Source organism: Sphingopyxis sp. 550A, from assembly GCF_053569535.1.
Genome location: NZ_CM131615.1, coordinates 3,802,043 through 3,911,929 on the forward strand (window position 1 = coordinate 3,802,043; position 109,887 = coordinate 3,911,929).

Here is a 109,887-nt window from a genome sequence, read left to right on the forward strand (position 1 = left end):
GCAACCGCGCGAGTTTCGGCTGCTGGAATATCTGCTGCGCCACAAGGAACAGGTCGTCACGCGCACGATGATGCTGGAGGGGGTGTGGGAATATCATTTCGACCCCGGCACCAATGTCGTCGACGTCCATGTCAGCCGCCTGCGCCGCAAGGTCGACGACGGCTTCGCGCGGCCGCTCGTTCACACGATCCGCGGCGCGGGCTATATGCTCGGCGCCGCGGACTGAGTCCGTGAGGCGCGGCTTCCTGCAATCGACGACGGTCCGGCTGGCGCTGGCGCTGTTGCTCGTCCAGGTCGCGGCGCTCGCGCTGGGACTGACGATCATCCACCGCTTCACCGAAGCGACGATCCTCGCCGACGCGCGCACCGCCGCCGAGGTCGCGCGCGACGACTTCGCCGAGGAGTATCGGCGCGAGGGCGAGGCCGGGCTCGTCCGCACGATCCGCGATCGGCTCGCAGCACGCGACGACCAGAATTTCGTCGTGCTGCTGAAGGGCCCCGGTGGCGCGCCGGTCGCCGGCAACCTCACGCAATGGCCCGCGACCGTCGGCCCGGCCGAGCCTTGGCGGCGAATCAGCCTGTTCCGCGCGGGCGGGCTCGCCGCCGAGGAGATGGGGATCGTCACGACCCGCCTCCCCGATGGCCACGTGTTGCTGACCGGCGAAGTGCTCGAAGCGCAGGCGCAGCTTGCGCGCGCGAGCCAAGCGGCGTTCCTTTACGCACTCGCGGCGGGAATCTTGCTCGCAGCGATCGTCGCGGCGCTGGCCGCCTGGATATTGGCGCGCCGCGTCGACGCATTCGCGCGTGCCGCCACGGCGATCGCGGGCGGGAAGCTCGACGCGCGCGTCGAGCGCGACGAGACCGGCGACGCCTTCGACCGGCTCGGCGTGTCGATCAACGCGATGCTCGACCGGATCGAGACACTGGTCGGCGAACTGCGCATGGTCACCGATTCGATGGCGCACGATCTGCGTTCGCCGGTGTCGCGATTGAAGGCCGTGCTCGAACAGGCACTCGGCCGCACGCGGGACGAAACCGCCGCCACCGCGCTGGCGGGCGCGATCGACGAGGCCGACAGCCTGCACCGCCTGCTCGATACCGCGCTCGAGATCAGCCGCGCCGAGGCGGGGATCGGCCGCGACCAGTTCGCCCACTTCGCGCTCACGCCGCTGCTCGAAGACCTCGCCGAAGTCTATGGACCGCTCGCCGAGGACGAAGGCTTCGCGATCCGCGTCGATTCCCCCGATGGACTCGATGTCGTCGCGCACCGCGAAATGCTGCTCCGCGCGCTGTCGAACCTGATCGACAATGCGCTCAAATATGGCGGCGGCGGTTCGGTCATCCGGCTCGCGGCAGCCCGCGGGGGAGGGAGCGAGATCGCGCTGTCGGTCGCCGACGACGGTCCCGGCATTCCCGAAGACCGCATCGGCGAGGCGGCGAAACGCTTCGTCCGGCTCGACCCCGCACGCGGCGGTTCGGGCGCGGGACTCGGCCTGTCGCTCGTCGAGACGATCGCGCACATGCACGACGGGCGCATGACGATCGCACGCGCCGCTCCGCGCGGCACGATCGTCACGCTCTGCCTGCCGATCGCTTCGGATTGACGCCGAAGCCGACCGGACCGCGCTAGGCGGGGCGCGCGGCCGCAGCCAATCTAAGGGCGTGAGCGAACAGGGCGCCCATATCCATCTGATCCTTCCCGACGCGGTCGAGCGCGCGGCCTGTTTCCGCACCCTCGCCGACCGGCCCGGACGAATCGTCCGCAGCTTCGCGAGTGGCGACGCCTGGATCGAGGCCGGCGCCGACGCCGACTGCGCGATCCTGCTTTTCCACTGGCGCCAGCCCGGCGGCGTCGGCGGCGAAGCGCTGCTCGGCCGGATCGGCGGGCGAAGCGACATCACCGCCTTCGTTGCCGCGAGCCGGCTGACGATCGCCGAAAGCCGCGCGATCCTGCGCGGCGGCGCACACGATCTGCTCCCCGCGCCGCTCGACCCGCGCATCGTCCGCCGCACGATCGACGGCGCGGTCGCGGACTGGGCAGCGCGAGGCGCGGCGCTCGCGCGGCGGCGCGAGGCCGAAACCCGGCTCGCCGCGCTGACCCCGCGCGAACGCGACATATTGGACGCGATCGCCGCCGGGCTCGGCAACAAGGCGATCGCGCGGCGGCTCGACCTCAGCCCGCGCACGGTCGAGGTCCACCGCGCGAACATCATGCGGCGCACCGATGCGGGCAGCGTCGCCGAACTGCTCCGACTCGCCTTCATCGCCGAGCTGGCGACGAACAATCATCTCCATAACGGAGCGGCTAGCCATTTTGGCGCGGCCATCGAGGCGGCGCAGCGCCTATAAGGAAAAGCGAACGGACGGTTGCCTTTGAGTTGGTCCCCATCGGCATCGCCGTTCGTGCCCGCGATCAACCCCACCTGATCGCGGGATCCCAGGCGGGACCGGCGGAGGACGTTCCACCTCCGCCGGTTCCAAACCGGCCGGGCGATGATCCTATCCCGTCACCAGCGCGCGCTGTTCGGCGCGGCCCATCGACAGCAGGATCGGATCGGCCGCCTGCCGCGCCATGAAATCACTCTTGCTTGCGATTCCCTGCCACGCGATGCCGATCAGCGCCTGCGCGATCGCGCCGCCCAGCGTGTCGCCGGGGCCGGGCAGGATGACGACGTCGGGCGCGAACTCCCTGACCGCGACCTCGACCGACAGCGCGAAATCATAGGGCGCGAGAATCTGGTGGCCGAAGGTGTAATCCCATATCTCCGCCGGATCGGACGCAAAGCGCCGCCAGATATGGCCGCGCCCGTCGACCAGCGGAATCGCCGGCGCGCCGAACAGCGACGCGGGCAATTCGGCCTTCGCCTTCTCCGAACTGCCGATCATCAACGGCGTGTGGAACGGCCCATGCCCCGCAAGCCGCAGCGGATCGCGCCCCGGCACCGGCGGCGCTTCGGCGAGCAGCGCGGCAAGGCCCGCCTCATCGCCCGCGAGCACGAGCATCCCCGCGAGGTCGATCGACAGTGCCAATGCATGGCCCGGCCGCGCCCCGATGTCGGCGACGAGCGCGAGCAATGTCTCGCGCAGGCCCGGCACCGGCCGCCAATCCTCGTCGACGATCTGCAGCAATATCTGCCCGCCGGGCCCGTGCGTCTGGCTGTTGAGCCCCATCGCATTGCTGATCCGGAAGCCGTCTTCGATCGCCACCGCGCCGCCGATCGCGAGGGCACTGTACCAACCCATCGAATTGCCGAGCGCCGCGACGACGTCGTATTTTTCCCGGTCGATACTCAGCCAGTCGAGCGCGGTCGCGGCATAGATCAGCGGCGCCGCGACATCGCCGCGCATATGCGCCGCGACGCTGAAACGCTCGGCCCCGTCGAGTTCGCTGACGGTCGGCTGGCCGCGTGTCCGGCGCTGCGCGTCGAAATTCGCGATCAGATCGGGAAAGCGCGTGCCGTGGAACCGCGCGATGCTACCAAGCTCGCCCTTGCCATAGGTGCCGCGCCCCGGCGCGACGACGATCGCGGTCTTCTGTTCGCCCATCACCAGCCCCTCTTCCCGGCCCCGTGCCCCTGCGAAAGCAGGGGCCCATCATCGAGCCTGACGGCATCGAGCGACCGGCTCCGTAAAACGAAAGCATCGGAGATGGGCCCCTGCTTTCGCAGGGGCACGGGCCGGGATATGATCATCGCGCCAGCAACTCCCTCGCTGCCGCCACGATCGAATCGCGGCTCGGCAGCGTCAGCGTCGCCGCCTTGCCCAGCGGGATGAAGCTGTCGTCGGCGGCGAGGCGCGCGAGCGTCTTCTCCGGCGTCTGTTCGACGAACAGCGCCATCAGCGCTTCGCTCTGCGACCCGGTGATGCGGCATTCGTCGACGATCAGGATGCGCTTCGCATCGCCGACCGCGGCAACCAGCGCCTCCTCGTTCACCGGATTCAGCCAGCGGAGGTCGATCACGCGCGCTTTCACACCATCGGCGGCGAGCAGTTTCTCGGCCTGACGCGACAAATAATATCCATTGCCATAGGTAACGATCGCAAGGTCGGTGCCGTCGCCATGCACCCCGACCTCGCCGAGCCGGATCGGCGCGCCTTCGCCCGGCGCCTCATAGACGCTGGTCCAGAGGCCATCGCCATCTGCGTGCAGGTCGCGGGTCATGTAGAGCGCGATCGGCTCGACGAAGACGACGACGCGCTGCTCCTCGCGCGCCAGCCGCACGCATTCACGAAGCATGTGGACGGCATCGCGGCCGTTCGACGGCACCGCTAGGATCACCCCCGGAATGTCGCGGAATACCGCAAGGCTGTTGTCGTTGTGGAAATGGCCGCCGAAGCCCTTCTGATAGCCGAGCCCCGCAATGCGGATCACCATCGGGTTTGTATATTGCCCGTTCGAGAAGAAGCTGAGGGTCGCCGCCTCGCCGCGAATCTGGTCCTCGGCATTGTGGACATAAGCGAGGAACTGGATCTCGGGCATCGGCACGAAGCCGTTGTGCGCCATGCCGATCGCGAGCCCCAGGATCGCCTGTTCGTCGAGCAAAGTGTTGACGACGCGCGCCGAGCCGAAACGCTGGTGGAGCTTGGCGGTGACGTTGTAGACGCCGCCCTTCGGCCCGACATCCTCGCCCGCGACGACGATTTCCTTGTGCGCGAGCATCAGGTCGGCGAGTGCCCACGACAACAGCCGCGCCATGTGCATCGGCTTGTCCATCTGCGCGGCATCGCTGCCGAACAGCGCCTTGCGGTCCTCGGCCGACGGCGTGTTCGCGCGGACCAGGTCGCGCTTGGGCGGGACGAGGCTTTCCATCACGCCCGCGGGGGTGGTAATCTTCGGCCGCTTTATCGCCGCCTCGGCCTGCCGCGCGAGCGTCGCGCCGATCTCTTCATAGGCGCCGGCAACTTCGGCGGGGGTCATCCAGCCCTGCTCGGCCATCAGCGCCGCGCCCGCGAGCAGCGGGTCGCGTGCCTCGTCGGCCTCGATCAGCGCCTTGGGCAGATAGACCGCCTGCACGTCGGATCCGGCATGGCCATAAAGGCGCACCGTGCCCATGTGGAGGAACACCGGCTTGCGGGTGCGGCGGGCGTAGTCGGCGGCTTCCTTCGCCCCGGCATAGGCGGACACGAGATCGGAGCCGTCGCACTGGATATAGTGCAGCCCGGCGCGATGGCGGAACTGCGCTTCGATCCACCCCGTCGGCGTCCGCGTCGAAATGCCGATGCCATTATCCTCGCAGAGGAAGATCAGCGGCATCGGCGAGCCCTGATAGGCCGACCAGCCCGCGGTGTTGAACGCGCCCTGCGCGGTCGAATGGTTCGCCGACGCATCGCCGAAGCTCGCCAGCACCACCGCGTCATCGGGCAGCGGACAGCCCTCCATCCCCAGCCTTCGCGCGATACCGATCGAGAAGGCGGCGCCGACCGCCTTGGGCAGGTGCGAGGCGATCGTCGAGGTTTGCGGCGGGATCGCCAGCGGTTTCGACCCGATCACCTTGTGCCGCCCGCCCGAAATCGGGTCCTCGCTCGACGCCGCAAAGCTCAGCAGCATGTCCCACGTCGGCGTCCCGCCCGGAAGCTGACGCGAGCGGTGGAGCTGAAAGGCGTTCGAGCGGTAATGGAGAAACGCCATGTCGGTGACGCGCAGCGCCGCGGCGACCGCGGCATTGCCCTCGTGTCCCGACGATCCGATCGTGTAAAAGCCTTCGCCGCGCGCCTGTAACGCACGCGACAGCCGGTCCATCTGGCGGCTGGTCAACTGCGACAGGAAAATATCGGTCGCCTCGGTGCGCGACAGGCCGACCCCCGCGGGATCGGGCGCATCGGCGCTCCGGGCCAGCGAACCGCTCGCCAGCGCGGCGAGGAATTTTTCATGTACTGCCTCAGCCGCGTCCACCGACATCCTCCGTCCGCTTTGCCGATCCGGTTGCGAATGAAACCATCGGCTCTGGTCTAGCGCGCGCTAGAACCAGGGCGGTCGGCGCGCAAGCATCTCTTGCCTTCTCGCGGCGCGTCGCGCTACCACCTTCGCGATGACCGAGCAGGGCGGGCCACTCTTTTTCCTATGATGTCGCTGTGGATCGCGCAGGCGTCGGCAAGCGGCTCGCCGGAAACCGGCGATGGGCAGGGCTGGCTCCTCGATCCCGAGCTTCTGGGGCCGGGCTACAGCCAGACAATGACGGGCGGGGATATCCAGACCGGCTTTCCGCCGCCACCGCCGGCGCGCGACAATCCGCAATGGGATCTCGGCTGGCTGCGCGATTTCTTCGAATGGACGGCTCCGGCGCTGAAGCCGTTGATGTGGATCGGCGCCGCGGCGCTGCTGCTGCTCATCCTCTATCACTTCGTCCCCGCCTTCGCCGATTGGGTCGACAATCTCCGCTTCGGCCGCAAGCGCCGCGCCGGGGAAGCCGAAGAAAGCATCGGCGAGGCCGAGGCGGGCGCGGCGAGGGCGCGGCTTGCCGACGCCGATGCTCTCGCCGCCGCCGGGCGCTTCGCCGAGGCGGTGCACCTGCTCCTCTATCGCAGCGTCGACGACATCGCCGGCCGCCGTCCCGGCCTCGTCCGCCCCGCGATGACCTCCCGCGAGTTGGCGGCGGCGGCCGATCTGCCCACGGTCGCGCAGCGCGCGTTCAGCCGGATCGCGCGCGCGGTCGAGATCAGCCTGTTCGGCGGCCGCTCGATCGACGATGCGGCATGGCAGGAATGCCGCACCGCCTATGCCGAGCTCACCGTGCCGAAAAATTGGGCGCGGGCATGAGCGGCGCGCGCGGCGGCGATCATGGCTTCAATCCGCTGCTGATCGCGGGGCTGGTCCTCGTCGGCGTCATCGCCTTCGTCGCACTCTGGGCGCTGGTCGCGCTCGGCCCGCAATTGTCGAGCGGCAACGACGGCGGCGGCCATGCACTGTCGAAGGCGGCGCCTGGCTTTGCCGCAGTCGTCGACCTCGCGGAGCGCGTGGGCGCCGATGTCGAACTGCGCCGCCGCGTCGTCGATGACGACTCGTCCGACGACAGCGGGCCGCTCCTGATCCTCACCCCCAAGCACAACAGCAAAACCGAAGAGATCACGGACCTGTTGACCCGCCAGCGCGATCGCGTCCTGCTCGTGCTTCCCAAATGGCAAACGCTTCGCATCCCCGGCCGGACGCCGAAGCCGGGATGGGTCAGCGCCGGCTTTCCCGCCGCCCCAAGCGACGCGCTGCTCCCCGAACCATTGTTCGGCAAGGCTCGCATCCGCGCCCCGGAAGCGAAGGCGCAGGCAGTCGCGGCCGAGGTCGCGGGACGTCGCTTCGCGGCCTATCTGCCCGAGGATGCGCAGGTCGTCGACGGCGACGGCATCGAGCCGCTGATCGAAGGCGCGAACGGCGGCGCGGTGCTCGCACGCGCAAAGGACCGCGACATCTATATCCTTGCCGACCCCGACCTGATCGACAATCTTGCCTTCGCGTCGCGCGACAAGGGGCGCGCGGCGGCGATGCTGATCGATGCCGTCGCCGAAGACGCCGCCGCCGACGGCTTTGCCTTCGACCTGACGCTGAACGGCTTCGGCGGCCAGCGCTCGCTGCTGCGTTTTGCCTTCGTACCGCCCTTCATCGGCATCACGCTCTGCCTGATCGCGGCGGGGCTGCTCGCGCTGTGGCAGGCGTGGGTGCGCTTCGGCCCGGCGCTGAAGCCCGGCCGCGCGATTCCGGTGTCGAAGGCGGCGCTGATCGCGAACAGTGCCGACCTCGTTCGCCAGGCGCGCCGCGAGCTCGACGGCGCCGACGCCTATGTGGCGAGCCAGCGGAGCGCGATCGCGCGGCGGCTGCACGCCCCGACCGGGATCGACGCGCAGGCGACCGACGCCTGGATCGACCGGCGGCTGAAAGCGGGCAGCGACCTTTTCTCCGCGCTGGCACGGCGGCTGCCGCTCGCGCGCAACAGACATGAGTTTCTGGAGGGCGCGCAGGCGCTCAGCGACATCAGGAAGGAATTACTCCGTGACGGCTAAAATCGAGAGCGTCCAGGCGCTGGGCGCCGCGATCGAGGGCGAGGTCGCCAAGGCGGTGTTCGGCCAGGCGCCGCTGACGCGCATGGTGACGATCGCGCTGCTCGCGGGCGGCCATGTGCTGCTCGAAGGCCCGCCGGGGACCGCGAAAACCCTGCTCGCGCAGGCCTTTGCGCGCGCGGTCGGGCTCGATTTCGGGCGAATCCAGTTCACCCCCGACCTGATGCCCGGCGACATTTTGGGATCGAACCTGTTCAATTTCCAGACGTCGAGTTTCACCCTGACCAAGGGGCCGATCTTCACCGAGCTGCTGCTCGCCGACGAGATCAACCGCACCCCGCCCAAGACGCAGGCCGCGCTGCTCGAGGCGATGCAGGAACGCCGCGTGACGATCAACGGCGAGCCGCACGCGATGAGCCCGCGCTTCACCGTGCTCGCGACGCAGAATCCGATCGAGCAGCAGGGCGTCTACCCGCTGCCCGAGGCGCAGCTCGACCGCTTCCTCTTCAAGCTCGTCGTCGACTATCCCGACGCCGCCGAAGAGCGGCGGATCGTCGCCGACCATGGCGGCCGCTTCAAGAGCCCCGCGGTCGCCGATTTCGGGGTTGCGCAAGTGGCCGATGCCAAGGCGATCGGCGCCGCGATCGACACGATCGCGACCGTCCGCCTCGCCGAGGAGATCGTCGACTATATCGTCCGCCTGATCCGCGCGACCCGCGCGAGCGCCGACCTCGAATGCGGCGCGTCCCCGCGCGCCGCGACGTTGCTCGCGCGCGCCGCCTGCGCTGCGGCGGCGCTCGAAGGACGCGACTATGTGATTCCCGACGACGTCCAGCGGCTCGCCGCCGGGGTGCTGCGTCACCGCCTCATCCTGTCGGCCGCCGCCGAGATCGAGGGCCGCAGCGTCGAACAGGTCGTCGCCGACATCGTCGAACGCGAGGATGTGCCGCGGTGATGGGAAACGTCATCGACAATGTCATGCGTCCCCGCGAAGGCGGGGACCCAGGGAAGGCTGGCGCACGGTCGCCCTGGGTCCCCGCCTTCGCGGGGACGCACGACGATGGGGCGGCCTGAAAGATGGCCGTCTACCCCACCCGGCGCGCGATTTATCTGCTGCTGCTCGGTGCCCCGGTTGCGCTGGCGCTCGGGCTGATCCGGCCCACGCTGTGGATCGTCGCGCCCGCGTGGATCGCCCTGATCCTGATCGGCCTGCTGCTCGACGCGATGCTCGGCGCGAATCCGCGCCGCCTCGCGCTCGCGGCCGAGGCGCCGCATCAGGCCGGGGTCGGCGACCCCTTCGACCTCCGGCTCGTCGCGACCGGTCCCACGGTGCCGCGCCGCGCCGAAATGGCGCTCGCGCTCGACGAGCGGTTCGCCCCCGGCGGGCGGCTCGCGGACGAGATGCTCCGCGCGAGCGATTCGGATGGCGCGCTCGTCCGCACCCTGCCGCTCGCCGCATCGCGGCGCGGGCAGGCGCGACTCGAGACGCTGTGGATTCGCTGGGCGGGGCCGTTCGGCCTCGTCTGGAAACAGCGCCGCTTCGCGCTCGATCGCGTGATCGCCGTGGTCCCCAGCCTGCGCGCGGTGACCGAGGAGGGGCGTCGCCTGTTCCAGCGCGATAGCTGGTTCGGCCTTCGCCAGCAGCAGCGTCGCGGCGAGGGCAGCGAATTTGAAGCGCTTGCCGAATATCAGCCCGGAATGGACCGGCGCGCGATCGACTGGAACGCCTCGGCGCGCCACGTCAAGCTGCTCGCCAAGGAATATCGCGTCGAGCGCGACAACCGCGTCATCCTCGCGATCGACGGCGGGCGGACGATGGCCGAGCCGGTCGGCGGCATGCCGCGCGTCGACCGCGCGGTGTCGGCGGCGCTGCTGCTCGCCTTCGCCGGGCTGAAGCTCGGTGACCGCATCAGCCTCTTCTCCTTCGCCGCCAAGCCGCAGGCGCTGACCCCCGCCTATATGCACGTCCAGGATTTCCCGGCGCTGCAACGCGCCGCGAGCCTGATCGACTATGCGCCTGTCGAGAGCAATTTCACCCTCGCGCTGAGCACCCTCGGCGCCCAGCTCAACCGCCGCTCGCTGATCATCCTGTTCACCGAATTCACCGACGCGACGAGCGCCGACCTGATGATCCGGGCCGCCGGCCGGCTGGTGAAGAAGCACCGGCTGCTGTTCGTCGTCATCCGCGACGACGAGGTCGAGGAGGTCGAGCGGCGGCGGCCCGAAAGCGCCGCCGACGTCACGCGCGCGAACGTCGCCGCCGCGATGCTGCGCGACCGGCAACTGGTGATCGCGCGGCTCCAGCGGCTCGGCGCCGACGTGATCGAGGTTCCTGCCGATGCGATGGGCGCGAGCGTGGTCGAGGCCTATCTCGGCATCAAGCGCCAGGGGAGCCTGTGATGCAGCCTGTGAGCGCGGCCGAGCTTCCCGCCTTTTCGACCAGCCGCTTCCGCGCCGAGCGCGAGGCCGACTGGATCGCCTTCGACCTGTTGCTGACCAAGCTCGAGCGAAAGGGCGCGGCGGCGCTGACCAGCGACGAACTGCTCCAGCTCCCGATCCTGTACCGCGCGACGCTCTCCTCGCTGTCGATCGCGCGTGCGACCAGCCTCGACAAGGCGCTGCTCGGCCATCTCGAGGCGCTGTCGATCCGCGGCTATTTCCTCGTCTATGGCGTGCGCGAGACGCGGGCGAGCCGCATCCGCCGCTTCTTCCGCTACGACTGGCCCGCCGCGGTGCGCGCGGTGTGGAAGGAAACGCTGATCATCGCGCTCGTCATCATCCTCGGTGCGCTGACCAGCTATGCGCTCGTCGCGAGCAACCCCGAATGGTATTATAATTTCGTTCCCGAGGAGATGTCGGGCGGCCGCGATCCGCACGCGACGGTCGATTATCTGCGATCGACGCTCGGCCACGGCAAGGCGGCGGCCGACGAGCAGAGCAGCGGGCTCCACGTTTTCGCGACCTATCTCTTCACGCACAACAGCCAGGTGTCGATCCTGTCCTTCGCGCTGGGTTTCGCCTTCGGCGTGCCGACGATGATGCTCGAATATTATCAGGGCATCGGGCTCGGCGCGATGCTCGCGCTGTTTTCGGGCAAGGGGCTGGGGGTCGATTTCGGCGGCTGGCTGTTCATCCACGGCACGACGGAACTGTTCGCCGCCGCTCTGTCGGGCGCCGCGGGCCTGCGGATCGGCGCCGCGGTGGTCTTCCCGGGCGCGCGCGGCCGGCTGGAGGCGGCGGCCGACGCGGGGCGGACCGCGGGCAAAGTGATGATCGGCGTCATCCTGATGCTGCTCGTCGCGGGCGTGCTCGAAGGCTTCGGGCGCCAGCTCATCACCGACACGATGCTGCGTTATGCCATCGGCACGGTGATGCTGCTCTTCTGGCTCGCCTATTATTATATCCCGCGCCGCGAGGATGTCGCATGACCGCCGCCGCTCACGCGAAGCTGCGGTCGGCGCAGGCCAGGAAGGTCCGCGAATTCGTGACGCCCGAAGGCGTCGATCTGCAATTGCGCATCGCCAGCGCCGGGCTGCGCTTTGGCGCGCTGGTCGTCGATTTCGTCATCATCAACCTGGCGCTGCTGCTCTTCACCCTGCTCATGGTCTGGATCGGCTTCGCGGTGAAGGGCGGCGTCGCCGAGGTCGTCTGGATGCTCGGCGCCTTCATCCTGCGTACCTTCTGGTTCATCGGCTTCGAGCTCGGGTCGCGCGCGGCGACCCCGGGCAAAAGGATGATGGGCATCCGCGTCGTCGCGCGCGACGGCGGACGGCTGACCGCCGACGCGGTCGTCGCGCGCAACCTGATCCGCGAGCTCGAACTCTTCCTGCCGCTGATGATGCTCGGGGTCGGCGCCGCCGAGGACATGGTGTCGGGCTGGACGCTCCTTGCCGGCGTGATCTGGTCGCTGACACTCAGCCTGTTCCTGCTTTTCAACCGCGACCGGATGCGGATGGGCGACCTGATCGCGGGCACCTGGGTCGTGATGGCCGAGCGCGCCAAGCTCGACAGCGACATCGCGGCGGAGGCGGAGGCCGGGACGATCCGCTTCACCGACGCCGAACTCGCGGTCTATGGCATCTATGAGCTTCAGGAACTCGAACGCGTCCTGCGCGCCCGCGATCCGCGCGCGATGCGCGAGGTCGCCGACACGATCCGCGCCAAGATCGGCCGCCCGGTCGCCGAAGAGGATGACGCCTTCCTGCTTTCCTATTACCGGCAGCTCAAGGCCCGGCTCGAACGCGGGCTGCTGTTCGGCAAGCGACGTGAGGATAAATATGCCAGCGACTGACACGCTCTCCCCTTCGGTGACCGAGGCGCTGCACCGCCGCCGCTCGGTCCGTGCCTTCACCGACGCGCCCGTCGATCCCGATGTGCTGAAGGCGGTGTTCGCTGCCGCGCAGCGCGCGCCGTCGGGCGGCAACCTTCAGCCGTGGCAGGTCACGCTCGTCACCGGCGAGCCTTGGGAGCGCGTCAAGAGTGCGGTCGCGGCGCGCATCGCAATGGGGCGCGAGGGTCAACAGGCAGAATATGACATCTATCCCAGGGGCCTCACCGATCCGTGGGAAAGCCGCCGTTTCGGCGTCGGCGAAGCGCTTTACGCCTCGCTCGGCATCCCGCGCGAGGACAAGGCGGCGCGGCTCGCTCGGTTCATGGAAAATTATCGCGGTTTCGGCGCACCGGTGATGCTTTTCCTCCACTGCTCGCGCATCATGGGACCGCCGCAATGGTCCGACATGGGGATGTGGCTGCAATCGGTGATGCTGCTGCTCGTCGAGCATGGCCTCGCGAGCTGTCCGCAGGAATGCTGGGCGATGTACGGACAGACGGTGCGCGAGACGCTGGGCCTCGGAGAGGACCAGATCTTGTTTACCGGCCTCGCGATCGGCCACGCCGATGACGGGCAGGCGGTGAACCAATGGCCGGTCCCGCGCGTGGACCTGAATGAGGTGATCGATTGGCAGGGTTTTTGAGCATGGGGTTTCGGAAGATGAGCGGCAAGCAGGCGGGAAGCGCTCTCGCGATCGTCATGGCGCTCGCGATGGCGGGCTGCGCCGCAGTGCCGACGCCGCAGGCGCCGCCGCCTGCCCCGGCGCCGCGCGCCGCGCCGACGCCTGCGCCCCTGCCGTCACCGAGCCAGTCGTGGGAGGAAAGGGCGCTCAACCCTGGCGGCTGGCGCTATGACGCAGGCAGCCGCACCGCGACCTTCGCCCCGACCGGCAGCGCGAGCCCGCTGCTGACGATGCGCTGCGCCGGCGGCAGCCTCCACCTGACCGCGCCGCTCGACGGCGCCGTCGTGCTCCGCACCAGCGCGGGCACCGACCAGATCCGCTTCGACGGCGGCGCCGCGACGGTGCCCGGCCGCGACATTCGGCTCGATCGCATCGCCTTCAGCCGCGGCCGCTTCGCGCTCGAATCGGGCAGCGGCGCGTTGACCCTGCCGGTGCAGTCGGAAATCGGGCGGGTCATCGAGGATTGCCGGGGGTAGCGGCGGCGGTTTCAGGGCGGGGAGCCGACGCCCCCCATTCGATGTCGCTTGTCGGTCAAAACCGTCGCTTACGCCGAACCTCAGGCCCCCAGTTGCACCGTCCCGCCCCGGATCCAGCCCCAGCGGCACGGCCCCTGATATTCGCGCGCGTTCGCGACCGAACGGCCGACGCCGCACATGTCCTCGTCGATCCCCGGTCCCGCGAAGACGATGCCGAACCAGGCGTCATCGTCGGTCGCCTCGCACACCGACACTTTCATGGTGCCCGCGAGCTTCGCTTTCACCGCGCGCGTTTCGCCCGGCGCCCAATAGACGTCGGTGCCGCCCGCCTTGACGCGGCTGGTGCTCGCGCAGGCGGGCAGGCTCGGTCCCTCGGTGCCGATCATCACCGCGCGGGTCGCGAGCGGTTCGCCCGCGACGGTAGGGGCATTGTCGGCGGGGGGTGCGGGCTGGCTGCACGCCGCGAGCGAGGCCGCGAGGACGATGGTGACAGAGGCCGGGAGACGATGTTTCATGCCCCGAAACTAGCCGCCGCGGCGCGCGCGCGCAACGGCCCATCCGAAAACGCCGAGAGGCGCATTTTCGCTTGGGTTTTGCGCCCCTCGACCCTATATAATCGATATGACAGAACCGAGTGAGAACGGCGCTAACGAAAGCGCTTCCAAACAGCCCAACGCAAACGCCTATGGCGCCGATTCGATCAAGGTCCTGAAGGGCCTCGACGCGGTGCGCAAGCGCCCCGGCATGTATATCGGCGACACCGACGACGGCTCGGGCCTCCACCATATGGTGTTCGAGGTCAGCGACAATGCGATCGACGAGGCGCTGGCGGGGCATTGCGACCTTGTCCTCATCACACTCAACAGCGACGGGTCGGTCAGCGTCGAGGACAATGGCCGCGGCATCCCGACCGGCATCCATGCCGAGGAAGGCATTTCGGCGGCCGAGGTCATCATGACCCAGCTTCACGCTGGCGGGAAGTTCGAGAATACGAGCGACGACAATGCCTACAAGGTGTCGGGCGGCCTCCACGGCGTCGGCGTCAGCGTCGTCAACGCGCTGTCGGAATGGCTCGAACTGACGATCTGGCGCGATGGCGAGGAGCATTGGATGCGCTTCGAGCATGGCGATTCGGTCGCCCCGCTCGTCGTCCGCGGCCCCGCCCCCGCAGGCAAGAAGGGCACGCGCGTCACCTTCCAGGCGTCGACCGAGACGTTCAAGAACGTCACCGAGTTCGATTTCGAGAAGCTCGAGCATCGCTACCGCGAGCTCGCTTTCCTGAATTCGGGCGTCCGCATCAAGCTGGTCGACGCGCGCCATGCCGAACATGCGACCCACGACCTCTTCTACGAAGGCGGCATCGCGGCCTTCGTCAAATGGCTCGACCGCAACAAGAATCCGCTGCTCCCCGATCCGATCGCGATCAGCGCCGAGCGCGACGGCATCGGTATCGACGTCGCATTGGAGTGGAACGACAGCTATTATGAAAATGTCCTCTGCTTCACCAACAACATTCCGCAGCGCGACGGCGGCACGCATCTCGCGGCCTTCCGCGCCGCGCTGACGCGCACCCTGAACGGCTATGGCGACAAGTCGGGGCTGCTCAAGAAGGAAAAGGTCTCGCTGACCGGCGAGGATATGCGCGAGGGGCTGACCGCGATCGTCTCGGTCAAGCTGCCCGACCCCAAATTCTCGTCGCAGACCAAGGACAAGCTCGTTTCGTCCGAGGTCCGCCAGCCGCTCGAAAGCCTGATGGCCGACCGCATGACCCAATGGCTCGAGGAAAATCCCGCCCATGCCAGGGCGGTGATCCAGAAGGTCGTCGACGCCGCCGCCGCACGCGAGGCGGCAAAGAAGGCGCGCGAACTCACCCGCCGCAAGGGCGCGATGGACATCGCCTCGCTTCCCGGCAAGCTCGCCGACTGCCAGGAACGCGATCCCAGCAAGTGCGAACTGTTCCTCGTCGAGGGCGATTCGGCGGGCGGTTCGGCGAAGCAGGGCCGTGACCGGCACGTGCAGGCGATCCTGCCGCTCAAGGGCAAAATCCTGAACGTCGAGCGCGCGCGCTTCGACCGGATCATCTCGTCGAAGGAAGTGGGAACGCTGATCCAGGCGCTCGGCACCGGTATCCGCGACGAGTTCACCCTCGAAAAATTGCGCTATCACAAGATCGTGATCATGACCGACGCCGACGTCGACGGCGCGCATATCCGCACGCTGCTTTTGACCTTCTTCTATCGCCAGATGCCCGAGATCATCGAGAACGGCCATCTCTACATCGCCCAGCCGCCGCTCTACAAGGTCGCGAAGGGGCGGAGCGAGGTCTATCTCAAGGACGATAGCGCGCTCGAAAATTATCTCGTCGATGCCGGGATCGACGCGCTGCTGCTCGAAACGCCGGGCGGGGCGCGGTCGGGCAACGACCTGCGCGAACTGATCGAGCATGGCCGGCGGCTGCGCGCGCTGATGCGCTATGTGCCGCGCAGCCTCGATCATGGGCTGGTCGAGGCGCTGGCCTTCACCGGCGCGCTCGATCCGGCGCTCGACACCGCGGGCCGCCACAGCGCCGCCGAGACGGCCGCCGCGTGGCTCGGCGCCGCCGAGCGCGCGCTGACCGGCGGCAGCGAAGCCGTGTGGACCGTGCAGGCGGTCGAGGGCGGCGGCTATACGCTCGAACGCCGCTGGCGCGGGGTCAGCGACCATCATGTCGTCGATTCCGCTTTCCTCGCGAGCCAGGAGGCGCGCCGTCTCCACCTGCTGGCGAGCGAGCAGGCCGAAACCTATGCCCGGCCCGGCCGGCTGGTGAAGGCGACCGGCGCCGCCGCCATCGAGATCGACGCCGCCGAAGGCGAGGAAGAAGAGGTTTCCGCGGCATCGAACGCCAAGGCGAACCCGGTCACGCGCCCGTCCGAACTGCTCGACGCGATCTTCGCGCACAGCCGCAAGGGGTTGTCGATCAGCCGCTACAAGGGGCTGGGCGAAATGAACGCCGAACAGCTTTGGGAAACCACGCTCGACCCCGCGAACCGCTCGCTGCTGCGCGTCGACGGCGCGCAGGCCGACGACGTCAAGCTGATCTTCGAGCAGTTGATGGGCGACGAGGTCGAACCGCGGCGCGACTTCATCCAGACCAATGCACTATCGGTGGCGAATCTGGACGTTTGATAGCATCCTGACCTGATTTTGGTTCGATCCAACGCGCGGTGGCTTGTCATGACAGGCCGCCGCTGCTTTTGGCCCTCCACCGAAAAGGGGAGGATGTCATGCGGGCCTTTTCAGCCATGCTGATACCGCTTCTGCTGACGGTTTCGGCCGCGGCGCAGGAAGCTCAGATCACCGACGAGCCGGCCGCCGAGGCCGAGCAGGCGACCGAGATCGATGGCGGAATGGCGAGCTATTACGGCGACGAACTCGCCGGCAATCGCACCGCGAGCGGCGAACGCTTCGACCCCGATCAACTGACCGGCGCCCATCGCTCGCTTCCCTTTGGCAGCATGGTTCGCGTCACCAATGTCTCGAACGGCGACAGCGTCGTCGTCCGCATCAACGACCGCGGCCCCTTTTCGCGCGGCCGGGTGATCGACATCAGCCACGCCGCCGCCCGCCAGATCGGCATGCACCGCAGCGGCACCGCGCGGGTGAAGCTGGCGCTGCTCAACAACGATTGACCGCGGAACCGGCGCCCCGGCCTGCGCCGGAGGCTAATCGAACACCGACCACCCCGCCGCATAAGCGAAATGTTCGAGCGCGATCGCGCCGACGAGCGATGTTCCCGCCTCGGTAAGCCCCGGCGACCAGACGGCGATCGATCCCTGTCCCGGCGCGATGCAGAGGATGCCGCCGCCGACCCCGCTCTTGCCCGGCAGGCCGACGCGAAAGGCGAATTCGCCGCTGTTGTCGTAATGGCCGCAGAGCATCATGATCGCATTGATGCGGCGGGCGCGGTGCGGCTTAACGACCTGTTCGCCGGTCAGCGGATCGCGGCCGTCCATCGCCAGGAACAGCCCGGCGCGGGCGAGTTGGCGGCAGCTCATCGCGATCGCGCACTGGCGGAAATAGACGCCCAGCGCCTCCTCGACCGGATGCCGCAAATTGCCGAAGCCCTTCATGAAATAGCCGAGGCTGCGGTTGCGCGCGCCGGTTTCGGATTCGGAGGCCGCGACCTCGGCGTCGATCGCCACGCCGGCATCGCCGGCGCGGGCCCGCAGGAAATCGAGGATTTCGGTCACCGTCGCATCGCCGCTCCGCCCGTCGATCAGCCGGTCGGTGGTCGCGATCGCGCCGGCGTTGATCAGCGGATTGCGCGGAATGCCGTTCTCGCTTTCGAGCTGGACGATCGAGTTGAACGCGCTGCCCGACGGCTCGCGCCCGACGCTCTCCCACAGCGAACTGCCGAGGCGGCGGAGCGCGAGCGCGAGCGTGAAGACCTTCGACACCGACTGGATCGAAAAGGGAATGTCGACGTCGCCCGCGGCGTGAACGGTGCCGTCGGGAAGCGCGAGCGCGAAGCCGAAGCGGTCCGGATCGACCGTCGCCAGCGCAGGGATATAGTCGGCGACCTTGCCCTTGCCGCGGTGCGGCAGCGCGACGGCATAGGCTTCGGCGACGCAGCGGGCGAGGTCGGCTGTCATGCGCTTTTCCTAACAACTTCACTCGCGATTGCATGTATTTTCTTATTAGTGAAAATATTCTATAAATATGAAATCGATTGATTCGGGAGAAACGATATGGCCGAGCATCCGCGCCCCAAGGGACTTTCGAGCGCCGTCTGCTACCAGGACAGCAAGACGGCGTTCCGCTGGCTGGAGGAGGCGTTCGGGTTCGAGCCCGTCTTCGTTCTCCTCGACGAACAGGGCAATCTTGCGCACAGCGAGATGGAATATGGAAATTCGACGATCATGATCGGCAACGAGTGGTCGGACGATCACCGCAGCCCCGCGAATCTAGGCGGCAAGAACACGCAGACGGTGCATGTCCAGCTTGATCGGGGCGAGGACATCGACGCGCATTGCGCGACGGCGCGCGCCGCGGGCGCCCGGATCATCGCCGAGCCCGAGACGCAATTCTACGGCGACCGCACCTATCGCGCCAAGGATCCCGAGGGGCATATCTGGACCTTCGGCGTCACCGTCGAGGAAAAGACGTCCGACGAATGGGATGCCGAAGGCGGCTTCACGACCAAGACGCGGCTCGACGATTGAGCGCCGCGCTCGACCGGATGCTGGGGGCGCTCGCCGATCCGAAGCGGCGGCGCGCGATCGAACTGCTGGGGCAAAGGCCGCGCAGCGCCGGCGAACTCGCGGCCGCGCTCGACCTCGCGCCGCCCGCGATGAGCCGGCATCTGCGGGCCTTGAAGGAAGGCGGGCTGGTCGAGGGCGGCCACCCCGCCTTCGACGCGCGCGTGCGCATCTACAGCCTCAAGCAGGGCGCGACCGACGAGCTGAAGCACTGGCTCGCCGAGACCGAGGCGCGCTGGACGCACCAGCTTGCCGCGTTCAAACGCCATGTGGAAAGCGGCGAAGAATGAGCGGCGCGGCGGTGATCGTCGCGCTGCGCGTCGCCGCGACCCCGCAAGCGGCCTTCGTGGCCTTTACCGACGGGATCGGCCGTTGGTGGCAAAGCCATCCGCTTTTCCCGCTGTCGCCCAAGGGGGACGGCACGCTGCGCTTCGACCCCGCGGGGCCGGGCGGGCGGCTGGTGACGCGCTTCGCCGACGGCGAGGAATGGGTGATCGGCGCGGTGCATTGCTGGCGGCCTGGTGAGCGCCTGACCTTCGGCTGGCGCCTGCCGAGCTTCGCCGAGGATCAGGCGACCGAGGTCGAGGTGCGGTTCGAAGCGGTCGGCGCCGAGACGCGCGTGACGGTCGAGCATCGCGGTTGGGATGTTATCCCGCAAGGCCATGCTGCGCGGCACGGGTTCGAGCTGATGCTGTTCCAGCAAAGGTTGAGCGAGCATTGGCGGGAGTTGCTGAAGGGGTTGGCGGCGCGGTTTTAGGCGGTGTCGGTTTTGGGGTGGTGAGCGGACGCGGTGCCATGAACGACCGGTCACCCTCGAACACCCGCAACAATTGCTCATGAGGTTCGGCTATCGTCAGCGAAAGGTCTTGATGCTATATGACCGAACGCGACACGCGCATCAGCTTTGTAGTGGTGCCAGAAGAAATTTGCGGGCGGGGAGAATGGAGGGCCCCGCCCTCGCTTTCCCAGCATTCCAATGTGTCGCCTCCGGGATATGGTGCGGAGTCTCCAGCATAGGTCCCGTAAATGACGGCCTCTGGTGATGCAGGCCGTGCCGCCGGACTGGGCTTCTGGTGCGAATCTCTCAATTTCCGGATAAGTTCGGCATAACGTGCGACCCGTGCGAAATGGCCTTGGCGGGTCGAGGCGTCGCCGGACGCGCTCGCTCTCATCAATTCGAGCTGATGGGCGCAAAGCAGTTCGTTTAGGTCCATCGTCTCGATCCTCGATAAAATCGCGAAATCAGGTGATCGACCGGGAGCTTGTGGTCAGGTCAACTCCCGGCCGATATTCGGTCAGCCCTGCTGCTTTTCGGTCGGCTGGCCCTGTTCCTGCTGGAGATTTATCGCCTGCGGCTTGCCGCCGCCGACCTGGCGGGTTTCGTAACCAAAGCGCTGGCCGGCCTTGGGTTCGGCAGCTTCCTGCTGCAGATCGGCCTTGACGAATGCGAGGTTCTCCCCGCCCTTGTCGGGGGTAATGGTTCCGGTGCCCTTGCTGCCATCGTAGCTATGTATCTTGCCAAAGTATGTCATGAGAACATTCCTTCTTTCTGGCGCAGGCAATCATCATCGACCGCTTGTGCGCGGGCTAGGAGACGAAAAAGAAAGAAGGGAGGGTCGAAACTGGCCCTCAGGACCGTCTATCGCGACTGGTAGCTGAACCGTAGATGGCTACGACCGAAGCAGGTTACAACCACCACGGCAATAAAATAGCAATTTGCCCAATGCCCGCAATCGGTCGCGAGCGGACACGGCGCAGTCATCGGCTTGGATACTTGCCCCCCGCTGTCTGCTACGCCACATCAACTCCATGCCCCTCCCCGCTCCCTTCACCGACTGGTTCGCCGCGCGCGGGTGGCGATTGCGGCGGCATCAGGCCGATATGCTCGCGGCGGGGCAGCGCGGCGAGCATGCGCTGCTCGTCGCCGCGACCGGCGCGGGGAAGACGCTGGCGGGGTTTCTGCCGACGCTTGTCGGCCTCGCGGCGAATCCTTCGGATCGACTGCACACGCTGTACGTGTCGCCGCTGAAGGCGCTTGCCGCCGACGTCGAGCGCAACCTCCTCGGCCCGATCGCCGAGATGAGGCTCGATATCAGCGTCGAAAGCCGCAGCGGCGATACCTCTTCCGACAAGAAGGCGCGCCAGCGCGCCAGGCCGCCGAACATCCTGCTGACCACCCCCGAATCGCTGTCGCTGCTGCTCTCCTATCCCGACAGCTTCGCGATGTTCGCCGACCTTCAGACCGTGGTGATCGACGAAATCCATGCCTTCGCGCCGGGCAAGCGCGGCGACCTCTTGAGCCTGGCGATGGCGCGACTTCAGGCGATCGCGCCCGGGCTGCGCCGCGTCGGCCTGTCGGCGACGATCGCGGACCCGGACGCCTATCGCGGCTGGCTCGCGCCCGATGCCGACGCGGGCGCGGTGACTTTGGTCGAGGGCGAGCCCGGCGCCGACCCCGACATCCGGATATTGCTGCCCGAGGGCGCGGTGCCGTGGGCGGGGCATTCGGGGCGCTATGCGGTGCATCAGGTGATGGCGGAGATCGCGAAGAACCGCACGACGATCATCTTCTGCAACACGCGCGGGCTGGCGGAACTGATCTTTCAGGAGCTGTGGAAGGTCAACGACCTCTCGCTCCCCATCGCGATCCACCACGGCAGCCTCGACCGCGAGGCGCGCCAGCGCGCCGAAGCGGCGATGGCCGAGGGGCGGCTGCGCGCGCTCGTTGCGACCGCGAGCCTCGATCTGGGGCTCGACTGGGGCGACGTCGATTGCGTGATCCAGATGGGCGCACCCAAGGGCTCGTCGCGACTGCTCCAGCGCATCGGCCGCGCCAATCACCGGCTCGACGAGCCGAGCCGCGCGCTGATCGTGCCGGGCAACCGCTTCGAATATCTGGAGGCGCGGGCCGCGCTCGACGCGGTCGAGGCGGGCGAGCGCGACGCCGACCGCTTCCGCCCCGGCGCGCTCGACGTGCTTGCACAGCATGTGATGGCGCTCGCCTGCGCCGCGCCGTTCGACGAAGCCGAATTGCTCGCCGAAATCCGTACCGCGGCGCCCTATCGTTGGATCGATGCCGGGATTTTCGCGCGGCTGCTCGGCTTCGTCCGCGATGGCGGCTATGCGCTCAAAAGCTATGACCGCTTCCGCCGCCTCGCCCCCGATGGACAAGGCCGCTGGCGCCTTTCGCATCCCCGATTGGCGGCGCAGCACCGGCTCAACGCCGGGATCATCGTCGAGGCGCCGATGGCCGCGGTGCGCTTCAAAAACGGTCGACGACTCGGGCAGGTCGAGGAATATTTCGCGAGCACGCTGACCCCGGGCGACACCTTCGCCTTCGCGGGGCTCAGCCTGGAGGTCGAATCGATCCGCGACACCGACCTGATCGTCCGCGCGACGACGCGCCCGGCGCGCATCCCGTCCTATATGGGTGCGCGCCTCGCCATCTCGACCCGGCTCGCCGACCGGGTGCGGGGTTTCCTCGCCGATCCCGCAAGCTGGCAACGCTTTCCCGAGGATGTCCGCTTCTGGCTGGAAATGCAGGCGCTGCGCTCGGTGCTGCCGCGCCCCGGCGAACTGCTCGTCGAGACCTTTCCGCACGAGGGCCATCATTATATGGTCTGCTATCCCTTCGAGGGGTGGAACGCGCACCAGTCGCTCGGGATGCTGATCACCAAAAGGATGGAGCGGATCGGGCTGCAGCCGCTCGGCTTCGTCGCGTCCGATTATGCGATCGCGATCTGGTCGCTGCGTCCGGTGACGAATCCCGAAGCGCTGTTCGACGCCGAAATCCTGTCCGACGAGTTCGTCGAGTGGGTCGAACAATCGCATCTGCTGAAGCGCGCCTTTCGCGAGGTCGCGGTGATCGGCGGGCTGATCGAGCGTCAACATCCTGGCAAGCGCAAGACCGGCAAGCAGGTGACCTTCTCGACCGACCTGATCTTCGACGTGCTCAGAAAATATGAGCCCGACCATCTGCTGCTCGAAGCCGCCTGGGCCGATGCGCGCGAGCGGCTGACCGACGTTGCACGCTTAGGCGATCTGCTCGACCGCGCGGCGGGGACGATGGTGCACCGGACGCTCGACCGGATCAGTCCGCTCGCGATTCCGGTGCTCGTCCTGATCGGGCGCGAGAATGTCGCCGCGGCCGACCTGGACGATGCCTTGCTGGGCGACCTTGCCGACGCGCTGGCGGAAGAGGCGATGCGCGCCGATTAGGCCTGATGCCCATCCTCTCCCCCGTCATTCCCGCGAACGCAGGAATCCAGCTTCTCTTCGTGCCTTTGTGCCTTCGTGCGAGTCCCCAAAAAATCTCGCACGAAGGCACAAAGGCACGAAGAAGAAGAAAATGAAGACAGCAGGATTCCCGCTTTCGCGGGAACGACGGAAAATGGATGGGGGCCGGATTCAGCGCCCGCGTTTCGCTTGCTGGCACATCGAAGCAGGCGTAGACTGACACGACATAATATAATGAGGATGCCGGCCATGATCGATGCCATCAAGCCGTCCGCTGCGCTGCTGCTCGCCGCGCCCCTGCTGATCGGCGCGGCGCAGCCGCCAGCCGGTTCGCCGCCCGCCGCATCGCAGGCGCCCGCGATGCCAGCCACACCCGTCCCCCCTGCCACCGGCGAAACACTGGCTCCGCCCGTCCTCGTCACGCCCTTCATCCAGCCGTTCGATCTCGACGCGACGCGGCGCATGGCGGTGAAGGTCATGGTCGGCGGCGAGGGGCCTTTTTCCTTTCTCGTCGATACCGGCGCGGAACGCACGGTGATCGCGCGCGAACTCGCTGAGCGGCTGGGGCTCGCGGAGGGTGAGAAGCTCAGGATGGCGACGATCGGCGGGTCGGCGGTGGTGCCGAGCTATCGCGTCGCGGCGGTGGAGATGGCGAATCTGCGCCTCGCCGCGATCGACGCGCCCGCGCTCCTCGGCCGCCACCTCGGCGCGGCGGGACTGATCGGGGTCGACATGCTCGAGCAAAGGCGCGTGCTGATCGATTTCCGCAAGGAAAGCATGGAGATACTCGAAACGCGCAAGCGCGCGCGGCCGATCATCGACGACGACGACGCGATCGTCGTCACCGCGCGCAATTCGGCGGGGCGGCTGATTCTGTCCGACGCGCGGATCGACGGCAAGCGCATCGACGTCATCGTCGACACCGGCGCTCAAACAAGCGTCGGCAACCCCGCGCTACAGGAACTGGTCGCCCATCGCCGGGCCAACCGCCTGCCTTTCATGGTATCGACGCTCGATTCGGTCACCGGCGAAACGGTGCCGGCGGTCCGCACCGCGATCAAGCGGATCACCATCAACGGCCTCGATGTAAATAATCTGCCGATCAGCTTCGCCGACAGCCAAGCCTTTCGTGCGCTGGGTCTCGAGAACCGGCCGGCGCTGCTGCTCGGCATGGACGGCCTCGCGCTGTTCGACCGGGTCGAGATCGATTTTCCGAACCGTCGCGTCGTCTTCGACATGCCGAGCGGCGCGAGCCGCGAGACCAGGCAGCGCTTCGCCGCAAGCGGAGAGCCGCGCATCGGATAGCTTGCGATGCGCGGGCGGCGTTGCCATAGCGACGCCATGTCCGGCGCGGCGACCTTTGATTTTGCCGGCGAGCGCTTCGTCATGCTCGCCGACCGCGCGCTGTTCTGGCCGGCGCGCGGCGCGTTGATCGTCGCCGACCTCCACCTTGAAAAGGCGAGCTGGTACGCTGCCTATGGTCAGCCGCTGCCACCCTATGACAGCCACGACACGCTCGATCGGCTGGCGGGGCTCGCCGCCGCGACCGGCGCGGGCGCGATCTGGTGCCTCGGCGACAGTTTCCACGACCGCGACGCCGCGGCGCGCATCGTCCCCGCGATCGCTGACCGCCTAGAACGACAGGCCGCCGCGGCAAAGCTGGTCTGGATCGCGGGCAACCACGACGGCCTGACCGCGGGCGCGTGGGGCGGCGAGGTCGCCGACGAATGGATCCAGAACGGCATCGTTTTTCGCCACCAGAGCCGCGCGGACGAGGCACGCCCCGAAATATCGGGACATTTCCACCCCAAGCTGCGCCTCAGCCTGCGCGGGCGGGGCGTATCGCGACCCTGCTTCGCGAGCGATGCGACGCGGCTGATCCTGCCTGCTTTCGGCAGCTTCACCGGCGGGCTCGACGTCGAGGATGCCGCCATCGCCGCGAATTTTTCAGGCCCCTATCGCGCCATGCTGGTCGCGCGCGGCCGCCTTCTGTCGCTGCCTTGTGGCGGAGCGGCGGAGAATAACGCTACGGCAGGCGCGCCGGCCGCCGCGAACAGGCGCTGACCAGCCCCGGCGGCGTCCCGTCCGGCCTGTGGCCTAAAAGCATCACCCGATCGAAAACGACGCCGAAACGGGGCGTTGGCTGGAAGCACGAGGCGCTTTTTGGTTATGTTCGGGGGGCAACGAAAAAATCAAAAATTGAGAGGAGTGCCCACCATGAAATCTTCCCTTCCTGCCGCCCGCCTTTTGCGCAGCAGCGCGCTAGGCGTCTCGCTCGCCATCGTCGCGGTCTCGGCCCCGGCCTTCGCGCAGGACGCGGCCGACGCCGCGACCGCCGACGACAGCGCCAACAGCGAGATCGTCGTCACCGCGCAGGGCCGCGCGCAGCGGCTCGCCGACGTGCCGGTCGCCATTTCGGCGGTCAGCGCCGAGGTGCTGCAGAACAGCGGCGCCAACGACATCCGCCAATTGAACCAGGTCGCGCCGTCGCTGCTCGTCTCGTCGACCGGCTCCGAAGCCAATGGCTCGGCACGCATCCGCGGCATCGGCACCGTCGGCGACAACCCCGGCCTCGAAAGCTCGGTCCCGGTGTTCATCGACGGCGTCTATCGCTCGCGCTCGGGTATCGGCCTCAACGAACTCGGCGAGATCGACCGCGTCGAGGTGCAGCGCGGCCCGCAGGGCACGCTCGGCGGCCGCAACTCGTCGGCGGGCCTGATCAGCATCTATTCGAAGAAGCCTGATTTCACCTTCGGCGCGACAGGCGAGATCACCTATGGCAATTACGATTACTGGCGCCTCGGCGGCAGCGTCACCGGCCCGATCACCGACACGCTCGCCGCGCGCCTCGACGGCATATGGGTGAAGCGCGACGGCTTCCTGCGCGACACGACGAACAACACCGACGTCAACGACCGCGACCGCTATTTCCTGCGCGGCCAGTTGCTGTTCGAGCCGACCGACGCGCTGTCGATCCGGCTGATCGCCGATTATACCTATCGCAACGAGAAATGCTGCGGCGCGATCTATGTCGACAACAGCGTCAATCCCTATGTCGGCAATCTCAACAATCCCTCGACGCCGCTGTCGACCGGCGCCCCGACGAATCTGCCGCAGGCCGACGGCAACAACATCATCAACGTGCTGCGCGACATGGGCCAGCCGCTCGCCGCGTTCAATCAGGGCTACGACCGCAACCTGTCGGTCAGCGCAGGCCGGAGCTATGCCGGCAAGACCAAGGACTACGGCTTTTCGGGCCAGATCGACTATGATCTCGGCGGCGCGAAGCTGACCTCGATCACCGCCTATCGCGAATATCGGTCGGGACAGGCGGGCGACCTCGACTATGGCGCGGTCGACATCCTCTATCGCGCGCCGAGCGACGACGCCTACCGCCAGTTCCACACCTTCACCCAGGAACTGCGCCTGCAGGGCGAGGCGTTCGACGGCAAGCTCGACTGGCTCGTCGGCGGCTTCTTCGCCAATGAGAAGCTGACCGTGCGCGACAATCTGCGCTTCGGCAGCCAATATGGCCGCTTCGCCAACTGCCGCATCGTCTCGGGCGGCGCTCTTGCAGGCCTCTATTCGCCGGACAATGTCGGATGCGTCGTGCCCTTCGTGGCGCCGGGGGTGCCGGGGCTGGCCGCGATCGGCGGCGCCGCAGGCGCGTCGGGTGCCGATATCGTCGCCGCCATCACCGCGCTCGACGGCCTCAACAACCTCGGCAGCGTCGACGATCAATATCGGCAGAACGGAACGAACTGGGCGCTCTTCACCCACAATATCATCCACATCACCGACAAGCTCGATCTGACGCTCGGCCTCCGTTACACGCACGACAAGAAGAAATTCTCGGCCAACTTCAATAACGACAACACCGTCTGCACGACGATCCAGAACCTGGTCTACGACGATCTGGTCCAGCAGAATCAGGTCGGCGACAGCGAGGCGGTCCTGCGCCAGCGCGCCACCGCCCGCACCCTTGCGGGCGGACTGATCGGCCTTGGCTGTCAGGGCAATGCCACCGCCGAGCTCGACGGCGTATCGATCAAGGATCAGCGCAAGGAACATAAGTTCACCGGCACCGCGATCCTGTCCTACAAGCCGGTCGACGACCTGATGGTCTATGCCAGCTTCGCGCGCGGCTACAAGGCGGGCGGGTTCAACCTCGATCGGTCGGCGCTGAAGAATCCCATTCAGATCGTGAACGGAATCCCGACGGTGACCTTCGCCCAGGCCGGCGGCGCGCAGGCGCTGGTCGGCAACCTCCAATTCGACCCCGAACTCGTCACCAGCTACGAACTGGGCGCCAAATATGCGACGGGTCCGTTCACCGCGGGGCTGACCTTCTTCCGGTCGGACTTCAAGAACTTCCAGCTCAACACCTTCAACGGCTCGGTCTTCCTGGTGCAGAACGTCAACGGCTGCACAAGCGATCTTTCCGGCGCGGACCGCGACACGAGCTCGGCGACCGGCGCATGCGCGACGGACGATGTGAGCTGGGGCGTGCGCACCCAAGGCTTCGAACTCGAGGCCTCGCTGGTTCCCGCGCATAATTTCCGCATGAGCGCAGGCCTGACCTATGCGCGGACCAAATATCGCGCCAATCTGGTCGGCAATTCGTCGGGCGCCCCGCTCGACGCCGCACTGCGCAAGCTGCCCGGCGACAATCTGTCGAATGCGCCCGAACTGGTCGCGACCGGCAGCGTGACCTGGACGCCGGAAATCGGCAGCAGCGGACTGACCGGCCTCGTCTATCTCGATGGCCGCCTGACCAGCGACTATAACACCGGCTCCGACCTCTTCCCGCAGAAGGGACAGGACGGCTATGCGATCTTCAACGCCCGCGTCGGCGTCCGCGGCCCCGACGAGAAATGGGGGATCGAGCTCTGGGCACAGAATATCTTCAACAAGCAATATGCCCAGGTCGCCTTCAACTCGCCGTTCCAGGCCGGAACGACGGCGGCGCCCTTCACCGACCCGCAATATCCGGGCGGGCGCCAGATCTTCTCGATGTTCCTCGCGGAACCCCGGACCTATGGCGTGACGCTGCGCGGCAAATTCTGATCGCCTGAGCAGCCGATAAAAGCCGCCCGCTCACCCCGGTGAGCGGGCGGTTTCTTTTTCTGGACGCTTTTCGCCGTCATCGCATAGACTTGCACCATGTTCGCGATCGACTCCCTGCTCGTCAAAATCGCCCTGATCGGGGTCATCGGCATCGGCGCCCAATGGATCGCCTGGCGCACGGGCAGACCTGCGATCGCGCTGATGCTGGTCGCGGGAATCGTCGCCGGGCCGATATTGGGCCTGATCGATCCCGAGCGCGATTTCGGCGCGCTGCGCGAACCGATCATCAAGCTCGCGGTCGCGGTGATCCTGTTCGAGGGCGGGCTGACGCTGAAGTTCCGCGAGCTCCGCCATGCCGGCGCGGCGGTGTTCATGCTCGTGTTCATCGGCGTTCCGGTCGGCTGGGCGCTGGGCACCGCCGCCGCTTATTATGGCGCCGGGCTGTCGCTGGAGCTTTCGGCGCTGTTCGGCGGCATCATGGTGGTCACCGGTCCGACGGTGATCGTGCCGATGCTGCGCACGCTGAACATCACGCCGCGCGTCAAGCATATGCTGAAATGGGAAGCGATCGTGAACGATCCGATCGGCGCGCTGCTCGCGGTCGGCATCTATGCCTATATCACCCACGGCGGCGCCGAGGCGAACAGCACCGCGATCATCACCGACGTCGTCGCGGCGAGCGTCCTCGCAATGCTGATTGGAGCCGCCGCCGCCTTCGCGCTGACCGCCGCTTTCGTCCGCGGCTGGGTGCCCGAATATCTGAAGGCGCCGGTGCTGCTGACGACGGTGATCGCGGTCTTCGTATTGTCCGACCTGGTGATGCACGAAACCGGGCTGATCACCGTCACCGCGATGGGGGTGGTGATGGCGAACCGCGAAACCGATTCGAGCCATATGCTGATGCGCTTCAAGGAGGATCTGACCGTCCTCCTCGTCTCCGGCGTGTTCATCATCCTGTCGGCGACGCTCGACTGGACGGTGGTGACCAATTTCCAGGCGCGGTTCGTGCTGTTCCTGATCCTGCTGCTGTTCGCGGTCCGGCCGCTGACGATCATGATCGCGCTGCTCTTCACCCGCATTCCCTTCAAGGAGCGGCTGTTCGTCGCCTGGATCGCGCCGCGCGGCATCGTCGCCGCCGCGGTGACCGGCCTGTTCGCGCTCCGCCTGTCGGATTATGGCGTCCCGGGGGCCGAGGCGCTGGTGCCGCTGTCCTTTTCGGTCGTCATCGCGACGATCTTCGCGCACGGCTTTACCGCCCAGCCCTTTGCCCGCTGGCTCGGGCTCGACCGCGGCAAGGGCAATGGCGTGCTGCTCGTCGGCGCGAATAGCTGGACGATCGCCTTCGCCGAATTCATCAAGGCGCAGGGCAGCGAGGTGCTGATCGCCGACGAGAGCAAGTTCGCGCTCCGCCGCGCGCGCCGCGCCGACCTGCCCGTCCACCAGGGCGACATATTGGACGCGGCGCACGACGACGAGCTCGAGATGGGCCGCTATCAGCAACTGATCGCGGCGACCGACAACGACAGCTACAACGCGCTGGTGTGCAGCGAACTCGCGCCCGAGGTCGGCCACGACCGGGTGAGCCGGATGCCGGTGACCGCGCAGACCGGGACCAAACGGCGCGGACGCGTGCTGACGCTCGGCGGCACCCCGATCGAGGAGCAGCTCGACCGGCTGCAGGCGGGGTGGAGTTTCGGGCGCACCCGGATCACCGAGAAATTCTCCTACGCCGATTTCGTCGCGCGGATACGGACAACGGGGGGCGACACGCTGGCGGTGCAGCGCGCGAGCGGCGAGCTCGCGGTCTTTTCGATGCAGCACCGCCCGCCGGTCGAGCCCGGCGACACGCTATGGACCTTCGTCCCGCCCGATCCGGTGGTGGTACCGGCCGCCTGAATCCCTTCAAACGACAAAACATGCCCCCACCCTGTCATCCCCGCCTTCGCGGGGATGACGGGAAGCAGGTGGCTCTGGGCGTGGCGGATCAGCGCGCCCGCGCGGCCTGGTGTGCGATGTCGGTCATCAGCTTGCGGAACAGCACCGCGCCCGCAGTGCCCGAGGTTTTGAGCGCCCGCTCGCAATCGAGCAGCCGCGTCATCAGCCGCGCGATGCGCAGCGAATCCCAGATGTGGAGCTGCGCGGTCACCGCGCTCTGCTCTTTCCAGAAGACGCCGCTGCTCCGCGCCGACACCACCGTCGCGGGATGCGCGCCGGCGTCGACCTCGTCGCGCAGCCGCGCGAGCTGCATCGCGCGGATGCCGAGCGCGCGGATGATGCGGATCTCGGCGACCCCGACCGCCGCCGCCTTGCTCAGCATGTCGGGCAGCTCGCGCACCTTGCCGCCGAGGGCGACGTTGATGCATTCGCTGACATCCTCCTCATGCGTCGCGGCGCCGAGCGCGGCGATGTCGGCGGGGGTCACCTGTCGCTGGCGATCGGGCGCGGCGTCGAGATAGAGCGCGATCTTCTCGATCTCGCGGCGCATCAGCGCCTGATCGCCCGACACGAGGTCGACGAGCAATTGCGCCTCGCCATTGGCGAGCCGGAGGCCTTCGTCCTGCGCCGCGCTCATCGCGATGCCGACGAGCGCGCGCCGGTCGGGCTGGTAGCAGATCGCGGCGACGGCGGACGACGACCCCTCGACCAGCTTGACGAGCTTCGACTTGGCGGTCACCGACGCGCCGGTCGCGATCACCGGGTTGATCGCGGTGTCGGCGGCGAGCAGCGCCTCGACCGCGGCGAGGCTGTCGTCGCCGCTGCCCGAAATTTCGAGGCGGATGATCCGGCTCGGCGAAAAGAGCGACATCGACGCCGCCTCGGCGGCGAGCAGCGACGGATCCTGCGACAATTGCGATCCGCTGAGGTCGAGGCGTTCGGCCTCCTTGCCCGCGAGGCCGATCAGATGGCTCGCGACCGCCGCCATCGTCGCTTCGTCGGGTCCGGTCAGAAGAATAAGGCGAACCGCGGGGTCGAGGCGCGTCTGGCGTTCGAGGTCGGCGGGCTTGACGCTCTTCATTGCCCGGCGGGAGGCGGCACGGGCGCAGGGGCATCGGCCGACTGGCCGCCGCCGCGATCGGCGAAGACCGCGAGGCGCGCGACGATCTGGTCGGCGACCCCCGAGGCGAGGCGTTCGAGTGAGGTCGATTCGGCGGCGATCGTCGCATATTCGCTGCCGACGACGTCGATGCCGGCGTCCTGCGCCGCGGTCGCGTCGAGCAGCACCTCACCCGTCGCCGCATCGACGAGCTGGTAGCGCGCGCGCAACGTCCGCCGCTCGCGCGTCACCGCATCGTCGGCGCGGACGCCGAAGCCGGTGATCGAATCTTCGAGCCGGACGTCGAGCCGCAGCCTTTTGCCCGCGCCGTGCCCGCCCTGCGTCGCCTGCAGCCGGTCGCGCAGCGCATTGCGGACGAGGAAGCCCGAATGCCCCTCGATCGGCGCGACATCGACGTCGGCGAGCACCTGCGCCACCGCCCCCTTGCTGCCGCTCGCATAGAGCGGCCGAAGGCCGCAGCCGCCAAGGACCAGCGAGGCGGCGATGAGCGAGGAGGCGAGCAGTCTGCGCATCAGAGAGTAATGACCCCTATCCCCGTTCGTGTCGAGCGAAGTCGAGACACCCAGAAGTCATGCACGACTGACGGGCATCTCGACTTCGCTCGATGCGAACGGGAAGGGGGAAGCCATTCAGAGCCATCAGGGAACGATATTCACCAAACGGTCGGGGACCACAATCACCTTCTTCGGCGCCGCGCCGGCGAGCAGCTCGGCGATGCGCGGGCGCGCGAGCGCCGCGGCCTCGGCCGCACCCTTGTCGAGTCCCTTGGGCATCGTCATCGTATCGCGCAGCTTGCCAGCAACCTGAATCGCGATCGTCACCTCATCTTCGACGAGCAGTGCCGGATCGGCGGCGGGCCAGGCCGCATCGGCGACCATCGCGGTCGGGCGCTGCGCATCGGGCAGCGCCGCCCACGCCTCCTCGGCAAGGTGCGGCATCATCGGCGCGACGAGGAGGATCAAGGTGCGGCACGCCTCGGCGCGGGTCGCCGAGGGCTTCGCCTTCTCGATCTCGTTCGCGAGCGCGTGGATCTTGGCGACCGCCTTGTTGAAGCCCAGCGCCTCGACATCGGCCGCTACCCCGGCGACCGTCTGATGCAGCTTGCGCGCGAGCGCCTTGTCCTCGCCGCCGTCGCCGACATTTTCGGTGTCGCCGAACAGGCGCCACAAGCGCTGGACGAAGCGCCACGCGCCCTCGATCCCTGCCTCGCTCCACGGCAGGTCGCGTTCGGGCGGGCTGTCGGACAGCATGAACCAGCGCACCGCGTCGGCACCGTACTGGTCGAGAATGGCGTCGGGATCGACGACATTCTTCTTCGACTTCGACATCTTGATCACGCGGCCGACGGTGACCGGCGCGCCGTCGGCGTCGAGCGTCGCGCCATCGGCCGAGCGGCTGATCTCGTCGGGGGTGAAGAAGAGCGGCGGCAGGCCTTCGCCCTGCGCCCGGCTATATGTTTCGTGCGTCACCATCCCCTGCGTGAACAGGCTGGCGAACGGCTCCTTGATGTCGATCATGCCGAGCTTGTTCAGCGCGCGCGTCCAGAAGCGCGCGTAGAGAAGGTGGAGAATCGCATGTTCGATGCCGCCGATATATTGATCGACAGGCAGCCAGCGGCGGATCACCTCGGGATCGAACGGCTTGTCCGCCGGCGCACTGGCGAAGCGCAGGAAATACCAGCTCGAATCGACGAAGGTGTCGAGCGTGTCGGTCTCGCGCACCGCCTCGCCGCCGCAGCTCGGGCAGGCGACATGCTTCCATGTCGGATGGCGATCGAGCGGATTGCCGGGGACCGAGAAATCGGCATCCTCGGGCAGCACGACCGGAAGCTGGCTCTTCGGCACCGGCACCAGCCCGCACGCCGGGCAGTGGATGAAAGGGATCGGCGTCCCCCAATAGCGCTGGCGCGAGACGCCCCAGTCGCGCAGGCGCCAAACGGTGGTGCCCTTGCCCCAGCCCTCATGTTCCGAGCGCGCGATGATCGCGGCCTTCGCTTCGTCGACGGTCATGCCGTCGAGGAAGTGACTGTTCACCAGCCGGCCGGGGCCGACATAGGCCTCGTCACCGTGGAACACCTGTCCGGTCTCGTCACCATCGGCGATCACGCGGTGGACGGGCAGCTCATATTTGCGCGCGAAATCAAGGTCGCGCTGGTCGTGCGCGGGGCAGCCGAAGATCGCGCCGGTGCCATAGTCCATCAGCACATAGTTCACGACCCACACCGGCAGGTGCCAGTCGGGATCGAGCGGATGCTCGACCGCGAGGCCGGTGTCGAAGCCCAGCTTCTCGCCGGTCTCCAATTGCTCCGCGGACGTGCCCTGGCGGCGGCATTCGGCGATGAAGGCGGTCAGTTCGGGCGAATCCTTCGCGAGGCGTTCCGCCAGCGGATGATCGGGCGAAATCGCCGCGAAGCTGGCGCCGAACAAGGTGTCGGGCCGCGTCGTGAAGACGTCGAACCCCGGCGCGCCGCCGGCAAGCCTGAACGAGAATTCCAGCCCCTGCGACTTGCCGATCCAGTTTTCCTGCATCAGCCGCACCTTGTCGGGCCAATGGTCGAGGCTGCCGAGCCCTTCGAGGAGATCGTCGGCGAAGTCGGTGATCTTGAGGAACCACTGCGACAATTTCTTCTTTTCGACGAGCGCGCCCGATCGCCAGCCGCGGCCGTCGATCACCTGCTCGTTGGCGAGCACGGTCATGTCGACCGGATCCCAGTTGACGTAACTTTCCTTGCGCGTGACGAGCCCCGCGGCGAACATGTCGAGGAACAGCGCCTGTTCCTGTCCATAATAGTCGGGCTCGCACGTCGCGAGTTCGCGACTCCAATCGATCGCGAGGCCGAGGCGCTTCAATTGCGCGCGCATCGCGGCGATATTGTCGCGGGTCCAGCCGCCGGGATGGACGCCCTTTTCCATCGCCGCATTTTCCGCCGGCATCCCGAAGGCGTCCCAGCCCATCGGGTGGAGAACATCGTGCCCGGTCATCCGCTTGAAGCGCGCGAGCACATCGCCCATCGCATAGTTGCGGACATGCCCCATATGGATGCGCCCCGACGGATAGGGGAACATCTCGAGGATATAGGCCTTGGGCTTGTCGCCCGATTCATTGGTCGCAAAGCTGTTCGCGGCATCCCATGCCGCCTGCCAGCGGGCATCGGCGGCGAGGGCGCCAAAGCGCGTTTCGCGGGTCATGTGGTCGGTTACCCCGTTTGGTCTGTCTTACATGATCGTCATCCCGGCGAAGGCCGGGATCTCGACGGCGCATCGAGGCGCGAGAGCGAGACCCCCGGCCTTCGCCGGGGCGACGAGGTTGATGGCTTAACCCTCGATCGCACCACGGCGCAGGTCGCGGGCGCGGGTCAGGATGATTTCCTCGAGCTTCTGCACCGTCGCCGCCTGCACCGGCGCATCGACCCAGGCGCCGCCCTGCGACACCTGGCGCGAGGCGGCGACGCGGAGCGCATCGGCGCGCAAATCGCGGTCGAGGATCGACACGGTGACCTTCATCCGCTCGCCCGGATTCGCGGGATTCGCATACCAGTCGGTGATGATCACCCCGCCCGAGCTGTCGGCCTGGAGCAGCGGCATGAACGACAGCGCGTCGAGCGAGGCGCGCCAGAGATAGCTGTTCACGCCGATCGTCGTCACCTGCGACGCCGCGAGATCGGCCTTTGGCCGCTCCTTGCCGCCGCAAGCCGAAAGGCCGAGCGCCGCGACCCCGAGCAGAGCGAGCGCTGCCGAGCGCGAGGCAAGAGCGGAAAGCTTGGACATGCCGGAACACCTTATCTTTGGGCGCCGGAGAAATGGCGCGTGCGGAAATCTTGAGGCGTCTCTATCGCCCTTGCCGCCGTCCGGCAAGCGCGGCAATCGCGTCTTTCCGGCCGTTCACCTCCCGCTCAGCTTCGGGCCGCACTGTGGTGTTCGCGCAACAACTTCGGCGAAAAGCCCGAGCGGTGTGATGATTCGTTCGCTAAGCACTGGAATTATCCGGACCAGAAGCCTATCTGACGAGTCGATTGGGGATGGAGTCGCAGAATGATGGCGCGCAAGCCGCGACATTTCTGGAAAGCAGGGCTGTTCGCCGCCGCGGCGATTTCGGTCGCGCTGCCCCCTGCCCTCGCCGCGATGACCCGCGCCGACCGCGCCCGCGACACCCATTTGTCGGAAAGCCTGCTCGGCCAGTTCACCCCCGCTTCGGGTGATCAGCGCCTGATCGCGCGCTATAACAAGATGTCGGCGGAAGCGCGGCGGAGCTTCAGCTTCACCCCCGCAATCACCGACCGGACCCGCGAGAACCGGGCCATCACCGTCGTCATCCGCGCCCGCGACGACGCGTCGAGCGCCGCGCGCACCGCCGCACTGGCGGCAACGGGACGCGCCAGCATGCCGATCGCGATCACGCCGGTCGCCTATAATCTCGGCGCATCGGTCGGCTTCCAGAAATTCGTCACCCCGGCGCTGCCGCGCGGGGTCGATCTTCGCAATCTGCCGGTCGCCAAGGCGCCCGAGCAGGCTGAGCGGAAATCGCGCTTCGCGACGCGCGTCACCAGCCATTCGAACGATCCGGCCGGCGCGACCGACCGCGTCATCGCGCCCGGCGACGATCAGAATGTCGATGTCGTCAGCAGCTATCGCCTGACCAGGAATCTCGATGTCACGGCGGGCGTTCGCTATCGCGCCGACGACCGCGTCCAGCCGCTGACCGATTCGCGCCGCGACAGCCAGGCCGTCTACGTCGGAACCGCCTTCCGCTTCTGACGCGTCCGCCGCCGCACGGCCTTTTCATCCCAGCTATCGATCGCCGCCCAGCCGGCATTACGCGCGCCCGCACGGCGTAATGCCCGCACGCGCGGCGGAGTCATGCCGCCGAGCGCGATGGCCTTCGCTCCCGCCAGCCGCGCGAGCCGCAACCACGCACCGCGTCCGAGCGCCGGCGCGCCGGGATGCGAGCGCGTCGGGTGGAGCGGCGAGACGAAAGTCGCATCGACGCCCGCGCGGCGCGCGGCGCGCGCTTCGCGCTCGTCGTGCACCGGCATCGCGACGATCAGGCCGAGCCGATGCGCCGCCCCGGCGCGGGACGCGAGCGGCGGGCGGAGATGGACGCCGTCGGCGTTCCAGCGCTTCGCGTGCGCGGGATGGCCGGCGAGCAGCAACAGCAGCTTTCGCGTCCGCGCGATTCGCGCCAGCCGGCGGAACATCCGCCAGCGCGCACCCGGCGCAAGCCGGTCGTGGCGAAAGACGATGCCGCTGCCGGGAGGCAGGATCGCGGCGAGTTCGACGATCCCCGCAGCCGCTCGCTCGTCGCTGAACAGCCAGACATCCGGCAATCCGGGGGCAGGTTTGCGGGCAAGAGGGTGGCGCGGAACCATCGCCCTTCCTATAGGCGCGTGGCGAGCGCGCGCAACGCGCCCCCTTCGAGGACGAGCATATGGACGATGCGGCGGAACGGCTGGCCGACGTGAAGGCGGCAATCGCGGATGCGGCGAAGCGCGCGCAGCGAAAACCCGCGGATATCTGCCTGATCGCGGTGTCGAAGACCCACGACGCCGACGCGATCCGCCCGCTGATCGCCGCGGGACAGCGCCATTTCGGCGAGAATCGCGTGCAGGAAGCGGCCGCGAAATGGCCCGCGCTGCGTGCCGAAGCGGCGGACATCACCCTTTACCTGATCGGCCAGCTCCAGTCGAACAAGGCCGAGGAAGCGGTGATGCTGTTCGACGCGATCCATTCGGTCGATCGCTCGTCGCTGGTACAGGCGCTGGCGAAAGCCTGCGAAAAGACCGGCAGGCGGCCGCAGCTTTTCATCCAGGTCAACATCGGCGACGAGGAGCAGAAGGGCGGCTGCGCGGTGCGCGACCTTCCCGCGCTGCTCGCCGAAGCGGCCGAAGCGGGCCTGACGATCGAAGGCCTGATGGCGATTCCGCCCGCCGAGGTCGAGCCCGCGCCTTATTTTGCGCTGCTCGACGAACTGGCCGAACGCCACGGCCTGCCGCTGCGCTCGATGGGGATGAGCGGCGATTACGAGACCGCCGTGATGCTAGGCGCGACGCATGTGCGGGTGGGGACGGCGCTGTTCGGGTCGCGGGAATAAATCGACTGATGCCGCCAAGGCGGCTTTATTCAGGATTCGTGCGAAGACGCAGAGATTGGGGACATCGGGAAGTCAGCTATACTTTACCTATGACGCATATTGAAAACCTGCTTCTAACCATAGAAGGTGGGTTCGCCGTAGGTGCTGTGGTCGGCCTTCTGATTGGTGTGCTATTACCTCGTCCGAAAGTCGGGTGTGTTGCCTTGCTGGCGGTTCCTGTCGCCATGGTTTTCTTTATCACCTGGTGGCAAGGCGAGCATCCGGAAAACTTGAGATCAACCAGCGGGCTCGATTTCATGTTTGGGCCTCTTTGGCCAAGTGTTGGGGCAATCGCGGGATATTTTGCGGGTAAGTGGCTCCGATCGTTTTTCTTTGATCGCGGTTAGAGACTGCTCCCCCAAAGCCGCCTTCCCCGCCTATTGATACTCCACCGTCACCGGAATCCGCCCGCGATAGTCGCCGTCACCGCTTCCCGCGACCTGCAAACGCCCGCCAAAACGGAACTGAAGTCGGCCGTCGGGGTCGAGGCGCGGGGCGCCGCCGAGGTCGGTGGCAAGACCGGTAACGCGCGCGATGCCGCCACTGCCGCTTTCGAGATCGACCGACGTCGGCAGAAAGACGCGCACTTCGGCGCCAGGTTCGCCGCGCACCGTGACGGTGCCGGTCACCGCGAAGCCGCCGAGGTCGCGGACATCGCCGCTGAGGCGGCGCACGCCGGTGACGGGATCGAGCGCGACCTCTCCGCCGCTGCTACCCGCCGCGACGCGGCCCATGTCGAGCTGGGTTTCGATATCGATGCGAAGCGGCGTGTCGGCCTTGCGACTCGCCATCGCCGGGCCGCTGTCCGGCTTGCCGCACAGCATACACTGCGCCGCGGCCGCCGAAGGGGCGGCCAAGCACAGGAAAAAAGCGGGAAAAAAGCGCAGTTTCACGGATGCCGCGATAGCATCGTCATGGTTAATCCGGGGTAAAGTCGGCGACGCGCTATTCGCTGGTCAGACCGTCGCTTTTCAGCGAGACATGCGCGATGAACCACCCCGCGTCCGTCCGGCTCAACGCCGTTGCCACGGCAACGCCGGATCATGACATCCACCAAGCCTTCATCGACTGGGCGACCCCGCGCATCGCCGATGCCCGCACCCGCGCGCTGTTCGCGCGGATGGCGGCGCGGTCGGGGATCGCGCATCGCTGGTCGGTCCTGCCGCCGACGCCCGCAGGCGGATCACCGGTCGCGCCGGGCGGCTTTTACGATGTGCCCGGCCTGCCGCCGACCTCGGCGCGGATGGCGGCCTATGCCGATCATGCACCCGACCTCGCGATGCAGGCGATCGCGGCGCTCGGCGGGGCGTTCGATCCGGCGCGCGTCACGCATATCGTCGTCGCGAGCTGCACCGGTTTCGTCGCGCCCGGAATCGATCAGATTCTCGCGCGGCGGTTGAAGCTGGCGCCGACGGTCGAGCGCGTCCTGATCGGCTTCATGGGCTGCTATGCCGGGGTCACCGCGCTACGCACGGCGCGGCATATCGTGCGGTCGCAGGCCGATGCCGTCGTGCTGGTCGTCAGCGTCGAGCTGTCGACACTGCACCTCAGCCTCGCCGACCGGCCCGAACCCTTGCTCGCGATGCTCCAGTTCAGCGACGGCGCCGCCGCAGGCATCGTGTCGGCCGCGCCCGGCGGGTTCGCGCTGGGCGAAGGGCGCAGCCTGGCGCTCGAAGACAGCGCCGACCTGATCCGCTGGGACATCGGCGACAAGGGTTTCGAGATGCATCTGTCGGGCGAAGTGCCGGGGCGGCTGCGCGAGGCGTTGACCGGCCTTGATGTGCAACGCGACCTGTTCGGCACGGCCGGCGCGCCGCCGCTGCTCGCGGTCCACGCCGGCGGGCGTTCGGTGCTCGACGCGGTCGAACATGCGCTCGCGGTGCCGGCGCAGGCGCTCGCCGACAGCCGGTCGGCGCTCGCGCGCTTCGGCAATATGTCGTCGGCGACGATCTTGTTCGTGCTCGCCGCGATGATGGCGCGCGGCGCAAAAGGGGAGGGAATCGCCATCGCCTTCGGCCCGGGCCTCGCCGCCGAAGCGATCCGGTTCGAGGCATGAACCCCTTCACCAGCCTCGCCGGACCGATCGAGCGCGAGGAGGAGATGGACGCGGCCGAGCTTTCACCCCCGCGCTATGCCAAAGTGCTCGCCGACCTGTCGCGGGTTAACGCGCTGACGCTCGCGCGGCGGCCGACGCTGGGCTTTCTCGACCGCGTTCGCGCAGGGGGCGGCGGGGCAGGGGGAGGCAATGCAAAGCCGTGGCGCATCCTCGACGTCGGGTTCGGCGCGGGCGACATGCTCGCCCGGATCGCGCGCTGGGGCGATGCGCGCGGGGTGGCGCTCGATCTCGTCGGGGTCGATCTCAATCCGAAAAGCGCGCCGGTCGCCGCAGCGCGGCTCGGCGGGCGGGCGCGGCTGATCACCGGCGATTACCGCGATCTGGCGGGGCAGGGGTGGGACATCATTCTGTCGAGCCTCGTCGCCCACCATATGAGCGCCGGGCAGCGCCGCGCTTTCCTGCGCTTCATGGATGCGGAATGCGCGCGCGGCTGGCTGGTCAACGATCTTCACCGCCAGCGCCTGCCCTTCGCGGGCTTTCCGCTGCTCGCATGGCTCGCCTTTGCCGACCCGATCGTGCGGCGCGACGGGCAGCTTTCGGTCGGGCGCAGCTTCCGCCGCGCCGAATGGCAGACGATGCTCGCCGACGCGCTGCCCGAAACGGCCGCTGAATGCCGCATCTTCCGCAGCTTCCCCTATCGCCTTTGCGTCGAGCGCATCCGATGAGCGATGCACTTATCGTCGGCGCCGGACCCGCCGGGTCGGCGGCGGCGATCGGGCTGGCGCAGGCGGGCGCGAAGGTGCTGCTGCTCGAACGATCACGCGAGACCGGCGACGCGCTGTGCGGCGGGTTCCTGAGCTGGCGAACGCTTGCGCGGCTCGAAGCGCTCGGGATCGATCGCGCCGCGCTCGGCGGGCTGGCGGTCACCCGCGTGCGGCTGTTCGCGGGGCGCCGGTCGAACGAAACCGGGCTGCCCGGCGCAGCGATGGGCGTATCGCGCCGCCGCCTCGACCGCGCCTTGCAAGCGGCCGCCGTCGCCGCGGGCGCGGGGCTGGAGCGCGGGATCCATGCGACGGCGCTCGATGGCGGCACCGTGCAGACGCGCGACGGCGCGACGCTGACGGCGCCTTCGCTTTTCCTCGCGGCGGGCAAGCATGGCTTTCGCGGATTTCCGCGCGAGCCCGCACGCTGGCAGCGCAGCGATCCCGTCATCGGCCTGCGGCTTCGCCTTCCCACGCATCCGGCGCTCGAACGGCAGGTGGGCGATGCGGTCGAGCTTCACCTCTTCGATCGCGGCTATGCCGGGCTGGTGCGGCAGGAGGACGGCAGCGGCAACCTGTGCCTCGCGGTTCACAAGTCGCGCCTCGACGAGGCGGGCGGCGAGCCGGCGGCGCTGCTCCGCGCGCTCGGCGATGCGTTGCCGCCGCTCGGCGAACGGCTCGCGCGGGCCGACTGGACGCGCCCCATCGATGCGATCGGCCACGTCCCCTATGGCTGGCGGACGATCGATACGGTCCCGGGGCTGTTCAAGCTCGGCGATCAGGCCGGGGTCATCCCCAGCCTCGCGGGTGAGGGCATGGGACTGGCGCTCGCGAGCGCCGAGGCCGCGGTGGCGGCGTGGCGGCGCGGCGGCCCCGCGGAAGCACCCGCTTTCCAGCGGGCTCTCGCTGCCTGCCTGGCGCGGCCTTTCGCGCTCGCGGACCTGATCTGGCGCGCGGGGGAAAACCCCCGCAGCGCGGGCCTGCTGACCTCGATTGGCACTGCTTTCCCGCCCCTTGTGCGGCTGGTGTCGCGGGTGACGCGTATTTAGAGGATTCGCGCAGAGAGCGCAGAGGATTTTGGTTCACGCGGAGACGCGGAGAGAGAAGATATGCCGCAAAGCAGCTTTCGATTCCGCCGGAGCGCCCGGGAGCATCGTTGCTGGACAAGGGGCCTGCCGGCCCGAGCCGTCTCTCTCCGCGCCTCCGCGTGAACCGGATCGGAGCCCCTTGTGGCGACAAGGCGCCGGGCCGATATAGGGTCCAGCCGGGCGCCGCACGACGCCGCCACAAGGAGTTCCGACCATGACCGACCCGCAAACCGACAAGCCGCTCGACCCCATGGCGCATCATGTGCTGCGCGAGGGCGGCACCGAGCGCGCCTTCACCGGCAAATATACCGACCACAAGGGCGACGGCGTCTATCGCTGCGCCGGCTGCGGCGAGCCTTTGTTCGACAGCCGCACCAAATATAACAGCGGGTCGGGCTGGCCGAGCTATACCGCGCCCGCCGCCGAAAGCGCGGTGACCGAGCTCACCGACACCAGCCACGGCATGGTCCGCACCGAAGTGCGCTGCGCGAAATGCGAGGGCCACCTCGGCCATGTCTTTCCCGACGGCCCCGGGCCGACCGGGCTGCGTTACTGCATCAACAGCGCAGCGCTTGACTTCGCCGAGCGCGGGCAGGATGAGGCAAAAGCCGGCGAGGGTTGATCCTGCCGGCCTGAAACATCCGGGGCGGAGCGAGGGAAGGATTGTGTTTGCGCCGCGAACGACAGCAGGCATCCGCAGGTAAATCGTCATCGTCGGGCAAAGGCAGCTCGGGTAGGGGCGGCTCGGGCAAGGGCTCGCCCGGCGGCCCGTCGCGCGGTCGCGTCTGGCTCCGGCGGCTGTTCCGCTGGGGCCTAGGCCTTGCCTTCGTCGGCGCGGTCGCGATTGCGGTCGCGGTCGGCATCGCCGTGCAGCGCATCCCGAGCTTCGAGGAACTCAAGAAATCGCCCGCCGGGCAGACGATCCGCGTCCACGCCGCCGACGGCACCGTATTCCTGTCGCTCGGCCCCAATTACGGTCGCTGGCTGACGCTGACCGAGACGCCGCAGGTGATGCAGGATGCGATGGTCGCGGTCGAGGATCGCCGCTTTCGCTATCATCCCGGCATCGACCCCGTCGGCATGAGCCGCGCCGCGGTGTTCGCGGTCGAACATTATGGCACCGGGCGCCGCATGCAGGGCGCCTCGACGATCACCCAGCAGCTCGCGCGCAACATCTTCCTGTCGAACAGCTACACATGGACGCGTAAGGCGCGCGAGATGGTCCTCGCGCTCGCGCTCGAATGGAAATTCTCGAAGGACGAACTGCTCGAACTCTATCTCAACAAGGTCTATTTCGGCGGCGGCAGCTATGGCATCGACGCCGCGTCGCGGCGCTTCTTCGGGCATAGCGCGACCGAGATGTCGCTGTCGGAGGCCGCGGTGGTCGCGGGGCTGGTCAAGGCGCCGTCGCGCTATTCGCCGACCGCCGACGCCGCCGCCGCGCTCGGCCGGTCGGGGGTCGTCCTCGAAACGATGGTCGACGCGGGCTTCATCACCCAAAGCCAAGCCGACAGCGCCAAGCCCGCCGACGTCCAGCTCGCGCAGGAGACCGGGCAGAACAGCGCGCGCTATTTCACCGACTGGGCGCTGCCGCAGCTCGACATGCTGATCGACGAGGGCAGCGAGGCGCTCGACGTCTATACCACGCTCGATCTCGGTATGCAGCGCGCGGCGACCGCCGCGATCCAGGCCGATACGCCGAAAGGCGTGCAGGCGGCGCTGGTATCGATCGACCGCGACGGCGCGGTGCGCGCGATGGTCGGCGGCACCGACTATGTCGCGTCGAACTATAATCGCGCGACGCAGGCGCTGCGCCAGCCCGGATCGGCATGGAAGCTGTTCGTTTATATGGCCGCGCTCGAAGCCGGGCATAAGGTCGACGACCAGGTCGTCGACGAGCCGGTGACGATCAACGGCTGGAGCCCGCGCAACTCGTCGGGGCGCTTTGCGGGGCCGATGAGCCTGCGCACCGCCTTCGCTTATTCGGTCAACACCGTCGCCGCGAAGCTGGGCGACGAGATCGGCTTTTCGGCGGTCGCCAACATGGCGCGCCGCTTTGGCATCACCACCCCGATCAACACCCACCCGTCGATGGTGCTCGGCAGCGCCGAGGTGCGGGTGATCGACATGACCGCCGCCTTCGCCTCGGTCGCGCGCAAGGGCGTTTCCGCCCAGCCCTATGCGATCACCAAGGTCACGACCGCCGACGGGCGGCTGCTCTATCAGCGGCCGGCCGAGCGCGGGCAGACGCTGGTCGATACGTGGGTCGCTGCCGGGATCACCGACCTGCTCCAGACCGCGGTCGCGACCGGCACCGGCCGCGCCGCACAGATCGGCCGCCCGGTCGCGGGCAAGACCGGCACGACGTCGAGCAACAAGGACGGCTGGTTCCTCGGCTTTTCGAGCGGACTGACGACGGGCGTCTGGATGGGCCGCGACGATGCGAAGCCGGTCGGCGGCCTGCAGGGCGGCCGCGCGCCGGCCAAGGCCTTTGCCGATTATATGCGGGTCGCGGTCGCGCGCCGCCCGGTCGAGCCCTTCGACACCGAGGTCAAGCTGCCCGAATGGCAGCTCGAGGACGAAGGCGACGCCTATCTGGGCGAACCGGGCGACGAAGGGCTGACCGACGACAATGGTATGCCGATCGAGCTGCCCTATGACAGCCGCCCGCCGCAGAGCGACGCGCCCCCGCCACCGCCGCAGGACGAGGGTCCGGTACTCAACCAGCAATGGATCGAGGAACAGACCGGCCGCCGCGCGCCGCCGTCCGACACGAACGCGGCGCCCAAGGCGGTGCCGCAAGGCAAGCTCATCACGATTCCGGCGCCCAAAGCGCCGCCCCCGCCGGCACAAAAGGGGCAAACCCCGCAGCGTCAAAGCGGGAATGAGGGAAATAACCCCTAGATCATGATCGGGTTGGCTGAAACACCGCCTTCCTTATCTCGTCATCCCGGCGAAGGCCGGGATCTCGCCGTCTCGACCTGACGCACCGGCGAGATCCCGGCCTTCGCCGGGATGACGATTCAGTCAAAAACGATCAGCCCTCCCCGAAGCGGTAGCGGTGCAGCCCGCGCCCCTCGCGCCGCAGCCATGCGCGCGCGGCGCCGACGTCGCCGTCGTGCAGTTCGTCGACCAATGCGTGAAAGGCCGCGCCATGGTCCATGTGCCGCAGGTGCGCGACCTCGTGCGCGACGGTGGCGCGGCGGACGTGATCGGGCGCCATTACCAGCCGCCAGCTATAGCGCAGGTCGCCGTCATGGGTGCAGCTTCCCCAGCGGCTGCGCGGATCGCCGACCCCGACGCGGCCGACGCGAAGCCCCGCGCGATCGGCGATCTCGCGGCTTTCGCGCGTCATCAGCGCGAGCGCTTCGGCCTTCAGCCAGCGCTCGATGCGGCGACCGACGGTTTCGGCGGGTCCGCCGACCGTCAGCGCATCGTCCGCGAGCCGCACCGCGCGCGGCGCGGTCGCGGTCCAGTCGATCCGCCGCAGCACCCCGAACAGCGGCACCGCGGTGCCCGGCCCGACGAGCAGCGGCGCGGCCGCCTTGCCGACCTGCTCGGCCAGCCAGTCCTGCTGCTCGCTCGCCCATTTGAGCGCGCGCGCTGCACTGGCGCGGCGCGGCAGGGTCAGGCGCAGCTCGCCGCGCGCGCCGTCGAAGATCAGCTTGTAGCGCCGCGACTGGGCATGATGGACGAGGCGCACCGGCCACGGGGTTTCGCCCACCCAGATTTGCGGGCGCTCGTCGCGCAGATCAGACGACGCGTTCGACAAGATGATTCTCCAGCGGTCCTGCGACATCCTCACCGACCGTCCAGCCGACGATCGATTCGCCCGCGCGATGCACCGCGTCGCGGTCGCCGCAGACGAGATAATGCCAGTCGGGCAGCGGCTCACCCTCGGCGCGAAGGCGATAGGCGCAGGTCTGCGGCAGCCATTCGATGTCGGCGACCTTGGCCCTGGTCAGCGTCAGGCAGTCGGGGACGTGGCGGCGGCGGTGCTTGTAATCGCCGCAGCGCGCGGTCGAAAGGTCGAGCAGGCGGCACGCGACATTGGTCGGATAGATGCGGCCCGTGTCCTCGTCCTCCAGCTTGTGGAGACAGCATTTGCCGCAGCCGTCGCACAGCGCCTCCCACTCGCCGGCGTCGAGGCTGGCGAGCGGCGCTTCCCAGAAGCGGCGCCCGGCCGGGCTCACTTCACCCACTTCGCCAGCTCGGCCGCGACCTTGTCGGGCGCGCCCTCGTCGGGCTCGGTCGACTGATCGTCGAGCGGCAGCAGCGCGAGCGGCTTGCCCGCCGGGTCCATCAGGAAAGCGAGCTGGCTGTGCGCCATCAGATAGCGGTCGGGGGCCGAACCCGGCACCTTGTTGTAAGTGACGACATAGGCCTTGGCGACCGCCGCAATCTGTTCAGGCGTGCCAGTCAGGCCGATCAGCCGCGGGTGATAGCGGCTGACGAAGGCCTTCAGCGCCGCGGGCGTATCGCGTTCGGGATCGACGGTGATGAACATCGGCGCGACCCGGGCGCCGCGCGCCGGATCGCTCTTTTCGAACGCCGACAGGCCGCGCATCAGCTTTTGCAGGTCGACTGGGCAGATGTCGGGGCAATAGCTGTAACCGAAATAAACTAGGCGGTATTTTCCCGCAAAGTCGGTGTCGCGCACGGTCTTGCCGTCCTGGTCGGTCAGCGTGAACGGCCCGCCGATCTTCGCGCCGGCGAGTGGCGGATCGCCGGCGGGAGCGCCCGTCGGGGCGTTGCAGCCCGCCAGCATCGCCGCCGTCAGCAGAAGCAGGCTTGAACGGGCGAGCTTTCGTCCCATAATTGCGATATTCATCATGCGGCCAGCCTTGATCGGCTAAGGCCCGAAAATCAACCATTGTCGTGCGGGGGGGCGCATTTGCCGTTCCTCGGTTCACGGCATATTGCGAGGGGTCGCTTATCATGGTCCGACGCGCGGAATTCCGCCTTGCTTTCCTGGCCCTGCTCGCCGCCACGGCGGCAGGCGCGTTGGCGCCCGCTCCGGCGTTCGCCCAGTTCCGCGGTGCCTATGCCTTCCTGCAGGCGGTCGAGAGCCGCGATGGCAACAAGGCGACCGAGGCGCTGAAAGACGATCCGTCCTTCGTCAACACGCGCAACCCCGACACCGGCGAGACCGCGCTGATCCTGGTCGCCAAGCGGCGCGATCCGACCTGGTTGCGCTTTCTGATCGGCAAGGACGCCGATCCGTCGATCGCCGACCGGCAGGGGATGACGGCGCTGATGCATTGCGCGCTGCTCAATTTCGCCGAGGGCGCCGAAACGCTGCTCGACGCGAAAGCGCCGGTCGACCAGACCAACCGCCGCGGCGAGACGGCGCTGATCCTAGCGGTGCAGGCGAAGAATGCCGCGATGGTCCGCCTGCTCGTCCGCCATGGCGCGGACCCCGACAAGGCCGACCATATCGCGGGCATGTCGGCGCGCGACTATGCCAAGCGCGACGACCGCACTGGCCAGTATCTCGCGCTGCTCGACGCCAAGGCCGACATCGCGCCGCGCGATCCCGGCGCGGTGTTCGGCCCGAACTGATTCGCCGACCCGGTCGCGGGCCGGCGAAAATTTCGCGCAGAATCGCGGAGATCGCGGAGATTTTCTGTGTCCCCGCGAAGGCGGGGATTCATTTCCTGCCGGTTCCATCGCGCGCCAACCGGAGATGGACCCCCGCCTTCGCGGTTCAACCGGCCAGTTTAATTCCTCTGCGCTCTCTGCGCTTCTGCGCGAATGAATCCTCATGCCCACAATGTGATTCATGAATTGACACTGACATTACAATGTGAAACAAGCATCGCATGTCCACACAGCTCATCGAACGCATCCGCGCCATCGTCGAAGACGGCACCATGTCCCGCTCGGGGCTCGCGCGCGCCGCGGGCCTGCACGCCAACAGTCTTCGCGACCTTGATTCGGAGAGCTGGAACCCCACCGCCGAAACGCTGCGCAAGCTCGAGAACTGGCTCGCGCACGGCAGCGACCTGTCGCCGATGGCGAGCCCCGAAGAGATCATTGCCGAGGCGCGCAACGGCCGCATGTTCATTCTCGTCGATGACGAGGATCGCGAGAATGAAGGCGACCTCGTCATTCCGGCGCAGATGGCGACCCCCGACGCGATCAATTTCATGGCGACCCACGGCCGCGGGCTCGTCTGCCTGACGCTGACGCGCGGTCGCGTCGAGACGCTCGGGCTCGAACTGATGAGTCGCAACAACGGGACGCGGCACGAAACCGCCTTCACCACCTCGATCGAGGCACGCGAGGGCGTCACCACCGGCATTTCGGCGGGCGACCGCGCGCGCACCGTCGCGGTCGCGATCGACGCCGGCAAGACCCGCGACGACATCGTCACCCCCGGCCATATCTTCCCGCTGATCGCGCGCGACGGCGGCGTTCTCGTGCGCGCCGGCCATACCGAGGCATCGGTCGACATCGCGCGGCTCGCCGGGCTCAACCCATCGGGGGTGATCTGCGAGATCATGAACGACGACGGGACGATGGCGCGGCTGGCCGACCTCATCCCCTTCGCGCGGCGCCACGGGCTGAAGATCGGGACGATCGCCGACCTGATCGCCTATCGCAGCCGCACCGACCGCCTCGTCGAATGCGTCTCCGACGAGCCGTTCGAATCCGATTACGGCGGCGACTGGCGGCTCAAATCCTATCGCAACAAGGTCGACGGCTCGGTCAATCTGGTGCTGCAAAAGGGACCGGTCGACCCCGACGGCGTGACTCTGGTGCGCATGCACGCCGTGTCGATCTTCGACGACATCATGGGGCGTCCCGGCCCCCGCAAGCGCCGCCTCCAGCGCTCGATGGATGCGATCGGCGAAGCGGGCGCGGGGGTGATCGTGATGCTGATGCGCCCGCTCCCCGGCTCGGCCGATGCCGAAGCGACTCCCGCCCCCGCGGGCGGCATGGACCTGCGCACCTATGGCATCGGGGCACAAATCCTCGCCGACCTCGGCGTCCATGCGATGGAATTGCTCACCCCCACCCACAGCAATATCGTCGGCCTCGAAGGCTATGGCCTGTCGGTCGTCGGCGAACGGTCGATCCCCGGCGAGGCCGAATAGCGCCGAACCCATGATCCGGACCGGGGAGGATGATGGTGCGGCGCCCAAATATGCACTTATCGAGCGCGAGCGGCGCTGGCTTGTTGATCTAGATCGTCGCCCCGCTCTCGGCGACCTGCCTGCCGTCCTGATCGAGGATCTCTACATCGAGGGCACCCGGTTGCGGTTGCGGCGGATGACCGACAGTACAGGCCTTTTGACCCGTAAGCTCACCAAGAAATACGAGGCCGCCGACCCGACCTCGCGCGAAATTGTCACCGCCTATCTGGTCGAGGGCGAATATGCCGTCTTCGCCCGCTTGCCGGGCCGGCGGATCGTCAAGCGTCGCTATCCGGTCGAATGGGAGGGCAAGCGCTTCAGCCTCGATATCTTCAAAGGCGCACTCGCACCGCTCGAACTGCTCGAAATCGAAGGACCCGACGCAGCCAGCCTCGCTGCGATCATCGCGCCACCCTGGACCGTGCGCGAAATTAGCCACGATCCCGCCTTCGAGGGCGGTTCGCTCGCCTCTCTCGAACGGTGAGCCAGTCGCTGGGCATCGGCTTCGCGGTCGTCGCCGCGCTGACCACCGCTTCATCGCACGCCATGCTCAAGTCGGGCGAGGACCAGGAAGCGGTGCGCGCGCTGTGCGGCGCGACATGGGCGGCCGCGGCCGCCGGTCCTTTGCTCTTCCTCGGCTGGCCGACCCCGGCGATGCTGCCGTGGCTCGCCGGGGCGGTGGTCCTGCACAGCGTCTATTCGCTGGTGCTCACCCGTTCCTACACGCTTAACGATTTCTCGGTCGCCTTTCCGATCGCGCGGGGCACCGCGCCGCTGGTCGCGATCGGCGCCAGCGCCTTGCTGTTCGGCGAAATCCCCGGGCTCGCGGAGACCGCGGGCGTGACCACGATCAGCGCCGGCATCCTGTCGCTGTCGGCTGGCGGCCGTATCGGACGCGCCGGGCTGATCGCCGCGCTGACGGCGGGGGTATTGACCGCCGCCTACACCGTCGTCGACGCCGGCGGGATGCGCGCGAGCGATGGGGTTCTACCCTTTCTCTGCTGGTTCTTCTTCGCAACTGGAAGCGCGCTGCTGCTCCAGTTCCGCCTCGTCGCGGGCCCGGCCGCCGCCGCGCGTCTTACCCGCAACCTCAGGCCCGGGATCGCCGCAGGCGGCCTCGCCATCGTCAGTTTCGGATCGACGCTCGTCGCGCTGCGCTACGCCCCCGTCGCCGCGGTCAGCGCGCTGCGCGAAACCTGCATCCTCGTCAGCATCCTGATCGCGTGGCTGTGGATGAAGGAGCGCGTCACGCTCCACAGCCTGACCGCCGCCGTGCTGATTGCGGCGGGCGCCCTGCTTTTGCTGCTTTCGCATCTTGTCCCACCCGCTTAAGGAGTCCGTCATGGCCCATATATTGATCGTCGAAGCCCGCTTCTATTCGCACCTCAACGACATGCTGCTGGGTGGCGTGCGCAGCGCGCTCGACGCCGCGGGGCACAGCCATGAGACGGTGACGGTCCCCGGCGCGCTCGAGGTTCCCGCCGCCATCTCGCTTGCCGCCGACAGCGGTCGCTACGACGCCTATGTCGCGCTCGGCGTGGTGATTCGCGGCGAGACCTATCATTTCGAGGTCGTCTCGAACGAAAGCGCGCGCGGCATCATGGCGCTGACGCTCGATGGCCTCGCAATCGGCAACGGCATCCTGACCGTCGAGAATGAAGAGCAGGCGCTTGCGCGCGCCGACAAGACGCGCAAGGATAAGGGCGGCGAAGCGGCGAAGGCCGCGCTCGCGATGCTGGCTCTGAAGGAACAATTCGGCATTGGCTGATCGACCGCCCCCCGGCCGCTATTCCGTCGTCGAGCGCGGCGGGCGGCTGGTGGTGATCGATCGCGAGACCGGCCGCACCCCGCCGAGCGCCGCCGAGCGCATGGCCGACTATGACCGACGGATGGGCAACGAACCGGCCCTTCCCGCAGCGCAGCGATTTCCTACCGATGCCTTCGCCGATCCATCAGCTCCGGTCATCGAACAGGTGATCGAGCCGCCCGCGCCGCTTGTGAGCGACCGGATGGTGGCGACGGTGGCGGCGATGAACCGCAAGCAGCCGTGGCAGGATCAGCGGCCCGCCGCCGCTGCCGTCCCCGCGCGCATCGCTCAACGCCCCCAACCACGGCCCCAATCACGTGCACGCCCGGCCACGGGCGCCCGCAAGACGATCGTCACCGGCAAATGGTGGGACGCCAAGGGACCGCGAACGATCGAGCTCGGTCCCAAGGGGCAGCAGGTGCTGAACGGTGGCTTCGCGACCCTCTTCTTCGTTGTCCTGATCGCCGCCATCGTCGGGTTGTTCATCGCGCCGGTCCTGCTGTTCATAGGCGCGTTTCTCGCCTTCCGGTTCGGGGGCAAGATATTGGCGCCGATCGGTGCGGGGATCGTCGACAAGGCGCTCGCGGAGAGGGCATAACAACCCATCGCTAAAGAAACCGCGTGCCCCCGCGAAGGCGGGGGCCCATCTCCTGTCGGTGCCATTTAGAGCCGTCCGGAGATGAGTCCCCGCCTTCGCGGGGACACACCAGAGTATTGTTCGATCCGGCCTAAGCCGCCACCAGCGCCGGATAATCGGTATAACCCTCCGGCCCCGGCGAATACCAGGTCTGCGGATTGTCGGCGGCCCATTCGGCGCCGGTGCGGATGCGCTCGACGAGGTCGGGGTTGCCGATGAACGGCCGGCCGAAGGCGACCGCATCGGCGACGCCGCTGGCCAGCGCCTCCTCGGCGAGCGCGGCGGTGTAATCGCTGTTGAGGATCAGCGGCCCCTTGAACGCCTGCCGAATCGCGGGCGACTGTTTCGGCACGTCGGTGCGCCCGAAGGTGCCGTCGGGACCGGGCTCGCGCAGTTCGAGGAAGGCGATGCCGAGCGCATCGAGCGCAGCGGCGGCCGCGGGGAAGAGCTTTTCGGGAGCGCTGTCGTCGACCCCCTGCGTGTCGCCGTTAGGCGACAGGCGAACCGCGACGCGATCCTTGCCCCAGACGCCGATCAGCGCCTCAGTCACTTCGCGGAGCAGGCGAATGCGGTTCTCGACCGACCCGCCATAATCGTCGTCGCGCAAATTGCTGTTGTCGCGCAGAAACTGGTCGATCAGATAGCCGTTGGCCCCGTGAAGCTGAACCCCGTCGAAGCCGGCCTTCTTCGCATTCTCCGCTGCCTTCACATAGTCGCCGATCACGCGCGGAATCTCGTCGAGCCGGAGCGGCCGGGCTTCCTCCAGATCGCGGCGCCCGACCGGCGTATGCGCGCGGCCTTCGCCCTTGGTGGCCGACGCCGACACCGGCTGCTTGCCGTCGTTGAATACCGAATGGACGAGGCGCCCCATGTGCCAGAGCTGCGCGACGATGCGCCCGCCCGCGGCGTGGACCGCGTCGGTCACCGGCTTCCAGCCTTCGACCTGCGCGTCGGTCCACAGGCCCGGCGCGCTCGGCCAGCCGAGCCCTTCCTGCGAGATGCCGGTGGCTTCGGAAATGATCAGCCCGGCGGAGGCGCGCTGGCGGTAATAGTCGCGCGCCAACTCGTTCGGCACGAAACCCGGCCCGGCGCGGCCGCGCGTCAGCGGCGCCATGATGATGCGATTCGGCGCCTCGATGGCACCCAGCTTGATCGGGTCGAACAGTGATGCGGTCATGCTTTTCCACCTTTCACTTTTATCCGCGACGCCTTGGCCGGTCGCCGCTATGGCCCGCGAAGCTATGGTCGCCGCGGCGCCGGCACAATGGTGGGTAGCAAAAGAAAATCTAAATGAGCAACAAGAGCGATAGTGTGGACAGCACGCCCATGGCCGCGACCGTCAATCGCTGGAGCTTCGCCGCGCTGCTCGGCGGCAATCTCGCGCTGTCGCTGACCGCGCTGGTCGTGCGCTTCGCCGACACCGGCCCGGTCGCGGCGGGCGTATGGCGGCTGTCGCTCGCGCTGCCGGTGCTACTCGCGTTCGCGTGGCGCGAGACCGGCGGGCGTCTGCCCTCGCCCCGCGCGCTCTGGATCGCGACCGGCGCCGGGCTTTTCTTCGCCTTCGATCTTGCCGCCTGGCACCTCGGCATCCTGCAGACCAAGGTCGCCAACGCGACGCTGTTCGGCAACAGCGCCAGCCTGTTGCTTGTGATCTGGGGGATCATGCTGTCGCGGACCTGGCCGCGCGGCTGGCAGGCGCTCGCGATCTTCCTGGCCTTCGCGGGGTCGGCGCTGCTGATGGGGCAGAGCTATGAAGCGTCGGCCGCCTATCTCGTCGGCGACCTGCTCAGCCTGCTCGCGGGCGCGCTCTACACCGGCTATGTGCTGATGATGCAGCGCGTGCGCGGCGAGGTTGGCGCTTGGTCGGCGCTCGCCATTTCGTCGGGTGCGGGCATCCCCGTGCTGCTCGTCACCGCGCTTGCGCTCGGCGAGACGATCCTGCCGCACGACTGGACACCGCTGCTCACCCTCGCGCTGATGAGCCAGCTCGTCGGCCAGGGCTTGCTGATCTGGGCGCTGCCGCGCTTTTCGCCGCTCGTCGTCGGGCTCACCCTGCTCGTCCAGCCGGTCGTCGCGGCGGTCGCGGGCTGGCTGGTCTTCGGCGAGACGCTGAGCCTGTGGGAGATCGCCGGCGGCGCGATGGTCGCTGCCGCGCTCGTGCTGATTCGGTTGCCGAGCCGCGCCGCGCGGCCTATCTGATGGCCATGGCCGACACCCTTCCCGCCGATCCGACGCTCGACGAGATTCGCGCCGCGCTCGCACCGTTGATCGCCGAGACGGCGGCGTTCGACGGTTTCAGCGACTCGGCGCTGGCCGACGCCGCGCAGCGCGCCGGGGTCGATCCCGACGTCGCCCGCCTCGCTTTCCCCGGCGGCGGACGCGACATGGTCGATGCCTGGTTCGCGAGCATCGACGCGGCGATGGCCGGCCGATGGCCCTCCGAAAAGCTCGCGACGCTCAAGATTCGCGAGCGGATCACGACGCTCGTCGAAACGCGCATCGACCTGCTCGCCGGAACCCGCGAATCGCTGCGCCGCGCGCTCGCCCTGGTCGCGCTGCCGGCGAATGCCCCGCACGCCGCGAAGCTCGGCTGGCGCGCCGCCGACCTGATGTGGCGGCTCGCGGGCGACACCGCGACCGACTACAACCACTACAGCAAGCGCGCGATCCTCGGCGCGGTTTACGGCTCGACGATGGCGGTGTTCCTGAACGACGAGAGCGAAGGCTTCGCCGACACCCGCGCCTTCCTCGCCCGCCGCATCGACAGCGTGATGCGCTTCGAGGCGTGGAAACACCGCCGCGCCTCGCGCAGCATCGAGCGCCCCAGCCTCGCCCGGTTCGTCGGCCGCCTGCGCTATCCGGGAAGCTGAACGCAATTTACAAACAGGGCTGGCCTTCGCCTGCTGTTATTGATAATCGCTCGCAATGATCGCGAAGCTCGATTCCTCGCCGCTCGGCATTGCCGTGCGCATCGCCCGCATCGACTGGAACGCCATGTCGCAGGACGAGGGGCGGCGCCTGCGCGAATTCGGGCTGCTCGAAGGATGCGAAATCACGCCGCGCCATCGCGGCAGCATCTTTTCGCGCGATCCGCTCGCGCTGACGATCGGGCGGATGCAGGTGATCATCCGCGCGCGGCAGGCCGCGGCGATCGAGGTCGAACCCGCCGCATGAAACGCATGATATGACCGGCGCCATCCCCTCCATCGCCCTCGTCGGCAACCCCAATGCCGGCAAGTCGAGCCTGTTCAACGCGCTGACCGGCGCGCGGCAGAAGATCGCCAATTATCCCGGCGTCACCGTCGAGCGGAAGGCGGGGCATGCAAGCTTCGCCGACGGCCGCCCGATCTCGCTGATCGACCTTCCCGGCACCTACAGCCTGACCCCCGCGAGCCTCGACGAGGCGGTGACGCGCGATGTCGTGCTCGGCAAGCAGGCGGGCGAGGCGCGCCCCGACGCGCTGGTCGTCGTCGTCGATGCCGCGAACCTCGACAATCATCTCTGCTTCGCGCTCGAATTGCTCGCGCTCGGCCTGCCGACCGTGGTCGCCCTCAACATGCTCGACCTTGCGGAGCGCGACGGGTTGACGCTCGATCCCGAACGGCTGTCGCACGAGCTCGGCGTGCCGGTCGTCCCGACCGTCGCGGTGCGCAAGCGCGGCCTGACCGAATTGCTCGCCGCGGTCGACGGCGCGATCGCCGCGCACCAGCCGCGCGCCGCCATGCCCCCGCCGCCGAACGACGCTTCGCTCCACCAGCGCGCCCGCGCGCTGGCCCGCATCGCGACGCTCGACGAGACCCCGGTGCGCCGCTGGACGCAGCGCGTCGATTCGGTGGTGCTCCATCCGGTCGGCGGGCTCGTCATCCTGCTCGCGCTGATGTTCGTGATGTTCCAGGCGGTCTATGCCGCCGCCGAAGCCCCCGCCGACTTTCTCGAAAGCGGGATCGGCGTGCTGCAGGGCTGGGTCGTCGACACCCTGCCCGACGGCTTCCTGCGCGGGCTGATCGTCGAGGGGCTGCTCGCGGGCGTCGGCGCGGTGATCGTCTTTCTGCCGCAGATATTGATCCTCTTCCTCTTCATCCTGCTGCTCGAAGCATCGGGATACATGACCCGCGCCGCCTTCCTGATGGACGGGCTGATGGGCAAGGTCGGCCTGTCGGGGCGCGGCTTCATTCCCTTGCTCTCCAGCTTCGCCTGCGCGGTGCCCGGCATCATGGCGACGCGCTCGATCCCCGACGAGAAGGACCGGCTGACGACGATCCTGATTGCGCCGCTGATGACCTGCTCGGCGCGGATGCCCGTCTATACGCTCGTCATCGGCGCCTTCATTCCGGCGCGGACCGTCGGCGGCTCGCCGGTCGGGTTGCAGGGCCTCGTCCTCTTCGGCCTGTTTTTGAGCGGTATCGTCGGCGCGCTGCTCGTCGCTTATGTCCTCCGCCGTTCGGTGACCAAGGGCAATGCCGCGGGCTTCATGATGGAGATGCCGCGCTATCAATGGCCGCGACTCAATGACATCGCCATCGCGCTATGGCAGCGCGCGTGGATTTTCCTCCGCCGCGCGGGCACGATCATCGCGATGACGACGGTGGTGCTGTGGCTGCTGCTGAGCTTTCCCAAGGCGCCCGCGGACAGCGACGTGCGCCAGGTCGACTATAGCGTCGCGGGCCATATCGCGAGCGGGCTGGAGGTCGTCGTGAAGCCGATCGGCTTCAATCACGACATCGCGCTCGCGCTGATCCCGGCGATGGCGGCGCGCGAGGTCGCGGTCTCGGCGCTCGCCACCGCCAATGCGATCGACGCCGGCGACGACGAGGAAGCGGTGGCGATGTCGCTCGGCGAGCGCCTTCAGGGCCGTTGGAGCCTCGCGACCGCGCTCGCCTTCCTCGCCTGGTTCGTCTTCGCGCCGCAATGCATCTCGACGATCGCGATCACGCGGCGCGAGACCAACGGGTGGAAATGGCCGCTGTTCATGGTTGGCTATTTGTTCGCACTCGCCTATGCCGCTGCTGGTATCACTTACTGGACGGCCGTCGCCTTCGGACTCGGCTGATCCTCCCAAACTTCAAGCGGAGCGGAGCGGCGATGGCTGGCAGCGTCAACAAGGTAATTCTCATCGGCAATCTGGGTGCCGATCCCGAAATCAAATCGTTCCAGAACGGCGGCAAGATCGCCAATATCCGCATCGCGACCAGCGAACAGTGGAAGGACCGGATGACCGGCGAGCGCAAGGAGCGCACCGAATGGCATAATGTCGTGATCAACGGCGAAGGGCTGGTCGGCGTCGTCGAGCGCTACCTCAAGAAGGGGTCGAAGGTTTACATCGAAGGCTCGCTTCGCACCCGCAAATGGCAGGACCGCGACGGCAACGACCGTTACACGACCGAGGTCGTCATCGCGGGCATGGGCGGCAATCTGACCATGCTCGACGGCGCGCCGGGCGGTGGCGGCGGATCGCGCGGCGGCGACAGCTGGGGCCAGGGCGGCGGATCGAGTGGCGGTTGGGATCAGGGCAGCAGCGGCGGCTCGTCCGGCGGCGGAAGCTCGGGCGGCGGCTGGAACCAGGGCGGCGGCGGTTCGGGCGGCGGCAGCCGCCCGCCCTTCGACGACGATCTGGACGACGACGTCCCCTTCTGAGGCGCTGACCCATGGCGAGTGACCTGCTGACCGCCGCGGACGTCGCGCGCGGCGTGTGCCGGCTGTTCGCGCAGCAGGGGCTCGTCGCGATCCCCGAGGTGACGCTTCCCAACGGCCGCCGCACCGACCTCACCGCGATCGACGCGCGGGGCAATATCACGATCGTCGAGATCAAGGTCAGCCGCGCCGACCTGCACGGCGATGGCAAATGGCCCGATTATTGCGACTGGTGCGACCGCTTCTATTGGGCGCTTGCCGCGGGGCTCGACCCCGCGATCCTCGAAACCGAAGGCTACGAAAGCTCCGGCCTGATCGTCGCCGACCGCTATGGCGCCGCGGTGGTGCGCGAAGCCGCGCACCGCAACCTCGCCCCCGCGCGCCGCAAGGCCGAACTGCTCCGCATTGGCCGGCTCGCGATGCGGCGGTCGATGATCATCGCGGACCCCGAGCTGGCAGGGCCATGGGGTGAGGGCATTTAGATTATCTCACGCAAAGGCGCGAAGGCGCAAAGAGGGCGAGCATGGCGGAGACGCCGCTCTTGATCATTGAATGGGCCGGACTTTGTCCGGTCAATCTCCAATGAGCTACATTTTGCCCAGGAAAATACGCCGCGGCTGCGCGCGCCCTCTTTGCGTCTTTGTGTGAGATTAACCTTCTTCGCGCCTTCGCGCCTTTGCGTGAGATTTATAAAAAAGCCGCGCTCACCCCCGCGCCTGCATCCGCGCCAGATAGCGGGCGAGGACGTCGATCTCCAGATTGACCGGCCGCCCCGCCGCGGCTTCATCCAGCGTCGTCATCTCCTGCGTATGCGGAATGATGTTGAGCGTGAAATGCGCGGTGCCGTCCGGCTGATCGATCACCTCGTTGACCGTCAGCGACACGCCGTCGAGGGTGATCGATCCCTTCGGCGCGATATGCGGCGCGAGCGATGCGGGTGCTTCGATCGTCAGCTTGACGCTGTCGCCCACCGGCTCGACCGCCACGATCCGCCCGACCGCGTCGACATGGCCGGTGACGATATGGCCGCCGAGTTCATCGCCAACGCGCAGCGCGCGTTCGAGGTTGAGGCGGCGCCCCGCGTCCCACATCCCCGGCGCGGTGCGCGCAAGCGTTTCGGCGCTCGCGTCGATCGCGAACCAGCCGCCCGGCCCGTTGCTGCCCGCATTGACGCCCTTGTCGACGACGGTCAGGCACGCGCCCGAACAGGCGATCGACGCGCCGAGAGTGATGCTGTCCACATCATAGCTTGTGCCGATGACGAGCCGCGTGTCGCCGCGGTCTTCATGGGTCAGGATGGTGCCGATGTCGGTGATGATGCCGGTGAACATAAAAGCCTCTTAATCCCTTCGCACCCGCTCGTAGACGTCGAGCCGGTCGCTGCCAAGCATCCGGCTGTCGGCGAGGCGCCAGCGGCCGTGCGCCGCAGCCAGGTCGGTCAAACCGATGTCGCCGAGCGCGGCTTTGCCGCCGCCAATCAGGATCGGCGCGCGATAGAGGAGCAACCGGTCGACGCGGTCGGCGGCCAGAAAGGCCGACGCCGCGCCGGCGCCGCCCTCGACCAGCACCGAATCGACGCCGTCGATCGCGTCGGGCGAAGCGACCGCGGTCCACCCTTCGGGCGCTGACCCGTGCGTCAGGAGCAATTTGCGCGGGCTGCGGTCTTCGAGCCCCGGCAGCCGCACGTCGAGCCGCGGCGCGTCGGCCGCGAACGTCCCGCGCCCGACGAGGATCGCCTGATGCATCGCGCGTTCGAGATGCCCGTGGGCGCGCGCGCGGTCGCCGGTGATCCAGCGGCTCGCCCCGTCCGGCATCGCGAGGCAGCCGTCGAGCGAGGTTGCGAGCTTGAGCGTGACGAGGGGCCGACCTTCGTGCCGCCGCGTCCACCACGGCGCCATCGCAGCGCGCGCCTCGGCGGGCAGCACGCCCTCGACGACCTCGATCCCCGCCGCGCGCAGCCGCGCGATCCCGGCGCCGTCGGTGCGCGGGTCGGGATCGCGCGCCGCGATCACGACGCGGGCGACGCCGGCGACAATCAGCAGGTCGCTGCACGCCGGGCCGCGGTCGCTGGTGTGGGCGCAAGGTTCGAGGCTGACATAAGCGGTCGCCCCCCGCGCAGCGTCCCCCGCCGCCGCAAGCGCGATCGCTTCGGCATGCGGGCGGCCGCCGGCCTGGGTCCAGCCCCGTGCGACGATCCGCCCCCCCGCTTTCGCGGAGGCAGGCTGGACGAGAAGACAGCCGACATTGGGGTTCGGCGCCGCAGTCGGCCGCCCGCGCCGCGACAGCGCGATCGCGGCGGCCATCCAGTCGGCGTCGGTCGGCGGCGCGGGCGACATCAGGGGCGGTTTTGGTCCGCCGGAGCGGATTGCGACCCACGCGCCGCGCGTTCGGCCAGCGTCGAGCGCGTCCTCGCAGGCTCGGGCTTTTTCATCGCGGCCGCCGCCGCGGCGTCGCCCAACGTCTCGCGCGTCACACGGTCGGCTTCGGTCGAATCATAGTCGACCCCCAGGCTTTTCGCGAGCCGCTGATATTCGGCGCGCTTTTCGGCATTGAGGCGCGTCGTCTCCTTCGCCCGCGCGACCCAGTCGGCGCGAATCTCGCCTTCGCTTCGCGTCGCCTTCCAATTTTCGAAATAGATGATCTGCGGCTTCGGCTTCTCATAGGGGATCAGATATTCCGATACGCCGTGGAAGATGACCCATGTCAGCGCGAGCGCGACGCCCCAGATTGCCCAGCGATGCGGGCGCGGTTCGCGGATATAGCCCCAGAAATCGCTGAGGCCGCCGGTGACATCCACTTTGTTGAACATTCGCATGGCCGCAATTTAGGGAATGTCGATCGAGATTGCGAGCGCTCCATATCGCGATGTCGATTGCACGCGATAGGCAAGGAAGGCGCTTACGATTGCAATAAATGCAATTACGGATGCTTATTTCGCAGTTGCGGAAATCATTGTGCAGTGCAATATCACACTTGCCTTTTAGGCATCCTCTCCCAAAAACTTTCAAGGGTCGCCTTCGGGCGGCCCTTTTTTTCGACTTTTTTGGTTGAGAGGGCCGATTCGGTTCGTTCGGGCGCATCGCCGCAGAACTTTTTGGCGTGGCGGGCTGATTTGCCCCATGGACCATCGCCATTCCGGACTCGATCCGGAATCCATTCTCTCAGCGCTGGCCTCAATGGACCCCGGATCAAGCCTGTCCTGAGCCTGTCGAAGGGTCCGGGGGTGACGACGGTGAGAAAGCCTAACTCTCACTCCACAGCCGATAGCTACGGGATGGAGGTAAAAAGCCGCCCTCGGGGCGACGGACTATCTTCAATCCTGCACCGGCATACGCGTCTCGAATCGCCGCACTTCGGCAATGAAGCTGCCCGGAAGCGGGGTCGGTTGGCCGCTATTGCTGTCGATATGGGTGTAGCGGATCTCGATGTCGGTCAGCCGCTCGCTCCCGCGGAAGATCCCGCAATGCAGCGTGAAGCTTGTCCGTCCGAAGCCGCTGATTCGCGCCGCGATGGTGATCAGTTCGTCGAGTCGCGCGGCGCCGTGATAGGCGATCTCGCAATGGGTCTCGCGGATGTCTGTACCATATTGGTGAAAATAGGGGCCGGGCTGCCCCTCGCCGAGCGCGCGGAAATATTCGGTTACGCCGATGTCGGCATAGACCAGATAATTGGCGTTGAAGACGATGTTCTGACCATCGATCTCGTTGAAACGGACGCGCACTGTCTCGCGGACGCGGAAATCCTCGAGCGGAATCTGCTCCATCGCGGCGTCAGGCGGCCAGCGCGGCGGGGGTGCGGTCGAGCGGCGCGCAAGCCGCTGCAAGCCAATCGCGCTCCTCACCCGTCATGCCAACGCCCAGCTTTTCGAGCACCTCTGCATGATAGGCGTCGAGCCAGTCAGCCTCGGCGGGCGACAGCAGGGCGACGTCGACGAGATCGCGCGCGATCGGCGCGAAGGTAATCGTCTCGAACCCCAGCATCTCCTCCTCGGCGTCCGCGATGCTCTGCGGCACCACGACGACCAGATTCTCGATGCGGATGCCGAAGTGCCCCGCCTTGTAATAGCCGGGCTCGTTCGAGAGGATCATGCCCGCGTGCAGCGGCTCCTCGGTTCCCGCCTGTCCGCCTGCGGGCTTGGCAATGCGCTGCGGTCCTTCGTGGACCGCGAGATAGGCGCCGACGCCGTGGCCGGTGCCATGCGCATAATCGACCCCGTCGGCCCACAGATATTGCCGCGCGAGAATGTCGAGCTGGCTGCCGCGCGTCCCCTTGGGAAAGCGCGCGGTGGCGAGCGCGATATGCCCCTTGAGCACCTGGGTGAAGCGGCGGCGCATCTCGGACGTGGGGGTGCCGATCGCGATCGTGCGTGTGATGTCGGTCGTGCCGTCAGCATATTGCCCGCCCGAATCGACGAGATAGAGCGTGCCGGTCTCGATCGCCCGGTTGGTCGTCTCGTCGACCTTGTAATGCGGCAGCGCGCCGTTCGGGCCGGCGGCCGAGATGGTGTCGAACGACAGATCCTTGAGCGCGCCGCTGTCGTCGCGGAAGGCGCGCAGCTTCGCCGCCGCGCCGAGTTCGTCGAGGCCACCCTGCGGCGCGGCTTCCTCCATCCATCGAAGGAAGCGCGCGACCGCAACCCCGTCGCGGACGTGGGCGGCGCGGGTGCCGCCCAATTCGGTATCGTTCTTGATCGCCTTGGGCAGCACCGCCGGGTCGCGGTGGCGTTCGATCTTCGCGCCCGCGCCTTCGAGCGCGGTGAAGATCGCCGCGACGGCACGGTCGGGGTCGACCGCCACCTTCTTGCCCGCCAGATCGGCCAGCGCCGCCTCGAACGCGTCGCGGTCGTGGATGCGGACGCTGTTGCCGAGATGCGCGCGCACCGCGTCGGTGACCTTTTCGGGGGCGATGAACAGATCGGCGGTGGCGTCGGCGTGGAGCAGCGCGAAGGCGAGCCCGACGGGCGTGTGGCTGACGTCCTGCCCACGAATGTTGAAGGTCCAGGCGATCGAATCGAGCGCGGTCATCACCGTCGTGTCGAGCCCCTTCGCCTTCAGCCAGTCGGCGATGATCGCGCGCTTGTCGGTCGCGGCCTGCCCGGCAAGGCTGGTGTCGTAGACCGTGACGACCGCGTCGCTCGGCGCCGGCTGCTCGTCCCACGCGGCATCGATCGGATTGCTGTCCACCGCGACGAGGCTCGCGCCCTTCGCCGCCAGCGCCTTCTCCAGCCCGCGCGCCCAGTCGATGCCGTGGAGCCATGGGTCGTAGCCGACCTTTTGCCCCGCGCTGACGTTGGCGCCGAGCCATTCGGCGACGCTCGACTGCGGCACGCCGACATAGTCGAACAGCGCGCCGTCGACCTGGTCGCGCACCTGCACCGTGTAGCGCCCGTCGACGAACATCGCGGCCTTCGTGGGCAGCACCGCCGCCGTCCCCGCCGAGCCGCCGAAGCCGGTCAGCCATGCCATGCGCTGCGCATAGGCGCCGACATATTCGCTCATATGCTCATCGCTGATCGGCACGACGAAGCCGTCGAGGCCGCGCTTCGCCAGTTCGGCGCGGACGCGAGCAAGGCGCTCTGCGTAAATTGTGCCGGGGACGGGGCTGGACATGGCTGGTTCCTTGTTCCTACATCGCAGGCAATCCTGCCCACCGGGGGCGATGCCGCGGGAGTCTTGTGATGCGTGCTATTTGGATGTTCCTGGCCGCAATTACCACCCCGCTCGTTGCCGCGTCCGGCGCTTTTGCCCCCACCGCTTTTGCCCAAGAGAAAGAGACCACATTGACCGACAGTCCCGCGCTGCCCGCCGCTCCGGTTGCCGACAAGCGGCCGCACGAATCGACGCTGCACGGCAAAACCCTGTCCGACCCCTATTTCTGGCTGCGCGATCCGAGCTATCCGGTCGTCGATGACGCCGACATCCTCGATTATGTAAAAGCCGAGAATGCCTATTTCGATGCGGCGATGAAGCCGCACGCGAAACTCGTCGAAACCCTGTTTCAGGAAATGAAGGGCCGCATCAAGGAAGCCGATTCCTCGGTGCCGCAGAAGGACGGCGACTGGCTCTATTGGGTCGAATATGAGGAGGGTGCCGAATATAAGAAATGGTACCGCAAACCGGCATCGGGCGCGGGTGAGACTCAGCTGATCCTCGACGAGGTCGCGATGGCCGCGGGCAAGGATTATTTCCGCCTCGCCGAACTGTCGATCAGCCCCGACGGCAGGCTGATGGCCTATTCGTTCGACGATAACGGCTCCGAACGGTTCGAGGCCCGCATCCGCGATCTTGAGACCGGCGAACTGCTTCCCGATGTCATTCCGGGCACGCTGTCGTCGCTCGTCTGGACGGCGGGGAATGATGCGATCCTCTATGGCCTCGCGAACGAGAATTGGCGCACCGACAATGTCCGGCTGCACAAGCTCGGCACCCCGATTACGGAAGACAAATTGCTCTACAAGGAGCCCGACATCGGTTTCGGGGTCGGGATCGGCAAGACGGCGGCCGACAATTATATCGTCATCGGGACCGGCGATAACGAGACGAACGAGGTCTATCTGCTCCCCGCCGACGACCCCGAGGCGGAGATGCAGCTCGTCTCGGCGCGCCAGAAGGGCCGCGAGTACAGCGTCGATGAGCGCAACGGCACGCTCTACATCCTCACCAACGACGAGCATCCCAATTTCCGCGTCGCGACCGCGAGCATCGACAAGCCCGACGAATGGAAAACGTTGATCCCCGGATCGGATCACAGCTACATCACCGGCTTCTCGGTCTTTCGCGACTATTTCGTGATCGAAGCGCGCGAGGACGGGCTCGATCAGGTCGACGTCCGCAAATATGACGCGCCGCTGACCCCCGGCCGGATCGAATTCCCCGAGGCCACTTACGTTGCGGGGCTCGGCGACAATCCCGAATATCATCAGGACAAGCTGCGGCTCGATTATGAATCGATGGTCACGCCCGACACCGTCTATGATTATGATATCGCGACCGGAAATCTCGAAACACTGAAAGTGCAGGAAATCCCGTCAGGTTATAACTCGGCACAATATGTAACCGAACGGGTTAGCCTGCCGAGCCGCGACGGCACGACGATGATTCCCGCCTCGCTCGTCTACAAGAAGGGCACGAAGCGCGACGGCAGCGCGCCGATGCATCTCTATGCCTATGGCAGTTATGGCTATCGCATCCCGCCGGGCTTTTCGACGACGCGGCTCAGCCTCGTCGATCGCGGGATGATCTATGCGATCGCGCACGTCCGCGGTGGCGACGACCTGGGACGCGCCTGGTATCTCGCGGGCAAGACCGATCACCGCAAGAACACATTCAACGACTTCATCGACGTCGCGAAGGGGCTGATTGCGAAGGGCTACACCAGCGCCGGCAAGATCTCGATCGAAGGCCGCTCAGCGGGCGGGCAGGTGATGGGCGCCGTCTATAACGAAGCCCCCGAATTGTGGGGTGCGGTGCTGGCGGGGGTGCCTTTCGTCGACGTGATCAACACGATGGTCGACGAAACGCTGCCGCTGACCCCCGGCGAATGGCCCGAATGGGGCAATCCGATCACCGACAAGGCGGCGTTCGACTATATGCTGAGCTACAGCCCCTACGACAATGTCACCGCCAAATCCTATCCGCCGATGCTGGTGTCGGCGGGCCTCAACGATCCGCGCGTCACCTATTGGGAGCCCGCCAAATGGGTCGCCAAGCTCCGCGCGACGCGGACCAACGACGCGACACTGCTGCTGCGCACCAACATGGGCGCGGGCCATGCCGGCAAATCGGGCCGCTGGGGCTCGCTCCACGAGGATGCCGAGGAGTTCGCTTTCGTGCTGACGCAGCTTGGGGTCGAGAAGTAGGCGCTCTCAGACGAGCAGCTTGCGCATCCGTATCAGCGGGACGTCGACGCCGTCGACCGGCGCGGCGGTGCGCTCGATCTCGACATAGCCGCTCGCGCGATAGAGCGGTTCGCCGGCGAGCGTCGCCATCAGTTCGGCGGCGGTGAAACCCGCCGCGCGCGCAGCGGCTTCCGACGCTTCGAGGATCGCGCGCCCGACGCCGCGGCGCGTGAACGCCGGGTCGGTATACATTGCGCGCACGCGCGCCGCCTCGGTTCGGGGGTCGAGCAGGCGCGGCTCGCGTAGGTCGCTGCTATGATCGCCGCCATAGAGCGTCGCGCGCCGGCTCCAGCCACCGCATCCCGCCAGCACGCCGTCGATCGTCGCGACGAAATAGGTGCCGTCGGTGACAAGCTGGGTGTCGAGCCCCATCACCGCGTGGCTCGCGCGCACTTCGGCCGCCGACAAAAAGTCGCGCTGCAACTCTTCAATCGCGCGGCGCATCAGGTCGCGCATGGCCGCAAGGTCTTCGCTGGTCGCAATCCGAATCATCATGACCGGTCCGCCAGATAGGCCCGCGCGACAAGGTCGCGTTCGAGTGTCGCCGCATCGACGAAACGATGCCCGGCGATCCCGACCGATTCGGCGCCCGCGACATTCGCGGCCACGTCGTCGATGAACAGCGCCCCTGCAGGGTCGATGCCGAATCGTTCGATCGCGAGAGCATAGATCGCGAGATCGGGCTTCACCATCTTCTCGGTACCCGAGACGATGATATCGCGAAAACGGTCGAATACCGGCTGGGTCGGGCGGAAAACCTCCCAGAATTCATGTCCGAAATTGGTGATCGCGAACAGCGGCACGCCCGCCGCGTCCAGTCGCTCGACCAGTTCGAGGCTTCCCGACACCGGCCCCGGAATCGTTTCGTTGAAGCGCGTCGCATAAGCGTCGATCAGCGCCGCATGGCCCGGAAATTCGGCCTTCAATTCAGGCACCATCTCGGCCAGCGGGCGGCCCGCGTCGTGCTGGAAATGCCATTCGGGGGTGACAACGGTCGTCACGAACCAGTCGAGCTCGCGCTTGTCGGCGATCAACTTCGCGAACAGATGGCGCAAATCCCAGTCGAACAGGACACGGCCGACGTCGAAAATCACGCAGCGCTCGATCATCGATCCTCCAGACACGCGAAAGCGCCGCCGGAAGCATCCGACGGCGTCACGCTGGCTCGCAGATGCGCGCGGGGCGGCGAGCGCCCCGGCAGGGCCATCAGCCCTGGCGCGCCTTGAAGCGGCGGTTGGTCTTGTTGATCACATAGGTCCGGCCACGGCGGCGGATCACGCGGTTGTCCCGGTGGCGGTCCTTCAGCGACTTCAGGCTGTTGCGAATCTTCATGGGTCTTTTCCGTAAATCTTGGCGTTGCTACGCGAAGCGGCGCACCTATGGGGATAGGCGAGAAAAGTCAACCGGTCCGACCATCCTCTCTGCGGAAAAGGTTCACGCGGAGGCGCGGAGACGCGGAGAAGATTATGTTCGCGCAGAGAACGCAGAGTGCGCAGAGAATAAAAAGGGCGGCAAAGCCGCCAATCTCCTTTTTTCCTCCGCGTCTCCGCGCCTCCGCGTGAACCAAATCCTCTGCGATCTCTGCGTCCTCTGCGCGAATCGGATATTACCCCGCCAGCGCCTTCTGCCGCCGCCGCTGCACCGACGAGCCATAGCCCATCGCCTCGCGATATTTGACCACGGTGCGCCGCGCGATGTCGTGGCCTTCGGCCGACAGTTTCTGCGCGATCGTCTCATCGGACAGGATCGCCTTGGCATCCTCGGCCTCGATCATCGCCTTGATCCGGCTCTTGACTGCCTCAGCCGACACCGCGCCGTCGCCCTCGGTCGCCGAAATGCCCGACGAGAAGAAATATTTGAGCTCGAACAGCCCGCGCGCGCACGACAGATATTTGTTGCTGGTGACGCGGCTGACGGTCGATTCGTGCATACCGATGTCCTCGGCGACCTGACGCAGGGTCAGCGGGCGCATGTGCGCGACGCCGTGGAGGAAGAAGCCCTCCTGCTGCTTGACGATCGCGCTCGCGACCTTGACGATCGTGCGCTGGCGCTGGTCGAGCGCGCGGACGAGCCAGTTGGCCCCCGCAAGCTGCTCGGACAGCCACGCCTTGCTCTTCGCAGCCGCGCCCTGCGCGAGTTCGGCATAATAGCGGCGGTTGACGAGGAGGCGGGGCAAGGTGCCGCTGTTGACCTCGACTGCCCACCCCTTTGCGGTCTGGCGGACATAGAGGTCGGGGACGACCGCCTGCACCGCGTCGCCGCCGAATTTCAGGCCCGGCCTGGGGTCGTAGCCGCGCAGCTCGCGGATCATGTCGGCGAGATCCTCGTCGTCGACGCCGCAGATGCGCTTCAATTGCGGGAAGGCGCCTTTCGCCACCAGATCGAGGTGCGCGATCATCGTCGCCATCGCGGGGTCGTAGCGGTCGGCCTCGCGCGCCTGAATCGCGATGCATTCGGCAAGGTCGCGCGCGCCGACACCCGACGGGTCGAAGCATTGGACGCCCGCGAGCACCGCCTCGACCAGCGCCAGCGGCACGCCGAGTTGCGCCGCGAGATCGGGCAGGTCGGCACGCAGATAGCCCGCCTCATCGATCAAGGCGACAAGCTGTGCCGCGACCACTGCCTGGATCCCGTCGAAGCGCTCGCCGACCTGCGCGAGCAGATGGTCGTGGAGCGTGCCGTCATGCTCGGCGAAGCTGTCGAAATCGATGCCTTCGCTCGCCTCGCCCGACAGGCCGACCGAATCGCTCGCGCTGTCGTGGTGGAAACGCTCCTCGACGAAATCGACGTCGAGATCGTCGGCGGTGCCCGCGTCGGAGGACAGCGCCGCATCGGTATCGGGCTGCACGTCGGCGGCCGGCGGCGCCTCCTCGCCGCCCTCATCCGCGCCGCCCTCATCGCGATCGGCGGGCGCGGTGTCGAGCAGCGGATTGCCCTCGAGCGCCTCGGCCAGATAGGCTTCGAGTTCGAGGTTCGACAACGCAAGCAGCTTGATCGCCTGCTGCAACTGCGGCGTCATCACCAGCGATTGCGACTGGCGTAAATCGAGGCGCGGACCCAACGCCATAGGTGGCTATTGCATTAGAAAATTCGTGTGTCCCCGCGAAGGCGGGGACCCATCTCCTGCCGGTTCGGCATAACGCCGTCCGGAGATGGACCCCCGCCTTCGCGGGGGAACACGAACCATTTTCGATTGTGCGGTGCGATCACAGCGAGAATCCCTCGCCAAGATACAGGCGACGGACTTCGGGGTCGGCCACCAGTTCGGCGGGCGATCCGGCCAGCAGCACCTTGCCGTCGTAGATGATGCAGGCGCGGTCGACGAGGTCGAGCGTCTCGCGGACGTTGTGATCGGTGATCAGCACGCCGATGCCGCGCGTCTTCAGATCGGCGACGAGGTCGCGGATGTCGCTGATCGACAGGGGGTCGATCCCCGCAAACGGTTCGTCGAGCAGGATGATCGACGGGCTGGCCGCCAGCGCGCGGGCAATCTCGGCCCGGCGGCGCTCGCCGCCCGACAGCGCCATCGCCGCCGAATCGCGGAGCCGCGCAAGACCGAATTCGTCGAGCAGCTCCTCGAGCCGCCGCTCGCGCGCGATCTTGTCGGGCTCGGCGAGTTCGAGCACCGCCGCGATATTCTGGGCCACGGTCATGCCACGAAAGATCGAGGTTTCCTGCGGCAAATAGCCAAGGCCGAGGATCGAGCGGCGATACATGGGCAGCGAGGTGATGTCGGCACCGTCGAGCATGATGCGCCCGGCGTCGGGCCGCACCAGCCCCATGATCGAATAGAAGCAGGTCGTCTTGCCCGCGCCATTGGGGCCGAGCAGGCCGACGACCTCACCCTTGCCGACCGACAGCGACACGTCAGACAGAACGACGCGCTTGTCATAGCTTTTGGCGATCGAGATGACGGCGAGCCCGTTGCCCGCCGCGGCATCCTCCTGGACGTGAGCGCGGTGCTCGGAAACGCCATGGTCGCCTTCGGCCGGCAGGGTCGTGGTTTCGTCGGTCATAGAGAGGTCGGTTCCGTTCTAGCCCCATGCGCGCGTTACCGCAGCGATACGGCAAAGGTCAATCTGGCAGGGATTTTGCAGGGACAAAAAGCCCCTCCCCTCCAGGGGAGAGGTTGGGGTCTTGAATAAGATCGCGTGTCCCCGCAAAGGCGGGGGAACACGGCTTGTTCACGCAAAGATGATCACGCTCGCAGGCTTCAATGCCCGACGCTTTCGCCCCGCTCCACCCCCGACAGCGCAAGCTGCTCGTCGATCGCCGCCATCAGCCGCGCCAGCGCCGCCTCGTCCTTCGCCTCGGCGCGCGCAACGAGCACGTCCTGGGTGTTCGAGGCGCGGAGCAGCCACCAGCCGTCGTCAGTCAGCACCCGCGCGCCGTCGGTGCGGTCGACCGTCGCGCCCGCCGCGGTCAGCCGCGCCAGAACCTCGTCCACAATGGCGAATTTGCGCACCTCGTCGACCTGGAAGCGGAGCTCGGGGGTGTTGACCATCGCGGGCATCTCGCCGCGGAGCTCGGTGACGCTCTTGCCGAGCCTGGTCGCCGCCTCGATCAACCGCACTGCCGCATAAGGCGCGTCGTCATAGCCGTAATAACGGTCGGCGAAGAAGATATGCCCGCTCATCTCGCCCGCCAGCGGACTGCCGGTTTCCTTCATCTTCGCCTTGATCAGGCTGTGCCCGGTCTTCCACATCAGCGGCTTCCCGCCGAGGTCGGCGACGCGGTCGAACAGCGCCTGGCTGGCTTTGACGTCGGCGATGATCGTCGCACCGGGATGCTCCTTCAGCACCGCCGCGGCATAGATTTGCAGCAGCTGATCGCCCCAGATCACCCGCCCTTCGCCGTCGATCGCGCCGATGCGGTCGCCGTCTCCATCGAAAGCGACGCCGAAATCGAGGCTCTTCTCCGCGACCAGCTTCCTGAGATCGGCCAGATTCGCCTCGACCGTGGGATCGGGATGGTGGTTCGGAAAATGGCCGTCGATATCGGTATAGAGAAGATGGTGCTCGCCGGGCAGCCGCGCGGTGAGCTTTTCGATGACGGTGCCCGCGGCGCCGTTGCCGGCGTCCCAGCCGATGCGGAAGGCGCCGCCGGCGAAGTCCTGGGTCAGCCGGTCGACATAGGCGTCGACGATGTCGATGCTCTGCGACGATCCCTCGCCGCTTTCCCAATCGCCCGCGGCGGCGATTTCGCCGATCCGCTGGATGTCGGCGCCGAAGAAGGGACGGCCCTGAAACACCATCTTGAAGCCGTTATAGTCGGGGGGATTGTGGCTGCCGGTTATCTGTATGCCGCCGTCCACATCCTCGGTTGACGCGGCATAATAGAGCATCGGCGTCGGCCCGAGCCCGACATTCAGCGCATCAACTCCGGCGGCGTTGATCCCTTCGATCAGCGCCTCGGCGAGCATCGGCGACGACAGCCGCCCGTCATAGCCGACCGCGACCCGCCTGCCCCCTGCGCGCTTGATCAGTGTCGCGAAGCTCCTTCCGATCGCGGTGGCGTCGGCGGCCGACAGCGTGTCGCCGACGACGCCGCGGATGTCGTATTCACGCAGCATCGTCGGGTGGAAAATATGGGTCATGGCTGATCCTCTTGGGGGAGAAGGCGGTCAGGCGGCGGCGAACAGATCCCCGTCGGGATGAAACCGCTCGCGCGCCGGAAGGTTCAGTCCGCCCATCGCTTCGCGCAGTTCCTGCCGCGCGACGACATGGCCGATCCCCATGCCGCCGAGATGCGCCTTGTCGAGCAGGGTGAGACCGGCGGGGAAGAGCTCGCGATAGATGACGCGCTCGCCGAGCCCCGGGATAACGCGAAAGCCGACCCGGCGCGACAGCTGGTTCAGCGCCTCGCCGACGCGGCGCATATTATGCGCGTCGACATGCTGGAGGCGGTTGCGCAGGATGATCCAGTCAATCGTCCGCCCGTCGCTCTTCGCACGCGCCTTGCGCGTGTCCCAGATGAGTTCAGAGTAGAAGCTGGGGCGCACGACCTGAAACGTCTCGGGATCGACCTGGCCGATCAGGTCGAAGTCGATGAAGCTGTCGTTGATGGGGGTGACGAGCGTGTCGGCGGTGGTCGCGAGGTGGCGCGCGAAGATGTCGTCGCGTCCCGGCGTGTCGGCGATCAGATAATCGACGTCTTCGGCCAGCCGCGCGACCTGCGCGTCGAGCTCTTCGATCGTCGACCCCTCGAACACCTCGAAGCGCGGGGTGAGAAGATCGATATCGCGGCGTTTCGCGGTATTCTCGCGATTCTCGAGATAGCGGTGGAAGGTGCGCTGGCGCGGGTCGAGGTCGATCCCCGCGACGCGCCAGCCCAGGCTGGTCAGCGCGACCGCGAAATGCACCGCGCAGGTCGATTTGCCGGTCCCGCCCTTTTCATTGGCAAAGATGATGCGGTGCGGGGCGGGCGTCGTCATGAGCGTTGCGATTTTCCTGTTGGCGGCGCATGGGAGCCGCTTGGGGTGGTCGTTGCGCCGCCAATATCGGAGGCAGGGCAAGCGTGCAAATCATCCGTGACATCGCGATGCTGCGCCGTGCCGTTTCGGCACTGAAGCAGGGCGGAAAAAGCGTCTCGCTGGTGCCGACGATGGGTGCGCTCCACGACGGGCACCTGTCGCTCGTGCGCATGGGGCGGCGCGTTGCCGACCATGTCGTCGTCTCGATCTTCGTCAACCCGACCCAGTTCGGCCCGAACGAGGATTATGCTGCCTATCCGCGCGACGAGGATCGCGACGCTGCGCTGCTGGTCGAAGCGGGCGTGGCGCTGCTGTGGGCGCCCGACGTCGGCACCATGTATCCCGCTGGCCATTCGACGCATATCGAGGTCGCCGAACTCGGCGCCAACTATTGCGGCGCGGCCCGGCCCGGCCATTTCGACGGCGTCGCGACGGTCGTGTCGAAACTGTTCAACCAGGTGCGCCCCGACATCGCGATCTTCGGCGAAAAGGATTGGCAGCAGCTTGCGATCATCCGCCGCATGGCGCGCGACCTCGACTTCGCGCTCGACATATTGGGCGCGCCGATCGCGCGCGACGCCGACGGCCTCGCGCTGTCATCGCGCAACGCCTATCTGTCGAAGGAGCAGCGCGGGGCGGCGACCGCCTTTCCCGGCGCGCTGAAGACGGCGGCAAAGGCGATCGCGGGCGGCGCCGATGTCGGCGAAGCCCTCGCGAAGGCCGAAGCCGACATCGTCGCGGGCGGTTTCGACAGCGTCGACTATGTCGCGCTCGCCGATGCCGACAGCCTCGAAAGGTTGACCGCTTTCCGCAAACCCGCGCGTCTGCTCGCCGCGGCGCGGATGGGGAAGACGCGGCTGATCGACAATCTGGCGGTGGAGTAGACGACCCCGTCATTGCGAGCGCAGCAAAGCAATCCAAAGTGTGCGTAAACCGCCCTGGATTGCTTCGCTGCGCTCGCAATGACGGAGAAAATACCGGATTCCCGGCCCTTTCTCGCATTATCCCTAAAAATCGGCGCCGTCGTTAACGCTTTGTTGACCATAAACCGCAACTTTGGGGGCCGAGGTCTCCATGTGGGGTGGAGGCAAAGGGGGTTATCATGGCGAACAGTCTGAAGTCTGCCCAATATCTGATCGAAAGCCGTCTGCTCGACGCCGCGCGCGGCGACGCCAATGCCTATTTCGATCTCGGCATCGCTTTTTCCACCGGGACCGGCGGGGTCGATGTCGATCTGATCCAGGCGCATAAATGGTTCAATCTCGCCGCGCTCGGCGGCAGCCTCGAAGGCCAGCGCTGCCGTGCCGAACTGTCGGACGAAATGAGCCGCGACGAAATCGCCGAAGCCCAGCGCCAGGCGCGCGCCTGGCTCGACGAAACCGCACGCCGCCCGGCGGCCCGGCGCTTCGCGGCCTGAAACTTACGGTTCGCGCTGCGGCCGCGGATCAATCGGCCCGTCGGAACGGCATATGCCCTTCCAGCCATTCCATTTCCTGCGCCTCGGCCGCGCGCTCCTGTTCCAGATAGTCGGCGACCGCGCGGCGGAAGCCCGGATCGGCGATGAAGTGCGCCGACCATGTCGCAACGGGGCCATAGCCGCGTGCGAGCTTGTGCCCGCCTTGCGCCCCGGCCTCGACGCGGCGGAGGCCGCGCTCGATCGCGATGTCGATCGCACGGTAATAGCAAAGCTCGAAATGCAGATAGGGGATGTCGCGGACGCAGCCCCAGTAACGGCCGTAAAGCGTGTCGGCCCCTAGGAAATGCATTGCCCCCGCAACCGGCGCCGCGCCGTCATAAGCGATGACGAGGATGATCCGGTCGGCCATGCGCCGCCCCATCAGGTCGAATGCCGCGCGGGTCAGATAGGGATGCCCCCATTTGCGCGCGCCGGTGTCCTGATAAAAGGCCCACATCGCATCCCAATGGTGGGGGCCGATCGCCTCGCCCGTGACCTCCTCGATCCGCAGGCCCTCGACCGCCCGCGCGCGTTCCTTGCGGAGCTGCTTGCGCTTGGCAGAGGTCAGCGTGGCGAGGAAATCGTCGAAGCCGGCGTAACCCGCATTGGCGAAATGGAACTGGATGTCGCGCCGGACCAGCCAGCCCGCACGCTCGAACAGCGGCATCTGTTCGGGCGCGACGAAGGTCGCGTGCGCCGATGACAGCCCGTTCTGCCGCACCACCGCTTCGGCGCCGCGGATCAGCAGCAACGCCGCCTCTTCGTCTTCAGCAAGCAGGCGCGGCCCCGGCACCGGGGTGAAAGGCGCCGCGATCTGCAGCTTCGGATAATAATCACCCCCGGCGCGCGCCCAGGCATCGGCCCAGGCGTGATCGAAGACATATTCGCCCTGGCTGTGCGATTTTAGATAGGCGGGCGCGGCGGCAATCAGCACGCCATCGGCATCCTCGACCAAGATCGGCGCCGCCTGCCAGCCGGTTCCGGGTCCGACGCTGCCCGATAGCTCAAGCAACGCCAGGAAATCATGGCTGACGAACGGATTGCCCCCGCCCGCGAGCGCGTCCCACGCCGCCGCATCGACCGCGGCGACGCCGCCGCCGAGCGTGACGGTCCGCGCGGGCGGGTCGGCTTCGGCCACGGATATCCTACGCCGGCTTCACCGCGACGATCGCATCGACCTCGACCGCGGCGCCAAGCGGCAGCACCGACACGCCGACCGCGCTGCGCGCGTGGCGGCCCGCTTCACCGAACAGCGATTCCATCAGTTCCGACGCGCCATTCGCGACCTTCGGCTGCGCGGTGAAGCCGGGGTCGCTGTTCACGAAAACACCGAGCTTGACGATCTTCTCGACCCGCGACCAGTCGCCGCCGACCGCTTGGCCGACCTGCGCGACGAGCATCAGCGCACAGCGGCGCGCCGCATCATAGCCCGTCGCCTCGTCCATATCGGCGCCGAGCCGGCCGGTGACCACCTGTCCATCGCGAAACGGAAGCTGGCCCGAGATATGGAGCAGTCCACCCTGCTCGACCACGGGCACATAGGCCGCGACCGGCGCGGCGGGCTTGGGCAGGTCGAGGCCGAGGGCGGCGAGCTTGGCGGGGATGTCGGACATGATCGTTCCTTTATACGGGTTGCGGGGCCGGGGCCGGAATATTTTCGGCAAGCCGCGCCAATATCCAGCCCCGCGCCGCACTCCAATCGTCGATTCGCGCGTGGGCATGTTTCGCGGGGCGCACCTTGTCGGCGATCGCGGGCTCGCCGACGAAATGGAGCCGCCAGACCTCGGGCGCCTCGATCGCCACCGAATGATGGTGGTTCGGCAAATCGTCGATGAACACCGCGACCGAGGGCCGGTGCTCCGCGATCAGCGCGCGCACCGGCTCGCCCTTGCCGCCGCGGCTGCCGATCACCGGCGCGTGGAAGCCGAGCGCGGCAAGCTGCGCGCCGCGCGCCGCCTGATGGTCGGGGCCGACGTTGGTGAGCACGACGATGTCCGCGATGGCACCGATCGCCGCCATCGCCGCGATCGCGCCCGGAATCTCGGTCTGCCGCCCCATTTCGGTGCGAAAGAAGCCGTCGAGCAAGGGCCAGACCTCGGCCGCCTCCAGCGGCGTGCCGCACTCCTTGCGCTTGAGCGCCCCGGCGAAGCTCGCATCCTCCATGCGGAAGAGCACGCCATGCGCCTCGTCAACCCACTGCGCGAAGGGGACGACCATGTGCATCAGCACCTCGTCGCAATCGGTGATGACGAGCGGGCGGGTCATGCGTCCATCCTCTGGTTTCCTTCGAGCCGCCGCGCGGCGGCGGCAAGGGATTCGGGTTTCACCTCAAGCGCTTCGGCACAATCGATCAGATCAGCCTCATGGGCGGTGAGGAAGGAGAGGATCGCAGCGAGCGTGGCCTGCTCGCCGAGCGACGCGCGCAGCGAATCGGGATCGAGCCCGGTCAGGCCGAGCAGCCGCTCGGCGCGCGGTTCGTCGCTCAAAATCCAGCCGAGCGCGTGGAGCGTCAGCGCCGCATCATCCTCGTCCAATCGGAAATCCCTTCGCCGCGATGAATTGTGTCGTGCCGCCGATTCGCCTAAACGGGCCGCGCACGCAAGGTGGGGAAGAGATTTCACATGGGCAAGACCATCCTGGTCGTCGAGGATAATGAGCTGAACCTCCGCCTGTTCTGCGACCTGCTCAACGCCCACGGCTATCAGGCGCATCCGGTGCGCGACGGGCGCGACGCGCTGGCGAAGGCGCGCGAGATCGCGCCCGACCTGATCATCATGGATATCCAGCTCCCGCACGTCAGCGGGCTCGAGCTGATCGGCCAGATGAAGGCCGACCTGACGCTGCGCGCGGTGCCGATCATGGCGGTTACCGCCTATGCCGGAAAGGGCGACGAGGAACAGATCCGCGCCGCCGGGGCCGAAGCCTATGTCTCGAAACCGATTTCGGTGATCAAGTTCATCGAGAGCGTCGGGGCTTTTGCCTGAGCGGCAAGTTTGCCGCTGCTTGCCTCGTCACCCCGGACTTGATCCGGGGTCCATTCAAACCGGCGAAGAAGGAATGGATCCCGGATCAAGTCCGGGATGACGAAATATGGGTCCGCGCTCCAGCCATTCGGGTCGATCGCCTTCATTCGGAAAAGCGGGGGCGACGGACAGCCGCTCAGCGCTTTGCCGCGCGCTCCCACGGGGCGTGATAATGCGCCGCGACTGCGGCGGCGGAGGTTTCGACCACCGAGGTCCAGAGGCGCTGGAGCCAGTTGGTTTCGGGTGCGATGCGGGCCATATTCGATCTCCTGCATCCGAACCGCAGGGAAGGGAGAGAGCCGGTCGGCTCGAACGGTTCGGATGCGAACCATCTAGGCGATTCGCATCGGCTATTGGCGCCGAAATTCGGCATATCGTCGAACAATTTTTGCGCTATACGTCATAATATGCGAAAAATGATCGACCTCGACAGTTTCGACCGCCGCCTGCTCGACCTCGTCCGCCGCGACAATCTCCAGCCCGCACGGGTGCTTGCCGACACGGTCGGACTGTCGATTTCGGCGGTGCTGCGCCGCCTCCGCCGGCTGCGCGAGGTGAAGGTGATCGTCGCCGACATCGCGCTGGTCGACCCCGCACTCACCGGCTCGGCGCTCACCATGCACGTGCTCGTGCGGATGGAACAGGCCGGGCCGCAGACGATGGACAATTTCGCGCGCGAGATCGTCCGCCATCCCGAAATCACCGCTGCGTGGGATATCACCGGCGACGATGATTTCCTGCTCAAGGTCCAGGTCGGGTCGATGGAGGAATATGACCTCTTCACCCGCCGCGCACTGGGCGAAGACAAGGGCGTCCATTCGTTCAAGACGCTGATCACGATCCGCCACATCGTCGAGAATGAAGCCGCCCGGCGGCCGTTGCGCGACCGGTGAGGGGGCTTGCTCGGCCCCCTATCCTCGTCATTCCCGCGAAAGCGGGAACCCAGCGCGCCAAGGTCGCAACCGGGTTCCCGCTTTCGCGGGAATGACGAACGTTGAGCAAAGCTCTCGCGCATCCCCCTCCTACCGCCCCAGCGCCATCTCGCGTTCGATCCCGATCGCTTCCAGAAACGCAGGGTCGTGGCTGACGACGAGCAGCGCGCCGTCATAGGCGGCGAGCCCCGCCTCGATCGCGGTCAGCGAATCGAGATCGAGGTAGTTGCCGGGCTCGTCGAGGATCAGCAACTGCGGCGGCATCGGCGCGCCGAGGACGCAGGCAAGGCCGGCGCGGAGCGTCTGGCCGCCGCTGAGCGTGCCGGCGAGACGGTCGGCGGCATCGGCACGAAAACGGAAGCGCGCGAGCGCCGCGCGGCACTGATTGTTCGTCGTGCCGGGATTGCGGCGGAGGAAATTGTCGGCGATCGACAGCGCAGGGTCGAGCAGCGACACGCGCTGGTCGAACAAGGCGAAGGGCACCGGCACGCGTACCCGCCCCGACCAGGGCGCGAGCGTCCCCGCGACGAGCGCGAGCAGCGTCGACTTGCCCGACCCGTTGGGGCCGGTGATCGCGATGCGCTCGGGCCCGGTGATCGTCAGCGACAGATCGGCGATCACCGGCCGTCCCGGCACATAGCCCGCGGTGACGCGACCCAATTCAAGCACGGTGCGCGAAGCGGGAAGGCCGGTCGAGGGCAGCCCCGCCGACAGCGGGTCGACGACCTCGATCCGGCCGCGCGCCGCTGCAACCGCCTCCTCGGCCGCGCCGCGCTGGCGTTCGGCGAGGCGGCTGGCCGAGGCGCGTGTTTCCTCGGCGCGGCGTTTGAGGCCGCCGATGACGATCTTCGGCATGTCGCCGCGTGCCGCCTTGCGCCGCCCGCCGGCATCGCGCCGGTCCTGCTTCTCAGCCGTCGCCTGCGCCTGGCGCCGGCTCTGGTCGAGCCGCTTTTCGGCACCCGCAAGCTCGGCTTCGGCGGCGGCGAGTTCGACCTCCTTGCGCGCGCGATAGGCGCTCCACCCGCCACCGTAGCGCGCGGCGCCGAGCGCGGTCAGCTCGACGATCGCGTCCATCTCTTCGAGCAATTCGCGGTCGTGGCTGACGACAATCGCGCCGCCGCGCCAGCCGCGCAGCAGTTCGCGCACCGCGGCGCGCCCTTCGCGGTCGAGATTGTTCGTCGGCTCGTCGAGCAGCAGGAAGTCGGGGGCACCGAACATCGCGCCCGCCAGCGCGGCGCGCGTCCGCTGGCCGCCCGACAAGGCCTCGAGCGGGGTGTCGGCGGACAATGGCAGGCCGACCGCGGCGAGCGCTTCGTCGATCCGCGCCTCGATCGTCCAGTCGGCCTCGGCGATCTCCTCGACGCTCGCCTCTCCCGCCTCTGCCTTGCGGAGCAGCGCGAGCCCCGCGCGCGCATCGAACAGGTCGGCGATCGTCTCGCCGGCGCCGATCTGCACCGACTGGCGGAGCAGCCGGGCGCGGCCGTCGACGGCGACATGCCCCGATGCCGGCGTCAGCTCGCCGGTCAGCAGGCGCAGCAGCGTCGACTTGCCGACGCCGTTGCGTCCGACAATGCCGGTGCGTTCGCACGCAAAGGCGAGTTCGAGGTTCGAGAGGATGGTGCGATTATCGGGCGTGGACCAACTGACGTTGGCGAGGGTGATCGAGGGCATGGACAGAACTTTCCTGAAGGCACGGCTTGCGGGCGATGCGGTCAGTTCAGATCCATGATCCTGTTCACTCCTTTGGTGTCGCGTGGACATGAATATAGGGCGGATCGGTGCGAGGGCAAGCGGAATGGCCGGGGCGACGTGGGGCTCTGGACTTCCCCATCTTCGTCATTGAGGGCAGGACGCCGCCTTACAGCTCGATGATGATCCGCACCTTGTCAGCGCTGGTTCCGACCATCGTCGCAATCTGGGCGCGGCTGCGCTCGATCAGATCCTCAAGCGCCTCGGGCGGCTGATCGCGGAGCAGTTCGGATGTCGGCACCCCCAGGATAGCGGCGAGCGCCGCCATGCGGCTGTGCTTGGGCCGCGCGCGCCCCTTTTCCCAGCCCGAAACCGCGGGCGCGCTGACGCCCATGCGGTCGGCAAGCTGGGCCTGGTTGAGGCCCGCCTGCGCGCGCAGACGCTGAAGCCGGCCTCCGAAGGCCTGATCGGCGGGCGAAGCGGCCTCATCGTCGAAATGCGGATCGTGCGTGACGCTGCTGCGGAGTTGCGCAGCGCTCAGCGTCGCGGGCGATACCGGAGCGTCGAAGCGGCAACCGGCGAGCCGCCCGCTGATCCACATCACGGTCGCCGGGCTTTCGCCCGCGTGCGGCAGGTCGATCTCGATCCGGTCACCAACCGCAACGGCGGCGTCGCTTTCGAGGAGCAATCCCGTTTCCGAAATATTGTGGACGAGCACCGCAAGTCCGCTGCCGCCGCTCTGCCTCCCCTCTGCGGGAAGGCTGAGCTTGCGGCGGGTGCTGCCGCGCGCGTCGGCGCCTGGCGCTGCGGGGAGGAGATATCCGGTTATGGCCATGAAGACGGGTGTCGGAGCAACCGATTAAAAGAAGGTTAGCGGGAGGCACTCCGAACCGGAGGCGCCCACCCGAAATGCGTGGCCCGAAATGCGTGGGAGGCGTCGCGGGTTGCCCGCCACCGGCCGCGACGCGACGGAGCGAACGCAATCAGAGCCAGCGGATCGTCCGAAACCGCCAATAGAGAAGGCCGCAGATACTCGCCATCAGGGCAATGGCGAACGGATAGCCGAAGGTCCAGCCGAGTTCGGGCATATGCTCGAAATTCATCCCATAGATTCCCGCGATCGCGGTCGGCACCGCGAGGATCGCCGCCCAGGCCGCAAGCTGGCGCGTGATCGCGCCCTGCCGCTGCTGCTCGAGCAGCGAATTGGTATCGACGACCGACCCCGCGACTTCGCGCAGCCCCGACAGGCGGAATTCGGCGCGTTGGACATGGTCCCACACATCGCGGAAATAGGGACGCACCGCATCGTCGATCCACGGCAGATCGGCGCTGCCGACAAGGCGGGCGGCAACGTCCTTCATCAGCCCGACGATGCGCTGAAACCGGATGATCTCGTGCCGCTGCGAATAGAGGTGGCGGATTTCCTCGGCGTCGAGCGGCGTATCCATCACGCTTTCCTCGACCAGCAGCAGTCGATCCTCGATCGCGTCGATCACCGGAAAATAGCCGTCGATGATGAAATCGAGGATCGCATAGAGGACATAGTCGGGGCCATGCGCGAGCTTCGCGGGCAACGTCTCAAGCCGTGCGCGCACCTCGGTATGCGCGCGCGCCGAGCCGTGGCGGACGGTGACCGCGAAATGGCGCCCGAGGAAGATTGCGGTCTCGCCCGACTGGATCGTGTCGCCATCCAGCGTGGCGGTCGCGGCGATGACGAAAAGCTGATCGCCATAAACCTCGACCTTGGGAAGCTGCTTCGCCTTCAGCGCATCCTCGACCGCGAGCGGATGGAGGCCGAAGCGCTTGGCGATCCCGCCGAGTTCGTCGGGGGTCGGCTCGAACAGGCCGAGCCAGAAAAAATCCGCGTCGGCGCAATCCTCGGGAATGACGTCGTCGGGGCCGAGGTCGCGGACGAGCTTGCCCTGATGATAATGGCGGGCGGCCATGATCGGCATCGGTTCGAGTCCTTATGCGACAGCGGCGACGGTGGAGGTGCGGTTCATGCAGAGCGTTGTGGCGCGAAGTCGGCCCAGCGCCAAGGGCTATCGTGGCCGGACAGGCCGTAGCCCAGTCTTTCCGAGAGGCCCCGCGCGACCTTTCACCACGAAAAAGGGCGGCACGCGGCCGCCCTTCTGGCTTCCCGCTCAAGCGGGAGTGAAGCCTTATCCACCCACGCGCCGTCGGCGCATGGGGAGAGGCATCACTTGATCTTGGCTTCCTTGAACTCAACGTGCTTGCGCGCACGCGGATCATATTTGCGCACCGACATCTTCTCGGTCATCGTGCGCGGGTTCTTCTTGGTGACGTAGAAAAAGCCCGTGTCGGCGGTGCTCACCAGCTTGATCTTGACGGTCGTCGGCTTGGCCATGGCCCTGTTCCTCGAACTATTGACACATCCGCAGAGACATCCGGCGCATGTGGCGGGACTGGGGGCCCCGGCGGTTGCTGTGAAAAACAAAGAGGGCCGCGCGTCGGGCGCCGCCCCCATTTATCCGCGCGCCATTGGCCGGATTCGGCGACGATGTCAAGCCGTGCGGCGAGGAAAAGCGGGAGCGGACGCAGGGACGCGCCCGCTCCCGGGAGGGGTCTCAGCCGTTCCGGATCTGAAAGCGCACGGTCATTTCCTTCCAGCTTTCCTCCGCGACGCCGCCGCGCGTCGCGGGCTTGAAGCGCCATTTCGTCAGCGCGCGCCGCTTCGTCGCCTCGAAGAAGCCCTGGCTGTCGGTGCTGACGAGCTCGACCGCCTTGACGCGCCCGTCGGTGCCGATCAGCACGCGTACCCGGACGCTCCCCTCGACCTCGCGGCGCTGTTCGTTCGCCGGATAATCGGGCTGGAAGCTGCCGGCGAAGCGCGGATCGACCTCGGCGACGAGGAAAGGCGCGGGTTTCGGCGGCAGCGGCGGATCGCCGGCGCCCGAACCCGATCCCGTGCCCGCAGGCGGCGTATAGGGCGGCGCGGGGTCAAAAATCGGCGGGTCCGACGCGATCGGCGGTAGCGGGGACGGCACGGGCGCCACCCGCGTCTGGGCGGGATCGGTCTGCGGCTTGGGTTCGGGTTGCGGTTCGGGCTTCGGCTTGTCGATGGTGAAGTCGGTCCACGTCTGCGGATCGGTCCGCGGCTTCTCCTTGATGATCATCGGCGACAGCGCGACCGCCACCACGAGCGCAGCGGGCAGCCCAAAGGCGAAGATCGCCGCGACCGGGCGATGCGTGGCGCCGGGGTCGTAGCTTTCGCGTGCAAACGGCGCGGGTCCGGCGGGCGCGCTCTGCTTGGCAGGCCTCGCGATGATCGCGGACATCATGGGAATCAGGGTCATGGCACCTCTCCTTGCCTTATCGACCCGGTCCCCGTGCGATGACCGCCGCTACGAGCCGGGTCGAATTAGGAGATAATATAACATCTCTATTTTTGTCAAGTAACGGCGTTGGGATATGACAGGGAGTCGCGTTCGATGAAGCGCCCGCCTCAGGCCGAAAGGCGTGCGACCGCCTGATCCTTGGCAATCAACGGCAGCAGTTCGGCCATGTCGGGGCCGTGATCGCGCCCGGTCAACGCGTGGCGCAGCGGCAGGAAGAGCGCGCGGCCCTTCGCGCCCGTCGCCGCCTTCACCGCATCGGTCAGCGCGCGCCACGGATCGGCGCTCCAGTCGAGCCCCGGCGCCACGGCCGCGGCGGCGGCGAGCACCGGCCGGTCGCTCGGCTCGGGCGCGGGCGACGCGAAGGGGCCGTCGAATACCGCGACCCAGTCGGCGGCTTCGGCAACGGTTGCAAGATTGGGGCGGATCGCGTTCCAGCGCGCTTCGCCGATCGCGACCGGCAGGCGCGGCGCGACCGCGGCATAATCGGTGTGGTGCAATATCTTCTGATTGAGCAGCGCCAGCTCGGCCTCGTCGAAGCGCGCCGGCGCGCGGCCGAAGCGCGCGAAGTCGATGCTCTCGATCAGCGGCGCGGGCGACGTCACCGGCTCGACCGGATCGCTCGTCCCCAGCCGCGCGAGCAGCGCGACGAGCGCGATCGGTTCGATCCCCTGCCCGCGAAGGCCGTCCATGCCGAGCGAGCCGAGCCGCTTCGACAATTTACCCTCGGTCCCGACGAGAAGCGCCTCGTGCGCAAAGACCGGCGGTTCGGCGCCGAGCGCCGCGAACATCTGAACCTGCGCCGCCGTATTCGACACATGATCCTCGCCGCGCACCACATGGGTGATGCCCATCGCGATATCGTCGATCACGCTCGGCAGCAGATAGAGCCAGTTGCCGTCGGCGCGGCGCACGACGGGGTCGGACAGCGTCTTCGGGTCGAAATGCTGGTCGCCGCGGATCAGGTCGGTCCATTCGATCGGCGCGCCATGTTCGAGACGAAAGCGCCAGTGCGGCGCGACGCCATCCGGCACCGGCGCATCGGCGGGCTTGCGCTCATAGACCGGCGGCAACCCGCGCGAGAGCAGGACCTTGCGGCGAATCTCGAGTTCCTCGGGCGTCTCGTAACAGGCATAGACGCGGCCCGCGGCCTTCAGCTTCTCAAACTCGGTCTCATAAAGCGCGAAGCGCGCCGACTGCCGCTCCTCGCCGTCGATATCGAGTCTGAGCCACGCAAGGTCGGCACGAATCCCGTCGACATATTCCTCCTTCGACCGCTCGATGTCGGTGTCGTCGATGCGCAGCAGAAAGCGCCCGCCATGCTTTCGCGCCCACAGCCAATTGTGAAGCGCGGTGCGGACATTGCCGACATGAAGCATACCGGTCGGCGAGGGGGCGAAGCGGGTCGTGACGGTCATGAAGGCGCCTATAACCCGATTCGCGCGCGACGCGAGTCCGCGTGCGCCTACCCCGTCCGAAACCCGTGGGTGATCGGATAGCGCCGGTCGCGGCCGAAGTTGCGCGTCGACAATTTGACCCCCGGCGGTGCCTGGCGGCGCTTATACTCGGCGATCATCAGCAGCCGCTCGATCCGCGCCACCGCGGCGCGGTCGAAACCATAGCGCGCGACGACATCGTCGACGCTCGCCTCCTCCTCGACGAGCATGTGGAGCATGCGGTCGAGATCGGCATATGGCGGCAGGCTGTCCTCGTCCTTCTGGTCGGGACGCAGCTCGGCGCTCGGCGGCTTGGTGACGATGTTGGCGGGCATCACCGGCGTCACCGGGTTGCGCGACAGCCGGGGCACATGCGCGTTGCGCCATAGGGCGAGCGCGAACACCGTCGTCTTGTAGGCGTCCTTCAGCGGATTATAGCCCCCCGCCATGTCGCCATAGATGGTCGCATAGCCCACGCTCATCTCGCTCTTGTTGCCCGTCGTCAGCAGCATCGGTCCGAATTTGTTGGAAAGCGCCATCAGCGTCACCCCGCGAATGCGCGACTGGACATTCTCCTCGGTCGTATCGACGTCCTTGTCGGCGAAGCTGTCCGCGAGCATCGCATCGAACGCCTCGACCGCGGGCGCGATCGCGATGGTGTCGAGCCGGCACCCGATCATGTCCGCGCAGCTCCGCGCGTCGTCGAGGCTTTCCTCGCTGGTGAAGCGGCTCGGCAGCATCACGCACCAGACCTTGTCCGGTCCCAGCGCGTCGGCGGCGATGGCGGCGCAGATCGCCGAATCGATGCCCCCCGACAGGCCGAGCACGACGCCGGGGAAGCGGTTGCGTTCAACATAGTCGCGCAAGCTCAGGATCATTGCGCTGTAGATATCGGCGGGATGTGCCTCCCACGCGGCGATTGCGCCCGCCTCACAGGTCCAGCCGCCTTCGCCCTTCGTCCAGCGCGTCACGCGCTCCTCGCCTTCCCAGTCGGTCAGCCGGTGCGCGGCGGTCCCGTCGGCGTTGAGCACGAAGGAGCAGCCGTCGAACACCAGCTCGTCCTGCCCGCCGATGCGATTGAGGAAGATCAGCGGCAGTCCGGTTTCGGCGACGCGCGCCGCGAACACCTGCGTCAGGCGGCGGTCGTCCTTGTCGATCTCATAGGGACTGCCGTTAACCGAGATCAGCAGCTCCGCGCCCTGCGCGGCGAGATGGCCGCAGACCGCCGGGAACCATCCGTCCTCGCAGATCGGCAGCCCCAGCTTCACGCCGCGCCATTCGATCACATCGGGAAGCGGGCCCGGAGCAAAGACGCGCTTTTCGTCGAAGGTGCCGTAATTGGGCAGTTCGTGTTTGCGCCGCGTCGCGACCACGCGGCCCTCGTCGAGCAGCGCGACGATATTATAGAGCCGCCCCTCGGCGTCGCGCTCGACCGACCCGACGAGCATCGCCGGGCCACCGTCGCCAGTCTCGGCCGCCAGTTCGGCGATGACCGTTGCCGCACGCTCGGCGAGCGCGGGCTTGAGCACCAGATCCTCGGGCGGGTAGCCGATCAGTTGCAGTTCGGGATAGAGAATCAGGTCGGCATCCCGGTGCCGCGCGCGAACGTCGCGCATCGCGTCGGCATTGGCGGCAAGGTCGCCGACCGACTGGGTCATCTGCGACAGGACGATGGAGAGCTCGGTTGTCATGTCGGGGGGTTTAGGCGCAACCGCCCTGCCCATTCAACCGAAGAGAAGCGCCCACAGCGTCCGTCCCGGGGCCATCGCGAAAAGACCCGCAGCGACCAGTCCAAAGAATATCCCGCGCATCGTCTTCAGATGGCGATCGATATCGCCCATCCGCGCGAACCAGATCGCGCGCGGCAATTGCACGAGCGTCAACACCGAAAAGATATGGATCGGCCCGATGCCGCCGGTGAGGGTGCGGATCCAGAAGCTGTCGATCGCGGTCACCAGCATCAGCAGCGCCCAGACGCGCCCGCCGATGCGATGCGCCCGATCGCCCTTGACCGGACGCCACAGCAGCCAGGCGCCGAGCGGCAGCGCGGGAAGCACTGTCGCGAGATGGACCCAGATCGCGAGCGGCGGCGTCCGATAGGCGGACGGCGCGCCCGCCACCAGCCGCACGGCAATGGCGAGCGCGGTGACCCCGGCGATCAGCAGCACGGTCAGCGCGATCCGGCGGACCAGCGCCAGGGCGTTGCGGGTGGAAGCAAGTGCGGTCATGGGTCGATCCTGTCCTTTATCCGGTAACATTTTCCGGCGGTTTGCCGGTCTCCCCCTCTTCGTGTCGCGGTGCCGTTCGCCGGCAAGCGCCGCTTCGCCGATCCGGCCGATTTCTTCGCAAAGCGGGGCGCGCGGCCCATTGACGCTTCGCGAACGGGCCCGCACAAGCCGCCGGATGGCAAAACGGCTGGCGATGGAATTGATGGCGATGGCGGCGCTCGGCCTGCTGCTCGGGCTGCTCGGCCCGTTCGGCACCTTCGCGCTGCCCACCGCCGAACGGATGCTGGTCTGGGTGATCTGGCTGCTCGCGGGCTATGCCGTCTATCGCCCGTCGGGGATCGTCGCGCGCTGGCTGTGCGAAACGACCGGGTTGCCGGGACCGGCGGGCACATGGCTCGCGCTCGTCGTCGGCAGTTTTCCCCTGACCCTGATCATCGCGGTGATGTCGATGGGGATCGGCTTTCCCGAAGTGCTCCGCTGGCCCGGCTTCTGGCGGCTCTATTTCTATATATTGATCATCTGCGCCGTCGTCGCCGTCACCATGACCGCGCTGTTCGGACGCGCGCCGGCGGGCAAGCCGCACGCGCCAGCCGCCGTAGCGGTCGATGCCGACGTGCCGCGCGCCGAAACGCCATCCATCGTCTCGCCGCCCTCGCCTCCCCTGCCGCCCGGCTTCGGCCCCGTGCGCGCCCTGAAGGGCGAGGATCATTATGTCCGCGTCATCGGCGAGGCGCGCGAAGAGCTGGTCCTGATGCGGATGCGCGACGCCATTACAGGGCTCGGTTCCGTCGACGGCCTTCGCGTCCACCGGAGCTGGTGGGTCGCCCGCGATGCCGTCGCCTCGGTGCGCCGCGACGGCCGCTCCGCCATGCTGACATTGGCAGGCGGACAGGAGGTTCCGGTGTCGCGCGACATGATGCCGCACTTGCGCGCCGCGGGGTGGCTTTAACCCCTTCCCCTTCGCGCCCCTGCTGGCTAAGGGGCGCGCATCCCCACTCGCCGTGAAAGGGCCGCGCTCGCCATGAAACTCATCTCCGGCAACAGCAATCTGCCGTTGGCCCGCGCGATTGCGGATTATCTCGAACTGCCGCTGACCGACACCAGCGTCCGCCGCTTTGCCGACGAGGAAGTCTTCGTCGAAATCCACGAAAATGTGCGCGGCCAGGATGTGTTCGTCGTCCAGCCGACCAATTTCCCCGCGAACGACAATCTGATGGAATTGCTGATCCTCACCGACGCGCTGCGCCGCGCCTCGGCGAAACGGATCACTGCGGTCGTCCCTTATTTCGGCTATGCCCGCCAGGACCGCAAACCCGGCCCGCGCACGCCGATCTCGGCCAAGCTCGTCGCCAATCTGATCACCACCTCGGGCGCCGACCGCGTCCTCGCGATCGACCTCCACGCCGGGCAGATCCAGGGCTTCTTCGATATCCCGACCGACAATCTCTATGCCGCACCGGTGATGAGCGCTGACATCCAGGCGCGCTTCGGCGGCAAGAATCTGATGGTCGTGTCACCCGACGTCGGCGGCGTGGTGCGCGCCCGAGCGCTCGCCAAGCGGCTCGACAACGCCCCGCTGGCAATCGTCGACAAGCGCCGCGAGCGCGCCGGCGAATCCGAAGTGATGAACATCATCGGCGACGTCGCGGGCCGTTTCTGCATCCTGATCGACGACATCGTCGATTCGGCGGGCACGCTCTGCAACGCCGCCGCCGCGCTGAAGGCCGCGGGCGCTGAAGGCGTCGTCGCTTATTGCACCCACGGCGTCCTGTCGGGCGGCGCGGTCGCGCGCGTCGACGCGAGCGAGCTCACCGAACTCGTCATCACCGATTCGATCATGCCGACCGACGCGGTCAACGACAGCGGCAAGGTCCGCGCGCTGACCGTCGCGCCGCTGCTCGGCGAGGCGATCAAGCGCATTGCCGACGAAACGAGCGTGTCGTCGCTGTTCGATTGAGCCCATGACCCTCGAATCCGACATCGCCCTCGCCCATCGCCTCGCCGATGCGGCGGGCGCGACGATCCGTCCTTTCTTCCGCGCCGCCTTTTCGCACGAGGCCAAAGCCGACGCCTCGCCGGTGACCGAGGCCGACCGCGCCGCCGAGGCCGCGATGCGCCGCCTGCTCGATGCCGAGGCACCGCGCGACGGCATTATCGGCGAGGAATATGGCGCCGAACGGCCCGAGGCATCGCGCCAATGGGTGCTCGATCCGATCGACGGCACCGTCAGCTTCATGGCCGGTCGCCCGATCTTCGGTACGCTGATCGCGCTGCTCCAGGACGGCTGGCCGCTGATCGGTATCATCGACCAGCCGATCGCCGGTGAGCGCTGGGTGGGCGCGACGGGGCAGCCGACCCTGCTCAACGGCAAGCCCGCGCGTACGCGCACCTGCCGCAACCTCTCCGGCGCCGTGCTGGCAACGACGGGCCCGCAATATTTCAGCGACCACGATGGCGAGCATTTCATGGCGCTCGCGGCAAAGACGTCGCACAAGCGCATGGTTTTCGGCGGCGACTGCTATAACTACGGTCTGCTGGCCAGCGGTCATATCGACCTGGTGGTCGAGGCGGGGTTGAAGCTCCACGATTATGCGGCGCTCGTCCCCATCGTCGAGGGCGCGGGCGGGACGATGTGCGACTGGAACGGCGAGCCGCTGAACGCCGACAGTGACGGCCATGTCATCGCATTAGGCGATCCGGCGCGGCTGGAAGATGTTATCGAAGGGCTTGCCTGTCACCATTAGGGCCAGGCCCCAGGGAGAGAGACATGGCGTTCGACGGAAGCTGCCATTGCGGCGCGGTGACCTATACGGTCGAGGGAGACATTCCCACGACGGCGATGAGCTGCAACTGCTCGCACTGCCTGCGCAAGGGCTTCCTGCTTTCCTTCGTGCCGATCGACCAGTTCCAGTTGACGGGCGGCAGCGACAAGCTCGCTTCCTACACGTTCAACAAGCATAATATCGACCATCAATTCTGCACCGACTGCGGTTGTCAGGGCTTTTCGGTCGGCACCGGCCCCGACGGCAAGAAGATGGCGGCGGTCAACCTGCGCTGCGTTCCCGAGGCCGACCTCGATTCGCTGACGATCCAGAAGGTCGACGGCGCGAGCTTCTAGGCCGCTTCCCCGCTTGCAATTCGGCGCGAATCCGTCTAGGCGCGCGCCTTCGCACGATAGATTAGCGGACCTGCCTGGCGACAAGGGCTGCCAGGGCCGGTCGATATCGTCGCTTAAAAAGGAGACGAAAATGCCCAAGCTGAAGACCAAGAGCGGTGTGAAGAAGCGCTTCAAATTCACCGCCTCGGGCAAGGTGAAGCACGGCGTTGCCGGCAAGCGCCACCGCCTGATTTCGCACAATTCGAAGTATATCCGCACCAACCGCGGCACCAGCGTGCTCAGCGATTCGGACACGGCCCACGTGCGCCTCTGGGCGCCCTACGGCCTGAAGTAAGGAGCGCTAGACCATGTCACGCATCAAACGCGGCACGACCACGCACGCCAAGCACAAGCGGATTCTTGATCAGGCGAAGGGCTATTACGGCCGCCGCAAGAACACGATTCGCATCGCCAAGCAGGCGGTCGAAAAGGCCGGTCAATACGCTTATCGCGACCGCAAGGTGAAGAAGCGGACCTTCCGCGCCCTGTGGATCCAGCGCATCAACGCCGCGGTCCGCGCCGAAGGCCTGACCTATTCGCAGTTCATGCACGGCGTGAAGCTGGCCGGGATCGAGCTCGACCGCAAGGTCATGGCCGATCTCGCGATGAATGAAGGCGGCGTTTTCACCGCGATCATCGCGCAGGCGAAGGCGGCGCTGCCCAAGGCGGCGTAAGGCTTTCGGCGAAATTGCTGAAACAAAAGGGCGGTCCTTCGGGGCCGCCCTTTTTCGTTGGGCTGCGATCGCCTGCGCCGGATGTCGACTATGGGGTGGTGAGCGGACATCTACTAACGGCTCCCGTCATCCCGGCGAAGGCCGGGATCTCACCCTATCGCCATGTCGCACCGGCGAGATCCCGGCCTTCGCCGGGATGAGGGGGTTCGGCCGATAGCCGACGCCCTGCGGTCCCCAAACAGGAACGGCGCGAAGGTTTCCCCTCGCGCCGTTCCGACAATGGCTCATTGGAAAACCATCGCCCCCCTCCCTCCGAACCGGATAGCCGTGGGTCGCAGAAAGCATACGGCCGGCGGAAGTGTCCCTATGGCGCGACATATGCCGTCGCGGGCGTGCGAAAAATTGTAAAAACCCGACAACCGCGTCGTCTGGACTGTTGTTTTTTTACGCGCCGCTCCGCATGAGATGACGTCATGACCGTGGGAGAAACTGCCAGCGGGCCGATGGCCGGCGTGCGCGTCACGACGCGCTTCTTTCCCGTATCGGAGCCGCTTCGTCCCTATTGCAGCATCATCTACCTCACCGAGGTCGAGGCCGCCCCCGGAGTGCGCGTCGAGGATTATCTGCATCCCGAATGGGCAAATCTGCGCTTCATCGATGGTGAACCCTCGCTTGCCGCGGTCGGCGGCGACACGCCGGTCCCCGCGCCGCGCTTCATCGTCACCGGCCCAACGAGCCAAGCGACCTATTTCGCCGCGGGCCGGATGCGCGCCTGGGGCATTGGAATCCTGCCTGCGGGCTGGGCCAAATTCTTCGCGCTTCCCGCCGAGGATCTCGCGGACCATTTCGTCGATGGCGCGCAGCATCCCGCATTCGCCGCGCACGCCCCGCTCGCGGACGAGCTTCGGCAGGCAAATGATGCGGAGAGCGCGGCGCGCCTGCTCGACGACCATTTCGCCGGTCTGCTCGCCGCCGCGCCGCCCGACGATCCCGCCATCTTCGCCGCCCACGCCGCGCTCATCGACGACGAATTGACCAGCGTCGCCGAACTCGCCGAAAAGCTCGGCCTCTCCGAGCGGTCGGTCGAGCGATTGTCGCGGCGCGCCTTCGGCTTTCCGCCCAAGCTGCTGCTGCGCCGCCAGCGTTTCCTGCGCAGCCTCGCGCGCTTCATGCTCGACCCGTCGATGAGCTGGATCGAAACGCTCGACTATCATTATTATGATCAGGCGCAGTTCACGCGCGATTTCCAGCGCTTCATGGGGATGAGTCCACGCGCCTATGCCGCGCGGCCGAAGCCGATCCTCGGCGCTGCCGCGCTGGCGCGCGCCGCGGCAGCGGGCGAAGCGGTGCAGGGGCTCCACAAGCCCGGCGGATAGCGCGCGTTTCGCGCCGCCGGACTTGACCCGCGCGCTGCCTTCGGTGCAAGCGGCAGACGACCGACGCGCGGGGGACCGCCGTCCCCCGAACGATACAGAAACGAACGACGATGAGCGAGACAGAAGCCTTGAAAGCGAAGCTGCTGGGCGAGATTGAAACCGCAAGCGATCTCGACGTGCTCGAGGCGCTGCGCATCGCGGCACTCGGCAAGGCGGGGAGCGTCACCGCGCTGCTCAAGACGCTCGGCGGCATGACCCCCGAAGAGCGCCAGGCCGAGGGGCCGAAGATCCACGGCCTGCGCGAAGCCGTCACCGCCGCGATCGGCGCGCGCAAGACCGCGCTTGAAGGCGCCGCGCTCGACGCGAAGCTCGCGGGCGAAACGCTCGACATGACGCTCCCCGCCGCCGCCGCACCCAAAGGCAGCGTCCACCCGGTGAGTCAGGTGATGGACGAGCTTGCCGAAATCTTCGCCGACATGGGCTTCGCGGTCGCGACCGGGCCCGAGATCGAGGACGACTGGCGCAATTTCACCGCGCTCAACATTCCCGAGACGCATCCCGCGCGCGCGATGCACGACACCTTCTATTTCCCCGACACGGATGCCGAAGGCCGCGCGATGCTGCTGCGCACCCACACTTCGCCGGTGCAGATCCGCACGATGATGAGCGAGCAGCCGCCGATCCGGATCATCGCGCCGGGGCGCGTCTATCGCAGCGACAGCGACGCGACGCACACGCCGATGTTCCATCAGGTCGAAGGCCTCGTCATCGACCGCGGCATCCATATGGGGCATCTCAAATGGACGCTCGAAACCTTCCTCAAGGCCTTCTTCGAGCGCGACGACATCGTGCTCCGCCTGCGCCCCTCCTATTTCCCCTTCACCGAGCCTTCGGCGGAGGTCGATGTCGGCTATGCTCAGGAAAAGGGCCGGCGAATTGTCGGCGGCAACGGCGACGACGGCGGCCATGCGTGGATGGAGCTGCTCGGCAGCGGCATGGTCAACCGCCGCGTCATCGCGAACTGCGGGCTCGACCCCAACGAATGGCAGGGCTTCGCCTTCGGCATCGGCATCGACCGGCTGGCGATGCTCAAATATGGCATGGACGATCTGCGCGCCTTCTTCGACGGCGACCTGCGCTGGCTGTCGCATTACGGGTTCGGCGCGCTGTCGGTGCCTACATTGAGCGGGGGGATTTCGGCATGAAGATCACCCTCGACTGGCTCCGCGAGCATCTCGACGGCGATTTCACCGTCGCCGATGTCGTCGCGACGCTCAATCGCATCGGCCACGAAGTCGAAGGCGTCGAAAATCCGGCCGAAAAGCTCGCGGGCTTCCGCGTCGCCAAGGTGCTGACCGCCTCGAAGCACCCCCAGGCCGACAAGCTGCAGGTGCTGACCGTCGACACCGGCGACGGCGGCGATCCGCTCACCGTGGTCTGCGGCGCGCCGAACGCGCGCGCGGGCCTCGTCGGCGTACTCGGACTGCCCGGCGCGGTGGTGCCCGCGAACGGCATGGAGCTGAAGGTCGCCGCCGTCCGCGGCGTCGAATCGAACGGCATGATGTGCTCGACGCGCGAGCTCGAACTCGGCGACGATCACGACGGCATCATCGAACTGCCCGCCGACGCGCCGATCGGCACGCCCTTCGCCGATTATGCGGGCACGGGCGATCCGGTGATCGACATTTCGATCACGCCGAACCGGCAGGACTGCATGGGCGTGCGCGGGATCGCGCGCGACCTCGCCGCCGCCGGGCTCGGCACGTTGAAGCCGCTCGACGTCCCGACGATTCCGGGCGAAGGCGCCCCCGCCACCGAAATCCGCACCGACGATCCTGACGCCTGTCCCGCCTTCTTCGGCCGCACGATCGCCGGCGTCACCAACGGCACGGCGCCCGACTGGATGCGCCGCCGCCTCGAAGCGGTCGGGCAACGCTCGATCTCCGCCCTCGTCGACATCAGCAATTATGTGATGTTCGACCTCGGCCGCCCCAGCCACATCTATGACCGCGCCACGCTGAACGGCGCGCTCGTCGCGCGGCGCGCCCGGACGGGGGAAACCGCGATCGCGCTCAACGGCAAGGAATACAGCCTTGCCGACACGATGACCGTGATCGCCGACGACCGCGAGGTCCACGACATCGCGGGCATCATGGGCGGCGAGCATAGCGGGTGCAGCGAGTCGACGACCGACGTGCTGATCGAGATCGCCTATTTCACCCCCGAACGCATCGCGCTGACCGGGCAGGCGCTCGGCCTGACCAGCGACGCGCGCAGCCGCTTCGAGCGGGGGGTCGATCCGGCCTTCCTCGACGACGCAACGGCGATCGTGACGGGTCATATCCTCGCCATCTGCGGCGGCACGCCGTCGGCGGTGACGCGCGCCGGGACGCCGCCCGCCGAGGTGAAGACGGTCGATTACGACCCGGCGCTGTCGGCGACGCTCGGCGGCATCGCGATTCCGGCATCGCGCCAGAAAGAGATACTCGAAGCGCTCGATTTCTCGATCATCGAGCAGGCCGGGCACTGGCAGGTCGCGGTGCCGAGCTGGCGCCGCGACGTCGACGGCGCGCCCGATCTGGTCGAGGAAGTCACGCGGATCACCGGATTCGACGCGATCGAATCGGTGCCGCTGCCGCGCGCCGATGGCGTCGCCCGGCCGACCGCGACCGCCGAACAGATGCTCGAACGCCGGGTGCGCCGCGCCGCGGCAGCGGCGGGCTTCCACGAAGCGGTGACGTGGAGCTTCATTTCCGAACGCGAGGCCGCACCCTTCGGCGGCGGCACCTGGAGCCTCGCCAACCCGATCAGCGAAGACCTCAAGGTGATGCGTCCGTCGCTGCTCCCCGGCCTGCTCGCCGCCGCGCAGCGCAATCAGGATCGCGGCGCCGGAAGCATCCGCCTGTTCGAGATCGGCCGCCGCTATCGGGACGATTGCGAACATCCGACGCTTGGGCTGGTAATGGCGGGCGACAAGACCCAGCGCGGTTGGCAGACCGGCAAGGCCGCGCCCTTCGACGCCTTCGACGCGAAGGCGGCGGCGCTGGCGCTGCTCGACGCCGCGGGCGCGCCCGCCGAGCGGCTGCAGGTGATGGAAGCCGTTGCCGGACCCGGCATCTGGCATCCCGGCCAGTCGGCGACGTTGCGGCTCGGCCCCAAGGCGGTGCTCGCCGAATATGGCGCGCTGCACCCGGCACTGACGAAACATTTCGACGTCGATGGCCCGGTGATGGCGGTGCAGATCTTCCTCGATGCGATTCCGACGAAACGCGCGAGCGGCCCGGCGCGTGTGGCCTATGCGCCGCCCGCGCTGCAATCGGTGCGCCGCGACTTTGCTTTCCTCGCGCCCGAGGGGCTGGCGGCCGCCGATCTGGTCCGCGCGATCCGCGGCGCCGATAAGGCGGCGATCGTCGACGCCCGGCTGTTCGATCGCTTTGCCGGCCAAGGGGTGCCCGAGGGGCAGGTTAGCCTCGCGGTCGAGATTGAACTGCAACCGCAGGAAAAGAGCTTCACCGACGCCGATCTGAAGGCGATTGCCGACAAGGTGGTTGTCGCGGCGGCGAAGCTGGGGGCGGTGCTGCGCGGGTAGGGCGAGCAGGAGAGGCCCCGACAAGGCCCAGGCCGCGCGGACAAAGTCCGCCCTCGCTGGAGCAGCGGCTTGCCAGCGGGGTGGGCCATTGCACCGTTGCTACCCACCCCCGACCCCTCCCGCTTGCGGGAGGGGAGAAGAGTGTCCGCTTCCGTTCGGAAACCGACGACCGGAAACTGTTCGCACGGTCTGGAGCCCGATGCGAATTTCGTGCAACTTGTCCCGGCAACAGAGTCTGGGGAGAAACCCGCCATGAATACCCGCCATCTCGTCGACCCGGATATCGCGCCGGTGCTCGACATCTTTCCGCGCATCGACCTGGAATCGGTGCCCATCGCCGATATTCGCGCCAGAGCGTCCGAAACTTATGCCTTCCTGCCACCGCCGGTCATCGCACCCGAAGAGGTGCTGATCCCGTCGATCCACGGCGGGCCCGATATTCCGATCTTCCTCTATCGTCCGGCGGAAACCCGGCCGGGCAGCGGCGCGATCCTGCATATTCATGGCGGCGGCATGGTGATGGGATCGATCCGGCAGATGCAGGCGGGACCGGCGGCACTAGCCGCAGCCGCCGGCGTGCCGGTCGCCTCGGTCGAATATCGGCTTGCGCCCGAACACCCCTTTCCGGCGCCGCAGGAGGATTGCCATTCGGCGCTGGCGTGGCTTGCGGGGCAAGCCGATGCGCTCGGGTTCGATACGAGCCGCATCGTCGTCGCGGGCGAAAGCGCGGGCGGCGGGCTGGCGGCGGCGCTGGCGATCATGGCACGCGACCTCGGCGGGCCGGCGATCACGGGGCAGCTTCTCACTTATCCTATGCTCGACCATCGCACCGGCGGCGACGCCTGTCCCTGGCGCAACCCGACCACCGGCGAATTCATCTGGACGCGCGCGAGCAACCGCTTCGGCTGGCGCGCGCTGCAGGGCGATTACCGGATCGACGATGCGCGGCGCGGCTGGTTCTCGCCGAGCCTCGCCGACGATCTGTCGAACCTGCCGCCTGCCTATATTGCGACGGGCAGCCTCGACCTCTTCTTCGACGAGAATCTCGACTATGCGCGGCGGCTGACCGCCGCCGGGGTGCCGGTCGAGCTCCACAGCTACGCCGGGGCGATCCACGGCTTCAACGCGGTTCCCGATGCGCCGCTGTCGCAGCGCTTCAACGCGGGGCTGCTCGCCGCCGCCGCCGCGATGACCGGCGCATGAGCGGCGCGCCGATCGAGCGGCTCGCAACCTGCCATTGCGGCCGGCTCCAGCTCCGCTGCATCGGCGAACCCGCGAAAGTCTCGCTCTGCCATTGTCTCGACTGCCAGCGGCGCACCGGGTCGCTGTTCAGCGTCGCGGTTTTCTATCCCCGCGTTGCCGTCTCGCTGGCCGCGGGGGCTGCGAAGACGTTTCGGCGGACATCGGCGAGCGGTTTCGACGTCACGTTCCATTTCTGCCCCGAATGCGGATCGTCGCTGTGGTGGGAACCCGACCGGCTTCCCGACCGGATCGGCGTCGCCGTCGGCGCCTTTGCCGATCCCGATTTTCCGATGCCCGAGCAGGCGGTCTGGGCGCAGGACCGGCACGCGTGGCTGATACTGCCGGAGAATATCGCCGCGCATGAGCGAAATCCGGTGAAGGCGGGCACAAGCTGACCCCCTCTTTCGCCATCCCGGACTTGATCCGGGATGACGAAAGCGGTTGGGCAACGTCGGCTTTCCACCCCAAAGCGGTCCGGCCGCTCGTGCCTTTGCGCCGGCGATATGGCTTTGAAAAAATGCCGTCCTATATCTCCCCACAAGAACGGAGAATCAGGCATGATCAGCCAAGGCCATTATCAGCTCTTCGGAACTGCGGCCGGGGTCGCGGCGGTCATCAACGCCGCGATCCGCTATTTCGAAGGCGAGCGGGTCGAGTTTTTCGAAGCGCCGGTCGAACTCGGCGAACCGCCGCCCTTCTTCGCGCGGGTCTATGCCCATGTACGCAAGCTCGGCTGGGGCCAGACGACGACGTATGGCGCGGTTGCCCGCGCACTCGATGCGGGTCCCGAACATGCCCGCGCGGTCGGGCAGGCGATGGCAACGAATCCCGTGCCGCTGATCATCCCCTGCCACCGGGTCATGGCTGCGGGCGGAGGGATCGGAGGATTCTCCGCACCGGGCGGTGCGCTGTCCAAGGCGCGGATGCTCGAACTCGAGGGCGTGCCGGTCGCGCCGGTGCAACAAGGATTCGATTTCTAGAGTGTTTTCAAGTCAGGTGGAACCACCTGACGACTCGGAAAACACGGTAAAACAAGAATCTAGAGTGCCGGTTTTGATGGAATCAAAACCGGCACTCTAGGCCGCGACCGCCTCTTCGCTGCGGCTTGCCGCCGCCTCCAGCAGCCGCTTTTCGAGGCTCTTGACCCGCGCCGCGCCGTCGATCTTGTCGCCGATCAGGTCGGTCACATAGAAAGTGTCGACCGCGCGCTCGCCATAGGTGGCGACATGCGCGCTGTGCACCGTCACCTTCGACTGGAACAGCGCATAGGCGAGCTGGTTGAGCAGCGCCGGGCGGTCCTGCGCATTGACCTCGATCACCGTGAAACGGTTCGACGCCTTATTGTCGATGAACACGTTCGGCGCGATGCGGAACGCCTCGGCGCGGGTGCGCGGCAAAGCGCGCGCTTCGAGTTTCGGCAGCAGCTTCTGGCGATTGGCGAGCGCGTCCTCGATCGCGCGGGTCAGGCGATCGATCTGCCCCGCCTCGGCGAACGGCCGGCCGAGCGGATCCTGGACGAGGAAATTGTCGAGCGCCATGCCGTCGCGCGTCGTGTGGATGCGCGCGTCGATGATGTTGCCGCCCGCGAGGTGGATTCCCCCCGCCATGCGATAGAAAAGCCCCGGATGGTCGGCGGCGAGCACCATCACCAATGTCGCGCCGCGATCCTCGTCGGGCACCGCGGCGATATGGAGCGGGGCGTCGCCCGCGGCCTCGATATGGCGAAGGTTGGCGGCGATCACCTCGACCGGCTCGGCGATCCAATAGCTTTCGGGAAGCCGCTTGATCAGCGCTGCGAATCGCTTTTCCCCGATGCCGAGCAGCTCCGCCACCGCTTCCTTCTTGCTCGCGATTCGCGCCTCGCGCCCGCGCTGCTTGTGGCCGAGGCGCAGCACCTCCTCCGCCGAGTCGAACAATTCGCTGAGCAATTGGCGCTTCCAGCTGTTCCACACCCCCGGCCCGACCGCGCGGATGTCGACGACGGTGAGGACGAGGAGCAGGCGCAGCCGCTCGGGGCTCTGGACGATCTGCGCGAAGTCGAGGATCGTCTTGAAATCGGCAAGGTCGCGCTTGAAGGCGGTCGCCGACATCAGCAGATGGTGGCGGACGAGCCACGACACCGTCTCGGTCTCGGCTTCGCTGAGTCCCAGTCGCGGGCAGACGCGCAGCGCGAGTTCGGCGCCGAGCACGCTGTGATCGCCGCCGCGCCCCTTGGCGATGTCGTGGAGCAGCACCGCGACATAGATCACCCGCCGCGAATGGAGCTGGTGCATGATCATCGTCGAGAGCGGGTGATCGTCCTTCAGCCGGTCCTGCTCGATGTCGGCGAGCAGGCCGATCGCACGGATCGTATGCTCGTCGACGGTATAATGATGATACATGTCGAACTGCATCTGCGCGACGACACGGCCGAAATCGGGAACGAACCGCCCGAACACCCCCGCTTCGTTCATCCAGCGCAGCACCGTTTCGGGGTCGCGCGGGCTGGTCAGCACGTCGAGGAACAATTCGTTCGCGCGGGCCTTGCGGCGCACACCCTGCGTCTCGATCAGCTTGGCGTCGTGGCGCGCCTGGCGCATCGCCTGCGGGTGGATTTCAAGGCCATGCTTGTCGGCGAGCGCGAAGATCTCGATCAGCCGCACCGGGTCGGCGGCGAAAAAATCGTCCGACGGCAACGCGAGCCGGCCGCGGTCGAGGACGAAGCCGTGGAGCTTGCCCGGCCGCCGCCGCAGCGTCGGCAGGAAGCGCCGCCCGCGCGCCGCGAGCTGCTCGTCGAGATGCGCGAGGAAGGTGCCGGTCAAATCGCCGACGCTTTTCGCGTGGAGGAAATAGAGCTGCATGAAGCGCTCGACCGCACTCTTGCCCGGCCGCTCGGCGAAATGCATGCGCTGCGCGATCTCGCGCTGAAAATCGAAGGTCAATCGGTCCTCGGCGCGCCCCGCGAGCGTGTGGAGGTGACAGCGCACCGCGAGCAGGAAATTTTCGGCGCGCTCGAACTGGCGCAGCTCGCGCTCGGTGAGCAACCCGGCGCCGACGAGCTCGGGGACGGTGCGAACGCGGTGGATGAACTTGCCGATCCAGAACAGGGTGTGAAGGTCGCGCAGCCCCCCCTTCCCTTCCTTCACATTGGGTTCGACGACATAGCGCGAATCGCCCATGCGCTTGTGCCGCTCGTCGCGTTCGGCGAGCTTGTCGGCGACGAAGGCGCGCGCATTGCCCGCGACCACCTCGGCATCGAAGCGCGCCGCAGCCTGGTCGTAGAGGTCGCGGTCGCCCCAGATGAAGCGCGCCTCGAGCAGCGCGGTGCGGATCGTCAGATCCTCCTTCGCGGTGCGGATCATCTCGTCGACCGAGCGCGAACTGTGCCCGACCTTCAGCCCCAAATCCCACAGCGTATAGAGCTGCGCCTCGATCACCTGTTCGGTCCAGCTCGTCTGCTTGAACGGCGTGACGAAGCCGATGTCGATGTCGCTGAACGGCGCCATCTCGCCGCGGCCGTAGCCGCCGACCGCGATCAGCGTGATCCGCTCGCCCGCCGAGCGGTTGCTGGCGGGATAGAGGCGGTCGACCGTGAAATCGTGGCTCAGCCGGACGATCTGGTCGATCAGGAAAGCGGTCGCGTTCGCCGCGACACGCCCCGACGAGGGATGGTCGAGCAACCGGCGGTCGATCTCGGCACGCCCGGTTTCGAGCGCCTCCTTGAGCAGCGCGACCATCGCGCGGCGACGCGCACCCGAATCGCTCGTTTCGTCGGCGATCGCGTCGAGCCGATCGGACAGTTCGCGGCGATCGATGATCGCGCGGCGGTTTTCGAGATCGTCGAACAGGTCGCTCATGTCTCCCCCGCCAATATCTGCTTGAGCCGGTAGAGCGCGTCGAGCGCTTCGCGCGGCGCGAGCGCGTCGGGGTCGATGGCGGCAAGCGCCTCGCGCAGCGCGTCGGTCGCGGCTGCGGGCGCTTCGGCAAGGGTCGCGGCGAACAGCGGCAGATCGTCGAGCCCTGCGGCGAGCCCGCCGGTCTTCTCGCGCCCCGCTTCGAGCTTTGCCAGTACCGCCTCAGCGCGCTTGACGACAGCCGCAGACACTCCGGCGAGGCGCGCGACCGCGAGGCCGTAGCTGCGGTCGGCGGGGCCCTCGGCGACTTCGTGGAGCAGCACCAGATCGCCCTGCCACTCGCGCGCGCGGACATGGTGGAGCGACAAGGCGTTCAGCGTTTCGGCAAGCCGCGTCAGTTCGTGATAATGCGTCGCGAAGAGGCAGCGGCACTTGTTGACCTCGTGCACCGCCTCGACCACCGACCAAGCGAGCGCGAGCCCGTCATAGGTCGAGGTGCCGCGCCCGACTTCGTCGAGGATGACAAAGCTGTCCGGCGTCGCCTGCGCGAGGATCGCGGCGGTCTCGACCATCTCGACCATGAAAGTCGAGCGCCCGCGCGCGAGATTGTCGCTCGCTCCGACGCGGCTGAACAGCCGGTCGACGAGCCCGAGCTTCGCCGATGCCGCGGGCACGAAGCCGCCCGCCTGCGCGAGCACGACGATCAGTGCATTCTGGCGCAGGAAGGTCGATTTACCGCCCATGTTGGGGCCGGTGACGAGCCACAGCCGGTCGGCTTCCGACAGCGACACGTCGTTGGGGACGAAGCGCTCACCCGATTTGGCGAGCGCCGCCTCGACCACCGGATGCCGCCCACCCGCCACGTCGAGGCACGGTTCGTCGGCGAGGTCGGGGCGGCACCAATTGTGGCTCATCGCATGGTCGGCGAGCGCCGCAGCGACGTCGATCCGCGCGAGCACGTCGCAGCTCACCGCGATCGCCTCGCGCCGCGCCACCGCAGCATCGGTCAGCGCTTCGAGATGCGCGGCCTCGGCGGCGATGGCGTGAACGCCCGCCTGGGTGACGCGGCTCGCGGTTTCGTGAAGATCGGCCGAGTTGAAGCGCACGACGCCCGCAAGCGTCTGGCGATGGGTAAAGCCCGACTCGGGCGCCATCAGCGCGTCGGCGTGCTTCGCGGGCACCTCCACATGATAGCCGAGCACGCCGTTATGGCGGATCTTGAGCGAGGCGATGCCGGTACGATCGCGATATTGCGCTTCGAGCGCGGCGATTGCCTTGCGCCCGTCGCGCGCGGTCTCGCGCAAGGCGTCGAGCGCATGGTCATAACCCTCGGCGACATAGCCGCCCTGCGCGGCATCGACCGCCGGCGTTTCGATCAAGGCCCGGGTCAGTTCGTCGACGAGCGCGCCATGGCCGTCGAGTCCCGGCAGCAGCCGCGCCAGCAAAGGCGGCAGGTCGGGGCGCCGCGCGAGCCGCTCGCGAAGCAGCCGCGCGCCGCCGAGCGCGTCGCGAAGCTGCGCAAGATCGCGCGGCCCGCCGCGCCCCGCGACGAGCCGGCCGAGCGCGCGCCCGGCATCGGGCAGCGCGCGCAGCGCCGCGCGGAGATCGCCGCGCCACAGCGCATCGCGCGCGAGCGCATCGACGAGATCGAGCCGGTCGAGAATCGCGGCCTTGTCGGTGAGCGGGCTCGCGAGATCATCGGCAAGCAGCCGCGCGCCTGCCGCGGTGACGGTGCGGTCGATCGTGCCGAGCAGGCTGCCGTCGCGCGCGCCCGCCATCGTGCGCACGAGCTCGAGGCTTTCGCGCGTCGCGGCGTCGATCGCCATCCGGCCCGACGCTGATACGCGGAGCGGCGGCTGGAGGAAGATCGGCTGGCCGGTCGCGACATGGTCGAGATAGGCGGTGAGCGCGCCCATCGCCGCCAGTTCGCCGCGCGAGAACTGGCCGAAGCCGTCGAGCGTTTGCACGCCGAAGAAGCTTTCGAGGCGCTTCTCGGCCGCCGTGCTCGAAAAGTCGGATGGCGGGCGCCGCACGACCTGACGCGCGACCCACTCGGGCACCTCTTCGGCCTGTTCGCTGACCAGCAGTTCGGAGGGCGCGAGCCGCGCAAGCTCGGCGTCGACCTGTTCGGGGCGCACGGCGACGACCTCGAACCGCCCGGTCGAGATGTCGGCGGCGGCGATCGCGACCTCGCCCTCGCTCCCGACCCGCGCCAGCGCCGCGAGCCGGTTCGCGCTGCGCCCTTCGAGCAGCGCTTCCTCGGTCAGCGTCCCCGCGGTGACGAAGCGGATAATGTCGCGCGCGACGAGCGCTTTCGAGCCGCCGCGCGCCTTCGCCTCGGCCGGGGTTTCGATCTGCTCGGCGATCGCGACGCGGTGCCCCGCCTTGATCAGCCGCGCGAGATAGGATTCGGCGCTGTGCACGGGAACACCGCACATCGGCACCGGCGCGCCGCCATGCTCGCCGCGCGAGGTCAGCGCGATGTCGAGCGTCGATGCCGCCGCCTTCGCATCATCGAAGAAAAGCTCGAAGAAATCGCCCATGCGATAGAAGAGCAGGCAATCGCCCGCTTTCTCCTTCAGCGTCCAATATTGCGCCATCATCGGGGTGGCGGCGGGTGCGCTGTTGCTGTTGGCGGCGGGGCGGGCGGTGGCAGGCATCGCACTCTGCTTAGTGATTGGGGGCGGCATGGCAAGCCGCGGGCGACATGAGGACAGCTTCGGGGCGGGAAGCTGCTTCCCATCATCGTCATTCCCGCGAAAGCGGGAACCCAGTGTGGGGTCAGCCGACGCACGCTCTGGGTTCCCGCTTTCGCGGGAATGACGAACCTGTGAAACGCAAAACGCTACCTTCCGGGCGTTAGCAGGTCTTCGTCCGAGGCGACGAAGAACGTAACGCCAACCAGGTTTGTTCGCACGCCGCGCGAATCTTTTTCCCGAGGCTCGCTCCGTAGGCAGTTACATTTCGCCAAGGTGACGCTAGGGGATTGGGAAACGGGCGCGCGTCTGGAATCGAACCAAGGGGAAAAACATGGACAGCGGCAACAAGGTGCAATTCTCGGACCGCGAGGCCCTGCTCTACCATAATTACGGCCGGCCTGGGAAAATCGAGATCATCGCCTCGAAGCCGATGGCGACCCAGCGCGACCTCAGCCTCGCCTACTCGCCCGGTGTCGCCGTCCCGGTCAACGCGATCGCCGAGGATCCGGCCAAGGCCTATGATTATACGATCAAGGGCAATCTGGTCGCGGTGATCTCGAACGGCACCGCGATCCTCGGCCTCGGCAATCTCGGCGCGCTCGCCTCGAAGCCGGTGATGGAAGGCAAGGCCGTCCTCTTCAAGCGCTTCGCCGACGTCGACTCGATCGACCTCGAAGTGAAGACCGAAGACCCGCAGGCGTTCATCGACGCGGTCGAGCTGCTCGAACCGAGCTTCGGCGGCATCAACCTTGAAGACATTGCCGCGCCCAACTGCTTCATCATCGAGGCGGCGCTGAAAGAGAAGATGAACATCCCGGTGTTCCATGACGACCAGCATGGCACCGCGATCATCACCGCCGCCGGCCTGATCAACGCCTGCCACCTGACCGGCCGCGATCTCGGCGAGATCAAGGTCGTCGTCAACGGCGCCGGCGCCGCCGCGATCGCCTGCACCGCGCTCATCAAGGCGATGGGTGTGCGGCACGAGAATGTCATCATGTGCGACCGCAAGGGCACCATCTATCAGGGCCGCACCGAGGGGATGGACCAGTGGAAGTCGGCGCACGCGGTGCCGACCGAGGCGCGCGACCTGACCGCGGCACTGAAGGGCGCCGACGTCTTCCTGGGCCTGTCGGCCGCGGGCGCGCTGAAGCCCGAGATGGTCAAGGACATGGCCCCCGCGCCGATCATCTTCGCGATGGCGAACCCCGATCCCGAAATCTCGCCCCCCGATGCGCGCGCGGCGCGGCCCGACGCGATCATCGCGACGGGGCGCTCGGACTATCCGAACCAGGTCAACAACGTCCTCTGCTTCCCCTTCATCTTCCGCGGCGCGCTCGACGTGCGCGCGACGGCGATCAACGAGGAGATGAAGATCGCCGCCGCCTATGCGATCGCCGACCTCGCGCGCCAGCAGGTGCCCGAGGAGGTCGCGGCGGCCTATGGCGGGCGGGCGTCGAGTTTCGGCCCTGAATATATCATCCCCTCGCCCTTCGACCCGCGGCTGATGGAGATCGTCCCCGCCGCGGTCGCCAAGGCGGCGATGGACACCGGCGTCGCGCAGCAGCCGATCGCCGATCTGGAGGCCTATCGCACCAGCCTGCGCGCGCGGCTCAACCCGACGACGTCGGTGCTGACACTTGCTTATGAAGCGGCGCGCGCCAATCCGAAGCGCGTCGTCTTCGCCGAGGGCGAGGAGGAAGTGGTGCTGCGCGCGGCGATCCAGTTCCGCGACGGCGGCTACGGCATTCCGGTGCTCGTCGGGCGCGAGGGGCTGCACGACAAGCTGCGCGTGATGGGGGTCACCGATCCCGAAAGCTTCGAGGTCCACAACAGCGTCAATTCGCCGCATGTGCCGCAGATGGTCGAGATGATGTACGAGCGGCTTCAGCGCCGCGGCTATCTCCGCCGCGATATCGAGCGCATGGTCAACCGCGACCGCAACATCTTCGGTTCGCTGCTGCTCAAGCTCGGCCTCGGCGACGCGATGATCACCGGCGTCACCCGCACCTATTCGCAGACGATGCGCGAGGTGCGGCGCGTGATCGACCCCGCCGAGGGCAAGACGGCGTTCGGCATCCATGTCCTCGTCGGCCAGCATCACACGGTGTTCATGGCCGACACGACGGTCAACGAACGTCCGTCGGCCGAAATGCTCGCCGACATCGCCGAGCGCACCGCGCAGGTCGCGCGGCGGATGGGGCACGAACCGCGCGTCGCCTTCCTCTCCTATTCGACCTTCGGCAACCCGCCGGGGTCATGGCTCGATAATATCCGCGAAGCGGTCCACATCCTCGACGAGCGCAAGCCCGAGTTCGAATATGAAGGCGAAATGGCGCCCGACGTCGCGCTCAATGCGAAGGTGATGGAGAAATATCCCTTCTGCCGCCTGTCGGGGGCCGCGAACGTGCTGATCATGCCGGGGCTGCAATCGGGCAATCTGTCGGCGAAGCTGCTGCGCGAACTCGGCGGCAGCGCGGTAATCGGCCCGATGCTGATCGGGATGGAAAAGCCGGTGCAGGTCGCGACCATGGCCTCCCCCGCGTCGGACCTGGTGACGCTGGCGGTGCTCGCCGCGGGCGGAATTGCGGGGTAACGAGAGGAATCCCCTCCCGCTGGCGGGAGGGGAGGATCAATATCCTTACTGCCCCTGCGACCCACCCCCGCCCATGCCGGGGGCGCCGACGGCGCCGATATTGCCGAAGATATCCTCGAAGAAGCTGCGGTGGCGGCCGAGCGTCGGGGTCTTGTCGCCTTCGGGGCTGATCTTGCTCACCAGTTCAAGGCCGGTCTTGTCGACCCCGACGACGTTGCCCGCGGGATCGAAGCGCACGCGCAGCACCTGCTGCGCGACGGGGCGCGGGCGGGCGAAGGCGAGCTGGCGGGTTTCGCGCGAGACATAATAATATTCATTGTCGCTGAACTGACCGACGAAGGTCGGGCGGCCCAGCGTCTTTTCGACCGATTCGCGATTGTCGACGCCGGGGGTGATCGCGGTGGTGAGCACCGGATCGACGACATAGCCCTGTCGCCCCTTGAGCTGCGCGCAGCCGCTGGCGGTCAGCGCGAGCGCCAGCCCGGCGACGATCAGGCGCACGGGGCGGGCGGGAAGTATGAGGGTCTGGATCGGCATCAACTATCTCCGTTGCGCCGCTTTGCGCGAGCGCTGGCAATCGCGCCTCTTAACCGCAAGCAGACGGCAGGCACAAGCGGCTTATGCCGCGGCAATGCTTGCGCCAAGCTGACCGAGGGGACTTTTCGGATGGGGCGATTCCGCCTAAGCGTGCGCGATGTTCTCATCGCTCCGCAAGCTCTTCAAACCCGACGCCGATCCGCGCGAGGCGCGCCGCCCGTTATGGAATGCCGTCATCGCCGCTGCGCGCGCGCCGCACTGGTATAGCGACGGTCAGGTTCCCGACACGCTCGACGGCCGCTTCGACATGATCAGTCTGGTGCTCGCGCTGGTCCTCCACCGCATCGACGACGACCCCGATCAGGCGGTCGCGGGGGTTCAGCTCACCGAATTGTTCGTCGACGACATGGATGGCCAGATGCGCCAGATCGGTTTCGGAGACATGGTCGTCGGCAAACAGATCGGGCGGATGGTCGGCGCGCTCGGGGGCCGGCTCGGCGTCTATCGCGCGCCCGACGGGTCGGACGAGCTCAAGGCAGCGCTGGTGCGCAATTTGTGGCGCGGCAAGGAGCCGCCCGAAGCGGGACTGGCGCATGTGCTGGCGGGAGTCGCGGACTTGCGCGCGAGCCTTTCGGCGATGCCAGTCGCGGCGCTGGTCGCCGCCGACCGCCTGCCCGGACAGACGGCATGACCGTGCCCGAATTCTCGCATCTCGTCACGCTCGCCGAAGCAGGCCAGGGCCGCACGGTGGCGATCGAAGCCGACGAAGCGTCGCGTGCCGCGATCGCGCGGCGGCTGGCCCTGGTCGCGCTCGACCGCTTCACGGTAGCTGCCGAGGTGCGCGGCGTCGCGGGCGGGATCGCAGCGACGGGCACGATCGATGCCAAGGTCGTGCAAAACTGCGCGGCGACCGGACTGCCGGTGCCCGCCCGGCTCCACGAACCCTTCGACCTCCGCTTCCTCCGCGACGCGTCGCCGGCGAGCGACGAGGAGGTCGAAATCAGCGACGCCGACCTCGACATATTGCCGCTCGAAGGTGAGCGGATCGATCTCGGCGAAGCGGCGGTGCAGACGCTGTCGCTGGCGCTCGATCCCTTCCCGCGCCATCCCGACGCCGACCGCATCCTTGCCGAGAAAGGCGTGCTCAGCGAGGAACAGGCGGGGCCGTTCGCGGCGCTCGCGAAGCTGCGGGGGAAGCCCGGGTCTTAATCCTCGGGCTCATCCTTCGGCGTTTCCTTCACCAGATCGGCGGCGACAGCGTCGAGGCCGGGGTCATCGCTGGCCGGCGCGTCCTGCGCGGGGGCTGCCTTCGCGTCGCCGTCGTCCTTCTCATGCGCGCGCGGCAGCGATCCGCCCAGCGCTTTCGCGAGACCGACGAGCTGTTCGCCGAGCACCTTGTCGACCGCGGGTGCGACATCGGCGACCTTGAAGCGCATATAGCCGCCGACGACATAGTCGAAACGGATCGCGCTGCCCGTCGCGGTCGGCTTGATCTGGATCGTCAGCGTGCCGGTGACCGCTTCGCCCTGGAGCGGGCCAAAGGCGCCCGACAGGCGCATCATCTCGCCCGGCTTGGCAAAGATGATCCGCGCGTGCTGGACGCTGCCCATCGCGCTGCCCTCACCGGGGAGCTTTTCGCAGAAGCAACCGCCGGCCTGCGAATCGAGCCAGAAGTTCGCGGCGTCGCCCGACCAGCTATGCTCCTTCGACCACCATTTTTCGGGGAGGCGCAGCATCTTCCAGACATCGTCGGGGGTCGCCGCAACCTGCGCGGTATGTGCGACGGTAAAGCCGATGTCGCTCTGGTCGATGATTTTCGCCTTTGCCGGCACGGCCGCAAGCGCAACACCGCCCAACGCGACGAGCGCGAGATATGATTTGAAACCCATGCCCCAGTCCCCCTTCGCCGTCTTCATAGACGGCGGCGGAAGAGCTGACTAGCGGGCGCTTCCCAGGATCGCCTCGATCGCGTCGTTGACATGGTCGATGTCGGCCATGCCGTCGACCTTGCTGACGATGCCGCGCGCTTCGTAGATCGGCAGGATCGGCGCGGTCTTGGCGCGATATTCGGCCATCCGCGTGCGCACCGTTTCCTCATTGTCGTCGGGGCGACGCTTGAAGTCGTGGCTGCTGCAGACGTCGCACGTATCGGCGACCTTGGGCAGCTTGTAACGGTCGTGATAGCCTTCGCCGCATTTGGCACAGGAAAAGCGGCCGGTGATGCGGTCGACGAGCGCATCCTCCTCGACCACCAGTTCGATCACATGGTCGAGCTTGCGGCCGCGCGCCGAGAGGATCGAATCGAGGGCGTCGGCCTGCGCCGCGGTGCGCGGATAGCCGTCGAAAATCACCGAGGTTTCGCCGCCGAGCGCGTCGAGCCGTTCGCCGATCAGGCCCGAGACGATTTCGTCCGACACCAGTTCGCCCGCGTCCATCACCGCCTTTGCCTGGAGGCCGATCGGCGTTCCCGCCTTGACCGCGGCGCGGAGCATGTCGCCGGTCGAAAGCTGGACCATGCCATGTTCGCTTTCGAGCCGCGAGGCCTGCGTTCCCTTGCCCGCCCCCGGCGGACCCAGCAAAATGATGTTCAGCGTCATGGAAGCCCCTGTTTCCCGTTCCGTCGGGGTGGCCCTAACCGACCGATCAGCGCCGCGCAACGCCGCCCTTCAATTTGGCCTTCTTGATCAGGTCGCCATATTGATGCGCGAGCATGTGGCTCTGGATCTGGCTGATCGTGTCGATCGTCACGTTGACGATGATCAGCAGGCTGGTGCCGCCGAGCTGGAACGGCAAACCCGACCCTGCGATGAAATATTCGGGAACGAGGCAGATCAGCGCCAGATAGACCGCGCCGATCACGGTGATGCGCGTCAGCACGAAGTCGAGATAGGCGGCGGTGTTCTTGCCCGGGCGGATGCCGGGGATGAAGCCGTTCTGGCGCTTCAGATTGTCGGCGGTTTCCTCCGGGTTGAAGACGACCGCGACGTAAAAGAAGCAGAAGAAGATGATGCCCGCGGCATAGAGCGCCATGTAGAGCGGCTGGCCGTGCGCGAGATACTGGTTGAGGGTGACAAGAAATTCGCCCCACGCCGTATCCTGCTGGACATTGCTGCCGAGCATCTGGGTGACGGTGAGCGGCATCAGCAGCAGCGACGAAGCGAAGATCGGCGGAATCACGCCTGACGTGTTGACCTTGAGCGGCAGGTGGCTGCGATCGGCCTGCATCATGCCGCGCTGCGTCGCGCGTTTCGGATATTGGACGAGGACGCGGCGCTGCGCGAGCTCCATGAAGCTGATCACGGCGATGATCAGGACCGCGCCGCCGATGACCGCGATGATCGTGCCGCCGCCCATCGAGCCTTCGCGCACCTGTGTGAACATCTGCGCGAAGCTGCGCGGAAGCTGGGCGAGAATGCCCGCCATGATGATCAGCGAAACGCCGTTGCCGATGCCGCGGCTGGTGATCTGTTCGCCGAGCCACATCAGGAAGAGCGTGCCGCCGACGATGCTGATCACGGCGCCGATGCGGAACATCATGCCCGGATCGACGACCGCCGCGACGCCCTGGCTCTGGCCGAGCGTTTCAAGGCCGACGGCGATGAAATAGCCCTGGATCGCGGTCAGGAACACCGTGCCGTAGCGCGTGTACTGGTTGAGCTTCTTGCGTCCGCTCTCGCCCTCTTTCTTGAGCGCGGCGAGGCTGGGGGCGAGCGCCGAGGCGAGCTGAACCACGATCGACGCAGTGATATAGGGCATGACGCCGAGCGCGATGATGCTCATGCGCTCCAGACTGCCGCCCGAGAAGGTATTGAAGATGTCGAGGATGCCGCCCGACGCCGCCTGCGAATAGAGCCGCGACAGCGCGACGGGATCGACCCCCGGCAGCGGCACGAACGAGAGGAAGCGGAAAACGATCAGCGCGCCGATCGTGAACCAGAGGCGGTTCTTGAGTTCGGTCGCCTGGCCGAACTTCGAAAAGTTCAGGCTGGAAGAAAGCTGGTCGGCGCGAGAGGCCATGGGTGTTATTCCTCGAGTGGCGGACCGCGCCCCCCGCGACCCGGCGCCTATGTGCGTTCGACGGTCACGAAGCGCAAGGGGAAAGGCCCATTTAGCGGTGAGCCGACGCTCCAATGCCGCTTTTGATATTCGCTCGACACGAACGGAAAACAGGTTCGTGTAAGGAGAATGGGGCGGCCCCTGAGAGCCGCCCCATCCGATATCGCTTATTCCGCCTTGGCTTCCGGCGCCGCGGGCAGTTCGATCTTGCCGCCGGCCTTTTCGACCGCTTCGATCGCGCCCTTCGACGCGCCGGCGACCGCGAAGGTCAGCTTGGCGGTCAGTTCGCCCTTGGCGAGGAGGCGGACGCCGTCCTTGCCGCCGCGTGCAACGCCGGCGGCCTTGAGCGCGGCGTGGTCGACGGTCTTCTTGGCGTCGAGCTTCTTTTCATCGATCAGCTTCTGGACCTGGCCCAGATTGACGATCGCATAGTCCTTGCCGAAAATGTTGTTGAAGCCGCGCTTCGGGATGCGCATGTGGAGCGGCATCTGGCCGCCCTCGAAGCCGTTGATCGCGACGCCGCTGCGGGCCTTCTGGCCCTTCTGGCCGCGACCGGCGGTCTTGCCCTTGCCCGAGCCGATGCCGCGTCCGACGCGCATCCGGCCCTTGCGGGCACCGTTGTTGTCACGAAGATCGTTGAGTTTGATAGTCATTGCACTCGCTTTCGCTGTGTTCGCGCTAGGGACCACCCAAGGGGTCAGTCCGGTTCGATTTCATTCGACGGCTGAAAGCCGGGATAGGGCCCGGCCTTCTCCATCACGATGGCCTGGGCGACATAGCCGCGGCCATCGACATTGGTAATCGAGGGGCTGCCGTGAAGCTGCCACCCCCGGTTGAGCAATCCCTCGACCCGCGCGCAGAAGGCGCTGTCGTCGGGACCGGTCAACAGGCGATAGAGCTTCATGCGGGTTTAGCCCTCGACAACTTCCACCATGTGCGGAAGCTTGCGGATCATGCCGCGCACTTCGGGGGTGTCGACCAGTTCGACCTCGCGGTGCATCTTGCCCAGGCCGAGGCCGGTCAGGATGGCACGCTGGCTCTTGGGACGACGGATCGGCGAACCGATCTGGCGGATCTTGATCTTCTTGTCGGCCATCGTTTTACTCCGTCACCGCCGCGGCTTCGGCCTCGGCTGCGCGGTCGGACGAGCCGCCACGCTTGATCAGGTCCGAAACCTTCTTGCCACGGCGCTGCGCGACCGACTTCGGGCTGGTCTGCTCGCCGAGCGCCTCGAAGGTCGCGCGGATCATGTTATAGGGGTTCGAGGTGCCAACCGACTTGGTCACCACATCGGCCACACCCAGCGACTCGAACACGGCGCGCAT

Annotated in this window: 111 protein-coding genes (2 of these 111 only partly in view); 61 read left to right on the plus strand and 50 right to left on the minus strand. The window is 67.3% G+C overall.

What is annotated here, in order from left to right; all coding sequences use genetic code 11:
- The 3 genes in view from ACVENA_RS18355 to ACVENA_RS18365 are tightly spaced (at most 58 nt apart) and all read left to right on the plus strand, a layout consistent with a single transcriptional unit that may run on beyond the window.
- Nucleotides 1-226, plus strand: the final stretch of a protein-coding gene (locus ACVENA_RS18355; protein WP_257545860.1) for a winged helix-turn-helix domain-containing protein. 461 nt of this gene lie to the left of the window's left edge; the window shows 226 of its 687 coding nt (coding positions 462-687); its start codon lies off the left edge, out of view; it ends in the stop codon at nucleotides 224-226.
- Nucleotides 227-230: 4 nt separating this feature from the next.
- Nucleotides 231-1,604, plus strand: coding sequence for a sensor histidine kinase (locus ACVENA_RS18360; protein ID WP_449326551.1), 1,374 nt, complete (start codon nucleotides 231-233; stop codon nucleotides 1,602-1,604).
- 58 nt (nucleotides 1,605-1,662) lie between these two features.
- Nucleotides 1,663-2,349: a response regulator transcription factor gene (locus ACVENA_RS18365; protein ID WP_449326552.1), complete on the plus strand. Its 687-nt coding sequence runs from the start codon at nucleotides 1,663-1,665 to the stop codon at nucleotides 2,347-2,349.
- Between the two features lie 150 nt (nucleotides 2,350-2,499).
- On the opposite strand, the gene ACVENA_RS18370 is transcribed toward ACVENA_RS18365, so the two are convergent.
- Together ACVENA_RS18370 and ACVENA_RS18375 are read right to left on the minus strand one after the other, a co-directional pair.
- The gene (locus ACVENA_RS18370; protein ID WP_449326553.1) at nucleotides 2,500-3,546 is read right to left on the minus strand and encodes an ACP S-malonyltransferase; all 1,047 of its coding nucleotides are present in this window, start codon (nucleotides 3,544-3,546) and stop codon (nucleotides 2,500-2,502) included.
- Between the two features lie 142 nt (nucleotides 3,547-3,688).
- On the minus strand, nucleotides 3,689-5,899 hold the full coding sequence (locus tag ACVENA_RS18375; protein WP_257545868.1) for a dehydrogenase E1 component subunit alpha/beta: 2,211 nt from the start codon (nucleotides 5,897-5,899) through the stop codon (nucleotides 3,689-3,691).
- 162 nt (nucleotides 5,900-6,061) lie between these two features.
- Between ACVENA_RS18375 and ACVENA_RS18380 the strand changes: the two genes are divergently transcribed.
- The 8 genes from ACVENA_RS18380 to ACVENA_RS18415 all read left to right on the plus strand — a co-directional run bounded on the left by ACVENA_RS18380 (nucleotide 6,062) and on the right by ACVENA_RS18415 (nucleotide 13,474).
- Nucleotides 6,062-6,757, plus strand: a complete 696-nt coding sequence (locus ACVENA_RS18380; protein ID WP_449326554.1) for a DUF4129 domain-containing protein — start codon at nucleotides 6,062-6,064, stop codon at nucleotides 6,755-6,757.
- Nucleotides 6,754-7,989: a DUF4350 domain-containing protein gene (locus ACVENA_RS18385; RefSeq protein ID WP_449326555.1), complete on the plus strand. Its 1,236-nt coding sequence runs from the start codon at nucleotides 6,754-6,756 to the stop codon at nucleotides 7,987-7,989. Before ACVENA_RS18380 ends, ACVENA_RS18385 begins: the two co-directional genes overlap by 4 nt.
- Nucleotides 7,979-8,941 (plus strand): AAA family ATPase, encoded by a 963-nt coding sequence (locus ACVENA_RS18390; RefSeq protein WP_449326556.1) that lies wholly within the window; start codon nucleotides 7,979-7,981, stop codon nucleotides 8,939-8,941. The genes ACVENA_RS18385 and ACVENA_RS18390 overlap by 11 nt, the downstream gene beginning before the upstream one ends.
- A 122-nt stretch (nucleotides 8,942-9,063) precedes the next feature.
- On the plus strand, nucleotides 9,064-10,386 hold the full coding sequence (locus ACVENA_RS18395) for a DUF58 domain-containing protein (RefSeq protein ID WP_449326557.1): 1,323 nt from the start codon (nucleotides 9,064-9,066) through the stop codon (nucleotides 10,384-10,386).
- On the plus strand, nucleotides 10,386-11,414 hold the full coding sequence (locus ACVENA_RS18400) for a stage II sporulation protein M (RefSeq protein ID WP_257545878.1): 1,029 nt from the start codon (nucleotides 10,386-10,388) through the stop codon (nucleotides 11,412-11,414). The genes ACVENA_RS18395 and ACVENA_RS18400 overlap by 1 nt, the downstream gene beginning before the upstream one ends.
- On the plus strand, nucleotides 11,411-12,277 hold the full coding sequence (locus tag ACVENA_RS18405; protein WP_449326558.1) for an RDD family protein: 867 nt from the start codon (nucleotides 11,411-11,413) through the stop codon (nucleotides 12,275-12,277). Before ACVENA_RS18400 ends, ACVENA_RS18405 begins: the two co-directional genes overlap by 4 nt.
- Complete coding sequence (locus tag ACVENA_RS18410) at nucleotides 12,264-12,959, plus strand: nitroreductase (RefSeq protein WP_449326559.1); 696 nt, start codon at nucleotides 12,264-12,266, stop codon at nucleotides 12,957-12,959. The genes ACVENA_RS18405 and ACVENA_RS18410 overlap by 14 nt, the downstream gene beginning before the upstream one ends.
- A gap of 2 nt (nucleotides 12,960-12,961) precedes the next feature.
- The gene (locus ACVENA_RS18415) at nucleotides 12,962-13,474 is read left to right on the plus strand and encodes a hypothetical protein (RefSeq protein ID WP_449326560.1); all 513 of its coding nucleotides are present in this window, start codon (nucleotides 12,962-12,964) and stop codon (nucleotides 13,472-13,474) included.
- A gap of 80 nt (nucleotides 13,475-13,554) precedes the next feature.
- Here the strand turns inward: ACVENA_RS18415 and ACVENA_RS18420 are convergent, their stop codons facing one another.
- Entirely contained in the window at nucleotides 13,555-13,989 is a 435-nt protein-coding gene (locus ACVENA_RS18420) for a hypothetical protein (RefSeq protein ID WP_257545887.1), read from the minus strand.
- Between the two features lie 106 nt (nucleotides 13,990-14,095).
- On the opposite strand from ACVENA_RS18420, the gene gyrB reads away from it, so the two are divergent.
- On the plus strand, nucleotides 14,096-16,639 hold the full coding sequence (gyrB, locus tag ACVENA_RS18425) for a DNA topoisomerase (ATP-hydrolyzing) subunit B (protein ID WP_449326561.1): 2,544 nt from the start codon (nucleotides 14,096-14,098) through the stop codon (nucleotides 16,637-16,639).
- A 116-nt stretch (nucleotides 16,640-16,755) separates the two neighbouring features.
- Nucleotides 16,756-17,142 (plus strand): septal ring lytic transglycosylase RlpA family protein, encoded by a 387-nt coding sequence (locus tag ACVENA_RS18430; protein WP_449326562.1) that lies wholly within the window; start codon nucleotides 16,756-16,758, stop codon nucleotides 17,140-17,142.
- Nucleotides 17,143-17,175: 33 nt separating this feature from the next.
- Here ACVENA_RS18430 and ACVENA_RS18435 read toward each other — a convergent pair whose 3' ends face one another.
- The gene (locus ACVENA_RS18435; RefSeq protein WP_449326563.1) at nucleotides 17,176-18,105 is read right to left on the minus strand and encodes a glutaminase; all 930 of its coding nucleotides are present in this window, start codon (nucleotides 18,103-18,105) and stop codon (nucleotides 17,176-17,178) included.
- A gap of 96 nt (nucleotides 18,106-18,201) precedes the next feature.
- On the opposite strand from ACVENA_RS18435, the gene ACVENA_RS18440 reads away from it, so the two are divergent.
- Genes ACVENA_RS18440 through ACVENA_RS18450 form a run of 3 tightly spaced genes read left to right on the plus strand, consistent with a single transcriptional unit; the run spans nucleotide 18,202 to nucleotide 19,468 of the window.
- The gene (locus ACVENA_RS18440; protein WP_449326564.1) at nucleotides 18,202-18,675 is read left to right on the plus strand and encodes a VOC family protein; all 474 of its coding nucleotides are present in this window, start codon (nucleotides 18,202-18,204) and stop codon (nucleotides 18,673-18,675) included.
- The gene (locus ACVENA_RS18445) at nucleotides 18,672-19,001 is read left to right on the plus strand and encodes an ArsR/SmtB family transcription factor (RefSeq protein ID WP_449326565.1); all 330 of its coding nucleotides are present in this window, start codon (nucleotides 18,672-18,674) and stop codon (nucleotides 18,999-19,001) included. The genes ACVENA_RS18440 and ACVENA_RS18445 overlap by 4 nt, the downstream gene beginning before the upstream one ends.
- On the plus strand, nucleotides 18,998-19,468 hold the full coding sequence (locus ACVENA_RS18450) for an SRPBCC domain-containing protein (RefSeq protein ID WP_449326566.1): 471 nt from the start codon (nucleotides 18,998-19,000) through the stop codon (nucleotides 19,466-19,468). Before ACVENA_RS18445 ends, ACVENA_RS18450 begins: the two co-directional genes overlap by 4 nt.
- A 538-nt stretch (nucleotides 19,469-20,006) precedes the next feature.
- On the opposite strand, the gene ACVENA_RS18455 is transcribed toward ACVENA_RS18450, so the two are convergent.
- Nucleotides 20,007-20,243: a cold-shock protein gene (locus tag ACVENA_RS18455; protein ID WP_449326567.1), complete on the minus strand. Its 237-nt coding sequence runs from the start codon at nucleotides 20,241-20,243 to the stop codon at nucleotides 20,007-20,009.
- 277 nt (nucleotides 20,244-20,520) lie between these two features.
- On the opposite strand from ACVENA_RS18455, the gene ACVENA_RS18460 reads away from it, so the two are divergent.
- The 5 genes from ACVENA_RS18460 to ACVENA_RS18480 all read left to right on the plus strand — a co-directional run bounded on the left by ACVENA_RS18460 (nucleotide 20,521) and on the right by ACVENA_RS18480 (nucleotide 29,910).
- Complete coding sequence (locus tag ACVENA_RS18460) at nucleotides 20,521-22,929, plus strand: ligase-associated DNA damage response DEXH box helicase (RefSeq protein WP_449326568.1); 2,409 nt, start codon at nucleotides 20,521-20,523, stop codon at nucleotides 22,927-22,929.
- A gap of 267 nt (nucleotides 22,930-23,196) precedes the next feature.
- The gene (locus ACVENA_RS18465) at nucleotides 23,197-24,252 is read left to right on the plus strand and encodes a retroviral-like aspartic protease family protein (protein WP_449326569.1); all 1,056 of its coding nucleotides are present in this window, start codon (nucleotides 23,197-23,199) and stop codon (nucleotides 24,250-24,252) included.
- A gap of 36 nt (nucleotides 24,253-24,288) precedes the next feature.
- A complete protein-coding gene (pdeM, locus tag ACVENA_RS18470; RefSeq protein ID WP_449326570.1) occupies nucleotides 24,289-25,011 on the plus strand; it encodes a ligase-associated DNA damage response endonuclease PdeM in 723 nt (240 codons plus the stop codon).
- 153 nt (nucleotides 25,012-25,164) lie between these two features.
- Nucleotides 25,165-28,014, plus strand: coding sequence for a TonB-dependent receptor (locus tag ACVENA_RS18475; RefSeq protein ID WP_449326571.1), 2,850 nt, complete (start codon nucleotides 25,165-25,167; stop codon nucleotides 28,012-28,014).
- A 96-nt stretch (nucleotides 28,015-28,110) separates the two neighbouring features.
- Complete coding sequence (locus ACVENA_RS18480; protein WP_449326572.1) at nucleotides 28,111-29,910, plus strand: cation:proton antiporter; 1,800 nt, start codon at nucleotides 28,111-28,113, stop codon at nucleotides 29,908-29,910.
- An 88-nt stretch (nucleotides 29,911-29,998) separates the two neighbouring features.
- On the opposite strand, the gene holA is transcribed toward ACVENA_RS18480, so the two are convergent.
- From holA to ACVENA_RS18500, 4 genes are all read right to left on the minus strand, one after another.
- Entirely contained in the window at nucleotides 29,999-31,030 is a 1,032-nt protein-coding gene (holA, locus tag ACVENA_RS18485; RefSeq protein WP_449326573.1) for a DNA polymerase III subunit delta, read from the minus strand.
- Nucleotides 31,027-31,581 carry an LPS assembly lipoprotein LptE gene (gene lptE, locus ACVENA_RS18490; RefSeq protein ID WP_449326574.1) on the minus strand — a complete coding sequence of 185 codons (555 nt, stop codon included), beginning with the start codon at nucleotides 31,579-31,581 and terminating at the stop codon, nucleotides 31,027-31,029. Before lptE ends, holA begins: the two co-directional genes overlap by 4 nt.
- A gap of 126 nt (nucleotides 31,582-31,707) precedes the next feature.
- Nucleotides 31,708-34,257 (minus strand): leucine--tRNA ligase, encoded by a 2,550-nt coding sequence (gene leuS, locus ACVENA_RS18495; RefSeq protein ID WP_449326575.1) that lies wholly within the window; start codon nucleotides 34,255-34,257, stop codon nucleotides 31,708-31,710.
- Nucleotides 34,258-34,383: 126 nt separating this feature from the next.
- Nucleotides 34,384-34,836, minus strand: a complete 453-nt coding sequence (locus tag ACVENA_RS18500; protein ID WP_257545919.1) for a DUF3576 domain-containing protein — start codon at nucleotides 34,834-34,836, stop codon at nucleotides 34,384-34,386.
- A 264-nt stretch (nucleotides 34,837-35,100) separates the two neighbouring features.
- Between ACVENA_RS18500 and ACVENA_RS18505 the strand changes: the two genes are divergently transcribed.
- A complete protein-coding gene (locus tag ACVENA_RS18505) occupies nucleotides 35,101-35,823 on the plus strand; it encodes a hypothetical protein (RefSeq protein WP_449326576.1) in 723 nt (240 codons plus the stop codon).
- Here the strand turns inward: ACVENA_RS18505 and ACVENA_RS18510 are convergent.
- On the minus strand, nucleotides 35,796-36,434 hold the full coding sequence (locus ACVENA_RS18510; protein ID WP_449326577.1) for a thiamine phosphate synthase: 639 nt from the start codon (nucleotides 36,432-36,434) through the stop codon (nucleotides 35,796-35,798). The two genes, ACVENA_RS18505 and ACVENA_RS18510, sit on opposite strands and share 28 nt — an antisense overlap.
- Before the next feature lie 59 nt (nucleotides 36,435-36,493).
- On the opposite strand from ACVENA_RS18510, the gene ACVENA_RS18515 reads away from it, so the two are divergent.
- Nucleotides 36,494-37,156, plus strand: coding sequence for a YggS family pyridoxal phosphate-dependent enzyme (locus tag ACVENA_RS18515; RefSeq protein WP_449326578.1), 663 nt, complete (start codon nucleotides 36,494-36,496; stop codon nucleotides 37,154-37,156).
- 89 nt (nucleotides 37,157-37,245) lie between these two features.
- Nucleotides 37,246-37,542, plus strand: coding sequence for a hypothetical protein (locus ACVENA_RS18520; protein ID WP_449326579.1), 297 nt, complete (start codon nucleotides 37,246-37,248; stop codon nucleotides 37,540-37,542).
- 30 nt (nucleotides 37,543-37,572) lie between these two features.
- Here ACVENA_RS18520 and ACVENA_RS18525 read toward each other — a convergent pair whose 3' ends face one another.
- The gene (locus ACVENA_RS18525) at nucleotides 37,573-37,986 is read right to left on the minus strand and encodes a DUF4402 domain-containing protein (RefSeq protein ID WP_449326580.1); all 414 of its coding nucleotides are present in this window, start codon (nucleotides 37,984-37,986) and stop codon (nucleotides 37,573-37,575) included.
- Between the two features lie 197 nt (nucleotides 37,987-38,183).
- On the opposite strand from ACVENA_RS18525, the gene ACVENA_RS18530 reads away from it, so the two are divergent.
- The 5 genes from ACVENA_RS18530 (at nucleotide 38,184) to ACVENA_RS18550 (ending at nucleotide 44,004) form a co-directional block, all read left to right on the plus strand.
- Complete coding sequence (locus tag ACVENA_RS18530; RefSeq protein WP_449326581.1) at nucleotides 38,184-39,251, plus strand: type III polyketide synthase; 1,068 nt, start codon at nucleotides 38,184-38,186, stop codon at nucleotides 39,249-39,251.
- Nucleotides 39,248-39,976: a methyltransferase domain-containing protein gene (locus ACVENA_RS18535; RefSeq protein ID WP_449326582.1), complete on the plus strand. Its 729-nt coding sequence runs from the start codon at nucleotides 39,248-39,250 to the stop codon at nucleotides 39,974-39,976. The genes ACVENA_RS18530 and ACVENA_RS18535 overlap by 4 nt, the downstream gene beginning before the upstream one ends.
- On the plus strand, nucleotides 39,973-41,061 hold the full coding sequence (locus ACVENA_RS18540; protein ID WP_449326583.1) for an NAD(P)/FAD-dependent oxidoreductase: 1,089 nt from the start codon (nucleotides 39,973-39,975) through the stop codon (nucleotides 41,059-41,061). Before ACVENA_RS18535 ends, ACVENA_RS18540 begins: the two co-directional genes overlap by 4 nt.
- Before the next feature lie 253 nt (nucleotides 41,062-41,314).
- Entirely contained in the window at nucleotides 41,315-41,722 is a 408-nt protein-coding gene (msrB, locus tag ACVENA_RS18545; RefSeq protein ID WP_449326584.1) for a peptide-methionine (R)-S-oxide reductase MsrB, read from the plus strand.
- A gap of 47 nt (nucleotides 41,723-41,769) precedes the next feature.
- The gene (locus tag ACVENA_RS18550) at nucleotides 41,770-44,004 is read left to right on the plus strand and encodes a transglycosylase domain-containing protein (protein ID WP_449326585.1); all 2,235 of its coding nucleotides are present in this window, start codon (nucleotides 41,770-41,772) and stop codon (nucleotides 44,002-44,004) included.
- A gap of 133 nt (nucleotides 44,005-44,137) precedes the next feature.
- On the opposite strand, the gene ACVENA_RS18555 is transcribed toward ACVENA_RS18550, so the two are convergent.
- From ACVENA_RS18555 to ACVENA_RS18565, 3 genes are read right to left on the minus strand one after another with little or no spacing between them, the layout of a single operon-like run.
- The gene (locus ACVENA_RS18555) at nucleotides 44,138-44,872 is read right to left on the minus strand and encodes a M48 family metallopeptidase (protein ID WP_449326586.1); all 735 of its coding nucleotides are present in this window, start codon (nucleotides 44,870-44,872) and stop codon (nucleotides 44,138-44,140) included.
- Nucleotides 44,853-45,293, minus strand: a complete 441-nt coding sequence (locus ACVENA_RS18560; RefSeq protein WP_257545938.1) for a YcgN family cysteine cluster protein — start codon at nucleotides 45,291-45,293, stop codon at nucleotides 44,853-44,855. The genes ACVENA_RS18555 and ACVENA_RS18560 overlap by 20 nt, the downstream gene beginning before the upstream one ends.
- Nucleotides 45,290-45,934, minus strand: a complete 645-nt coding sequence (locus tag ACVENA_RS18565) for an SCO family protein (protein ID WP_449326587.1) — start codon at nucleotides 45,932-45,934, stop codon at nucleotides 45,290-45,292. Before ACVENA_RS18565 ends, ACVENA_RS18560 begins: the two co-directional genes overlap by 4 nt.
- Nucleotides 45,935-46,038: 104 nt before the next feature.
- Here ACVENA_RS18565 and ACVENA_RS18570 point away from each other — a divergent pair, with 104 nt between their 5' ends.
- From ACVENA_RS18570 to ACVENA_RS18595, 6 genes are all read left to right on the plus strand, one after another.
- On the plus strand, nucleotides 46,039-46,662 hold the full coding sequence (locus tag ACVENA_RS18570) for an ankyrin repeat domain-containing protein (RefSeq protein WP_449326588.1): 624 nt from the start codon (nucleotides 46,039-46,041) through the stop codon (nucleotides 46,660-46,662).
- A 260-nt stretch (nucleotides 46,663-46,922) separates the two neighbouring features.
- Nucleotides 46,923-48,200, plus strand: a complete 1,278-nt coding sequence (gene ribB / locus ACVENA_RS18575) for a 3,4-dihydroxy-2-butanone-4-phosphate synthase (protein WP_257545944.1) — start codon at nucleotides 46,923-46,925, stop codon at nucleotides 48,198-48,200.
- 10 nt (nucleotides 48,201-48,210) lie between these two features.
- Nucleotides 48,211-48,723: a hypothetical protein gene (locus ACVENA_RS18580; RefSeq protein WP_257545946.1), complete on the plus strand. Its 513-nt coding sequence runs from the start codon at nucleotides 48,211-48,213 to the stop codon at nucleotides 48,721-48,723.
- A complete protein-coding gene (locus tag ACVENA_RS18585; protein WP_449326589.1) occupies nucleotides 48,720-49,571 on the plus strand; it encodes an EamA family transporter in 852 nt (283 codons plus the stop codon). Before ACVENA_RS18580 ends, ACVENA_RS18585 begins: the two co-directional genes overlap by 4 nt.
- 10 nt (nucleotides 49,572-49,581) lie before the next feature.
- A complete protein-coding gene (gene ribH, locus ACVENA_RS18590) occupies nucleotides 49,582-50,007 on the plus strand; it encodes a 6,7-dimethyl-8-ribityllumazine synthase (protein WP_449326590.1) in 426 nt (141 codons plus the stop codon).
- Nucleotides 50,000-50,644 (plus strand): hypothetical protein, encoded by a 645-nt coding sequence (locus ACVENA_RS18595; RefSeq protein ID WP_449326591.1) that lies wholly within the window; start codon nucleotides 50,000-50,002, stop codon nucleotides 50,642-50,644. The genes ribH and ACVENA_RS18595 overlap by 8 nt, the downstream gene beginning before the upstream one ends.
- 130 nt (nucleotides 50,645-50,774) lie before the next feature.
- On the opposite strand, the gene ACVENA_RS18600 is transcribed toward ACVENA_RS18595, so the two are convergent.
- A complete protein-coding gene (locus ACVENA_RS18600; protein WP_449326592.1) occupies nucleotides 50,775-51,860 on the minus strand; it encodes an alkene reductase in 1,086 nt (361 codons plus the stop codon).
- A 113-nt stretch (nucleotides 51,861-51,973) separates the two neighbouring features.
- On the opposite strand from ACVENA_RS18600, the gene ACVENA_RS18605 reads away from it, so the two are divergent.
- From ACVENA_RS18605 to ACVENA_RS18630, 6 genes are read left to right on the plus strand one after another with little or no spacing between them, the layout of a single operon-like run.
- Nucleotides 51,974-52,882: a DMT family transporter gene (locus ACVENA_RS18605; RefSeq protein WP_449326593.1), complete on the plus strand. Its 909-nt coding sequence runs from the start codon at nucleotides 51,974-51,976 to the stop codon at nucleotides 52,880-52,882.
- 5 nt (nucleotides 52,883-52,887) lie between these two features.
- Nucleotides 52,888-53,553, plus strand: coding sequence for a COQ9 family protein (locus ACVENA_RS18610; RefSeq protein WP_449326594.1), 666 nt, complete (start codon nucleotides 52,888-52,890; stop codon nucleotides 53,551-53,553).
- 55 nt (nucleotides 53,554-53,608) lie between these two features.
- Nucleotides 53,609-53,857, plus strand: coding sequence for a FeoA family protein (locus tag ACVENA_RS18615; RefSeq protein ID WP_257545960.1), 249 nt, complete (start codon nucleotides 53,609-53,611; stop codon nucleotides 53,855-53,857).
- 10 nt (nucleotides 53,858-53,867) lie between these two features.
- A complete protein-coding gene (gene feoB / locus ACVENA_RS18620; RefSeq protein ID WP_449326595.1) occupies nucleotides 53,868-55,733 on the plus strand; it encodes a ferrous iron transporter B in 1,866 nt (621 codons plus the stop codon).
- 32 nt (nucleotides 55,734-55,765) lie between these two features.
- Nucleotides 55,766-56,317: a single-stranded DNA-binding protein gene (ssb, locus tag ACVENA_RS18625; protein ID WP_449326596.1), complete on the plus strand. Its 552-nt coding sequence runs from the start codon at nucleotides 55,766-55,768 to the stop codon at nucleotides 56,315-56,317.
- 11 nt (nucleotides 56,318-56,328) lie between these two features.
- On the plus strand, nucleotides 56,329-56,796 hold the full coding sequence (locus ACVENA_RS18630; RefSeq protein ID WP_449326597.1) for an MmcB family DNA repair protein: 468 nt from the start codon (nucleotides 56,329-56,331) through the stop codon (nucleotides 56,794-56,796).
- Between the two features lie 222 nt (nucleotides 56,797-57,018).
- Here ACVENA_RS18630 and ACVENA_RS18635 read toward each other — a convergent pair whose 3' ends face one another.
- The 5 genes from ACVENA_RS18635 to ACVENA_RS18655 all read right to left on the minus strand — a co-directional run bounded on the left by ACVENA_RS18635 (nucleotide 57,019) and on the right by ACVENA_RS18655 (nucleotide 61,923).
- Nucleotides 57,019-57,645: a riboflavin synthase gene (locus ACVENA_RS18635; protein ID WP_449326598.1), complete on the minus strand. Its 627-nt coding sequence runs from the start codon at nucleotides 57,643-57,645 to the stop codon at nucleotides 57,019-57,021.
- A gap of 9 nt (nucleotides 57,646-57,654) precedes the next feature.
- Entirely contained in the window at nucleotides 57,655-58,617 is a 963-nt protein-coding gene (gene ribD / locus ACVENA_RS18640) for a bifunctional diaminohydroxyphosphoribosylaminopyrimidine deaminase/5-amino-6-(5-phosphoribosylamino)uracil reductase RibD (RefSeq protein ID WP_449328965.1), read from the minus strand.
- A gap of 32 nt (nucleotides 58,618-58,649) precedes the next feature.
- Nucleotides 58,650-59,123, minus strand: coding sequence for a hypothetical protein (locus tag ACVENA_RS18645; protein ID WP_449326599.1), 474 nt, complete (start codon nucleotides 59,121-59,123; stop codon nucleotides 58,650-58,652).
- Nucleotides 59,124-59,627: 504 nt separating this feature from the next.
- Nucleotides 59,628-60,137, minus strand: a complete 510-nt coding sequence (locus tag ACVENA_RS18650; RefSeq protein ID WP_449326600.1) for an acyl-CoA thioesterase — start codon at nucleotides 60,135-60,137, stop codon at nucleotides 59,628-59,630.
- The gene (locus ACVENA_RS18655) at nucleotides 60,085-61,923 is read right to left on the minus strand and encodes an aminopeptidase P family protein (RefSeq protein ID WP_449326601.1); all 1,839 of its coding nucleotides are present in this window, start codon (nucleotides 61,921-61,923) and stop codon (nucleotides 60,085-60,087) included. Before ACVENA_RS18655 ends, ACVENA_RS18650 begins: the two co-directional genes overlap by 53 nt.
- Before the next feature lie 83 nt (nucleotides 61,924-62,006).
- Between ACVENA_RS18655 and ACVENA_RS18660 the strand changes: the two genes are divergently transcribed.
- On the plus strand, nucleotides 62,007-64,172 hold the full coding sequence (locus tag ACVENA_RS18660; protein WP_449328966.1) for a S9 family peptidase: 2,166 nt from the start codon (nucleotides 62,007-62,009) through the stop codon (nucleotides 64,170-64,172).
- 6 nt (nucleotides 64,173-64,178) lie between these two features.
- On the opposite strand, the gene ACVENA_RS18665 is transcribed toward ACVENA_RS18660, so the two are convergent.
- From ACVENA_RS18665 to ACVENA_RS18695, 7 genes are all read right to left on the minus strand, one after another.
- On the minus strand, nucleotides 64,179-64,706 hold the full coding sequence (locus ACVENA_RS18665; protein ID WP_449326602.1) for a GNAT family N-acetyltransferase: 528 nt from the start codon (nucleotides 64,704-64,706) through the stop codon (nucleotides 64,179-64,181).
- Nucleotides 64,703-65,320 (minus strand): HAD family hydrolase, encoded by a 618-nt coding sequence (locus tag ACVENA_RS18670; protein WP_449326603.1) that lies wholly within the window; start codon nucleotides 65,318-65,320, stop codon nucleotides 64,703-64,705. Before ACVENA_RS18670 ends, ACVENA_RS18665 begins: the two co-directional genes overlap by 4 nt.
- Nucleotides 65,321-65,417: 97 nt before the next feature.
- Complete coding sequence (gene ykgO, locus ACVENA_RS18675) at nucleotides 65,418-65,543, minus strand: type B 50S ribosomal protein L36 (RefSeq protein WP_003046794.1); 126 nt, start codon at nucleotides 65,541-65,543, stop codon at nucleotides 65,418-65,420.
- Nucleotides 65,544-65,817: 274 nt separating this feature from the next.
- Nucleotides 65,818-67,278: an RNA polymerase factor sigma-54 gene (gene rpoN, locus ACVENA_RS18680; RefSeq protein ID WP_449326604.1), complete on the minus strand. Its 1,461-nt coding sequence runs from the start codon at nucleotides 67,276-67,278 to the stop codon at nucleotides 65,818-65,820.
- Nucleotides 67,279-67,417: 139 nt separating this feature from the next.
- Nucleotides 67,418-68,227, minus strand: a complete 810-nt coding sequence (lptB, locus tag ACVENA_RS18685) for an LPS export ABC transporter ATP-binding protein (protein ID WP_449326605.1) — start codon at nucleotides 68,225-68,227, stop codon at nucleotides 67,418-67,420.
- Nucleotides 68,228-68,424: 197 nt separating this feature from the next.
- Entirely contained in the window at nucleotides 68,425-69,807 is a 1,383-nt protein-coding gene (pgmG, locus tag ACVENA_RS18690; RefSeq protein ID WP_449326606.1) for a phosphoglucomutase/phosphomannomutase PgmG, read from the minus strand.
- Between the two features lie 27 nt (nucleotides 69,808-69,834).
- The gene (locus tag ACVENA_RS18695) at nucleotides 69,835-70,644 is read right to left on the minus strand and encodes a division plane positioning ATPase MipZ (protein ID WP_449326607.1); all 810 of its coding nucleotides are present in this window, start codon (nucleotides 70,642-70,644) and stop codon (nucleotides 69,835-69,837) included.
- A gap of 83 nt (nucleotides 70,645-70,727) precedes the next feature.
- Between ACVENA_RS18695 and panC the strand changes: the two genes are divergently transcribed.
- On the plus strand, nucleotides 70,728-71,567 hold the full coding sequence (panC, locus tag ACVENA_RS18700) for a pantoate--beta-alanine ligase (RefSeq protein WP_449326608.1): 840 nt from the start codon (nucleotides 70,728-70,730) through the stop codon (nucleotides 71,565-71,567).
- Nucleotides 71,568-71,785: 218 nt separating this feature from the next.
- The gene (locus ACVENA_RS18705) at nucleotides 71,786-72,100 is read left to right on the plus strand and encodes a hypothetical protein (RefSeq protein ID WP_257545990.1); all 315 of its coding nucleotides are present in this window, start codon (nucleotides 71,786-71,788) and stop codon (nucleotides 72,098-72,100) included.
- Between the two features lie 28 nt (nucleotides 72,101-72,128).
- On the opposite strand, the gene ACVENA_RS18710 is transcribed toward ACVENA_RS18705, so the two are convergent.
- Genes ACVENA_RS18710 through ACVENA_RS18725 form a run of 4 tightly spaced genes read right to left on the minus strand, consistent with a single transcriptional unit; the run spans nucleotide 72,129 to nucleotide 74,673 of the window.
- The gene (locus tag ACVENA_RS18710; RefSeq protein WP_449326609.1) at nucleotides 72,129-73,277 is read right to left on the minus strand and encodes a GNAT family N-acetyltransferase; all 1,149 of its coding nucleotides are present in this window, start codon (nucleotides 73,275-73,277) and stop codon (nucleotides 72,129-72,131) included.
- A gap of 7 nt (nucleotides 73,278-73,284) precedes the next feature.
- Nucleotides 73,285-73,752 (minus strand): RidA family protein, encoded by a 468-nt coding sequence (locus ACVENA_RS18715; RefSeq protein ID WP_257545994.1) that lies wholly within the window; start codon nucleotides 73,750-73,752, stop codon nucleotides 73,285-73,287.
- Nucleotides 73,753-73,762: 10 nt separating this feature from the next.
- The gene (locus ACVENA_RS18720) at nucleotides 73,763-74,404 is read right to left on the minus strand and encodes an HAD family hydrolase (protein WP_449326610.1); all 642 of its coding nucleotides are present in this window, start codon (nucleotides 74,402-74,404) and stop codon (nucleotides 73,763-73,765) included.
- Nucleotides 74,401-74,673 (minus strand): DUF3572 family protein, encoded by a 273-nt coding sequence (locus tag ACVENA_RS18725; protein ID WP_449326611.1) that lies wholly within the window; start codon nucleotides 74,671-74,673, stop codon nucleotides 74,401-74,403. The genes ACVENA_RS18720 and ACVENA_RS18725 overlap by 4 nt, the downstream gene beginning before the upstream one ends.
- A gap of 87 nt (nucleotides 74,674-74,760) precedes the next feature.
- Between ACVENA_RS18725 and ACVENA_RS18730 the strand changes: the two genes are divergently transcribed.
- Nucleotides 74,761-75,123 carry a response regulator gene (locus ACVENA_RS18730; RefSeq protein WP_297660503.1) on the plus strand — a complete coding sequence of 121 codons (363 nt, stop codon included), beginning with the start codon at nucleotides 74,761-74,763 and terminating at the stop codon, nucleotides 75,121-75,123.
- 175 nt (nucleotides 75,124-75,298) lie between these two features.
- Here the strand turns inward: ACVENA_RS18730 and ACVENA_RS18735 are convergent, their stop codons facing one another.
- On the minus strand, nucleotides 75,299-75,421 hold the full coding sequence (locus ACVENA_RS18735; protein ID WP_449326612.1) for a hypothetical protein: 123 nt from the start codon (nucleotides 75,419-75,421) through the stop codon (nucleotides 75,299-75,301).
- Between the two features lie 148 nt (nucleotides 75,422-75,569).
- Between ACVENA_RS18735 and ACVENA_RS18740 the strand changes: the two genes are divergently transcribed.
- A complete protein-coding gene (locus tag ACVENA_RS18740) occupies nucleotides 75,570-76,055 on the plus strand; it encodes an Lrp/AsnC family transcriptional regulator (RefSeq protein WP_449326613.1) in 486 nt (161 codons plus the stop codon).
- A gap of 129 nt (nucleotides 76,056-76,184) precedes the next feature.
- On the opposite strand, the gene ACVENA_RS18745 is transcribed toward ACVENA_RS18740, so the two are convergent.
- The 8 genes from ACVENA_RS18745 to ACVENA_RS18780 form a co-directional block, all read right to left on the minus strand.
- Nucleotides 76,185-77,765 carry an ABC-F family ATP-binding cassette domain-containing protein gene (locus ACVENA_RS18745; RefSeq protein ID WP_449326614.1) on the minus strand — a complete coding sequence of 527 codons (1,581 nt, stop codon included), beginning with the start codon at nucleotides 77,763-77,765 and terminating at the stop codon, nucleotides 76,185-76,187.
- A gap of 187 nt (nucleotides 77,766-77,952) precedes the next feature.
- Nucleotides 77,953-78,618: a helix-turn-helix domain-containing protein gene (locus tag ACVENA_RS18750; RefSeq protein WP_449326615.1), complete on the minus strand. Its 666-nt coding sequence runs from the start codon at nucleotides 78,616-78,618 to the stop codon at nucleotides 77,953-77,955.
- A gap of 148 nt (nucleotides 78,619-78,766) precedes the next feature.
- Entirely contained in the window at nucleotides 78,767-79,738 is a 972-nt protein-coding gene (locus ACVENA_RS18755) for a magnesium and cobalt transport protein CorA (protein ID WP_449326616.1), read from the minus strand.
- Between the two features lie 245 nt (nucleotides 79,739-79,983).
- The gene (rpmG, locus tag ACVENA_RS18760; protein ID WP_003042331.1) at nucleotides 79,984-80,151 is read right to left on the minus strand and encodes a 50S ribosomal protein L33; all 168 of its coding nucleotides are present in this window, start codon (nucleotides 80,149-80,151) and stop codon (nucleotides 79,984-79,986) included.
- Between the two features lie 220 nt (nucleotides 80,152-80,371).
- On the minus strand, nucleotides 80,372-81,100 hold the full coding sequence (locus tag ACVENA_RS18765) for an energy transducer TonB (protein ID WP_449326617.1): 729 nt from the start codon (nucleotides 81,098-81,100) through the stop codon (nucleotides 80,372-80,374).
- Nucleotides 81,101-81,249: 149 nt separating this feature from the next.
- On the minus strand, nucleotides 81,250-82,557 hold the full coding sequence (locus ACVENA_RS18770) for a glutamate--tRNA ligase (RefSeq protein ID WP_449326618.1): 1,308 nt from the start codon (nucleotides 82,555-82,557) through the stop codon (nucleotides 81,250-81,252).
- Between the two features lie 47 nt (nucleotides 82,558-82,604).
- Nucleotides 82,605-84,266 carry an NAD+ synthase gene (locus ACVENA_RS18775; RefSeq protein ID WP_449326619.1) on the minus strand — a complete coding sequence of 554 codons (1,662 nt, stop codon included), beginning with the start codon at nucleotides 84,264-84,266 and terminating at the stop codon, nucleotides 82,605-82,607.
- Between the two features lie 33 nt (nucleotides 84,267-84,299).
- Nucleotides 84,300-84,803: a DUF2306 domain-containing protein gene (locus ACVENA_RS18780; protein WP_449326620.1), complete on the minus strand. Its 504-nt coding sequence runs from the start codon at nucleotides 84,801-84,803 to the stop codon at nucleotides 84,300-84,302.
- A 175-nt stretch (nucleotides 84,804-84,978) separates the two neighbouring features.
- Between ACVENA_RS18780 and ACVENA_RS18785 the strand changes: the two genes are divergently transcribed.
- The 12 genes from ACVENA_RS18785 (at nucleotide 84,979) to ACVENA_RS18840 (ending at nucleotide 95,821) form a co-directional block, all read left to right on the plus strand.
- Nucleotides 84,979-85,752 (plus strand): LytTR family DNA-binding domain-containing protein, encoded by a 774-nt coding sequence (locus ACVENA_RS18785; protein ID WP_449326621.1) that lies wholly within the window; start codon nucleotides 84,979-84,981, stop codon nucleotides 85,750-85,752.
- Between the two features lie 72 nt (nucleotides 85,753-85,824).
- Nucleotides 85,825-86,760 carry a ribose-phosphate pyrophosphokinase gene (locus tag ACVENA_RS18790; protein ID WP_449326622.1) on the plus strand — a complete coding sequence of 312 codons (936 nt, stop codon included), beginning with the start codon at nucleotides 85,825-85,827 and terminating at the stop codon, nucleotides 86,758-86,760.
- Between the two features lie 4 nt (nucleotides 86,761-86,764).
- Complete coding sequence (gene hisN / locus ACVENA_RS18795) at nucleotides 86,765-87,547, plus strand: histidinol-phosphatase (RefSeq protein ID WP_449326623.1); 783 nt, start codon at nucleotides 86,765-86,767, stop codon at nucleotides 87,545-87,547.
- Nucleotides 87,548-87,570: 23 nt separating this feature from the next.
- Nucleotides 87,571-87,921 carry a GFA family protein gene (locus ACVENA_RS18800; RefSeq protein WP_449326624.1) on the plus strand — a complete coding sequence of 117 codons (351 nt, stop codon included), beginning with the start codon at nucleotides 87,571-87,573 and terminating at the stop codon, nucleotides 87,919-87,921.
- Between the two features lie 130 nt (nucleotides 87,922-88,051).
- Nucleotides 88,052-88,255 carry a 50S ribosomal protein L35 gene (gene rpmI / locus ACVENA_RS18805; protein ID WP_257546045.1) on the plus strand — a complete coding sequence of 68 codons (204 nt, stop codon included), beginning with the start codon at nucleotides 88,052-88,054 and terminating at the stop codon, nucleotides 88,253-88,255.
- 13 nt (nucleotides 88,256-88,268) lie between these two features.
- Complete coding sequence (rplT, locus tag ACVENA_RS18810) at nucleotides 88,269-88,634, plus strand: 50S ribosomal protein L20 (RefSeq protein WP_257546047.1); 366 nt, start codon at nucleotides 88,269-88,271, stop codon at nucleotides 88,632-88,634.
- 473 nt (nucleotides 88,635-89,107) lie between these two features.
- Nucleotides 89,108-90,010: a helix-turn-helix domain-containing protein gene (locus ACVENA_RS18815; protein ID WP_449326625.1), complete on the plus strand. Its 903-nt coding sequence runs from the start codon at nucleotides 89,108-89,110 to the stop codon at nucleotides 90,008-90,010.
- A 110-nt stretch (nucleotides 90,011-90,120) separates the two neighbouring features.
- Complete coding sequence (pheS, locus tag ACVENA_RS18820; protein ID WP_449326626.1) at nucleotides 90,121-91,215, plus strand: phenylalanine--tRNA ligase subunit alpha; 1,095 nt, start codon at nucleotides 90,121-90,123, stop codon at nucleotides 91,213-91,215.
- Nucleotides 91,212-93,599 carry a phenylalanine--tRNA ligase subunit beta gene (pheT, locus tag ACVENA_RS18825; RefSeq protein ID WP_449326627.1) on the plus strand — a complete coding sequence of 796 codons (2,388 nt, stop codon included), beginning with the start codon at nucleotides 91,212-91,214 and terminating at the stop codon, nucleotides 93,597-93,599. The genes pheS and pheT overlap by 4 nt, the downstream gene beginning before the upstream one ends.
- A 252-nt stretch (nucleotides 93,600-93,851) precedes the next feature.
- The gene (locus tag ACVENA_RS18830; protein ID WP_449326628.1) at nucleotides 93,852-94,802 is read left to right on the plus strand and encodes an alpha/beta hydrolase; all 951 of its coding nucleotides are present in this window, start codon (nucleotides 93,852-93,854) and stop codon (nucleotides 94,800-94,802) included.
- On the plus strand, nucleotides 94,799-95,236 hold the full coding sequence (locus ACVENA_RS18835; RefSeq protein WP_449326629.1) for a GFA family protein: 438 nt from the start codon (nucleotides 94,799-94,801) through the stop codon (nucleotides 95,234-95,236). The genes ACVENA_RS18830 and ACVENA_RS18835 overlap by 4 nt, the downstream gene beginning before the upstream one ends.
- A gap of 162 nt (nucleotides 95,237-95,398) precedes the next feature.
- The gene (locus tag ACVENA_RS18840) at nucleotides 95,399-95,821 is read left to right on the plus strand and encodes a methylated-DNA--[protein]-cysteine S-methyltransferase (RefSeq protein WP_449326630.1); all 423 of its coding nucleotides are present in this window, start codon (nucleotides 95,399-95,401) and stop codon (nucleotides 95,819-95,821) included.
- 96 nt (nucleotides 95,822-95,917) lie between these two features.
- Here ACVENA_RS18840 and ACVENA_RS18845 read toward each other — a convergent pair whose 3' ends face one another.
- Complete coding sequence (locus ACVENA_RS18845; RefSeq protein ID WP_449326631.1) at nucleotides 95,918-98,677, minus strand: [protein-PII] uridylyltransferase; 2,760 nt, start codon at nucleotides 98,675-98,677, stop codon at nucleotides 95,918-95,920.
- Nucleotides 98,674-101,334, minus strand: coding sequence for a DNA mismatch repair protein MutS (gene mutS / locus ACVENA_RS18850; protein ID WP_449326632.1), 2,661 nt, complete (start codon nucleotides 101,332-101,334; stop codon nucleotides 98,674-98,676). Before mutS ends, ACVENA_RS18845 begins: the two co-directional genes overlap by 4 nt.
- Before the next feature lie 370 nt (nucleotides 101,335-101,704).
- Here mutS and ACVENA_RS18855 point away from each other — a divergent pair, with 370 nt between their 5' ends.
- Nucleotides 101,705-103,969, plus strand: a complete 2,265-nt coding sequence (locus ACVENA_RS18855; RefSeq protein WP_449326633.1) for an NADP-dependent malic enzyme — start codon at nucleotides 101,705-101,707, stop codon at nucleotides 103,967-103,969.
- Nucleotides 103,970-104,014: 45 nt separating this feature from the next.
- Here the strand turns inward: ACVENA_RS18855 and ACVENA_RS18860 are convergent, their stop codons facing one another.
- Entirely contained in the window at nucleotides 104,015-104,506 is a 492-nt protein-coding gene (locus ACVENA_RS18860) for an outer membrane protein assembly factor BamE (protein ID WP_449326634.1), read from the minus strand.
- 157 nt (nucleotides 104,507-104,663) lie between these two features.
- On the opposite strand from ACVENA_RS18860, the gene ACVENA_RS18865 reads away from it, so the two are divergent.
- Together ACVENA_RS18865 and ACVENA_RS18870 are read left to right on the plus strand one after the other, a co-directional pair.
- Nucleotides 104,664-105,197: a ubiquinol-cytochrome C chaperone family protein gene (locus ACVENA_RS18865; protein ID WP_449326635.1), complete on the plus strand. Its 534-nt coding sequence runs from the start codon at nucleotides 104,664-104,666 to the stop codon at nucleotides 105,195-105,197.
- Nucleotides 105,194-105,715: a YceD family protein gene (locus ACVENA_RS18870; RefSeq protein ID WP_449326636.1), complete on the plus strand. Its 522-nt coding sequence runs from the start codon at nucleotides 105,194-105,196 to the stop codon at nucleotides 105,713-105,715. Before ACVENA_RS18865 ends, ACVENA_RS18870 begins: the two co-directional genes overlap by 4 nt.
- Here ACVENA_RS18870 and ACVENA_RS18875 read toward each other — a convergent pair.
- The 7 genes from ACVENA_RS18875 to rpsE all read right to left on the minus strand — a co-directional run.
- Nucleotides 105,712-106,395 carry a hypothetical protein gene (locus tag ACVENA_RS18875; RefSeq protein ID WP_449326637.1) on the minus strand — a complete coding sequence of 228 codons (684 nt, stop codon included), beginning with the start codon at nucleotides 106,393-106,395 and terminating at the stop codon, nucleotides 105,712-105,714. The genes ACVENA_RS18870 and ACVENA_RS18875 overlap by 4 nt on opposite strands.
- Before the next feature lie 48 nt (nucleotides 106,396-106,443).
- On the minus strand, nucleotides 106,444-107,097 hold the full coding sequence (locus ACVENA_RS18880) for an adenylate kinase (protein ID WP_449328967.1): 654 nt from the start codon (nucleotides 107,095-107,097) through the stop codon (nucleotides 106,444-106,446).
- Between the two features lie 52 nt (nucleotides 107,098-107,149).
- The gene (secY, locus tag ACVENA_RS18885; RefSeq protein WP_257546083.1) at nucleotides 107,150-108,523 is read right to left on the minus strand and encodes a preprotein translocase subunit SecY; all 1,374 of its coding nucleotides are present in this window, start codon (nucleotides 108,521-108,523) and stop codon (nucleotides 107,150-107,152) included.
- Nucleotides 108,524-108,729: 206 nt separating this feature from the next.
- Complete coding sequence (gene rplO / locus ACVENA_RS18890; protein WP_257546085.1) at nucleotides 108,730-109,215, minus strand: 50S ribosomal protein L15; 486 nt, start codon at nucleotides 109,213-109,215, stop codon at nucleotides 108,730-108,732.
- 44 nt (nucleotides 109,216-109,259) lie between these two features.
- Nucleotides 109,260-109,466 (minus strand): DUF1737 domain-containing protein, encoded by a 207-nt coding sequence (locus ACVENA_RS18895; protein WP_257546087.1) that lies wholly within the window; start codon nucleotides 109,464-109,466, stop codon nucleotides 109,260-109,262.
- Between the two features lie 6 nt (nucleotides 109,467-109,472).
- On the minus strand, nucleotides 109,473-109,658 hold the full coding sequence (rpmD, locus tag ACVENA_RS18900) for a 50S ribosomal protein L30 (protein WP_037515666.1): 186 nt from the start codon (nucleotides 109,656-109,658) through the stop codon (nucleotides 109,473-109,475).
- A gap of 4 nt (nucleotides 109,659-109,662) precedes the next feature.
- Nucleotides 109,663-109,887: the final stretch of a 30S ribosomal protein S5 gene (gene rpsE, locus ACVENA_RS18905; protein ID WP_297664171.1), read on the minus strand. It continues 480 nt past the right edge of the window; only the last 225 of its 705 coding nucleotides appear in the window; the start codon falls outside the window, past its right edge — the gene reads right to left on this strand; its stop codon occupies nucleotides 109,663-109,665.

Coding starts and splice junctions, on each gene's coding strand:
- ACVENA_RS18370 (WP_449326553.1), bottom strand. CDS start 3,546: ATGGGCGAACAGAAGACCGCGATCGTCGTCGCGCCGGGGCGCGGCACC.
- ACVENA_RS18375 (WP_257545868.1), bottom strand. CDS start 5,899: ATGTCGGTGGACGCGGCTGAGGCAGTACATGAAAAATTCCTCGCCGCG.
- ACVENA_RS18380 (WP_449326554.1), top strand. CDS start 6,062: ATGATGTCGCTGTGGATCGCGCAGGCGTCGGCAAGCGGCTCGCCGGAA.
- ACVENA_RS18385 (WP_449326555.1), top strand. CDS start 6,754: ATGAGCGGCGCGCGCGGCGGCGATCATGGCTTCAATCCGCTGCTGATC.
- ACVENA_RS18395 (WP_449326557.1), top strand. CDS start 9,064: ATGGCCGTCTACCCCACCCGGCGCGCGATTTATCTGCTGCTGCTCGGT.
- ACVENA_RS18400 (WP_257545878.1), top strand. CDS start 10,386: ATGCAGCCTGTGAGCGCGGCCGAGCTTCCCGCCTTTTCGACCAGCCGC.
- ACVENA_RS18405 (WP_449326558.1), top strand. CDS start 11,411: ATGACCGCCGCCGCTCACGCGAAGCTGCGGTCGGCGCAGGCCAGGAAG.
- ACVENA_RS18410 (WP_449326559.1), top strand. CDS start 12,264: ATGCCAGCGACTGACACGCTCTCCCCTTCGGTGACCGAGGCGCTGCAC.
- ACVENA_RS18415 (WP_449326560.1), top strand. CDS start 12,962: ATGGGGTTTCGGAAGATGAGCGGCAAGCAGGCGGGAAGCGCTCTCGCG.
- ACVENA_RS18420 (WP_257545887.1), bottom strand. CDS start 13,989: ATGAAACATCGTCTCCCGGCCTCTGTCACCATCGTCCTCGCGGCCTCG.
- gyrB (WP_449326561.1), top strand. CDS start 14,096: ATGACAGAACCGAGTGAGAACGGCGCTAACGAAAGCGCTTCCAAACAG.
- ACVENA_RS18430 (WP_449326562.1), top strand. CDS start 16,756: ATGCTGATACCGCTTCTGCTGACGGTTTCGGCCGCGGCGCAGGAAGCT.
- ACVENA_RS18435 (WP_449326563.1), bottom strand. CDS start 18,105: ATGACAGCCGACCTCGCCCGCTGCGTCGCCGAAGCCTATGCCGTCGCG.
- ACVENA_RS18440 (WP_449326564.1), top strand. CDS start 18,202: ATGGCCGAGCATCCGCGCCCCAAGGGACTTTCGAGCGCCGTCTGCTAC.
- ACVENA_RS18450 (WP_449326566.1), top strand. CDS start 18,998: ATGAGCGGCGCGGCGGTGATCGTCGCGCTGCGCGTCGCCGCGACCCCG.
- ACVENA_RS18455 (WP_449326567.1), bottom strand. CDS start 20,243: ATGACATACTTTGGCAAGATACATAGCTACGATGGCAGCAAGGGCACC.
- ACVENA_RS18460 (WP_449326568.1), top strand. CDS start 20,521: ATGCCCCTCCCCGCTCCCTTCACCGACTGGTTCGCCGCGCGCGGGTGG.
- ACVENA_RS18465 (WP_449326569.1), top strand. CDS start 23,197: ATGATCGATGCCATCAAGCCGTCCGCTGCGCTGCTGCTCGCCGCGCCC.
- pdeM (WP_449326570.1), top strand. CDS start 24,289: ATGTCCGGCGCGGCGACCTTTGATTTTGCCGGCGAGCGCTTCGTCATG.
- ACVENA_RS18475 (WP_449326571.1), top strand. CDS start 25,165: ATGAAATCTTCCCTTCCTGCCGCCCGCCTTTTGCGCAGCAGCGCGCTA.
- ACVENA_RS18480 (WP_449326572.1), top strand. CDS start 28,111: ATGTTCGCGATCGACTCCCTGCTCGTCAAAATCGCCCTGATCGGGGTC.
- holA (WP_449326573.1), bottom strand. CDS start 31,030: ATGAAGAGCGTCAAGCCCGCCGACCTCGAACGCCAGACGCGCCTCGAC.
- lptE (WP_449326574.1), bottom strand. CDS start 31,581: ATGCGCAGACTGCTCGCCTCCTCGCTCATCGCCGCCTCGCTGGTCCTT.
- leuS (WP_449326575.1), bottom strand. CDS start 34,257: ATGACCCGCGAAACGCGCTTTGGCGCCCTCGCCGCCGATGCCCGCTGG.
- ACVENA_RS18500 (WP_257545919.1), bottom strand. CDS start 34,836: ATGTCCAAGCTTTCCGCTCTTGCCTCGCGCTCGGCAGCGCTCGCTCTG.
- ACVENA_RS18505 (WP_449326576.1), top strand. CDS start 35,101: ATGATGGCGCGCAAGCCGCGACATTTCTGGAAAGCAGGGCTGTTCGCC.
- ACVENA_RS18510 (WP_449326577.1), bottom strand. CDS start 36,434: ATGGTTCCGCGCCACCCTCTTGCCCGCAAACCTGCCCCCGGATTGCCG.
- ACVENA_RS18515 (WP_449326578.1), top strand. CDS start 36,494: ATGGACGATGCGGCGGAACGGCTGGCCGACGTGAAGGCGGCAATCGCG.
- ACVENA_RS18520 (WP_449326579.1), top strand. CDS start 37,246: ATGACGCATATTGAAAACCTGCTTCTAACCATAGAAGGTGGGTTCGCC.
- ACVENA_RS18525 (WP_449326580.1), bottom strand. CDS start 37,986: ATGGCGAGTCGCAAGGCCGACACGCCGCTTCGCATCGATATCGAAACC.
- ACVENA_RS18530 (WP_449326581.1), top strand. CDS start 38,184: ATGAACCACCCCGCGTCCGTCCGGCTCAACGCCGTTGCCACGGCAACG.
- ACVENA_RS18535 (WP_449326582.1), top strand. CDS start 39,248: ATGAACCCCTTCACCAGCCTCGCCGGACCGATCGAGCGCGAGGAGGAG.
- ACVENA_RS18540 (WP_449326583.1), top strand. CDS start 39,973: ATGAGCGATGCACTTATCGTCGGCGCCGGACCCGCCGGGTCGGCGGCG.
- msrB (WP_449326584.1), top strand. CDS start 41,315: ATGACCGACCCGCAAACCGACAAGCCGCTCGACCCCATGGCGCATCAT.
- ACVENA_RS18565 (WP_449326587.1), bottom strand. CDS start 45,934: ATGATGAATATCGCAATTATGGGACGAAAGCTCGCCCGTTCAAGCCTG.
- ACVENA_RS18570 (WP_449326588.1), top strand. CDS start 46,039: ATGGTCCGACGCGCGGAATTCCGCCTTGCTTTCCTGGCCCTGCTCGCC.
- ribB (WP_257545944.1), top strand. CDS start 46,923: ATGTCCACACAGCTCATCGAACGCATCCGCGCCATCGTCGAAGACGGC.
- ACVENA_RS18580 (WP_257545946.1), top strand. CDS start 48,211: ATGATCCGGACCGGGGAGGATGATGGTGCGGCGCCCAAATATGCACTT.
- ribH (WP_449326590.1), top strand. CDS start 49,582: ATGGCCCATATATTGATCGTCGAAGCCCGCTTCTATTCGCACCTCAAC.
- ACVENA_RS18600 (WP_449326592.1), bottom strand. CDS start 51,860: ATGACCGCATCACTGTTCGACCCGATCAAGCTGGGTGCCATCGAGGCG.
- ACVENA_RS18605 (WP_449326593.1), top strand. CDS start 51,974: ATGAGCAACAAGAGCGATAGTGTGGACAGCACGCCCATGGCCGCGACC.
- ACVENA_RS18610 (WP_449326594.1), top strand. CDS start 52,888: ATGGCCGACACCCTTCCCGCCGATCCGACGCTCGACGAGATTCGCGCC.
- ACVENA_RS18615 (WP_257545960.1), top strand. CDS start 53,609: ATGATCGCGAAGCTCGATTCCTCGCCGCTCGGCATTGCCGTGCGCATC.
- feoB (WP_449326595.1), top strand. CDS start 53,868: ATGACCGGCGCCATCCCCTCCATCGCCCTCGTCGGCAACCCCAATGCC.
- ssb (WP_449326596.1), top strand. CDS start 55,766: ATGGCTGGCAGCGTCAACAAGGTAATTCTCATCGGCAATCTGGGTGCC.
- ACVENA_RS18630 (WP_449326597.1), top strand. CDS start 56,329: ATGGCGAGTGACCTGCTGACCGCCGCGGACGTCGCGCGCGGCGTGTGC.
- ACVENA_RS18635 (WP_449326598.1), bottom strand. CDS start 57,645: ATGTTCACCGGCATCATCACCGACATCGGCACCATCCTGACCCATGAA.
- ribD (WP_449328965.1), bottom strand. CDS start 58,617: ATGGCCGCCGCGATCGCGCTGTCGCGGCGCGGGCGGCCGACTGCGGCG.
- ACVENA_RS18645 (WP_449326599.1), bottom strand. CDS start 59,123: ATGTTCAACAAAGTGGATGTCACCGGCGGCCTCAGCGATTTCTGGGGC.
- ACVENA_RS18655 (WP_449326601.1), bottom strand. CDS start 61,923: ATGTCCAGCCCCGTCCCCGGCACAATTTACGCAGAGCGCCTTGCTCGC.
- ACVENA_RS18660 (WP_449328966.1), top strand. CDS start 62,007: ATGTTCCTGGCCGCAATTACCACCCCGCTCGTTGCCGCGTCCGGCGCT.
- ACVENA_RS18665 (WP_449326602.1), bottom strand. CDS start 64,706: ATGATGATTCGGATTGCGACCAGCGAAGACCTTGCGGCCATGCGCGAC.
- ACVENA_RS18670 (WP_449326603.1), bottom strand. CDS start 65,320: ATGATCGAGCGCTGCGTGATTTTCGACGTCGGCCGTGTCCTGTTCGAC.
- ykgO (WP_003046794.1), bottom strand. CDS start 65,543: ATGAAGATTCGCAACAGCCTGAAGTCGCTGAAGGACCGCCACCGGGAC.
- rpoN (WP_449326604.1), bottom strand. CDS start 67,278: ATGGCGTTGGGTCCGCGCCTCGATTTACGCCAGTCGCAATCGCTGGTG.
- lptB (WP_449326605.1), bottom strand. CDS start 68,227: ATGACCGACGAAACCACGACCCTGCCGGCCGAAGGCGACCATGGCGTT.
- pgmG (WP_449326606.1), bottom strand. CDS start 69,807: ATGACCCATATTTTCCACCCGACGATGCTGCGTGAATACGACATCCGC.
- ACVENA_RS18695 (WP_449326607.1), bottom strand. CDS start 70,644: ATGACGACGCCCGCCCCGCACCGCATCATCTTTGCCAATGAAAAGGGC.
- ACVENA_RS18705 (WP_257545990.1), top strand. CDS start 71,786: ATGGCGAACAGTCTGAAGTCTGCCCAATATCTGATCGAAAGCCGTCTG.
- ACVENA_RS18715 (WP_257545994.1), bottom strand. CDS start 73,752: ATGTCCGACATCCCCGCCAAGCTCGCCGCCCTCGGCCTCGACCTGCCC.
- ACVENA_RS18720 (WP_449326610.1), bottom strand. CDS start 74,404: ATGACCCGCCCGCTCGTCATCACCGATTGCGACGAGGTGCTGATGCAC.
- ACVENA_RS18730 (WP_297660503.1), top strand. CDS start 74,761: ATGGGCAAGACCATCCTGGTCGTCGAGGATAATGAGCTGAACCTCCGC.
- ACVENA_RS18735 (WP_449326612.1), bottom strand. CDS start 75,421: ATGGCCCGCATCGCACCCGAAACCAACTGGCTCCAGCGCCTCTGGACC.
- ACVENA_RS18740 (WP_449326613.1), top strand. CDS start 75,570: ATGCGAAAAATGATCGACCTCGACAGTTTCGACCGCCGCCTGCTCGAC.
- ACVENA_RS18745 (WP_449326614.1), bottom strand. CDS start 77,765: ATGCCCTCGATCACCCTCGCCAACGTCAGTTGGTCCACGCCCGATAAT.
- ACVENA_RS18750 (WP_449326615.1), bottom strand. CDS start 78,618: ATGGCCATAACCGGATATCTCCTCCCCGCAGCGCCAGGCGCCGACGCG.
- ACVENA_RS18755 (WP_449326616.1), bottom strand. CDS start 79,738: ATGCCGATCATGGCCGCCCGCCATTATCATCAGGGCAAGCTCGTCCGC.
- rpmG (WP_003042331.1), bottom strand. CDS start 80,151: ATGGCCAAGCCGACGACCGTCAAGATCAAGCTGGTGAGCACCGCCGAC.
- ACVENA_RS18765 (WP_449326617.1), bottom strand. CDS start 81,100: ATGACCCTGATTCCCATGATGTCCGCGATCATCGCGAGGCCTGCCAAG.
- ACVENA_RS18770 (WP_449326618.1), bottom strand. CDS start 82,557: ATGACCGTCACGACCCGCTTCGCCCCCTCGCCGACCGGTATGCTTCAT.
- ACVENA_RS18775 (WP_449326619.1), bottom strand. CDS start 84,266: ATGACAACCGAGCTCTCCATCGTCCTGTCGCAGATGACCCAGTCGGTC.
- ACVENA_RS18780 (WP_449326620.1), bottom strand. CDS start 84,803: ATGACCGCACTTGCTTCCACCCGCAACGCCCTGGCGCTGGTCCGCCGG.
- ACVENA_RS18785 (WP_449326621.1), top strand. CDS start 84,979: ATGGCAAAACGGCTGGCGATGGAATTGATGGCGATGGCGGCGCTCGGC.
- ACVENA_RS18790 (WP_449326622.1), top strand. CDS start 85,825: ATGAAACTCATCTCCGGCAACAGCAATCTGCCGTTGGCCCGCGCGATT.
- hisN (WP_449326623.1), top strand. CDS start 86,765: ATGACCCTCGAATCCGACATCGCCCTCGCCCATCGCCTCGCCGATGCG.
- ACVENA_RS18800 (WP_449326624.1), top strand. CDS start 87,571: ATGGCGTTCGACGGAAGCTGCCATTGCGGCGCGGTGACCTATACGGTC.
- rpmI (WP_257546045.1), top strand. CDS start 88,052: ATGCCCAAGCTGAAGACCAAGAGCGGTGTGAAGAAGCGCTTCAAATTC.
- rplT (WP_257546047.1), top strand. CDS start 88,269: ATGTCACGCATCAAACGCGGCACGACCACGCACGCCAAGCACAAGCGG.
- ACVENA_RS18815 (WP_449326625.1), top strand. CDS start 89,108: ATGACCGTGGGAGAAACTGCCAGCGGGCCGATGGCCGGCGTGCGCGTC.
- pheS (WP_449326626.1), top strand. CDS start 90,121: ATGAGCGAGACAGAAGCCTTGAAAGCGAAGCTGCTGGGCGAGATTGAA.
- pheT (WP_449326627.1), top strand. CDS start 91,212: ATGAAGATCACCCTCGACTGGCTCCGCGAGCATCTCGACGGCGATTTC.
- ACVENA_RS18830 (WP_449326628.1), top strand. CDS start 93,852: ATGAATACCCGCCATCTCGTCGACCCGGATATCGCGCCGGTGCTCGAC.
- ACVENA_RS18835 (WP_449326629.1), top strand. CDS start 94,799: ATGAGCGGCGCGCCGATCGAGCGGCTCGCAACCTGCCATTGCGGCCGG.
- ACVENA_RS18840 (WP_449326630.1), top strand. CDS start 95,399: ATGATCAGCCAAGGCCATTATCAGCTCTTCGGAACTGCGGCCGGGGTC.
- ACVENA_RS18845 (WP_449326631.1), bottom strand. CDS start 98,677: ATGAGCGACCTGTTCGACGATCTCGAAAACCGCCGCGCGATCATCGAT.
- mutS (WP_449326632.1), bottom strand. CDS start 101,334: ATGCCTGCCACCGCCCGCCCCGCCGCCAACAGCAACAGCGCACCCGCC.
- ACVENA_RS18855 (WP_449326633.1), top strand. CDS start 101,705: ATGGACAGCGGCAACAAGGTGCAATTCTCGGACCGCGAGGCCCTGCTC.
- ACVENA_RS18860 (WP_449326634.1), bottom strand. CDS start 104,506: ATGCCGATCCAGACCCTCATACTTCCCGCCCGCCCCGTGCGCCTGATC.
- ACVENA_RS18865 (WP_449326635.1), top strand. CDS start 104,664: ATGTTCTCATCGCTCCGCAAGCTCTTCAAACCCGACGCCGATCCGCGC.
- ACVENA_RS18870 (WP_449326636.1), top strand. CDS start 105,194: ATGACCGTGCCCGAATTCTCGCATCTCGTCACGCTCGCCGAAGCAGGC.
- ACVENA_RS18875 (WP_449326637.1), bottom strand. CDS start 106,395: ATGGGTTTCAAATCATATCTCGCGCTCGTCGCGTTGGGCGGTGTTGCG.
- secY (WP_257546083.1), bottom strand. CDS start 108,523: ATGGCCTCTCGCGCCGACCAGCTTTCTTCCAGCCTGAACTTTTCGAAG.
- rplO (WP_257546085.1), bottom strand. CDS start 109,215: ATGACTATCAAACTCAACGATCTTCGTGACAACAACGGTGCCCGCAAG.
- ACVENA_RS18895 (WP_257546087.1), bottom strand. CDS start 109,466: ATGAAGCTCTATCGCCTGTTGACCGGTCCCGACGACAGCGCCTTCTGC.
- rpmD (WP_037515666.1), bottom strand. CDS start 109,658: ATGGCCGACAAGAAGATCAAGATCCGCCAGATCGGTTCGCCGATCCGT.